The sequence below is a fragment of the Bacteroides sp. 519 genome (assembly GCF_010500955.1).
GTDB lineage: Bacteria > Bacteroidota > Bacteroidia > Bacteroidales > Bacteroidaceae > Bacteroides.
Map to the genome: position 1 here is coordinate 230,686 of NZ_QVMJ01000001.1, position 115,343 is coordinate 346,028.

A 115,343-nucleotide genomic window follows, 5' to 3' on the forward strand; every position below is an offset into this window, starting at 1 on the left:
TGCTTACATTCTTTTCCATTGTTCTACTTTTTTAATTCGTTAATTATTTAATTGTTCGTACCGGTAAAGAGATACGGTTATTTGTCAATCGTTATTTACTTCCTTGTTTTTTTGCTCCATTGCTTTTGCCCTTTCGGGACAATCTATTGATTTGCCGATTCGACCCTTTGCCTTTTTTCTTATCTGTATCGGTATTGACCTATTGCCATTTTTCGATACGACAATACTTATGTGCAACTGTACGAAAGCCTATCATTCCATTTCCATTTTTGAAATTTTCCGCTTTCACAAAAAGCTATTTCAACGAAGCGATATTTACTTTCCGGGAGCAAATAAAAGCCTATTTTTTCATATCATCACCATGTTTTTAAGGAGTGGCCGCCTTTGTCCGACCTTGTCCGACCTATTTGATATACAGCGTGTTAAATTAGCCCGTAACTTTGCAGCATGAAATGTTACGCGAGGTTTTCGGGCAAACATTCAAGTCAGGTTTCCCTCTAACCTGATACCCGAATCGGAAGCCAATTTCCCGATTAATCATTTACGGTAAATCTTTTGCCGCTTCGGCAAAAACCATTTGCATTTTGGCAAATAGCAAGGTATGTCTCGTGCATCGCAAAACCAGTTTTGCAGCACTCAACCCTTGCCCTGCCGGGGGCGGCGCGACCCTCCGAAGTCGGTTGCGCATTTGCTCGGCAAGCCTCGATTGACAGATTTTAATCCGGGTGTGGCACGCCATCACCCACTAAAAAAATCCGTGTTATGAATGAAAAAAAGAATGTACCCCACGGGCGGGGTAAAGGTGGCAGACCACCTAAAGAGAATCCGGCGTTTCGCCGACTGACCGTGAACCTGACCGATACGCAGTACGCCGACTTTCTTACCATGTACGAACAGTCCGGCGTTGCTTCGCTATCCGGTTTTATAGCAGCCCGTATATTTTCCGAAGAGTTCCGGGTAGTGAAAACCGATTCGTCGGCGGTCGATTTTGTGATGAAACTATCGGCGTTTTACGGACAAATCCGAAGTGTCGGTGTGAATTATAATCAAACGGTTAAGCAACTTCACACCACTTTCGGGGAGAAAAAAGCGTTGTCATTGCTCTATAAATTAGAACAGGAGACGATTGAATTATCGAAAATCGGGCGCGAAGTTTTGCATTTGTGCGAAGAGTTTAAGGAAAAACTTTTGCCAGAACACCCTTAAAATTATGGTAGCGGATATTCATAAGGGCAGCAATTTGTACGGCGCGTTGGCTTACAATCAGGATAAGATTGATAATGGGAAAGGGCAAATACTGGAAACAAACCGGGTATTTGTTCCCTTTGACGGTCATTTCCGGGTGTCGGATTGTGTGCGGGATTTTGAACAGGCAATGCCTTCGCAGATAAAAACAGGCAAACCCGTAATCCATATTTCGCTTAATCCGCACCCTGACGACCGTCTGACCGATACCCAACTTGCGGATATTTCGCGGGAATATCTCGAAAAAATGGGATTCGGCGGACAGCCGTATATGATTTTTAAGCATGAAGATATAGACCGCCAGCATGTACACATTATTTCTACCCGTGTACGTGGCGACGGTTCTATTATCAGCGACAGCAAGGATTATGAACGGAGCCGGAAGATTACAGACGCTTTGGAGCAGAAGTACGGTCTTCACCCCAAAGGGGAAAGCCAGAAAGAAGCGTGGCAACTATCTCCTGTGGATGTACAGGCGGGCAACTTGAAACGGCAAGTCGCCAATGTCATTAAGCCGCTTTCGGAAATGTACCGTTTCCAATCGCTGACCGAATACCGCGCCCTGCTCTCCTTATATAATATAGGCATAGAGAAAGTCGAAGGTAACAATGGCGGCAACAAGTACACCGGATTGGTGTACTCCGCGCTTGATGCGGACGGAAACCGTGCGGGCAAGCCGCTGAAATCTTCTCTCTTCGGGAAGTCGCAGGGTGTTGAGCTATTGGAGCAAAAAATGAAACGCTCCGGTGAAGCTATAAAGTCCGAACGTGTGTCTGATAAAACGAAAGCCATCATAGCCGAAGCCCTTAAAACTTCCCGGACGGAAAGCGACCTACGGATGGTGTTGCGGGATAAAGGTATTGATATGGTACTCCGGCGGAACGATACCGGGCGTATCTATGGCGCAACCTTTATCGACCACAATACCCGGACGGTATTGAACGGTTCGCGTATGGGTAAAGAATTTTCGGCGAATGCCCTGAACGAACGCTTTGCAGATAGTTCGCCCCGCGAGGATCTGCATACACCGGTTCCACAAACTACCGATAATCTGCGGAATATTCCCGCACCGGATGACAAGGCTAAGACTCCAACGCCCGATTTATCCGCTGCGACCGAAGCAGCGGGTAACCTGTTCTCTTTCCTTACACCGGAAGAAGGACAGAATGACAATCAGTCTGTACCCAAACGCCGGAAGAAGAAAAAACGGCGATACGGCAGGCAAATGTAAGGCACACAGTGCCTTCTATTATTCTTTTAACTGTAAAAAACAAACAATTTAATTTTTAAGATTATGCAAAATGAAGATGATTTGAGAGGCTTGGCTAAGGTCATGGACTTTATGCGGGCATTGTCAATACTGTTCGTAGTGATAAATATTTATTGGTTCTGTTATGAAGCAATAAAGTATTGGGGAATTGATATTGGGGTGATCGATAAAATCCTGATGAATTTTAATAATACCGCCGGACTGTTTACCAACATTCTCTGGACGAAATTTTTTGCGATGGTTTTCCTTGCCCTTTCCTGTTTGGGTACAAAGGGAGTTAAGGATGAGAAAATCACTTGGCCAAAAATTATCGTATGCCTTGTTTCGGGATTTATCCTGTTCTTTCTCAACTGGTGGTTATTGGCGTTGCCGTTTCCGGCGGAAGGTCGGGCGGGATTGTACATATTCACCATGACGGTAGGATATATCTTTATGTTAATGGGCGGAATATGGATGTCGCGTTTGCTCAAAAGCAATATGTTCGATGATGTGTTCAACACAGAGAACGAATCATTTATGCAGGAAACACGCTTGATTACAAATGAATATTCCATCAACCTGCCGACACGATTTTGGTATAAGAAGAAGCTGCACAACGGTTGGGTGAATATCGTAAATCCCTTCAGGGCAAGTATTGTGCTGGGTACGCCCGGCTCCGGCAAGTCCTACGCTATCGTAAATTCTTACATTAAACAACAGATAGAAAAGGGGTATTCGGCTTATATTTACGACTTTAAATTCCCCGATTTATCGACAATCGCCTACAATCATTTGCTCAATAACCGTGAGGGTTACGCCCAAACACCCACATTTTACGTGATTAATTTTGACGACCCTTCGCGTTCGCATCGTTGCAACCCGCTTAATCCGGCTTTCATGGAAGATATATCGGACGCATACGAAAGTAGCTACACGATTATGCTCAACCTTAATCGAACTTGGGTGAGCAAGCAGGGCGATTTCTTTGTAGAGAGTCCAATTATTTTGTTTGCGGCTATAATCTGGTTCCTCCGCATTTACGAGGGCGGAAAGTATTGTACGTTTCCCCATGCAATAGAATTGCTCAACAAACCCTACGAGAAAATTTTCCCTGTTCTGACCTCTTACCCGGAACTTGAAAACTACCTTTCTCCCTTTATGGATGCTTGGCTCGGTGGGGCTGCCGAGCAGTTACAGGGGCAGATCGCAAGTGCGAAAATCCCGCTTTCGAGGATGATTTCACCTGCCCTTTATTGGGTCATGTCGGGTGATGAATTTTCATTGGATATTAACAACCCGGAAGACCCGAAGATTCTGGTTGTCGGTAATAACCCCGACAGGCAGAGCATATACGGGGCGGCATTGGGATTATATAATTCCCGCATCGTAAAGCTGATTAATAAGAAAGGGATGCTGAAAAGTTCGGTGATAATCGACGAGTTACCGACTATCTATTTTAAGGGATTGGATAATCTGATAGCCACCGCCCGAAGCAACAAAGTCGCGGTGCTTTTGGGCTTTCAGGACTTCTCGCAGTTGAAGCGCGATTACGGCGACAAAGAGTCCGCCGTAGTGATGAATACCGTAGGTAATATTTTCAGTGGTCAGGTAGTTGGCGACACGGCGAAAACCCTGTCCGACCGTTTCGGAAAAGTCCTACAAAAACGCCAGTCTATGACGATAAACCGGAATGATAAATCAACGTCTATTTCTACACAAATGGATTCGTTGATACCGGCCAGTAAAATCTCCAATCTTACACAGGGGATGTTTGTCGGCGCGGTAGCGGACAATTTCGACGAGCGTATCGAGCAGAAGATTTTCCATGCGGAAATCGTGGTTGATAATGAGCGGGTAGCCGCCGAAACAAAGGCTTATAAAAAGATTCCCGTCATTGCCGACTTTACGGATGAAAGTGGCGTTGATAGAATGAAGGAACAGATAAAGGAGAATTACGACCGGATCAAATCCGAAGTGAAGCAAATCGTGGAAATCGAGATTCAGCGTATTAAGGATGATCCCGACCTTTGCCATTTGTTGCCGAAGGAGGAAGAATAGAAATGATTAGAGCCGCTTCAATTCGGGCGGCTCTTTACTAAAATGTCCTTGTATATCGCCTAAATATATTTCTGAAATTCGGTTACGAACTCCTGTTCAATCCTTGAAAATCTGTTTTGGGATGGAACAAAACCACTCAACTGAGTAAGCGCTTCGTCAATATTAGGCGAAATCTGTATCGCTTTGCCTATTTTTTGAGAAATTTGTATAGGTAGTCCGTATTCATCTAATGGAACAACATAAGGGGCTATGAAATAACATTCTACAAAACTGGCAAAATATGAATAATCACAAGCCTTGAGATTTTGCTTTTTGAAAATATCATTTGCAATGCTGCACAAACTCATTAAGTAGCGTGGAAATTGAAAATTTATCCAATGTCGTTGAATATCAAAAGACAACTCTATAGCTTCATTTATTTTGTCTTGTGTATTACAGCCTGCGGTATTAGCTGCAATGAATTTTTTAATACTCCCAGCCTCTCTAAATTGATTAATTCTAAAATGCAGTTGTTTTCCAGAACTTACTCCATAAGTCATTTTCTTAGACGCTATTAAATAATCCCAAATAAGCAAGCATGCCAATTTAAGTTGATTGTTATCAGGATATTGACTCCATTTCAAAAGCGGATATATTTTGTTGATGTTTTTCTGTATGACAGATGCTAACTGTATTTGTTTGTCTAAATCTATATATGAATTTTTCTTTAGCGTTTCCTTTGACAGGATATCTTGATTAAAGTATTTTTGCAATTTCTGTTTTGAGCTTTCTTTCAAATCGTTTTCATCAATATTAATCAATAGCTTCTCAGGAACATCATCATTCTGAGAGAATATCGGAAAATCAACTAATGGTAGTTCTGCTGCTGGTGGCTCATGAAATAGATATATATTTCCAATAAAATGCGAAAACATTCTGCCGGAACGTCCACAAATATTATTAAAGGTAAAGTAGTCGAACTTAGTCCGAGCTATCTTATTGTCGTATATTATAACATTTTTTGCTTTCGTATTGACTCCCTCAATGAGGGTTGAGGTACATATGAGATATTTAATCTTGCCCTCATTAAATAGTTTAACGCATTTTTGTGCAATTGCGCGAGGAACTCTACCATGATGAATCCCTATACCTTGCTCTAAACAATTTGGGAGAATCCATTGAGAATGATAATTGCTTTTTAGCCAGTCCGCCAACTCCTTATTCATACCTGTTTCCTCAAATTTTCCACTATTTAGAAACGCATTAGCGACTTTATTTGCACTTGCTGGAGATTGACAGAATATTAGTGTTGGCTCGTCCATAGATGAACTTATTTCAATCAAACGGCTGATCGAATCCTCTCCATTTTTGACCTTAACTGAATGTCGTTCAGAAACGACCGTTTTATAATCTGTCCGAATGAATTTGTATTTGACATTATCTAATAAGGCTGTAGTCACTTGTTCTATATTGGGGCCTAAAAGATAAAATTGCGCTCCCTTTTTTACCAACGTATAAAAGACCTGATTCAAAACATGGCATCTTTCTTCATCGGATTTTTGAGGACTTAACTTATAGAACTCATCTATTACAAAAAAGTCCACATCAATTTGAGGTATAATTTCTATCGCTCGTTCCTGCGTAAGTATAAAGATATTTTTTTTTAGCAACGATTGACTTGGGTGCGTAATTATTTTATACGAGTCCTTGAATTTAGATAATCTTTTTCGAGTTTCGTCAATTAGAGCTATCGTGGGAACAATGATAATTATATTTGAATGAACTTGCGAAGCAATAACTGAATCTATTATAAGGCTTTTCCCAAAACTTGTAGGCGCACTCAAAACAATGTTTTCCCCTCGTAAAAGGGCGTAATACACCTCCGCCTGAGCGTGATGAAAAACTATATGCTCGTTAAATCCGGTAGGACGGTGTACTTCATAAGCGATAGCATCTTTAAAGGATAAATTGTCTTCGTCCATATAGGGAAAAAGCCCAACTTGTCTTGTTAGTCCGCTAATCATAGACTCCAAACCTTGAAACTCATTTATCCTTGCTAATAAACGCAATATGAACTCCTGTCCTACAGTCTGGTTAATTGCGACAAGAGCCGCAACCTGCTTTATTATTTGAAACTTATCTACATCAGCAGGAAATTTCCGCCTTAAGATATTTCGTAGTTCTTGCGGAGTTATAAATTCTGCCATGTTTTTAACTTAGTTTCTAATGATTTCATCAATTCCTCTTTCGTGTTCAATGGTAACAAAAATAGATGTACCGTTAATGGGAAGTCGCCTAATCTATCACAAAATCTTTTGTGGAATTTTGTAAATTCTTCTGAAATCTCGGCTGTATATTCTGCACTTTTTTGGTCGTGCTTTGCCAGTACCGAGGAATCGTATGTGAGCAAAACGGGTATGCAAGTATTCGAGAAAACATCATCTAAAGATGTGTTTGGGTTAAGTAGTGTCTTAAGTCTTTGTGCATGAGGCCACGAGTTATCTATCTTATTCGTAATAGCAACAAACTCATTTCTTACATACCGAGTTTCAGCATGTTGCTGTAATTCCGTAACAACGTGTGATATGGCATTTGAAATGTCATTGTAAAATTTAACTTCCCCCAACCACAGTTCTAAAGAATCATCCAAATCCACTATGTGAACAGCATCAAATCCTTTGACTGTTTCATTTGGCCCGTCCTTGTAGTATATTTTGCTTATCGCGGGAATTGTATTGTGCGTTTCTCGTATGATAGCATGAAGTAAAAGCTCTCCAAATTCTCCTCGATTCTCAAATTTTTTAGACTGATATATACTGGCGACCACCTGCCTGATTTTGGCAACTGCATTTTCTCCCGTGAGATTATGAAATTCGGTATGAGTTAAAGCAAATTCCGGTAAATATTCAAACAAGTAATTTACTAACTGATCTTTCCTCCAAATACGATTTTCAAATCCAACACACATCCCATGCAAGTCAGGAAGCTGATCTTCTTTGTGAACAATGATATTAAAAAATGGAGTCATAAGCTTGTTAAATTCAATACATTATTGGTTGCAAAGGTAGCGATTTTAATTGATTCTTAAAAAATAGGTGGAATTACAAAATGTGGCGCTCAACAAAAATCCCCAAATGACAAAATATCCATGTCTTTTTTATCAAATTTATATAAAGCACTCGGACAACCCCGGACAAGCATATCCACTGCCTTAATTCCTTGCAATCAGTCCGTTAAATTGGCTTACTTTCGTTCTGCATTAATAATAATGCAGAATAAAAACATATTTATTATGGACGAAAGTAAAGTAAAAAATGACGAGCCTAAAGTCTTATTGACACAAGGCGAAGACGGCAAACTGAAAGCCGTTACGGGTATGGAGCAGAACGGTAAATTGAACACCGTCGATCCGACCAAAGAGAATTCGGATAAATTCTTAGAAATTAATCCGAACGGGAATGTGCTTGAAAATTTTATGAAGAAGTTTTCGGCACAGTATGAGAAGCCTTCCCATACGGGACTGTATGCAGTTACCGCCAGCGCGGTTGTGAACATTGCGGCGTTTCTCGACAAGATTATCAAGGTTTACCCTGACGACAAAGTGCTTGACCCGTACCGGGTGCAGCCCGACGGACAGCAAAAGGAACTATCCGAGGGGCAGCAAAAGTATCAGGCACTCGACCTGAACAAAGTCGATTGGAAAGACGCTGAAAAGCTGGGTATTCCTGCCGATGCACTTGCAGATACCCTCAAAGCCATGTCTTACGGTCATAAATCGCCCGGACTGGTCGATATTAAGACGGAAGTTGACGGCAAAGAGTACAGCGTAAAAGCCCGCCTGTCATTGGAACAGCAACCCGACGGTTCGTTCAAAGTACAAGCCCTCCCCAAGCAGGAACAGCCCGATTTCGAGAAGCCTTTTATGGGCGTAACCTTCACCAAAGAGGATATTGAGCAATTCAAGCAGACCGGCAACGGCGGACGTATATTCGACCTCGAACACGTACCGGGCGGCGAGAAAGTGCCGTCGCTCATTTCGCTCGATAAACTCACGAACCGGTTTGAATCCGTTTCGCTTTCTGAAATCAACATTCCGCAGAAATTGAAAGGCGTTGAACTTTCTGCCGAACAGCAGGAAGGACTAAAAACGGGTAAAGGCGTATTGGTCGAAGGTATGGACAAGCGGATTAAGGCGGGCGAAGAGCCGTCGAAAATCGACCGCATCTTGCAGTACAACGCATCCAACCGCAATTTCGATTTCCGTTTCACGCCCGAACAGCGGGAGCAACACCGACAAGACCGTCAAACCAAACAAGGACATGAACAAGGCGATAGTCCGCAGAAAGGACGCAAGGTGGACGGCATTTGGATAAATCCCGTTCAGGGCGGAGTGAAACTGACCGAGGAACAGTTTGCCAAGCTGCTCAACAAAGAACCTGTATTTGTCGAAGGTATGCAGAAGCAACAACCCAAGCCAAAAGAGGGCGCGGCGCAACAGGTTGAAGCCACCGACAAGAAAGGGCAAAAGTATAATGCGTGGGTGTGGCCTGATGCGGAAGCCGGACGTGTCCGCCATACTTCCAAGCACCCCGACGAATGGAAAGCGATACAGGCGAAAAAAGCAACGCCTGCCGAAAGCCATAAAACACAAGTTGCTGTCAACAATGACGGCAAAACCAATGAAGCGACCAAGCACAGTAACGAGCCTTTGAAGCCGGGTCAATCCCGCCCGACTGAAAAGCAGGCTGAAAAGAAAGCCGAGAAACAGGCTGAAAAACAGTCGCCCAAAGCTCCCAAGAAAGGCGGCGGTCGCAAAATGAGCTAATCAATTCATTACAAACCCACTAAAAAAATCAACAGATGAAAGTATGTATAGCGGAAAAACCCAGTGTGGCAAAAAGTATTGCCGCGATTCTGGGTGCATCGTCCCGAAAAGACGGATATTTTGAAGGCGGCGGTTACGCCGTAACATGGGCGTTCGGACACCTTGTCGGACTCGCCATGCCGGAAGCCTACGGAATAACAGGCTTCAAACGTGAGAACTTACCGATATTGCCGAAAGAGTTTTTACTTGTTCCCCGGCAAATCAAAGAGGGCAAGGAGTATAAACCCGACCCCGGAGTAATGAAACAGTTGAACATCATAAAAGACCTGTTCAGCCGTGCCAGCGAGATAATTGTTTGCTGTGATGCAGGTCGAGAAGGAGAACTTATCCATCGCTACATTTATAATTATTTAGGGTGCAAAGTTCCTTGTCGCCGATTGTGGATAAGCTCGCTTACCGACCGCGCCATACGTGACGGTTTCCAAACCCTGCGCCCCGGAAGCGATTACGACAACTTATTTCTTTCGGCGCAAGCCCGCAGTCGTGCGGATTATGTAGTCGGACTGAATGCAAGCCAAGCGTTATCCATCACCGCCGGAAGCGGTATCTGGTCGCTCGGTCGGGTGCAGACCCCGACGCTGGCGATGATTTGTTCCCGCTATATGGAGAACAAGGATTTTACCCCGCAGACTTATTTCCGCCTGAAAGCGCATACGGCAAAAGATGCAACAGCATTTGGCACACTGTCCGAAAGCAAGTACGACAAACGCCAATCGGCAGATGAAGCGGCAATAGCAATCCGCGAAGCCGGAATGCTTCGGGTTACGGGTGTAGAACGAAAGGAAGTTCGCCAAGAACCGCCTTTGCTTTACGACCTGACTTCTTTACAGAAAGATGCGAACAAGCAGCACGGTTTTTCAGCGGATAAAACGCTCTCGATAGCACAGGAACTATATGAACAGCGCGTATTGTCCTATCCAAGAACCGGAAGCCGCTATATTTCCCAAGACGTATTTGAGGAAATACCACATTTGGTTGCTATGCTCCGTTCGCATCCGTTGTTCGGCAGGTATATCGACAAACGTTTCGACACTACGCTAAATAGCCGTCCGGTGGATGATACGAAAGTTACCGACCACCATGCGCTGATTATTACGGAAGATCCCGCTTCGGGATTATCCGAAGAACAGCAAATCATTTATAATATGGTTGCCGGGCGGATGTTGGAAGCCTTCGGGGAACGTTGCATCAAAGAGAACACCACCGTTTCATTAGAAGCCGGAGGTGTACACTTTGTAGCAAGGGGCAGCATAACATTACATCCTGGTTGGCGTGAAGTTTTTGGAGCCGATCAGGAAGAAATGGACGGCGAAGAATTAACCGTGCTGCCCGATTTGACGGAGGGCGATACGCTTACCCTCCGTGATTTGGAAATACAGGAGAAGCAGACCAAGCCGAAACCGCTACACACAGAGGCGACATTGCTTGCTTCTATGGAATCGGCAGGTAAGGAATGTGAAAACGAAGAAGAACGCGAAGCGATGAAAGAGGGCGGCATCGGTACGCCGGCAACACGCGCTGCGATTATTGAAACGCTTTTTGCCCGCGAGTATATCCGGCGGGAAAAGAAATTGCTTGTCCCGACAAACAAGGGACTGACTGTCTATTTGGCTGTCCGCGATAAGAAAATCGCTGACGTGGCCATGACCGGAAGCTGGGAGTTGGCTCTCTCGAAAATCGGCACAGGCGAAATGGATGCAACGACATTCCACCGTTCGATAGAGGTGTATGCTTCGCAGATTACAGCCGAGTTGTTGGAGATGCCTTTCGAGCGTAAGGACAACCGCCAGAACTGCCCGTGTCCGAAGTGTGGAAATGGCAACGTGGTTTTCTACCCAAAAGTCGCCAAGTGCAATAATGAGAATTGCGGACTGACGGTTTTCCGCTCTATTGCGAAAAAGGAGTTGTCGGATTCACAGCTTACTACGCTTCTGATGAACGGAAAGACCGGAATTATTAAGGGCTTCGTGAGCAGTAAGACGGGCAGCACATTTGATGCGGCTGTCGCTTTCGACGCTGATTATAAGACTATTTTTGAGTTCGCCCCGAAGAAAGGCAAGGGCGGGAAAAGAAGTAAATCAAAGTAAATGATTAACTTTTTTTACAAGAATATACTCCCGCTCGACAATGCCAAAGTAAAACTTTGCATTGTCCTCGCTTAGTCGTATATTTGCCGCTAAGAAAGTCCAAAGAGCATAGTCATTGTAAATAGGGATGTTTACTTTAACTTCTGCGGATTTTTTTAGTGGAGGGCGTCCGGGGCAAGGCTTCGGACGCCTATTTATGTAGGCTTTAGAGCTATAACGTGTTGTCAATGTCTTTGGAAAAACAGCACGTTATTATATGTGATTATGACTCAAAATTCATTTTACTTTTAGCTTCTACCTTGTCGCTGATATTCTTGATGGTTTCTTTATAATATTCGGTATTGTAATAAGTCATTATCATTGATGGAAATAGTTTTTTAAACTCGTCTTGACTTGTAGCTGGAAATTTTGACTTCAATCGGAAAATTGTATAGAAAAAATATTCTACAAATTCATCACTCTTACCTTCAGCTACAAATCGAGTAAATAACAATAGCCAATACTCGCCGTAATGGTCAATAAGGTACCCTAAATCAAACAAATCTCTTAATGCCAGAGCTAATTCATTGTAGAATTGTGTTACAAGACTGACTTTAAGCCACAATTCTCGTGTCATCAATTTATTTGATAGTAATGCCGAAGAGATATCGTACATCCGCTCGTTTTCATTTTCAAATAGGTATAATAGGAATTTAGCGGCAAATGTATTTTCTGCATAACAATCATAGTAATAGTTCGTCAGTATTTTTTTCGTAGTAAATACATCAATACTACAGTTTAGTAGTTTCTGACTGAATGTAGGCAAAACACCATGTATATTGCTTAAATTCAGCGAATTATTTCTTGTAATTAAGTGTAGCAATTCAATAGGACAGTTAGGGCAAAATAAAGCTAATGCAGCAGCATAGTCATCAGCAAGAATACGTTCTTTTATTCTTTCTTTTTCATCATCTCTTAAATAAGTCCAGTTTGCCGTACAAACAGATATCAGATAATTAGTAGTGTATTTATTATCAAGTTTAAGGATGTCAGAAACAATATCTTTTCGTGCGTTGGGTACATTGCGGGTTATGTCAAAAGCTAAAGACAAGGCTACTAACTGGTTTTCTCTTTCAAATGAGCAAGATTCAATCTGTAGTTTATAAAAACATAAAATGCTTTCAAATATTGTAATATATTCTTCCGGAGTTACTTTTTCTGCAAAATCCATTAAAGTTCTAGAATAACGTCCGCTCATCAAATATGACGCAACTCGCGGATCCATATTGGATATAAATATCGGAAAAACTTCTTTCCAGAGATTCCACAATTCTAATTGTTGCTCTTCATTAAAATCTCTCCAATGAATATCTACCGAACCATAATCTATAGTAAAATGTAACATTAATCTACCACATCTGAGACAATTGTTTTTTTGCTGGAAAATGTCGAATATGAGATTCTTAAATATCACCTTTATAGACTCATCAACTTTGTGAAAATTATTAATACAGAGTTCGACAACTTTATACGATGTATCAGGAAGAAGGTACTGTTTATTATCTTTCAACAGTCCCACTATGTATACATTGTCTATTTTATTTAGAAAATGGAAGAGATATTTGATTGCTGTAGTTCTTAAGAACTCTTCTTCTGCATGAATAGCTTTCTCAAATAAATTTTGTTCAAAATCAACTTCATTGTCTCTATGATGCAACAGTAGTTGATTTAGAAGCTTGGATGAGATAAGGGCATTTCTGTTAATGACACTAATACCTTGAATATATTCTTCGGGAGTTAATTTTCTTTGTTGAAATTCATGTGTTAAAAAAGAGTATTCGTCATAATAGGGCGTTTCCTCATTCCAATAAATATATAATGAAGAATCATCAGCAATTAGCTCTGTTAATTCTTTTGTCTCTTCAGGTGACATATCGAACTCTCTTTCGATAAAATATTGTAGAATTGAATCTCTAACTTTCGGAAATAAAGGTTTATGTAAATAATATATAGGAATGTCTATAGCTGCATGATAGAGGCTATCGTCTGACAACTCTAAGTATCTGATGTTTTTAGAGCATATAAATGCTGCGCTAGGATTTAAACAATTAATGGAATTATACAAGTTGCGAATGAGAACCTTTCGTCTCCGATCATTCAGATTACTTATCATATAAATACACACTTCCTGATGGTAAGGATGGGTAAATCTAATCCCCTCATCATTAACCTGTATAACATTCTGTTGCTCAAGCCATAAAATTTGTTTTTTTATATCTACGTCAATTTCTATTAGGTTTTCGTATTGCGGAATTTTAGGTTCATAAAACAGACTGGATGTTCTGAAATTTTTCTCTTCTCGCTCCTCAATTGAAGGATATTTCATTATGGAGTATAAAAGCTATATCATTATTGGTTACACGATCTATGGTATTACAGGTTAATGCCATAACACAACAGATATCCCATATTTCCGGTTTATTATTTAAATATATCCCAGCTTGCTGCTTTGCATCGATTTGTGATAGGTGAACAATATCTAGCAACGCTTTTTGTTCTATATCATCTTTAGACATAGTACTGACGGTTTTCAAATTACCTATGTTGAGGATGCTCTCCGAAGAATTTAAATAATCTATATATTCTGTTATTTTCTCATCGCTGAGCCCCATCAGAGAAGAATAAATTTCCCAAGCTTGTATCAACACATCTTTTTCTGAGTATATTTCCTGCCAATCGACAGAGGCTTCTTTGCAGTTAATGAGATTACTGTGCCCAAAGATTTCAAGTATAATATCTTTTCGAGAGGTTATTATCAAAAGGTTTGTAATAGGTTTATTTGAAATAATATCCGAAACAATTTTATGTCGGTTGGAATCCGAAAATGTTTTCCATGAACCATATGGATCATCTAATAGACAGACACGAGGATGATCCGTAAGAGATAAGAAATTCCTAGCAGTATCCAAATTATTTGTTTGCAAAAAATCATAACCTTTCCGCCATAATTTTTTTGCCAAAGAAAGGGATAAGTATGTTTTACCGACCTTTGTATCACCGCAAAGAAGGAGAGTTCCTTCTTTTAACAATTTATTAATCAAGTGTGTTTCATCACTTCGTTCCATGTAAAATGGATCCACAAATGGAGCTTTACAATGAGGAGGTGCTTTTCTCCATAGAGCAAAAGGTTGCACATCCTTTTGGGCTCCCTGAATACTAATGCGTTGTGCTATACCTTTTAACTGAAATATATGATTTATATATTCATATATTCTACTAATCGACAATTGATTATTCGTGTAGAGTGAATGATCATCTAAAGCTTCGCAAAATGCACTGGTAAATAAGCTACTATTAGGATAAGCGAATGCTGAAGTTGTGGGCGTTGATGCAAAGATGCCGAAAAAACCCAAAGAATCATCATCTGCATAACCTCCATATTCCGTTATAATTTCTTCTCCGCTTTCGCATGCATCAACTATTATACATGAACTTTTAGGAGACAAAGCAATAATCCACTCTGTCACTTCTTTAATTCCCAGATCTTCAAGATCATTGAGACACAAAAAGGATTCATGCGTTGCATTATGATAGCCATGCCCACTGAAATAAAATAGAATATTTTCAATATCTTCTACAATTAGTTGGACAAATATATCTTCTACTTTTTGTTTCGCTCCTCTTTGGGGTTCACCAGCACTTATCAACAAAGACATATATCTATCATAGATACAATATTCCCTCAATTTACTCTCCAAAAGATTAATATCTTTATTTGGCGCAGTTAATTTCTCATTTGGATCTGCATAATTTTCAGATGCTATTAGTATAGCTACATTCATACATTATCAATATTTATAAACACAAAATACAATGCCATAACCGATAAAAGGTAGAAATTATGCGGTAAATACAAGCAATGATTTCAAGTGTATGCGAAAATATTCTTCAATAATTCAACTAAAAAAGCTTAGAAGATACTCATCTCATCAACTAAACAATTTCGTCCCAAAGATACCAATTATCTAACAACCAGCCACTATACACCCGCTAATATCGTCCTTACCTCCATTAGCAGGCTACCAACAAGCCAATTTGTTTTCCTGTTCCGCCCAATTCCCGGCTATCATCCATACGGTTATCCCACCTTTCAACATAACGCCGGGTATTCCTTCGTCCTGAATAAATCAGCATTCGTCGCTTATATGTGGCAAGCAGAATTATTCTTTATCGGATTGAGCAGGGCTTATATCACTTTCCAACATACCGTTTACAGGGCATAAGTACCATATCCGCGCTTCTTATTAAATCCCATGACTTGTTTAATATTTCCCGACCGGGTGCGTGTATTTAGCGGGCAAAGGTGTTTACGGCTTCTTAACGGGCAGTAAAGTTCAGGCTGCGTTTGCTGAAAAATCTTCCTCATTCCCGTTCCGGGCGAGCGTATTTCCCAACAAAAACTTGACCGCCCTAAAACCTACACCGGAAATCGCCCATAAAACAACGACCGTATGGTCATAAAATTTGAAGTCATGGGAAATGTAATTTTATCAGAAGCACGGGTTTATGTAGGCACTTATGCCAAGTACAATAACGGTTCTATCTTCGGAAAGTGGTTAGACCTTTCGGATTATTCCAACAAAGAAGAATTTTACGACGCTTGCCGCGAATTACACAGCGACGAGCCGGATGCTGAATATATGTTTCAGGACTACGAGAATATCCCCGACGGGCTTATCAATGAAAGCTGGATTTCGGATAACCTCTTTGAAGTGATTGAAGCCGTTTCGGAGTTGGGCGACGATGAACAGGAAGCCTTTTACCTTTGGCTTGATAACAACAGCCGCGATATTGATACGGACGATATTAGCGGATTGATTGATTCGTTCCGCGACGATTATCAAGGCACTTATAAAGACGAAGAAGATTACGCTTATGAAGTTGTCGAACAATGTTACGACTTGCCGGAGTTTGCTAAAACGTATTTCGACTATGAAAAATTTGCACGCGACCTTTTTATCGGCGATTACTGGTTCAGTTCCGGTTACGTTTTCCGTTGCAGCTAACGGAAAACTTCTTTCAAAAACCGAAGGCGGGAAATTCCCGCCTTTTTTCATTGGGGCAAGCATGAAAAAACGCACCCCGCATTATCTCTCGACAATACGGGGCACAACTGTAAAGCACTTCAATCAAAAAACATGGTTATTCGTCCGGTTCTGTTTCCGGCTCTTCGCCGTCCGGTTGCTCCGGTTCTTCATTTTCTCCTTTGGAGAATCTTGCGTTGATAAACGCGTCTACATCGCCCTCTTTATAATAAGGCTTTTGATGAATGGTGTAGAATTTCAATTCACCCGTTGCCCGATAGCGTTGCAGGGTACGTTTGGTTACGTGAAGTAATTGGCACAAGTCCTGATTATCCAAAAGGCGTTCGCCGTCCAAAAAGTTATATCTGCCTGACATATTTCCTAAATTTTCGTCCAATCGGTCGAAGCGATTCATGAAACGTTCGAACCATTCTTGCATCCATTTTCGTATATCATCGTTATCCATAACCTCTGTATTTCTGTATGTTACTGATGCAAAGTTCGGGCATTTATGAATGTCTGATAACGAGGCCGGTATGACTTTTCTTGAAAGTTTTTAGCAAAACGGCTGTCTACAAGGGTTTACAAAGGGGATTTTCTTGTGAAAAGAGACGAGGAAAAACGGGAAAAGGCCGGTATTTTTACGATATAGATGAATTATAAATGAAAACACCCGATTTTGAGCTGAATCAGCATCAAAATCGGGTGTTTTTGGATAAATACCGACCCCGGTATTTTTATTTCCTACCCATACGCCGCAATAGAGCGGCTTTTAGTTTATCAATATAGGGAGTGGGAGTGTTTCTTGTCTTCAAATCGTCAGTAACTCGTGAAAGATTACTATCTACTTGAATGTTAAATACATTTTGCATATAACTGTGAAGTTGTGTCTGTGGCACATCACCGAATGTAGCCGCACTATCCCATGATAAAATCTGTTCCTGAAATTCGGCTTTTGTTCCTTTCCATGTTATTTTAGTAGCTGGAAAACCGAATGAACCCATTATCAAATTGTTATTTTCGCTTAATGCTTCAATTTCCCTCGTCAGATAATCAGAAAGCATATCGTTCGCTAAGATTTTCGCCACTTTAAAATCGCAGTTTGTAGAGAACTTCGGATCAAATTCATGAGAGAATGTTTCCATATACTGTTCTGTATCTGCTTGTCCCCGTAAAAAATAAAGGGAGTCAAAACAAGAAGACCCCGAACGATAATAACGGATGAAATCAAGTCGTTTGCCGTTGTATCTATTTATACTGTTTAGTAAATCGTTTAGATACTCGCGTTGTTTCTCTATTCCCGTAGGTCGATCCATTTCAATATTGTATAATTTCCGGTAATAAATTAACCGGAAACACAGTCTTGGCTTAATTTCCTTAAAAAATAGAATTTCTTCCTCCTCGCTCTGAAAGGTGTATGACAAAACAAATGTTTTTAATTGATTGTATGCTTCGACAAATACACGGGAAGCCTCTAATGACTTTGTGATCATACTGATTTCAGAGGATTCTATTATCTCAATCTTTGCATCTATTTCTTTCTTTAGACGAGAAGTAAATTGAATCATAAGTTATTAATATTAGTCTTCTTCATGAAGTGCTTTTAGGAAACCATACAAAACGAACAAATATCCGATCATTATGAACGCCGTTATTATTGATCTGACTAAAAACAAATAGTTCATTGGTTTATCATTGGTCTATTTTCAGTATATTACAGCTTCTATCGTATCTCTTAATCCGCCAGATTCGCTTTACTGAGAAGTAATCATTGGCAACACGAACTACAACCTTATCCGAAGCTGGCAAAGAGGCTATCTTTTTGCAGAAAGCGTTGTATGTTTCTATTTTATTATCATTGAAAACTACAAAGAAGTCGTTGCCGACACCTTTCAACTCTTTGCCGGACGATGGCATAGCGGCGATTATTTCGCCTAAAAGATCGTAGGTCTCAATTTGGGAGTCCTTAATTTGGACATCCGAAAGAATCAGAGCAAAAGAATGAGGCATTAAGCCAAGCAAATAATTCATAAGCTATATTGATTTTAAATGTTTTATCTCTTCCATCGTTTATGTGTCCATAACCAACTGTATGGTTCTTCTTTGATATTTTCGGTTAGTAAATCCACATACTTCTGGCTTATCTCTCTTTCATTTGTAGACTCTGCATCAGAGCATACTGGAATGCACGTTACTTTATAACTTCCTTTTGATAGCTGAGTAATATGAAGATAGATAACTGTTGAACGACTTATACGCGCCAATTTCTCCATGCCTGAAAAGATATATGTTTCCTGATTCAGCAACTTAAATTTGTATTTGTCTTCTTTTATCCGGGGGCATTGATCGGCCAGAAATAAGTAAACAGCAGAGGATGATTTTTGTGTCAGAATATGACGTGTAACCGATTTGTCAGGTATCAGCTTCATGCCAAACCGCGACCGGAGTTTAATCATCAATCTGTTCATTATGCCCGACCGCAGAGGTTTATAAACGGCATACATATCGTGGCGAAGTTTATAAGGCATAAAGTTCAACATTTCCCAATTTCCACAATGCCCCAGACAAGCAATAACATTCCGTCCGGCGTTCATGTGTCTGTCTATAAGTTCCAAATTTTCAAACCTTATCTTCTTATCAAGAACCTTTGCCGGAGCGGATATGCTTTTAAGTATTTCGGCAAAGTAGGCGGTAAAGCAGGTATAGAATTTCTTTACCACACAGCGAATTTCTCCATATCTCATATCGGGGAAAGAGCGCGAAATATTTTGAATCACAACGGATTTCCTATATCCGACAACATGATAAGAGAGGAAAAATGCGAAAGAAGCCACTGCATACAGGAACGTCATCGGCAGCAGGCTTACGATATAGACAATCCCATATAGGATTCTGTATGCAATGGTTTGCAAAATTTGTTTCATTATCATTCTTTTATTTCAATAATTTTTTTCTTACCCAATCCCAATTTTGCCAACATTTTATCCATTAGATAATAAACTACCGGCACAACAATGAGCGTCAGGAACATCGAACTAATCAATCCCCCGATCATCACCCAAGCCAGACCGTTTTTCCATTCGGCTCCCGCTCCGGTTGCCAATGCGATGGGAAGCATGCCTATTACCGTTGCAGCCGATGTCATTAGGATTGGGCGGAAGCGTTGGCGGGTTGCTTCGATGAGTGCGGCTTTCAGTTCCATGCCTTTTTCTTTCGACTGATTAGTGAAATCAACTAAGATGATGGCATTTTTGGCGACAAGCCCTATGAGTGCCAATAAACCCAATAGGGTAAACAGGTTAAGGGTATCCATCGTCAGAGCCAAAGCGAGCAATGCACCTATGATGGCAAGCGGAATGGAAATTAATACTACAAAGGGGTAGATGTAGTTATTGTACAGCAATACCATAATGAGGTAAACCAACAGTATGGAAATGATAAGCGCCAGTCCCATTGTACCGAAACTTTCGTCCTGCATTTCGAGTTCACCGCCGGGAATAATCGTAATGTTTTCCGGTAAATCGAGCGTGTTTATTAGTTGGCTTACGTCTTGCCCAATATCGCTTATTGGTCGTCCTCCGACCTGACTGTTTAGTGTTATTGAAGCACTCCGGTTACGACGTTCGAGGACGCCCGGCGCATCGGTTTCTTCTATACGGGCAAACTGTTTCAGTTTGACTGCTTCGCCGGAGGTATTTATTAATGTGAGATTTTCAACGTCTGTTATGTTCCTGCGGTCAAAGTTATCAAGGCGGATATTAATGTCATATTCGTATTCGCCTTGCCTGAACTTTGCATCATTGTTCCCACTGAAAGCATTATTGAGCGTACTGCCTAACACCTCGAAAGGGATTCCCATAGCCGACATCTTATCACGGTCGGGAATGATACTGATTTCAAGGCTGCTTTCTTCGGCGGATAATTTGGGATCGACAACTCCTTTTACGGACTTGATTCTGCCAAGAATAAGGCTTGCGGCTACCCGCACGGAATCCATATTGTGCCCGGTAATGTGATATTGTACCGGAGCCTCGTCGATATTTCCCATCAGGTCGGTCATTGCCACCCATATTTGCGCTCCGGGGATATGTTGGGAGATAAACTGTTTGGCTTCGCGTGAGAAATCAGAAGATGAAATACTGCGCTCGTTGTGCGGAACCATCTTTACCCTGAGGTCGGCCAGACGGGCTTGCGGTTGTCCGTTCTCCTCTGCCCCTACGGTCGTAAATACGGTTTCAACGAAGGGACTGCTCCGTAATATGTTTTCTGCCCGGTAGGTTGCCTGATTGGTTTGTTCGATGGTAACATCGCGGGGTAACTCTATCTTGATAACGAATTGTCCCTGATCTCCTTGCGGGGCTAAATCACTTCCGATAAAACCAAACGTTATCAGGGTCACAGAACCAATTAAAAGAACAAGAGTTACAGCCAAAGTAATTAGCTTGTACGACAGCGACCAACTTAAAAGATTGGAGAACCAACCCGCGATCCTCTCTATCCCGCTTTCAAAAGCATGAATACCTTTCCCGATAAGGCTCCCGCGATTGAACTCATTTATCTTCCCGAATCGGGAATAAAGCAATGGCACTACGGTAAAAGAAACCAACAGGCTGAACAATACCGCAATGGCGATAGTAACAGCAAATTGACGGAAGACATTGGCGATAGTCCCCTGTGTTAATGAAATAGGGATGAATACGACGACCAGAACCAGTGTGATGGAAATAATTGTCCCACTTATTTCACGCAATCCGTCGTATGCCGCCTGCATCCTGTTTTTCCCCATTTCCATGTGGCGGTGGATATTTTCGATCACCACAATAGCATCATCGACCAATATGCCGACTACAAGCGTTATCGCCAGCAGCGACATCAGGTTCAGACTGAATCCCAACAGATACATCACAATAAATGTGGAAACAAGAGACAGCGGAATCGCAATAGAAACAATGACAGAGTTGCGCACACTACTTAGGAACAATAACATCGTGAGGGCTACAAGAACGATTGCTATCACAAGGTCGATCATTACAGAGTTAGAGGCTTCCAGCGTAAACTCCGCATTGTCTGCTGCTATCATAAAGTTGAGTCCGACCGACTCGTAGGTTACTTGCAGAGCGTCGAGTATTTCGTGCGTGGCTTCGGAAATTTTCACGGTATTGGCATCGCTGGAACGCTGTACTGTGATTCCGATAGACGGTACTCCGTTTACCCGACTAAGGGTTTCCACATCTTTATACCCGTCGTTTACATCGGCTATGTTTTTCACTTTGACGGCTGTTCCGTCGGGCATATACTTTACGATTATATTTTCTATATCGACGAGATTGTTGTATTTACCCTGTAAGCGGATTTGTGTCTGCTTGCCCGTACTTTTTATCTGTCCGGTAGGAAAATCGAGGTTGGAGTTAATCAATATGTTGCTGACGTCAAGAATGGAAAGCCCGTATGCAGCAATTCTTTCTTCATTGATATTGACCTGTATTTCGCGCTCACTTCCTCCAATTAATGCTACCTGTGCTACTCCCGGAATCCTTTCCAGTGCAGGCTTTATTTCATGGTCGATTAAATCATAAAACTCCGTTTCGCCCATATTGGCAGTTGCACCGATAGTCATAATAGGAATATCCGCCAAACTGAAATCATTGATGGACGGCTCTTTTACGCTTTCCGGCAGGTCGGAACGTATAGCATTTACTTTCCGCTGTGCATTTTGAAGTGCTTTGTCAAGGTCGGTTCCGGCTTTTAAGTGAATCGTTACTAAGGAATAATTCTCCATTGAAGTTGAAGTAATTTCATCTATTCCTTCTATGGAAAAGACTGCATCTTCTATCTTTTTAGTAACCGAGTTTTCTACTTCGGCGGCTCCGGCTCCCGGATAAACGGTGCTGATGGAGATAACGTCCAACGTCATACTCGGCATTAACACTCTATTTAGTTGGGTTAAAGAATAAATACCGAAAAAGGCAAGTATAACGAACGCCACAACTACTGTGGTCGGACGGGTGATTGACGTTTTTATGATATTCATTTCTTATAAATTTAGGATGGATATTTCTGTACCGTCAATCAGGTTGATTTGCCCGCTTTTTACAATCATGTCATCAGACGATATGCCATTGGTTATTTCAATGTATTGTCCTTCCGAGATTCCAACTTGCACGGCTACTTTATAGGCTTTGGAGTCTCGCACTACAAATACATGAGGGTCTTTCATTCCGCCGACAATGGCTTCACGGCTTATTACCGGAGTGTTGCGGTTATTCCCGTCTATGTTGAAAATAGCGGTAGCGAACGTACCGGGTTGTAGATCCGGCGTGTTTAACGACAATTCCACCGAATAGTAATACTGTTCGTTGCTTTTTGGAGAAATAGCCTTAATAATACCAGTAAACGCACGACCGGGATATGCGTCTGTTATGATAGTTGCTTCCATGCCGGGTTTTAGTTTCAACACCTCTTGCTCTGTTACGTTGGCATACATTCTCAATGCTTTATTATCCACAATATCGACAACACTACTGCCAATCGAAATCAATGTTCCTTCTTCAAAATAATCCTTGTTAATGACTCCTGAAGTGGGAGATATAATGGTCGTATTGTTTAGCTGATCTTTTAATTCGGTTATCCTACTCTCGATAGTTCGCAGGGTAATTTGTGCATCTTCCAGCTCGCGTAGAGTTACCGCACCGATGGATGCAAGGCTCTGAAAACGTTCAACATCTTTTTTCGCTTTCACAAAATCCAATTCGGAGAGGCGCAGGTTCTCCCGTATTACATTATTTTCAAGTTGTGCGATCAAGGTTCCCCGGTTGACAACATCGCCTGCTTTTCTGTGTTTTCTCACGACAACGCCCTGTGCCTTTGAGTAAACGGTCAACTCGTTTTCGGAATCAATACGACCGTTTACACTGATTTTTTCACTCAAATCCATATATCGGGGCTGTTCGACCGTGACGGGAACGACCGTATTTATGGTCAACGATAACTCTGCATTGCGGTCGATGATTTGTTTGTTCTCGACCAGTTTCCATGCGATAAGACCGACAATGGAAACCGTTATAATGATTGGTGTTACTATTTTTGATTTCATTTTCTTGTGTCGCTTAATAAGGATTCAAGTGTTCCGCTTGCTTTCAGTAAGTCTATTTCCGTCTTTTTATAGCGGATAAGTTCTGTGGTATAGGTTATTTTTACTTCGTGCAGGGAGGTTTCCGTTTCAAGAAGGTCAGTTATGTTCGCCAAACCTTCGGTGTACAAAGCCATTGTCTGGGTATATACTTTCTCTGCCAGTTGCAGGTTTTCGGATTGTGCCTGCACCAACTCATAAATTACCTCTAATTGATTTTTTGCATTCAAGTAATTGACAGATAGGGTTTGCCGTGTCTCCCGAATATCCCAATCCAAACTTTGCATTTGTATCTGTTTCTGCTTTATCCGGCTTCGTTTACCTAAGCCGTCAAAAATTGGGATAGTCAAACGAACGCCGACAATAGCAGAACTATACCACGGGTCTTTTGTGAGGTTCAGCCTGTTAGATTGAAATTGATACCCTGCGGTTGCAATAGCCGACAGGGTTGGCAGATACTCCATTTTATGGCTGCGGATTTCGAGTTCCAACATTTCCCTTTGCTTGTTCAGAACGTCGAGTTCTATTCTGTTGTATGATTGGGAACACTCTCGATATTCAGACATACCTATGCTTTTCATTTCCGAATCATCTACATCGAAAGTATCTTCGATAGGAATACCAATCAGAATTTGCAGGTAACGCTTCTGTTGCGATATGATATTTCCCATATTCTTGCCCCGCGCCTGCAAATTGGTCAGGTTTACTTTAATGCGGTTCAGATCGACTTCTCGTGTTACGTTTTCTTCTACCCGTTTTTCTGTCAGTCGGTAAAGCGAATGCTGTTTGGCAATCATATAATTGATATTATCCAATTCCTGCATACTGCCCAAAATGTCATAGAAAGCATTGCTTACGTCGAAAATGATTTCCTCTCTTGTCATTGCCGCCCGAAGTTTTTGGAGTTCCTGATTGTTACGGGCTATTTTAATTCCCGTGAATAAAGTGGGAGAAAAAATAACCTGTTCAACGGAAACGCCGAAATCCAGTTCGTTCTTTGAACCCATTTGAACCGGAATTTGCGTTCCGCTCTCGCCGATTAGTTCGCCGGGGAGCATAGTCGTGGGTAATACCATACTATGGTCGAAACTACCCGAAGCGATTATCTGTGGCAGCACACCCGAACGGGCTTCGTTTATCTGTTGCCCCGCCTCGTCGATATTAAGATTTGCCCTATGCGCGGCATAACTGTTGTTGATAGCGAAGTCAAGGCATTGGTCAAGCGTGAATTTACCATTTGAATTTTGAGCCATGACAGTATTACCTATGAGCAGTAAGGCAAACAAAATCAGAATCGTTCTCATTTCCCGAAATTATATTTGATTCCGATTGACATATAGGGAGAAGTCGAGAAATAATAATCATTATCCGTTGCAAACACTCCTTTCAAAGTTCGGTCGCTGTAAGAGGCGGGACGGTATATATTCAACCCAACCATAGCAGTCATGGATAATCCGGTTTTTCCGACCTTTACCTCGGGACGAAACCCAGTAACGATATATTGATGGGAAAATATGACATCTTTTCCGTTCTTTTCCAACAACGCCGCCTGTCCGTTCATTTCTAAGGCATACGATAGTTTAAACCAATCATTGAAACTATAACTTGCTGATACGTCTAAGCCTTCTACCAACTCCACGTTTACATCGAACTTCCCGTTAAGTTCCCAATTAAGGTACACAGCAGGGAACACCATCGGATAACCCAACGAACTGTTGATAGCCACACCGCCACCAATAGATAGATTGGGTTTCAGGTGGCGAATGAAGATAATTCCTCCGCTTCCAAGTACATGCTTGAACCTGATTTTAGAAAGATCGGCAGACGGAGCCAGTACCGCCACGCCCGCACTTGCCCGCATCGACCATCGGTCATTTAAGGGTCGCAAGTGATAAAGCCCCACTTGCAGGTTCATAATTTCGGAAACCATGTGATCCGTGAAATTTTTATTGTTTAACGAAGTGTAAGACCCGCCAAGGCCAATGCCCCAAGCAGTGGGACGATTGTTCTCGTTCAGCTTCACGGATAGGGGCATGTTGAATGCTCCCTGATAGACAACGGCGGAGCCTTTGGCATCGCCTATTTTCTCTCTCGGCTTTTCACCGGGAGGCAAAAAATAATAACCGGAACTTCCGAGATATTCGGTTTTGAACGATAATTGTTGCGCTTTCCCTTCGATACATAATAGGGTTCCCAATGCTGCTAAGAATAATGATACTAACTTCATGATTTTAAAATTTATACGTTTGTATTCGCTTATTTTTCAGCAAAAGAACGATGAATGAAGTAATACCAAAAGCCAATAACTATGGAGTTCAGAATCGGTAAAATGAAATGCAGAAAAAAGGGCATGGAATTTTCCACACCCTCGCATAAAAAGAAAAATATTAAATTGAAATTATCTCGGAATCCCGTCCGTCCATTTCAGAAAGTCGGAAACATATGGGTTATAGATGATGATATTCACCAAGAAACCCAATAAAGATAATAATGATTACTGCCACAATCGCTGCTATGGTTTCCTTGCTAATGCTCACATCCTTTGTCTTGATATAGCTTTTCAATGCTCTCCAGTTCATTATGATATGGAGTATTGATATAACCAAAAAGAAAATCCCCGTAAGAACATGAACACCGACAAAGAAATGTATAGCAAAACCTTCTTCGAGGTGTTCATAAATCTGAATCAGAACCCCCGTCATAACTAATATTGCCAGCGATAGAAATAGCCCGACAGATACAAATTTGCGTCGGTTAAATGCTTTCTTATTTGTTGTTTCCATGTTTTTTATTGATGATGCCATTTTGAATAGTTCCACTGCTTATTCCAAAATCCCGTCCATCCATTTCAGAAAGTCAGGAACGCGTACACGACTGACCAACACTTCATGTGGACAGACAGGCGAAAAAGTGAGTTTTAAACGGCTGTTAAAGTATTTTGCCACGTTTTCGATTGACTTTACATTGCCGATGCAGTTACGAGATACACGGAAGAACAAACGGCTGTCAAGTTGTTGTTCCAACTGGTCTAAGGTGTAATTGATGATATACCTTTTATTTCGGAATGTATGCAGGAACACGACTCCGTCCTCACTGTAAAAGTGGGCAATATCCGCCGTTTCTATATAATGATAATTGTCTCCTTTTGATATTAAGAAACGGTTTTTGTTTTTCACTGCCAATATCTGTTCAAAATTCTTAGGGTCGGTTTTGAGAGAATCAGTATGAAAGATATTTTCAAATTTGGTTAATGCCGACTCTAATTCTTTCTCATCGAAAGGTTTTAATAGGTAATCAATGCTGTTCAGCTTGAACGCCTTGATAGCATGCTCGTCATAAGCAGTGGTAAATATAACAGGCGTATTGACCTCTACATGGTTGAATATCTCGAAGCAATTACCATCGGCAAGACGGATGTCCAACAGAATCAGATCAACAGCAGAAGTTTTCAGAAATGCTATGGTGTCTATGACTGTTTTCGTCCGTTTCTCCAACGAATAATCGGGACGTAACTCTGTCATCATACGTTTCAGTTCTTCGTATGCAAATCGCTCATCTTCTACTATCAGGTACTTCATGGTTGTATATAGGGGATTTTTACAATAAACACTTGGGGAGTATGCTCAACAACTACATCTTTGGCATACAATTTATATTGCTTCGTTAGGTATTTCAGCCCAATTCCGCCTTTATCCACATCATTCGAGGGCTGAATATTGTTCTCAACTGTAATGTATTCACTTCCGATAATAACGTTTATATCCAATGGCATTTCTTCGGTAGCTACATTATGTTTGAATACATTTTCTATCAACAGTTGCAGGGTAAGCGGAATAATCATCTTCTTTTCACTGGCGCACGTTTTGTTTACCGTGAAAGCAAAAGAGTTCTCGAACCGCATTTTCATCAGGAATATATAGGATTCCAGCGCATCCAAATCTTCTTCAACAGAAACCATTGGTCGCCTATTCAGAGAAAGCACGTAGCGATAAGTCTTTGACAAGGCTTTGGTAAACTTATTCGCATTGTCCGGATTCATATAGATTAATGACGATAACACATTCAGCGAGTTAAACAGAAAATGCGGGTTTATTTGCGCCCTCAGCGTTTCATGCTCGAACAGCAATGCTTCACGTTTTGCTTTTTCGGAATCGGCAATGGCTTTTTGTTCGGACTGGAAGTAGTGGATCAGTTCGAATGCCAATAGAATAGGAATATTGTTTGTCATTCCAAATGCAAACTTGACAAGGAAAGAAGGCAGCCCATCTTTTGAAATAAGAAGTACATCGTATATCAGGTAATTGAAGATACCTAATACGAGCAGGCAGATTACGATTACCCCCACAAAGTCCGCTATAATGCGGAGTAATACGTTTTTGGAATAGGGTATATACTTATTCAGGAATAGTAATAATATGTAATCTGCGATACACATTATAAGGATTAATATATAATGAGATGACAGTTGGGTAAAAAAGTTATCCCCTACATCTTCTTTCATCAGAATCGCGCTAAAAAGCATTTGACACAAAGCATAAAGCAGTGTGGCAAACAGAAAAATAAACGCATGCTTAATATTTATCTTTTTAATCTGTATCATGAATCAAAAGTAGATTTTTTCGCTGGGGATTCAGGCAAATCTTCCGATTTTTCTGATGAACTTCATTATTTGGGGGATGAATTTAAGTTTTCATCATTTTCTCTTCTGATATTCGACCATTATAATACCGGAAGAATAGTTTTTACTTTCTATTAATTCCCATTTTGATTCTTTAGGTTGTTCGGGAAATAAGGAAATGCCTTGGCCGAGGATAGCCGGAATGTAGGCTATCTGCATTTCGTCCACCAAATCGGCTGCCAACAGCATAGAAACCAACTCGCCACCGCCAAACAGCCAAATATTTCCTCCCTGCTCGCTACGCATAGCAGTAATGCGTTCAATCACATTTTCCGTAATGAATTTAATGTTTTCTTTCTCTCCCCAATCATGTCGAGAAATCACATAGACTGCTTTGTCGGCATACGCGCCCATCGCGTCCATGTTCGACAATTCACGCCAAGAACGGCCTCCCATGATAATCGTATCAATCGAAGCCATAAATTCTTTATAGCCATAATTCATTTCTTCTGTAATGGGAAATTCCGAAAGCCATTCGATACCACCGTCTGGTTCGGCGATTCGCCCGTCAATAGATGCGGCGATGTAAAGGATAATCTTTTTCATGTTGATAATATTTGCGTTATTTACTCTTGTTATGCTCGCCGGAGTAACACGCAAAAAAGAAGCGTGGAACTCACACACTTCAATGTAGAGTCCTTATGTTTGTACTGGATTATAAAAAAAGCATAAATCACAAGATTCTTATATTTGGATTAGCAATTACAAACCATAAAAATTCAAGGACTTATGCTCACACAAAGAAAAGAACTAAATTTTGAAGGACAAAATATCTATGTAGGTATTGATGTTCATTTAAAGAGTTGGACGGTATCAATTTTCACAGAAACCATACAACACAAAAGATTTACACAACCACCCTGTCCTGAGACATTGGTCAATTATTTGGAAAGGAACTTTCCCGGAGCAAATTATTATTCTGCCTATGAAGCCGGATTCTGTGGCTTTTGGGTTCACTACAGTTTAACGGCAATGGGAGTAAATAACATTGTCGTAAATCCTGCTGATGTCCCTACTTCTCAAAAAGAGCAAATTTATAAAGATGACCCTGTTGACAGCCGAAAGATTGCCCGTTCGTTACAGTCCGGAATGTTAGAATGCATACATATACCAACTATGGAAACTTTGCAAGACCGTTCTTTGGTCAGAACAAGACATATGTTAGTTCGGGATATGGTTCGGATAAAGTTACGACTTAAATCATTCCTATACTTCTATGGGATACATTATCCGGAACAATTCTCTCATCCGGCAAAACATTGGTCAAGCGGATTTATGAATTGGCTGAAAAATGATGTTGTATTAGAATATGAATCAGGGAAGATGAGCCTGAACTCACTTATTCTGGAAGCAGAAGAAAAGCGCAGGAAGCTATTGGATATCACAAGAAGTATCCGGAAATTATTCCAGTCAGAAAAATATAAAAATCAAATGGATTTACTTTTAAGTATACCGGGTATCGGATTTATATCAGCCATTACTTTATTAACAGAGCTTGAAAATATTAATCGCTTTAGCAACACAGACCATTTAGCCGGATATGTAGGGCTTATTCCCATGAGTCATTCCTCAGGGGAAAAGGAAAATAAAGGGGAACTTAGTTTTCGTGGGAAGAAGATCTTGAAATCGACACTTATTGAAAGTGCCTGGATTGCGTCAAGGAAAGATCCGGCTCTGAATTTAAGTTATAACACATATGTAAAAAAGATGGAAGCCAACAAAGCTATTGTCCGCATCGCAAGAAAATTATTAAACCGGATTTATTTTGTTTTGAAAAATCAGAAGGCATATGTCCCTTGTACAGTTAAATAATTTCCATAGAAACAATCGATATACTAAATGACCGCAACCAGTGCCATGCAGCTATTGGAGTCTGCTACTACGAGAATGCGGCAATTTGTCTTGTAAGAACTGAAAAAGGAAATGTAGTAGTGAATAAAATCACGATCTACTGATAGGAGGTTGTTTTTATAGGATTCTTTTTTAGGTTTTCTTAGCCATAGGGTGATGCCTGTAACTATACAAAAAGAGGATAGCCGATTCGACCATCCTCCCGTATATTGTTACAGTGTAACACAGGAAGTTTATTGCTGGCAGGTTGCTCCTCAGCAGAGCCCGATTCCTCTTCAACTTCCTGAGATAAAGATAGCTGAATATGTTAAATTGAAAAAATAATCTGTGATTTATTTGGATTACAACATAGGAGGTACTGGTATACCCGAAAAGGAAGACGTGCAAGCCCACGCCATACTTTCGTATAGCATGAACATTGCGCCATAGTCTCCTTTTCTTGAAAATTACCAGTTTTCTACATTGAGACGTTCAGCGAACGTTATGTTATATCTAAACGGAATTAATCCGCTATTATTCTAAATTTCTGATGCAAAGGTAGTGATTCTACTGAAATAGTAGAAGTTTTAAAACCACATATTTATACCGCTATTGCATTCAGTATAATTGAGTGGGTTCTAACGAAAAAGATGTATGTAGGAATATCTTTGTAAATATTGGCAATATGGGGAACATTTCGTACCTTTACGCCATAATTAAGTCGCTCTTTGTTTTGTGCGTAATAGCAGCGGATATATGAAGTTCGCTCGTTTCTAAATCGTTACCTATTTAATGGTTATTTTCTTCAACTAATTCATTTTCAGCTCAAAAAAAAAGGCATAATGCCTTCCGCAATGGTATGTAACTCGCTTCTTAATCCCACAGGTTTCGGCAATTTCTTTCAGGTATTGATTTACTTTCTGATTGCTTAACATCGGGAACAATGTCTCCCTTTTTGAATCACTGTACTTTTCAATCAGTTTGGTAGGAATATCAAAAAGCCGGATATTACTCATTTCTTTGGTCTTCCACCTTTCAAACCTAATCCACTGATGGCCATCAACGGCTGTATGCAGATGTTTTTTTCTTAAATTCTTCACATCCACGAAAGCAATGCCCGTAAAAATCGCAAAAAGAAATAAATCCCTGACAAGTTCCAACCGCTCATAGGGAAGTTCTTGCTTCATGATAGATTTTACTTCATCCATTGTAAGAAATGTGCGATTGGTTTGTTTTAGCTTGATTTGGTATTCCTGAAACGGGTCATTCTTGATAATACCATTCTTTAGTGCCAATATGATAATCCGCTTAAAAAGTTGCATGAACTTAGCTGTACTGTTGTGATTGCAGCCGGAAACTGTTCTTAGATAAATTTCAAATTCACAGATAAACTGGTGGTTTACTTTGTATAAAGGGATATCTTCTATTCCTTTCGTCGATTGCAAGAAGTCAACCAAGTGTTTCCGGATGGCTTCATATTTCTGATAAGTAGCTTGTGAACGGGAGATATTTACCTGTTTACGAAAATTCTCGTTGTGAATGGAGAAATAGGAAATTAGATGCCGCTTACTGTAAGCAATTCCGGTATAAATATCTTTAATCATTTCAGGGGTTACGTCCCCATCGCATAATGACTGTTGAAAGTAAATCTGGTTAAGCCGGGCTTTGATTTGGTTCAATGTTTCATTGATAAAAACAGATTCACCTGTCTGCCCTCCAACTTTATGCTCTTTTACATTCCATAAATCTGGATGGCATTTCAACTGTGTATTGATGGTGCATTTTTCGCCATTAATCGTGATTCTCGCTATTATGGGAAAATTCTTATTTGCTGAACCGGACAACCGCTTCAAATAAAAAATAACAGAAAAAGTATGTCTCATGAGTTTGCTCTTTTATAGTTGTTTCTAAAAAAGGTGCAAACTTAAGCAAATGGTCATTACGATAAAGAAAGTCGAATTACTCTTTATTTGTAACTCTGGTCATTATCACTATTTTTGCATCATTATCACTCTTGGTGATAATGATGCAAGATACAACTGAAAGCATCTGATCATCAGTAAAATAACTTACTTTTCTCTCCGCAATAAGTCAACGTCAGCCTATGCATTGCCTTGTTAGCCACATAAAGCATACTCCGATCTATTTCCGAATTGAAATTCTTGTCGGTCATTTGCGGAATGATTACTTCTTCAAATTCCAATCCTTTTGCCATGTGAGCAGAGCTTATGATGATGCCTTGTACGAAAGCAGAACTTTGGTTTGAAAGGAAGTAAATATCCTCTGTGTATGCTTTTAGCTTATCGGCTATGATTTTTGTGCTTGCAATTCAGTCTTCAAACAACTCCAAGCGATTTGGACTGTTTGAAAGCTGTAATCAAATCAGCTATGCCGGATATCTCTGCATTCTCATTCTTGAATATCAAAACCTGTGTTTTTTCTACATGTCGAACGACTGGTTTCAGTTCTTCGTTTTCCCCAATTTATTTATATATCAGCAAGATTAGTATAAAATGCGATGTGATGATTATGTATCTTTGCATCGAAATAATATAATATGGATTCTAAACAACTCAGCAAACAAGAGTACACCACCCGAATAAACCGGGTAATGGACTACATAAGACTCAATTTAGATAAATCATTTGATCTTGCTACATTAGCAAGTGTCGCTTCTTTTTCTCCATACCATTTTCACAGAATATTCACGGCAATGGTGGGTGAAACCCCGAACAATTTTGTATCTCGCATTAAACTTGAGAAAGCAGCACAATTACTGCATAATAACCCTAAAGCATCGGTAAGTGAGGTTGCATTCACTTGCGGATTCGTTAACGTATCATCTTTCAGCAGGGCATTTAAAGGCTATTTTGGTCTGACTACCACTGAATTTCGCAATCAAGACAAAGCGATATATATTAAAAACGGAGTCAGATATAGCAAGGATTGCAAAGCAGTCAGCAAGATTGGCAAAAATATCCAGCAAGTTAATGAGCAATTTTGCAGTGTCGAATTTAATAAAATAATCATTATGGACACTAAAATTGAAATTAAACGAATGCCTGAGCTGAACCTGATTTATTGTCGTCACACAGGCGATTTCAAGAAGATCGGACAGGCTTACGAAAAACTTTTTAGCTGGGCAATTCCTCGCGAGTTGGTAAATCAAAACACTAAAACAGTTACCGTTTATCAAGATGATCCGGCTATCACAAGTATTGATAAAGTACGTCAGGATGCCTGTATTATTGTGGATGGCAATGTAAAAGTGGATGGCGAAATCGGGAAACTGAATATGCCAAGTTGTAGAGTATTGTAAGGATTAAATCGCGTTTAGCAGGTTGTTTGACAATTGAATTCTTCATGGATAAGTTAGCAAGATAGGAAAAGTCCTAAATCTATTTTCAACATACCTTTGCAGCAACAAATAAAAGAAATGAGTATGAAAAAATCAAAACGGGTTACATGCAACAACGAATATCGACCATAGAGGAATATCAGAAACAGATTAATATCATTGTGGAGTACATCAACAATCACTTGGATCAAACCATTGATTTGGCAAAATTAGCTGAAATAAGTCATTTTTCTCCCTATCATTTTCACCGCATTTCTCGTGCGTTTATGGGAGAACCTATCGGAACTTATATCGTCAGGGTTCGGCTGGAAACTGCTGCCCGTTTGATTCGATATACTGATATGTCTGTTGCTGAAATCGCCTACCGTGTTGGTTACGATGTTCCTGCGTCTTTTTCAAAAGCATTCAAACAACAATATGGTATTTCGCCAACAGAATACCGTACCAATAAAAATTTCATCATTATGAAAGCAGAAAAGAAAGATATACAATTGAAGATAAAAGCTCCCAAAATAGTAGAGATTGAAGCCAAACAGGCCATTTACATTAAACTCATAGGCGAATACGAAAGCCTCGACTTCTCCGGTTCATGGCAACGTTTGTGGCAATTCGTCAAAGAACATAAGCTCTTTACTGCCGGAATGGAACATATCGCCATTTATCACGATGACCCGAAAGTGACAGAAAGTAATAAACTCCGCACAGATATTTGCCTTGTAGTTAAAAAAGACGTAAAACCACAGGGCGAAATTGGAATAAAAGAAATCAAAGCGGGAAAATTTGCAGTGTTTCATTATCAGGGAGCATACAGTAATTTAGATGCCGTTTATGATACGATATATGCTCAATTGCTTCCCGAAAACAATTTGAAACTTCGGGACTATCATTGTTTCGAGAAATATTTGAATCACCCGGACAGAACAGAACCTGAAAAGTTGAAAACAGAAATCTATATTCCTGTAGAATAAGATAGTTAAAACAACAGGGAATAGAATTTATCAACTTTGTTAATATCCCCGGTTTTGCAGAAAAGCAAAATCGGGGATTTTCGTCTGCTATACTATTTGGCGTTAAATGCTCTCCTAAATACCTGAAAAGAGTTAGTGAAGAAAGGTCTAACCTTAATTATTCATATTCAAGAATGGAAGGAGTTAAAAGGAGTTATCAACTTTGCTCCTAAGAACCGTCATTGCAAGCTCTGCTTTTTGTGCAGGCACAAAAATATGATCGTGGTAGTAAGCAGCAACAACATTGGTACTGATATTATTTTCAGCAAGCTTAGCCGAAAAAGCTGCTGTTAATCCAACTGCGTCTAAACTTGAATGTACATTCAACGAGATAAGCTTGTAAACCGATTCGTAAGAGATTTCTTGGTCGTCAGCTTCTTTTTTCGACAAAATCAAAGTCATACCTTCTTTTTCATTAAAAACACCAATGGGGTTAAGTTGACTGATATTGTCCCATGAGATATCTGGGAACGTACAAAAAACAAAATCCCGCTCATCCAATACGGGCTCCATACTGGATAGTAATATATCTAAATCTTTAATTCCTGCCATAATACAAACCTTATTTACAGTGTGTGGATATTTTTGTTCCCAATAATTTCGATTAAAGATTCGGCATGCTCAGCTATATAGACTGAAACAGCTCTGCGTTTCAATACATAGACAACAAGAAAATTACAAATCTACTACTGTAATACCTGCACCTCCAAATTGTACATGCTCGTCGGCAAAGTGTCGTATTCCGGAAACAGATTGCAAGTATTGACGAATTATAGAACGTAATGCGCCTGTGCCTGTTCCGTGCAATATTCTAACACGGTTCATACCTACCAGTATAGCATCATCAATAAAATAGGTAACTGCCTGCAATGCTTCATCACCACGCATTCCACGTACATCAATATCCTGTTTAAAGTTCAGTTTTTTGTCGTACATATTATCATGTGTCTGGGTGCTAACAAATGTACTTTTTGTATCTATTGCTTTGGCCTTAGTATTGGAAGTAGTACGTTCCAAACGATCTAACTTAACAGTCGATTTAATCATTCCAAAAGCTACTACAGCAGTTTTATCACTAATTTCAAGTACCTCGCCAACAGAACCCTGACCTTTCAGTTTTACTTGTGTACCCACAACAATCGGTTCTTCTTTGCGAACAACAGGTTTAGGCACATCGGTGTTTTGCGATTTGTTTTTCTTTTCTTTTCTCCTTTCCTGTTTCTCTTTCAGTTTCTCCATCTTGCGAGCAATCTTGTCGGCCTGCTCATTAGCTGCAAGGTCTTCCATCGATTGACGAAAATCGGCCAACTCCTGTCGTGCCTGACGAGTCTTTTCTTTTTCGGCCTGAGCTTCTTTAATGGAGCGAATGGTGTTTTCAATCTTCGCATTCGACTCCTGCAACAACCTTTCTGCATCTTCTTTTGCCTTACGGATAATCTCTTTACGCGATTTGTCTAACTCCTGCATCTCCGTTTCGTAGCGAGCTATGGTTTCTTCCATCTTCTTCTCGCGCTGACGGATGGTTTGGCGTTTGCTCTCCCAATAACGTTTATCGCGAACAATATCCTGTAGGTATTTATCAGCATTAATGTACTCACTTCCTACAATCTCCGAGGCATCGGCTATTACATCTTCGGGCAATCCAATCTTTCGGGCAATCTCTACGGCAAAGGAGCTTCCGGGATTTCCTATTTGTAACTGGAAGAGTGGCTGCATCAGATGCCGGTCGTACAACATGGCTCCGTTTACAATACCTTCGTGATCTTCGGCGTAATGTTTCAGGTTTTGGTAATGTGTGGTGATTACTCCAAAAGTACGCTTCTCGTTGTAACGCTTCAATACAGCTTCGGCAATGGCACCACCTATCTGAGGTTCAGTACCTCCCCCAAATTCATCAATCAAAATAAGGCTATGTTCGTTACTATTCCTCATCATAGCCTTCATATTGGTGAGGTGTGATGAATATGTACTCAAATCATCCTCGATAGATTGCTCGTCGCCAATATCTATAAAGATGCTTTTAAAAATTCCGGCATGGCTACGTTCGTGCAAAGGTATCAGCATACCACATTGCAACATGTATTGCAGCAGTCCCACAGTTTTAAGACATACGGATTTTCCGCCCGCATTAGGGCCGGAAATAAGAAGTATGCGCTGCCCTGCGTGCAATTCAATATCAAGTGGAACAACCTTTTTACCGTGTTTTCCCAGCGATATCTGTAACAAAGGATGCACAGCCATAGTCCAATCCAGCAATTGGCGGTTCTCCAATATGGGTTGGATACTATTGGTTTGTATAGCAAAATAAGCTTTTGAACGAATAAAATCAATCTCTGCCAGAAACTCGTACGACTGTAAAATATCGGGTATCGAAGGGCGTACCGTATCAGAGAATACAACAAGGATACGGATAATTTCACGACGTTCTTCGGCTTCAAGCTCGCGAATACGGTTATTGGCTTCTACTACTTCGGCCGGTTCAATGAAAACCGTTTTCCCGCTGGCCGACTCATCGTGTACAATTCCTTTTATCTTTCGTTTCAATCCCGGAGCAACAGGAATCACCAATCGTCCGTCTCGCATAGTTGGGGTTACATCTTTATCAACATAACCTTCGGACTGTGCATTGCGTAAGATACTGTTCAGCGAACGCGAAATACTATTCATGGTATTCATCAGCTCACGACGAATACGCAACAGTTCGGCTGATGCGTTATCTTTTATCTTGCCATACTTATCAAGTATCTGATCTATCTTAGTGATTAGTTGTGGAAATACTGCGATGTCTCCTGCCAATTTCCGTAGATTGGGATAAGGGTCTTCCTCTTCTTCGTTTTTCTGCAGGAAGCGTACTATATCCCTGATTGTTTCGAGTGACCGCCGAAGATCAAACAGTTCTTGTTCATCGAGATACATTCCTTCTACACGTACTCGCTTTAGTGAGGGACGTACATCAAAGAAATATTGATCAGGAAATTTATCTTCTTCTTGAATAATGCGTACGAACTCGGTTATCTGATTCAGTTGTTCTTGTATGTCTTCAAACTTATCAGAATAGGTCATTCCATCTACACGCTCTTTGCCGAGGGTACTGAGACACTTGTCTTTCAACAGTTGGCGAATCTGGTCGAAACCTATTTTTTGCTCAAAATTATGAGGGTAAATCATGTTTGTTATTCTTGTTAGAAATGCAAAAATACAATTTTTTTGTGATTTTTTTAGCAAATCATTTGCAGAATTAAAAATAACTCGTACCTTTGCAACGCTTTTAGAGAAAAGCACTTCTAAAAAGAGGTTCTGGAGAGATGGCAGAGTGGTCGAATGCGGCGGTCTTGAAAACCGTTGTACTGCAAGGTACCGGGGGTTCGAATCCCTCTCTCTCCGCAAGCAAGGCTGATAATCAGCTAATTACAAAATTAACACCCAGTTTTACACCCAGAAATGTAAAATTGGGTGTTTTTTATAAATACTCCCCAAAATCATTTGTTCGTTCAGGGTTATCTTTAATAATCCACCTTTTGAAAGCTGTAAAACTTGAAGAAGAGTTCAAATGAGCTATTATCAGGGATTTGCATCTGGCTTTTTCTTCTTCAACTCCATCGAATGTTTCATAATAGTCAAACAGTAAGCCTTGAAAAATCTTTATTTCTTTAAGTAGAGACGTTCGTATATTGAATGATTCAATAGTCTTTAGTTCTGTTGTACCATTATAGACGGCTAAGAGCAAATCCTTAGTATTATTTGCCTTATCAGAAGGACGTAATACTTCTAACTTAACTTTTTCTTTAGGAAACGGATTAATGTAGTAATGAATCGCTTCTTCTACATTATCATCTATATCAGTACAGTTAAGCAGATTATTGTGAATTGCTAATTTAGTATTGTTGCAATGACCACATGACCAAAACAGATTATTCCAATCAAATTTTAAATCTTGATTGCCTTGGTGAGGGACAAAGTGTTCTACATTAATTGTATGGGGAGCTTTTGACTCACATATATAGCACTTATTCTTGAAATCACTTTTTAACCTTCGCAATGTTTCAGGAGTTTTATAGTCTCCATTAGCTTTTCCTTTTTCAATGATTAAACAAGCAGGAGCTGGTTGGCTTTTTTCGAAATATACCATGTTACTTATTGATGTTGTCTAACTCAATTTGTTGCAATTTAACAATTAATTCATCTGAATTGAATTTGGATATGTTATTGGTAAAATAACTACGTAATTCTTGTTTTTCATTATTTTCAATATCGCTAAGTTCTTCTTTTGACATTAATAGTTCGTATTTGTGCAGCTTGTCTTTTAAGTCTATGGAGTACTTGTCTGAATTGAAGTAGCTTTCGATTAGTGCTTCATATGAATAGCCAGTTAAATCCTCTGTTATTATCTTGCTCTCAAGGTCGCAAATAACTGCATCAGAGATGGAAGATAAGATGAAAGGAGAATGAGTTGTTACTATGAATTGAATCTTTGGAAAAAAACTCGTTAAAAATGGAAGTACTTTTTTTTGTAGATCAACATGTAAGTGAGTTTCTATTTCGTCAATCAAAACGACTCCTTCGATCTCGTAATTTTTCGAATTTAAGGCTTCCATCCTTAATATCAACTCCGTTATAATACTAATAATAGCAGAATATCCGTCAGATAGTTGATTTAGGGTATAAGGAATTTTGGAATCTTCGTTTATTGTGAAATTGTAATTCTTCCTATCAAATATCAGTTTCAATGTGGGTGCATCAAATATATATCTAAGTTTTTCCTCAAAAAAATGGAACCAATTATCAATTGTTTTGACTGTTTCATTGTCGCCATCATCGCGAGCAAAAGATCTTTCCGCTTTCAAATTAACAATATATTGAATAAAAAACTGATTGGCATGTTCTTCGCTTTTATAACTCTTTTTTAATTCAATTTTTGAAATTCCTTTAGGAGTTGTTAAAACGGAGTTTCTTTTAGCATCAAAAAGGGCTAATGTGAAATTGTTGCTATCTAATGCATTATGAAGGATTTTTTTATCAGAGAAAGAAATATCAATTTTTTCAAAAGGTGATAAGAATCGTTCTGTTTGAATAATGGCTTCCTTGTATATTTTTATATCTTTATCTCTGTTGACTGTATCTACAGGAGAATTTTCTAACCGATCAAGTTCTTTTTTGCAATTAATTTGTCTTTCTATATTCTCATCATATTTCTGATAACCATTGAATATATACAATTCTAGAACCCTGTTAATATCATTAATAAGGCTGGTTTTTCCGCTTCCGTTTTTACCAGTTATTATTAAGTGTTTCTTTTCATTATCTGATAAAGGGATAGTAAAGTCCTTTAGGTTTCGAGACTCTCCAACCGTGATATTAGTTATGAATACATTTGGCATGACCTCTAAATTTTATGATTTTGTAATAATAAATTTTCCTATTGCTTTATTTCTTCTAAAATATGTGTAACAAATGTAGTAAATTTCTGATAACCAGCCCAACTTACCATCTAAAACCTGTACTTTTATTTACTTCTGGCTTCTGCCTTGGTTTTATTCCTATTGTTGCCTGAAACTCCTTGTACTTCTGCCTGAACCAACTTGTATCACCAACTCCGTCAATTGTCAACCGGAGTTTGTCCGGTTCGTTTGCTGACAGTTTAATTTCAGCAACGGAATGCTCCGTTTCAAAATGCCTTTGATATTCAGATGAGTAGAGTTTTCCTTTGAATCCAACCGGTTTCATCTCCAGTATTGCCTTTGTTAGGCTTTCACTGAATCCCAGATGTCGGCAAAGGTTTTCTATACGAAGCAATTCTTTTATCTTTGGGAACAGGGAATAAATCTTGTCCAGTTCTTGACGGAGCCTGTCTATAACTTTGGTCTGCTCCTTCTCTTTGGTTTGGATTTGTTCTTTCAGAGTGTTGATTTCTGTGTGCAATCCGGCATTTTTAGATTTCAGCACCTCTATTACTTGTTGCTGCCGTTTTACTTTAGATGTGCCAATCATGGAGCCTATACCGTCCATGATATTGGAGCCAACATCGGCAACTTTGCTTTTGAGTTCTTCGGTTTTCAGTTGCCCCTTTACCTGATTTAGATTTTCTTCTGTCTTTTTCAGTTCCGATTCTTTCTGCTGTTTGAGTTCCTCTGCCTGAATGGATTTTTTCTTGGCTTCCAGTTCCTGTCGCTTGAATTCTTCTATGCTTTGTCGCTTGGCTTCTTCTGCAGCAAACAGTAAATCAATGTTGGTCTGTAAGTCTTTAGTTTCCATTGCGAGATTTCTATGGTATTCCGTTGCGGCAATATGCCGGGCTTCCGAACCTTTTACTCCTCGTTCCAAACCGTATTTTTGCATGGCTTCGGCATAAGTGTCCTGATATTCCGTCAATTTATTTCTTGCCATTACATCGTCGGCACACAATCGAGGTTTATTCGGGTCTTTCTTTTTGTATTGGCGTTTGGGTGTTTGTTCCGGTTGTTTCTTATTCGATATCTTTTTCCTGCGCTCACCTCTGACAATCGGTACTATAGAAGCATGAATATGCGGAGTAGTCTCGTCCATGTGCAAAGTAGCAGCGACCAGATTTTCTTCCCCGAATGTTTTCTTTAGATAATCCATACTATCCTTGCACCATTCGTCCAGCTTGCCTTCATTCTGTATCCGGGACATATCTTCCTGTGTCCCGGTCAGCATTATCCGTATTACCTGAACCTGATTCTTTCCTATTTGCCGTCCAAGTCCAGCAGTTTTCAATCGGTGTTGGATTGCTTCCGTCCGATCTTTTACTCCATCAGGAAACTCAATTAAATTTTTATTCAAATGTGTCCGTGTCGGATCGACATTCGGATGTATTATGTTTCGCTCGATGTGGTCTGTCATGGCAGCTTCATTTCCGGGCGATTTATCTAAATGGAGAACTACGTATCCCATAATTTTACATTTTATAGATTTGAAAATTTGTTCAAAATGAATCCAGTCCACCCGCCGGATTTATTTCGGCAGGTGGCAGATTCATCATTAAATAGTCGCTTTCGGCGACTGCGGTCGAAAGACCGCCAAGGGAGATTCCAAAAGGGGAAAACCTTTGGCTTATTGGGAATTTTTTAGCGAAGGGCATCGAAGCGTTAAGAAAATTCCCTAATAAGCTATGGCTTTTTTGAAAAGCCTCTGGGGTAGCTGCGGCAGGTTACATTTTCAGGCCTCTGCCTGGCTTCTTTATCACGGCTTGTTTTGGAGCCGGACGGTTGCACAAATACTCGTTCAAGTCTTTATGTTCGGAATAAAAAAATGATTGATCGTTGATATTATTGCAACTCTTTTTCAGTTCCTGAACTGCTCGTTTCCCCGCTTCGTCATTGTCGAGAAAGGTAGCAACACTCCGATAAGATGAAAGGGTGTTTCTAATTTTAGGAAGATTCGTCAACGAGTTTAAAACTATTACGTCCGCAGGGGAATGTTGCCAATTTTTTATTGTCAAGAAAGAAAGGTAATCCATAAAGCCTTCGAATAATTGGCAGGTGTCATGCCCAGCAGTTACGGATGTGACGTTTTTGGATGTACAGCCCTTGAAATACTTGTTGCGCAACTCATACCCTCCACTGTCGTTTTTGTAACCAATGGCAAAGTAGGGTTTGCCGTTTACTTCGGAATATACTTCGGAACAATTCTGCTTGGCAATCTCAATGTTTATTTTCCTCTCATTCAGGTAGCCGAGTAAAGCCGGATTACCAAGAGAAGCAACATTCAGAATATTTATCGCATGTTCCTGTTTCGCTGGAATATTTATATTCCCGTGAAAAGAGAAAGATTCGGGCAATAATTCTTTTCGTTCCAGTATGCGGATGGCATCTGTGAGCGGGCAATTTTCCAACCTCATAAAAAGGTCTATCATTGTCCCGCCTTCGTTCGTGCCATAGTCAATCCACAGGTTTTTATTGTAATCCACTTTCATACTGGCGTTACGGTCATCCCTGAATGGGGAGTGATACATACCGTAATAGCCGTTTTCTTTTGCAGGATAAATGCCTTTTTCGGCAAGATATTGTCTGATTGACAATTTATTTAATTCACTAATACTCATTTGATTGATTTTTAAAGGTTTGTTTTTTCTTTCACGGGAATAGTTTAGAATGGTTTGTTATATATATGCCCGAACTAAACTAAACTCGTGAACGAATGATTAATAATAGAAATCCCGGTTGTAATGGTAAAGTTTGTCATCGTCCTGAATGACCATCCGTTTGTTAGTAAGGAACTGTTTCAGTTTCTTGGCTTTGTTTGTTCCGCACTCACAACCAACGGTGGCATAACACGAGCGCAAGCGTTCGATCAGGCTTCCATACGAAAGTCTCTCTCCAATGGAAAATACATCTTCCAACGCTTCCCTATGTTTTTCTTCGGACACTTCTTTGTAGTCGAATCCTTTCTTTTTCATGGGTTGTTGTGGTTGGTAATTCTCCACAGGTTCAGGCAAGCTGTCTTCATTGATACGGAAGGCGAACGGTTCAAAATCACGGTCACGGATGAACATAGAAGATACAGAACTAATATCTTTATCAAATTCGTCTTTAGTAACTTGTAAGACTGTTTCCGCTTTATTGTTCAATTCCGTTCCCAAATGGCCACGGGTGTTATCATCCCCTTTGTTCAAGTGTAAAACCGTATGGATATGAATTTGCCGTTCATCCGTCCATTGCATCAGCTTTGTAATCAAATTGGTCGATTCACTGGGACTATTGATGTCGTAAACTAAATCCCGGATTCCGTCAATGATTACCAGACCTAAATCAGGAATATTACAGATAGCATATTCGATAATGGAAAGACGTGTTTTCGGATCGCTCCCACGCAGACAGAGGAATTCCAATGTTTCGGGCTGTTTATCGGTCGGCAATCCCGCCAATGAAAGGATGCGTTTTAATACCCTTTGGCAATGGAACGGACTTTGTTCGGTATCCACATACAGGATTCTACGTTTATTAGTAGGAAAACTGGAGCGATAACTTAAAACCGTGCCATTGGTCAGAGCCGAAGCAACAATCGCACAGACATTGAATGTCTTCTTGCTTTTGGCTTTTCCTGTGGATGCACTGAAATTACCGAGTGTTCCGATTATCGAATCATCGATACGTAGTACAACAGGCGGTTGCAGGAATTGGTCAGTAACCGATAGCCGGGATTTAACCATAATTCCGGCACATTAGGTTCCGCATTTGTTTTTACCGGGGCTTCCATTACTTGCGCCCTCCCGTCTTATGTCCTGCCAGTTCAAGGGCTAGTTCAGCATCGACAATGATTTTCCTGCCTATCTGTGTGATGGCTTTAGCAATCTTTCCGCTTTGCTTGATGCGATTGGCGGTCGGTATACTACACCCGAATAAGCGTGCGATTCCCGCAATACCATACACATACCTTTTGGCCGTGTCAATTACAGGCGATACGGTTTGTTCCTTTACTCCTTCGTTTTGCAACAGGCAAAGCAGTTCTTCTCCTGTCATTTGCCAGATTGGCTTTTCTTTCAATTCAGATACTTTCATAACATCTCAATATTAAAATTTAGCAATGACCAATAGCCGGCCGGTCTATCAATCATTTGATGCTGCGAAGGTAAACTGAACTTTAGGGGTGCGTAGGGAATCGTAGCGCATCAGAAACTGACACACTGATAGTTAAAGAAATACGATAAGCCTTTGTGATACGATTTCGTAGTACGGTCGTAGTAGAGGAATTAAAATGGATAGTCATAAAATACCACCTTGTGTTTGTTGACAAGGGGTTCACGTCGTTTCCGCTCGAAGTTTTGACCGATTTCAGTATGATAGCGGAATTCGAAAAAGGTTTTGATTTCAGTGTCTTTATTGGGTAAGAAATAATTATTCTCGACCAGTCCGATTAAGAATATAACCAATCTTTGTATATCGGGTCTTTTATTTTTGTGAACGGAAATCCAATGCAGATTTTCATTCAGGTAGTTGTCTTTGATTAGCCGTTGTTCCAATGTCTGTAATTTTTCATACATCTTGGTTCGGAAAATCGTATCGGGTTCTATTGTTTGGGTTTCTTCCGATATAGTTTTTTCGAGTTCTTCGGATTCGGGTTCAGAAATAGGGACGTTTTCTTTTTCAATAGGTAAATAATTATCCAATACATTCAAATAGAAATTAATCAATTCAGTAATATCAGAAAATATGTTTTTCCGATATTGCATAACATATTCACGCTTATCATTATAGATTTTATCAAACATTTTTTCTTCTATTGACATTCTCTTTATTTCAGATTCGAGTTCTTTGTCAATTTGCATATAACGCTCGTATTCTTTTTCATTTCTTCCATACCAAGCAGAATCAGCGTAATTACTATTTTTTCTTTGCTTTATTTTTAATGTTTCAACTTCTTCATGATACTTGCTGCATTCCTCTTTTTCTAATAATGTTTCTTGATAACAAATTGAGTAAGTATTGATTTTTTCGAATAGATTCTGGTTGTTATTGTAAATGTTAATAATTTCAGACAACGATTTTTTTAGACCAGAAACCATTTTTGTAGTTTCAATAATTTCTATAATGGATGTATTGTTTTTAGTTTTATCCTTACATTCAGCAAATATTTTGTGTATGTTTTTCTGGTTTTCAAAAGAAAATTTCTGAGATACAACAATCTTATATATCTCCAAAAGCTGTTCTGTATTATCTATGAAAGATAGGTATTCCTTACTCATTGAATTAAGATTATTCTAATTTCTATAACATCTTAGGTGTCAGAGTAGATGACAAAAAATCACGTATATATATGTGTTCTATCCCTTCGTAGCTATTTTCAAAAGAGCGTTCGCCAGAAACAACAATCTTAGGATAATTATCTCTGATTTTTAACAAGTTGCCAAATTCACGCGTAATCGTTTCTGGGTTCGATAGTTCGATTGCTACCTGAACGTATAATGTTTCGCCACCTCTTGTACATACAAAATCTATTTCTTCGGGAGAAAGAGTACCTACCTTAACGTCATATCCGCAAAATAAGAGGTGATTACAAACTACGTTCTCTAATCGTTTAGCTCTGTCTTGTGGCTTGTATCCTGCTACTGCATTTCGGATACCCATATTCTCGAAAAAATATTTTTCGCCACGTTCGAATAATTTTTTACCAACAATGTCATAACGGCCTATCCGATGCACAACAAAAGCTTCTGCTAGTGAATCGGCATATTCCGAAACTTGATTCGGTGAGATATTTACCTTCTGACTTTTCAAAAAATCGCTTATACTATTCGACGAAAAAAGACTACCTATATTATTCGCCAAAAAGCGGATAAGTTGCTCCAAAAAAGCAGTATTCCGTATCTTCTTCCGTTCTACAACATCACGCAATATGATTGTTGAATATACGCTACGAATATATTCCATAATTACTGCCTCGTTCAAAGGAAGATGTATCAGATATGGTAAACCTCCAAAATGAAAATATTTTTCAAGAGAATCATCATCGTTAGGTAGTTTGTGAAAACTTAAAAATTCAAGATATGAAAGGCTGTAAATTCTGAACTCTACGTAACGACCGCCAAGTTCGTTTGCCAAATCACTGGAAAACATCTCGGAATTACTTCCTGTAATATAAATATCGTTGTTATCGTCCAATGCAAGTGAGCGAATGGCGACCTTAAAGTCTGCAATTTCCTGAATTTCATCAACAAAGATGTAATTTTTTCTGTCACCGACTAATCTCTTTGAAATATAGTCGTGTAGTTCCCGATAGGAGACAATATCTTCGAATTCAATATCTTCCTTGTTGATATAGATAATATTGGCATTTTCCTCCTCCTTTTTAATCAGTTCAATAAGTTGGAAAAGGATAAAGCTCTTTCCTACACGCCGATGGCCTATCATCACTTTAACAATAGGAGTTCGCATAAAGGGTTTTATTCGCTCTATGTAGGTATCTCTGTGATGCAGAATGCTTGGAAATTTTGCCATTGTATTTTAGTTACCATTATAATTAGATGTAAATATAGTAATTATTTTAATCATGTTTATAATAATCGAATAAAAATCGCTTTATTGGACTTTCAATTACATTAAAGTTGATTGAATTTACTCATTGCATTAGCCTTTATGTCATCGGCAATGTCGATATACGGCTTCATAGCTTTGTAGTCACTGTGCCCCGTCCATTTCATAACTACTTGTGCAGGAATACCCAACGAAAGAGCATTACAAATAAATGTTCTCCTGCCTGCATGTGTACCTAAAAGCGCATATTTAGGCATTACTTCATCTATCCGTTGATTTCCTTTATAGTAAGTCTCCCGTATAGGTTCGTTTATTTCTGCCAATTCAGCCAGTTCTTTCAGATAATCATTCATTTTTTGATTACTGATTACGGGCAATACCTTGTTATTTTCAAAATGGATATCTTTGTATTTATCCAAAATGGAACGGCTATGATTGTTCAGTTCTATAATCAGACTGTCAGCAGTTTTGACTGTGGTTACTTCAATATGTCCATTTTTTATATCACTCGTTTTGAGATTATATACATCGGAATACCGGAGACCCGTGAAGCAGGTAAACAGAAAAACATCACGCACTCGTTCCAGATACTGTTTATTTGCAGGAATCTTATAGTTACGTAGTATGTTTAATTCATCCCATGTAAGAAAAATCACTTTTTTCTGTGTGTTTTTCAACTTAGGTTTGAAAGTTTGAAAGGCGTTATTGTTATGATAGCCTTTTTTATGGCTCCAACGTAAAAACCATTTAAGAAAACCCATTTGTTTGCCTATGGTACTGTTCCGCATGTTCTTTGTATCTCTCAAATAATTAACATATTCAATTAAACCCGATTCGTCCAACATTTCAAATGACAGGTTTGCATTGAAATTGCTCAGGTGATTTTTGACTGCTGCAAATTTTTCATAGGTTGAATCCGTCCAGTTATTTTGCATTCCGCATTCTTTAACAAACTCATTGAAAACTGTCATTAAATTGATAATAGGCTTTTCTTCTGCTGGCTCTATACTTTCAACAGGGTTGCACTTGTTTGTAAATGCTTTTTTGAGTTGTTCAGGTGTCGGAATAAGTTCCTGTACTTCATATTCTTTGAATATAGACTGTATGTCAGCAGAATATTTCAATAAATCGGCATTGATGTCAGATGCACTTTGCTTCAGCTTATTGGTACATCCATTTTTGACATGTTGTTTATCTGTATCCCATTTAGACGCATCAATTCTGTAGCCTGTACTAAACTCTATCCGATTTCCGTTATAAATAACACGCATACGAATAGGTACGTTATCCACTATCAGCACTCCGTTTTTCTTCCGGCTTTCAAGGGTGAAAATGATATTACGTTTGATGTTCATATCTCAATGGATTTATTTGGGCGTAAAATATGCACCCAAAATTACACCCAATTTTCGATATATGCAATAATATTCAGGAATATTCTATTTGAATTATAAATTGTATATACAATTGATTATATGAGTATTGATATGGTATGATATTCGATGAAGGTTCAGGAGAAAGAGCCTCTCTCTCCGCTAAGATGATGAGACGATAGTGGACATCACACGGACAAAAGCCTACAAGTCAATGATTTGTAGGCTTTTTTGTTTGTATTTTGTCCAGCATAAAAGACACCAAAAAGACCTCAAAAGACACAAATCTGTGCCTAAATCGTTACCGATTCCATACCGGACAAAAACGGTAACGATTTGTCCAAAAATGACCTCTCGCTGTCCAAATTTGTACAGCCTGTATATATCTCACAATTAATACATTAAAAGTAATTTTGTAACATTAAAAAGTGAGATTATGAAGAGTACATTCAAAGTCCTTTTCTACCTAAAAAAAGGGTCAGAAAAACGTAATGGAGAGGTAACAATTATGGCAAGAATTACCGTTGATGGAAAAATTTGCCAGTTTAGTACCAAACAAAGCATCCATCCCGATAATTGGAGTGTGAAAGCTGGTAAAGCGACCGGGAAGTCCTGCGCACAACTCAATAAGTTGCTGGAAGATATAAAAGCATCATTACATCAAATCTACCATGAACAGCAACGGCGTGAAAACTACGTTACTGCCGAACAAATCAAGAATGAATTTTTAGGGCATACGGAGAACCACGAAACGTTACTGAATTTATTTCAGAAGCATAATGATGATGTAAAGCAGCTTATAGGTCTATCTAAATCTGCATCTACCTATCAAAAGTATGAAGTAACCCGCAAGCATCTTGCGAATTTCATCCAAGCTAAGTACAACCTTTCCGATATAGCTTTGAAGTCTATTAACAATATGTTTATCAATGACTTTGAAGTATATCTTATGACAGTTGGCAGATGTAACCATAACACGACTGCCAAGTTTATGCAATTCTTCAAGCGCATTGTTTTGATTGCCCGTAATAATGGGTTAATTGTCGGCGACCCTTTTGCTAACTATAAAATACGCCTACAAAGGGTTGATAGAGGTTATCTTACAGAAGAAGAAATCAAGAAAATCCTTGAACTAAACCTTGTTTCCGAAAGGCTGGAACACGTTCGGGATTTATTTCTCTTTTCCTGTTTTTGTGGTTTGGCTTACATAGATGTAGCAGGGCTTAGAAAAGAGCATATCCGCAAATCGTTTGATGGCAACCTATGGATTATGACTAAGCGTGTAAAGACCGGAATAGATGTAAATGTGCCGTTATTGGACATTCCAAAGATGATTTTGGATAAGTATAAGGATAAGCTTCCTAACGGTAAAATCCTTCCTGTAATCAGTAATCAAAAACTTAATTCCTATTTGAAGGAGATTGCCGACCTTGCCGGAATCAAGAAAAACCTTACGTTTCACCTTGCCCGTCATACCTTTGCCACCACAACGACACTGGGTAAAGGAGTTCCCATTGAAACCGTTTCTAAAATGCTGGGGCATACCAATATTGAAACGACCCAAATCTACGCCCGCATTACTAATAATAAGATTAGTGATGATATGAAAGGACTTTCCGAGCAATTTACGGGTATTGAAAAAATCTATAAAAAAGTGGCTCAATAGTTACCTATTTCCAGTAGGTAACCAATGGGTAACGAATTAGGTAACGATTTTTATTCTAAAACATTAAAATATAAATAGATATGGAATTACAAGTCATTCAAAACAAAATCTTTGAAGTCCGGGGATACAGGGTAATGCTGGACTTCCACTTAGCGGAGTTATATAATGTAAAGACAAAAGTTCTCAAACAGGCTGTAAAACGTAACATTCAGCGATTCCCTTCTGACTTTATGTTTGAACTGGATAAAGAAGAGTTTCACCAACTGGTCACAAATTGTGACCAGTTCCCCGAAACCTTAAAACACAGTTCTGTCAGCCCAATGGTTTTCACGGAACAGGGTGTAGCAATGCTTTCTACGGTATTGAGAAGCCAAACAGCGATAGATGTAAATATATCTATTATGCGGGCATTTGTCCTGATGCGACAAATGGTTATCGGATATGATGAACTTCTTAAACGTATCGAGGAACTGGAAGAAAGCACAGATGCACAGTTCAGTGAAATATACCAAGCTTTAACCCAGTTATTAAGTAAACCTGACCCCAAACCAAGAAAACCCATAGGATACAGGATACCTGATGAAGAAAAATAACTTATCACAGATTGTGATAACCTAATGATGGCGAGCCGACAAAGCCCGCCATTTTTTATTTAGCCAGTTTCAAAATTCGGATTGCACCACGAATAACAACAAGAAAAACTACTATACCTATTATCAAATCAGGGATATTGCTTTCAAGCCACCAAACAAATAAGGCTGCTATAATAACTCCAATATTTATAATAACATCGTTTGCCGAAAATATTACGCTTGCTCTAATATGTGCATCCTTACTTTTAGTACGTTGAAGCAACCATAGACAGATGGAGTTAGCAAGTAATGCAAGTAAGCTAATGACAATCATAGTCTTAAATTCGGGCATAACCTCAAATCCTAAGAAACGCCTTATAACCTCTGACAGCCCTAATGCTGCAAGTAAAATTTGCAGGTAGCCGCTTATAAGTGCCACTCGCTTTTTCTTTGCAATAACAGCCCCCACAGCCATAAGGCTCATACCATAAACAAGAGCATCTGCCAACATATCAAGGCTATCTGCTACTAATCCCATTGAACCTGAAATAAGCCCTGTTGTAATTTCAATCAAGAAGAAAGCAAAATTGATTGCGAGTACAATCCATAGAACTCTTCGCTGTCGGGCTGGATTATCGGTAGAATCATTACCATCTGTTGCCACTGTTTCTTGAAGCTTTGCACCAAGATTAAGTGATTCAAGTTCTGTAATAAAATTACTGCTGTCGCCACTATGTGTTACAACTAATATCCGTTTTGCAAGGTCGAAATCAAGATGCTTGATAGATTTATTATCCTGTAATTTCATGCGAATAAGGCTTTCTTCACAGGGGCAATCCATTTTTGGAATATGAAATATTGATTTATACATAATTAGAACCTTTATTATATGATACAAAAGTAATGCTTTTTTGCCAGCTTCTTTAACCGTAAACCACTCCCATAGGCAGTCATTCCATCGGGGCGGTTATTCCTTTCCATTTCTATATGCAAAAGTATTTACGGCTTCTTAACGTCTTTGAAAGTTCAAGCCCTAAAGGGTTTGATGCAAAAATCTTCCTACTGCGCTTCGCTTGAGAGTATTTTTCCACAAAAACTTGCAAAGACTAAAGCCTACACTTTCCGGCATATATGAAACGAAAACGACCGACCCGACGGAAAGACGCATATAAAAAAAGTCGGATTTACGAGAAGCAGGAAAAAAAGGTTATGAAACTCAACTCCCTCACCTCAAGAATCCGCATATATCTAAAAAATCAGAAGTTATGGAAGCAACAAGTTTAAGCGAAGCAAGGATTTATGTAGGTACATATGCAAAGTACAACGATGGCTCAATCGAGGGCAGGTGGTTTGACCTTTCCGACTTTTCGGACAAAGACGAGTTTTACGAAGCTTGCAAGGAGTTACACGCAGACGAAGAAGACCCGGAATATATGTTTCAGGACTGGGAAAATATACCGGATGAATTAATAGGCGAAAGCTGGTTATCTGACAATTTTTTCGACATCCGGGATGCGATGGACGATTTAAGCGAAGACGAGCAGGAAGCGTTTATGGTGTGGTGTAATCACGGTTCGCACGACCTATCAACCGAAGATGCAAACGACCTTATTTCTTCTTTCAGAGACGATTTTCAGGGCAAATATAACGATGAAGAAGATTATGCCTATGAAGTTGTAGAACAGTGCTACGAACTGCCGGAGTTCGCAAAAACATACTTTGATTACGAAAAGTTTGCCCGTGACCTATTTATGGGTGATTACTGGTTTGAAGATGGTTTTGTCTTCCGGGCTTCCTGATTATTCACCGGGCGGGGAAACCCGCCTATAAATCAATTAACAATGAAAACAGGCGGTTTATTCAGATTATTGTTCCGGGTGGGGTTACTGGCTTCAGTAATTTATTTTCTGTCCACTTCGGCGGGTATATGGGCAGTATTGATAATAGCGTTTTTTGTTATCCGCTTTATCCTGCGCTTACTTGTATCTGTATTGTATAGCCTTTTGATAGCTGCGGTTTTCATTGCCTTGTTATTCACTTTTTTAATGTAAATATATGGAATCACTAAACAAAAACGGAGTGTCCACGACCCAAGAGCCGGGACAGGAAAAATATGTAACGTTCATTGCGGGAGCGTTCAGGGGGACAGAATATTTTCAGTATGATTACCGCCATACAGATGGAGAACTTTTCTCTACGGTAGCGAAAACGCTGGAAGAGTGCCGGAAACGGCGGGATGAATGGTTAAACGAAAAACAATGAATTATGAAAGCTTATATTTTATTTCAAACAGACGTACACAAAACAAAATCGAGCCGTGTTTGCTTTGGCGTTTTTTCTACGGAAGAAAAAGCCATCACAGCAGCAAAAGAAAACGATTTATACAGTTATCAGTCAGAAGTCGAAATCATAGAATGTGATATAGATAAATTTGAAGAATTATAAACCAGCGGGCGGAAACCCCGCCCGCTACTTTCTTTCGTGAAGTGTGCTGAAAAAGAAAGTAGCAAAGAAACCGCTTTCCAAACTTTTGATTTTTATTGATGAAAGGATCCACCGCTAACCCGGTGGATTTTTCATGTAGATAAAAGCTATCTATTATTCTACTATTTCGTAATCGTCAGCCATGAAATCTTTTACATTGAATGCGTAATTTTTTTCGTCTTCCGTAGGTGTGTCTGTAATTCGTATATAACGTTTTTTCAAATTAAATACTAACCTTTTTTGAGAATATTTCTCAGCAAAACTTGCTATAAAAAACTGTGGGATTATCTGAAAAACACATTCAATTTCCGATAGCAGCTTACTGTCGAAATCAATTAAATAATTAGCATCGTGAGTGACTTTATGCCTAATTTCAAAACCTTTTTCTAAAACAAAATCCACCTTTTCTTTAAATGAGCCGTCATGAATCCACTTGAATATTAAAGAATAGTCTTTATGTATTATTCCATTAAAAACATCTGCGGTGAAATAATCTGTGATTGTTTGACTTTCTCTATGAAGAATAAAATCAAAAGCGTCTTTAGTCTGTGCAAGATTTTGAAAATTATATTTTCTTGCTGTAAATTCACCAATGGTCAAGTCAATAGGTATTTCTTCTTCCTGTTTATTATTCAATTCAGCTTTAATGATAGGGTCTGCATCACATAAGAAGATAAATAAATCTCTAAAAAAAGTTTCCCAACAAGTGATTAACGAACATACATATAGTCCTGTTGCTATCTTCAAGTTTGTGTCAAGTTTTTTATTGTTTTCTTTATAATAATCAAGTTCTTTGTGTATGAAATTATTTCTATCTCCTAAATTATTCAATAGATTCGATGTGATAGCCAGCATAAAATCATTCTCATTGTAAGGATTTCTTGTTTCTCTATATTTCTTTATTTCAAGTAACTTCTTCGTAATTTTTGCCATATCTTTTTATGAAATGAAGTTTATCCTGCAAAATTACTCATAAAAAAGACATGATTAGCATTTATCAAACGTTTCTAATGTATTCATCTAGAAGGGTCTAAATACTTTTACGATAAACAAACGCTGGTGAAGTCCCATCTAATTGCTATCTTTACGGGCAGATATAATATTAAGATTCAATGATAAAGGATATACCAAATTCTGATGAATACAAAGATGTTGCTATCGAGTGTTTAATTCAGGCATACAACAATATTTACAACGTTGATAATACACTAAATAATGAAACACCTCGTGAAGAAATATGGGAATACAATCAAATTGTCCTAAGAACTGCAATAGTCCTTATTCATCAAGGATTAGAAGGCTTAATGAAATCTGAAATATGCAAGAAAACACCTTTATTGCTGATTGATAGAAAGCGAAGTGATTGGAAGACTTTACCTGATAGTGCAGATGAATCATTTTCTGAAATGAATACCATTGGTGGGGATGATTTATTAAGAACATTTTTTGCTTGTGTTAATACTAAAAAAATAGATACTAATTTTTTAAGTCATTATGAGGAAATAAGGATTAAACGAAATAAAATAGTTCATGGAATAGGAACGGAGAAACTTACACCGGAATATATCTTAATTTTAATCTTAAATTCTTTTACATATTTATTAGGAAAAGACAGCTTTTGGGATGCTGTATCAAGTAAATTTTATAGCCATCCGGGATTTAAATATGAAGATTCAGATATTGAATGGGAAGATATGATACATTATAATAGAATGGAATATCTGAATCTCTTCATTGGAAAAAAGGAATTGAAAAAACATTTTTCAACAGATATTACAGCCAGAGAATATTTATGTCCTTTTTGTATAGAAAAAGCAGAAATGATTACAGAAGATGGGTTAAAATACCCTGACAGCAAGTGGGCGTTTTTAAATCCCAATAAACCAGATTCAACAAATATGAGTTGCATCGTTTGTGGAACAGATTTTGGAATTATACGAGAAGATTGTGAGAAAACAAATTGTAAAGGGAATGTAAAATATTTGCTTGAAGATGATGATACCACTGAAACTTGGGTATGCTTAACGTGCTGGAATGAAGAAATAAAAAACACCTGACAAAATTACTTGTCAAGTGTTTTTCAAGACGTTGCCTAAAGCTTGTTATTCCTTTTGCTCTTCTTTCTCATTCTCATTATTAAAAGCAAACGTTAGCTGTACCACCTGTCCGAAGCTGTCTTCAATATATACGTCAATTTGTTGCTGGTCGGTGGAAGCCGAAGTATAGTATAGACGGAACGTTTCGCCCGGAAGCGGGTACAAATCATTTGGAAGAAAAACTGTTCCGTCCGCCATCCGAAGCGTACCTTTTCCATCCGGCTGAAAATACCTGATGAAATACTTCGTTTCTTCGTAATAACCTTCCCGGTTAAGCTGAAAACGTATCTCTGCCGTTTCGCCTATCTTAATCCGTTTTTGCACGGGCATCGTTGTTACCGTGAACGGGTAAACCTGCTGAATATCCAGCTTATCATCACAAGAAAACACCAGCAGCATTGCTCCCAGCAAGGACACCCCCATCAATATGTTTTTGATTATCTTTTTCATATCGAACTAATTTATTATGAATTTAAAACCGACCCCGAACTGTGTATGGAACTTTCCGATGGAAGAACCGAACAGCGCACGTTCACGGGCATTGATAAGAAAAACCACCCTATCCGTCAGGTAAGTTTCCAGTTCCAGTGTAGCAGCCCCACCATAAACAAAGGCATCTTTGTTAGTGAGCGTAGAACCATCATATAGTTCTTTGTCTCCCCAGTTACTTGTTTCATATCCGGCAAGAGCCGACAACCCGAAGGACAAAAAGAAAGTTTTCCTACGGTCGGAAAGTATTTTGATATAATACCCGCCTTCTCCTGTAAACAGGCTTAAAGGCACGGTTACATTCTTATATTCATACTCCTTATTGAAGTATTCCGCACCGACCACCCAACGGTTTCCGTTTTTGGTATAAGTGGCAAGCGCAGCACCGAAATAGTAAGCCGATTCCGGTTCACCGGGCTTCTTAAAGCCATCCGCCATTCCGCCCGTAAGTTGGAATCCCTTTTGTCCGGGCAGGTAACGTTGTGCGTGTGCCAGGTTAAAAGTCTGGCACAAACACAACACTGCTATAACACAGATTAATTTCTTCATTTTACTTGATTTTAAGTTCGTTAATCACTCTGGCGTTCACAATATCCGAACTTTCGATACGGATATTTTGGTGACGGCCACCGTTCTTTTCGACCAGCTCTACCACCAGTATCTTATCGTCCGGGATGGTGAACTTTGGTAAGGTATAGACCGTGCGAACAGTGGATTTTCCGCCTATGGTAATCACTTCGTTAAAACTGCGGACGGGATAAAGTACCGATTCCTGAATGGCAGTGCGCTTTGCCACCTTCTTATCGACCACCTTAAATTTAATGAAGTCCGTATCGAACGGAACATTGGAAGAGTTCTTCACCTGTGTATGGAAATAGAACATTCCGTTATGCACATAAATTCCCTTGATTAAAAATTGTATCCCGAAACGCTTGCATCCCAAGTGGCGTATTTCTCTATCGTTATTTTTATAAATAGACTGCATTATCAGCTTTACCAGCAACGGCGATTCATTACCAAGTTCACGGAAGTAAATGTTCATCCGGGTATGGGAATAATCGGTTATACTTTCATTCTCAAGGAAATCTTTCATTTCTATATTCAGCATTTCCGGTTCATGGGCGTATTTGGCATTGAAAGAATAAAAACTGCCGTCCTCACAAATAACTGAAAAGTTGGTTTCTCCCGGAAAACCTTCGGTAGCAGCTTTAATACGGATAACATTTTCTGCCCCATCCGCTTTTCCTGCGATAAGATGGTTAGAACCCAAATCCACATATTTGACAGTGGAAGGGAAGATAATGTGTACTGTTTTGGCAAAAGTTACCTGAACACCATAAGGCGTAATCATCTGCCCGTAAGGAAATTTTTGGGTAATACCCTGAAACAAATCATTGCTTTGCGCTTTGACCGTTACCGCACCGATAACCAGTGCGAACATGATAAATAACTTTTTCATTACAAATTGATTTTAGTTGCCGTTGGCGGATGGATAGCCCACTTCCCGGCGGATTAATAATTGAGAAATTTTTGTGGTTATTATTACTGTTTTGTGTATAGCATTACTTTATAATCGGCTTTCAGGTTTACTTTTACCGTCCTGAACTTTTTTGAGAGGTATTGCGAACCGCCTTGAAGAACACCCCTTGTCAAATCCGACACGATGGCAGTCCCCGCATTTTGATTGACAGTAAAACTTGAGCCAAGCCCAGCCCCGATATTTGCCATACCTTCGTTCAGGGCTTGCATTTCCAGCGAGGACGGAACGGATAAACCTTTTTGCCCGTCCGAATCATAGACCACCAATTCAACCGGAATGATATTACCTTCATATTCCAATGAAGATATATTAATATCCATGCGCTCACCCTGAACCCGTGCCGTTCCTGATAACAGGCTGTTTTTCGGCATACGGATATGACCTGCCTGTAACGGCTCTAACAGGCGAAGCCGGACATTCTGCCCGTCCATTACCGACTGGTCTTCATGGATACAGGCAAGAATAGTATTCTTTCCCATTAACGACCCAGTTCCGACCGCCGTATTAAATCCAAAGTTCCGGGGCTGGCTATATGCTGCGATAAACTCCGCATCACTCATAGGTACTTGTAATCCCGAAACGGTTTGTTCCGTTACCGCTTGCACAGGCAACGCCTGAACCTTTCCCTGTATGGATGCAGTAGGTGTAACCTGTTTCACTGCCTGTTCCTGCCCGCCGTTCATGTATTTGGCTGCCAATTCATAGGATTTTTCAAGTAGTGCCAGTTGTTCGTCTGCCGTACTTTGGGTATTCTCCCGTTCGTACAGCCGGGATTCCAGTTCTTCAATCTTCCGTGCCAGTTCTTCTTTTTCCGGGTCTTCTTTAGGTGTTTCGTAAAAACTTCCCAACTGTCGGTTTATATCCTGATAGGCATAAGCCGAAGATTGGACATAAGAACTATTGCGGGAAGAACCGCCGTAATAACTCCGGCTGTTACTTGCTGATTGTTCTTCCGGCAGGTCGGCGGTCAGGCTCAAATTATCCGTAACCTTATTTTCTTCACCCAATGTAAACCCGAAGTCCTGTAAAGAACGCATCCGGTCTTCCTGTTTGGATTTCATGGATTCCTGTTCGTAAGCCGTCTTTTTATCGCTATATATCCCGTCTTCTTTGGGTAATGGAATATCGGCATTAAAACCGCCGATTTCATCCGGCTTTACTTCGTCTTTTGAGGACGGGGCAAATATCAGCCACATACATCCGGCAAAGGCAAGGAACATCAATGGGAAGATGATTAGTTTCTTCCGTTTCTGTAATTCCTGCGGGGAAAGCTGTTTTTTCTCTTTCCTTTCTTTGTTGTTACTCGTTTCCTGATTCAAATTCTGATTCTGTTCCATATTTTTGTAATTGATAATGGTTTATACTGTCTTTTCGTTCCAGTTCCAAGCGTTCAATGTGCCTTATCTCCATAAATTCTTTCTCTGCACTCTTCTTTCCTATATTATATATGGAAGAAACCGTCCAGTAAATAGATAGGATGCTACCGCCGAGAATAAAAGTTATGATAATGATTATCCGGGCATCTTTCGACAGGCTTCCACAAGCGTATCGCAACTTATCATCTACCCAGTCCCGCAGGTTTGTTAATGATTTCTTTACCATAGCCCTACCGTTTTAATACTTGTAAATCCTTATTCTCCGTAATCTCGAAAGCTTCAATGGTAAATCCATGCGGGTTGTTATCACTCCTTACAGAGTTCAGCAACCGGCATCGGGTAACAAGGCTTCTTTCGGTAACACTGCTTTCCCGGATAATCATTTGCCGGGCATAGGTCGCCACCTGATAGGGATAGTGGTCAAAGTTGCATATTACACTGTCCACCTGTACCGACTGGTTGATGTTCCCGGAAATGATACGGTTATAATATCCCTTTTCGGATAAGTCCTTATAGTAATTGAAAGCACTTTTATCCGCCAAGTATAAGGAACGCTGTATGTTCGATTCAATGGCGTTCTTATCCGGCGACAGGGTAAAAAAGAGTTCGTGGAAACGCCGAACGTGTTCCTTTGCTTCCACGGGACGGTTCTGTGATAAGTCCTGCGAAAGTGCCAACATAAGGGATTTACCCCCATCAAGGACGTAAATTTTTTCACGCTGTTTTTCTGCAAAACTATACGAGTTCCAAAGGGCATAACCCACAATCCCGGCACACAGGCATATAAATACAATCCCGAACAGGCGTATTTGCTTGAAACTTGTTTCTATATTCTTTAAACTTTTAAACTCCATATTTTTACTGTTTATTTTTTAATTAATTTTCCAGCAATGTTTCCACCTACTGCCCCTGCTGCTGCACCTGCAAGGTTTCCGCCACCGCTTGCTGTCTTAGAAAGATTCCGGTTCATACCACCCAATCCGCCAGCTTGTATAATCCAGTTGGATACAGTCGGAATGGTGAAGTATCCCACAATTCCTATAATCATAAAAATGATGTAAACTGTATTGGAACTGTCGGGTATAAAACTGGGGTCGTCCAATAACTGTAAATCACGTTCCAGCATTAAGACCTGAATCCGGGCAAGGATGGAACTGAATAAATCCGATACGGGAAGCCACAGATACACGCTTACATAGCGTGTTATCCATTGTGTTAAGGTTGATTGAAAGCCATCATAGACCGATATTGCAAAAGCAATCGGGCCAAGTATGGCTAACACAATCAAATAAAACGTCCGTATCGTATCTATGACAAGGGCAGCAGCTTGAAAGAGTATTTCCAACAGTTCCCTGAACCAGTCCCGGACGGCTTTCTTTATATTGTAAGAAGCCCGTTCCATATACATCCCCATTGTCGTAATCAAATCCGAAGGCGACCATCCAAGTTCATCCAGTTGCTTGTCGAACTCTTCATCAGAAACGAGATAAGCGGTTTCAGGATTCCGAAGCATGGCTTCATACTCCTTTTTATCTTTCAGTTCCCGGTATTTATTCATATCAAAGGTCTGTCCTTCCAGTATTTGATTCGTTCCTTTTACTACCGGGGATAATACACTGTTTATCGTTCCCAGTACGATAGTTGGAAAGAACATAATGCACAGACCAATGGCGAACGGTCGCAAAAGCGGGTACACGTCTATTGGTTCAGCTCTCGATAAGGCTTGCCATACCTTCGCTGCCACATAGAACAATGCACCCAATCCCGCCACACCTTTGGCTACCCCTGTCATGTTACTGCACAGGGGCATCATATCCACATAGAGATTTTTCAGAATCTCATGCAGGTTTCCCCAATCAACGGCTAACAACGTCATAATTACCAGTATCTATCGTTAGCAGTTCCATACAGGGCTATCACACGGTCAGTATCGCTGATTTTCTTTGCCCGCAGGTAAGACACGGATATGTTTTTGCGGGTGTAGTAGGATACCAAATTCCGGTAATTCAATACGGAATTATAGGCTTTGTCTATCCGTTCCATACGTTCGGCATCGGTCATGGATAGCCCGTTGATATTCACAACATTTTTAAGTTCGGTCAATACATCCGAACTTTCTTCCAGCAGTTTGGAATACCCGAAAGCAATGGCGTTGAGTTCTTCCGGTCGGAAGTTCTTATCCGATAACATTAGCTGGAAGTTGGTAACGTATATATCCGTAATCTCACCCAGCAAAAGCACGGTTTTCTGTACTTTGCGGGCATCTTTTACTAAATTGTTTACCGATTTCAAGGCATCATAATATTGCTTGCCTTGGTCGTACAATTTCTTGGTTTCCTTGAAAGTATCTACCGTATTGCCTACAATTTTTGAAGTCTGTGCAATTTCTTTGGTAGTATTGACAATACCTTGAGCCAGATTTGTCGGGTCAATGACCGCCCATTGTGCGCTGGCGTTACCTGCAAACAGGCAGAGTGCCACGACTAACATCATTATTTTTGTTTTCATCGCTTTAATTTTTTGATTGTTTTTTACTTCTTACATATTCACCGCCGGAGGATAATAGTATTCGGTCGGTTTCACTATCATAGCTTACCAGTATGGAAAATCCTGTTTCGATAAACAGGTATCCGTCCTTTTCTATGATTTGATAGGTTTCCGCACGGGTTTCACCCCTGCGGGTTCTTCGTTGCATGGTTACTTTATAGCCATCCGCACTTTCAAAGACCGTGAATGATGGTCGGTTTGTAACGCTTTCCCAATGACCGCACATGGCTTTCAGTCGGTCGGCGTTTGTTTCTTTGCAGGAAGACAAAGCCAGTAGAATAGCACAGAGAAGCACCGGGAAGATGATTTTTATTTGTTTCATATTGATTTGATTTTAATTGGGATTACGCTTACTTTCGGCAATCTGTTTAATAGCCAGTTCAAGGTCGCCATCCAGCCTTTCGGCAAGTTGGAACAGTTCGAGTTTTTCAGTTTCTTCCGTTGTAAATGCGTAATACTCTTCCAAACTCACTTCTGTGGCATATACAGCCGACTGTACGCCACCCAGTCCTATCCATACTTCTTTGTACTTCCGTCCCGGATGGTTCGCCATGTTGATGGAAAGTATTTGCGCTTTTTCTTTGTCGGTCAAACCCAGCATCGCTTGTATGCTATCGAACTTGTTCATGTATTTGCGCTGGTCGAGCAGGATTTTACAGTCGGAGTTCGTTATGATGGATTCTTTCACAATGGGAGAATGGACAATATCGTCCACTTCCTGCGTTACCACCACCGCTTCGCCGAAGTATTTACGCACCGTTTTGAACAGGTATTTCAGGTAATGTGCCATGCTGTCTTTGGCGATAGCCTTCCAAGCTTCTTCCAAAAGCAGCATCTTACGGATACCCTTTAACCGCCTCATTTTGTTTATGAAAACTTCCATCAAAATGATTGTAACCACAGGGAAAAGAACTGGGTTATCTTTGATGGCATCCACCTCAAAAACGATGAAGCGTTTGTTCAACAAGTCCAGTTCCTTATCCGAGTTCAACAGGTAATCGTATTCGCCACCTTTATAGAAAGGTTGTAGTACGAACAGGAAATTATCAATATCGAAATCCTTTTCCCTGACATTCTGTTCGTTCAGGTTATTCCGGTAATCATTTTTGATAAATTCGTAAAAGGAATTAAAACTGGGTACGATGGACTTATCCTGTGTAATCCGGTTAATAAAATCGCTTACAGCATTGGACAAGGCAACGCTTTCCGCCCCGGTGGGTTTTTCATGCTCCTGTTTCCACAAGGTCAGGATAAGCGTTTTGATGGATTCCCGCTTCTCAATATCGAAGACATTATCTTCGGTATAGAATGGATTAAATGAAATCGGGTTATCTTCGGTATATGTAAAATACACACCATCTTTCCCGCCAGTCTTCCGGTGGATTAATTCGCATAATCCCTGATAGGAATTTCCGGTATCCACTAACAGGACGTGTGTACCCTGTTCGTAATACTGGCGTACCATGTGGTTGGTAAAAAAGGATTTTCCACTTCCGCTCGGCCCAAGAATGAATTTATTACGATTCGTAATAATTCCTTTTTTCATGGGCAAATCGGAAATATCAATATGAAGCGGTTTTCCGGTAAGCCTGTCCACCATCTTAATCCCGAACGGGCTGGGTGATGATTGGTAGTTCGTTTCTTCCGTGAAGAAGCACAAAGCCTGTTCAATAAATGTAAAGAAGGATTCTTCCGCCGGAAAATCGGCTTCATTGCCGGGGATACCCGCCCAGTAAAGGGTCGGGGTATCCGTTGTATTGTGGCGGGGCTTGCACTCCATCAAGGCAAGCTGGCTTCCCACATCATTTTTGATATGCTTTAATTCCTCTTTATCATCCGCCCATGCCATTACGTTACAATGGCAGCGAACGGAGGTCAAACCCTGACTGTGCGCTTCGTTCAGGTATTCCTCTATCCACTCTTTGTTCACCTGATTGGAACGGCTGTATTTGGACAGCGAGTGCATATTACGGGCTTGCTTCTCAAAGCGTTTCAGGTTCTCCGCATGGTCGTCTATAAAGATATACTGGTTATAGATATGGTTACAGGAAAGCAATACGCCCACAGGCGAAGCGAACGACAAACGGCAGTCGCTACGGTCGGTGGACAGCTTTTCGTAACGGGAATCAGTAGTAACTGCACCCGGCAGGTCTTCCACATCCGAAAGCGTATGCAAGCATAAAATATTATCGCCGATACGCATATCTTCGGGGTTCAGTTGCATATCCAGTAGTGTAGTCGTATCACTCTGCGACAAGGAAAAGTATTTTTCAATAATCCCAGCTTTTTCCGGCGTTCCGGTAATATCATCCGAAGTCAGACGGGTAAGGGTGATAAATCCCGAATCGTTCATAATCCGTTCAAACTGCCCTACCGATTCCAAAAACTTCGTTACCGTTTCTTTATCCTGAATTTCCTTTGGGATGATGAAGCCCCGGCAAAGCGTATTAAAATTACTTTGGGTACGGCTTCTTTCCTTTGTGGTTTTAGTCAGGAACAGGTAACAGGTATGATTCAGGAACGGTCTTTCATTGAAATGCCGTTCAAAGCTTCGGGACAGGAAACTTAACCCATCCTTTTGAATTTCAGGGGTATAGTTTTCCTTAATAAACCAGTCCTGCTTATGCACAATACTGTAATCGGGCAATACTTTGATTGCCTTATGCCAAGCGGAATGTATCGCTTCGTATTCGACCCCGGTAACGGTGAACAGTTCGGGTAGTTCAACCCGGAACGCCACCGTAATATCGGCATCCTTACTGATGATACAATCGTGTTCGGCTGCCAGCAGGGGAAATTTACTTTCCAATGTGGCAGCTTTTAATATATTCCTCATGCGTGCTTCTGTCTTTTATAGGTGAATAATCGGGGGATGGCTTTCCGGTTGATAATGTACCGGGGATGGCTTCTGCGGGCGGTCATTTTCATAAGACCGTGAGTACCGTATTTATCATTCAGCATAAAAGTGAAGTACACAAGAGCCGAAGCCGCTACGACCCCGAACCCGATGCAAACCCACTGGTTTATACCTATCATGTAAAGAATGATGAACAATACGAAGACGGCAAGTAGCCCGCCTGCAAAAATGAAAAGGTATTGGCTGCGAAGCCCTTTGAACTCCGCAGGTTTTCCAATCCCCCTGTTAATTGAATAGCTAATCATAACACCTATGATTACAGGAAGAATGAACGAAGGATGGTAGCAGCCACAATCAGGAAGATACAAGCCCCGAACCATGAAGCTGCGGTTTTGCTTGTATCCGGGTCACCCGAACTGAACTTGTTATACACCTTTACACCCCCAATCAAACCAACGACAGCCCCAATGGCATACACCAACTTTGTCGCCGGGTCAAAATAGCTGGTAACCATGTTTGTAGCTTCTGTAATACCACCTACGCCGTTGCCCTGTGCAAATGCGGAAGTTGCAGCCAAGACGATGGCTGCGGAAAGAAATATTTTCTTTTTCATTATAAACTTGATTTTATGATGCCGGAAAGCGGGTGGATAGTCCGCTATTCCGGCGGGATTAATAATTGAGAATTTTTGTGGTTGGTCTTCTGACCTTTTTTGAATGGTTAAGCCCAGCTAACCGTAATCTTTTTCTTTCATACCTGATTCGTTTTAAAGGTTCTACATATAGTCGTTCATATCGAACGCCTGTAAATCTTCGGGGCTGGCTTCGTTTGGCGGGGCGATAAATACAGCATCGTATTTACCCAGCATTTCCGCCACCCGTACCATGCCCCCGTTTATCTGTTCCATCATTGTGTCGTACAGGCTGGTTTGTTGCATAACCGACAAGGTTTGCAGGGCTTTCCGTTCCTCTTCTTCCGGGGCTTCCTGCTCCCTGACGACCTGTACCGCTTGTGCCATTTCTTCAAAGGAGATACCCCGTGCCGACTGACCTTCACCGCCAGTGATAAGTGCGATTTCTTCTGCTTCCAGTTCATCTTCCGGTACTTCATCTTCATACTTCATTTCAAATTCAACATCCATCGGCTGCGGGGTGTCTTCCGTGTCAGCCGGGGCAAATATAGAAGCATTATCAACCCCTTTAGAAAACTGGCTTTCAGTGTCTTCGTATGGCGTTACTTGTCTTAACCGGAAAGTTGTTTTACCTACGACAGCCTTTTCGTTTTTACGGTTGCCGGGGCTTTCGGAAGAGGAACTGTTTGCTTCCTTCCTGAACCGAAAAAACAGGACGAGGTAATAAAGGACAACCCCAGCTATCATTAATTTTAGTATCATATCGGGCTTTCAAAAGTTTTCTTATACAGTTCGTTGATTTCGTCCTGATACTGGTCGAAGTGATTCAGGATAATTGTTTCCACATAGCTGCTTACAGTCGCTTTTCGTTCACCGATAACCATTACTATTTTCATAAGCTTTTCATGGGTGGAACGACTTACATATATCGGCTGGCGGTCGGGAAGTTCCATTTTCTGAAAATAGGTTTCCCGGTAATCGGTAGGGGTACTTTTCTTCCGGCGGGTAGTTTCCCGGATGGTTTTTGCTTCCGGTTGCTGGACAGGTTCTACCACAGTTTCCTGTCTTACTTCCGGCGTATCCGGTTCTTTACTTACTGCTTTAGGTGAAATTTCCTGTTTCATGGGTAAACCCTGTGAAATGATTTCTTTCATAAAATCTTCATCCACCTGTACTTTTTCCTGTTTTGCCATATTAGTATAGTTTTATAATGTATCCTATTTCAGCCACCAACTCTTCAAGGTTGCTGCCTTTTATCATTCGCTTATCCGCAGGGAACAGAGTGGAACGGAAGACAGAAGTTTTATCACCGGACAGTTCCTTTTTGTAGCGTTTGGTATCCGGGATAAAGGTTTTCATAAGGGGTAATTTCAGTTCGCCGATGGTATTTTCATAAATTTTATACAAGTCGGTTTTCTCCCTGCCATCGACCTGATTCCAAAATAGGTGTAAACCTTGTATCCGGTAAGCTTCATTCTGTACCAGCAGGTTGTTTACCGTCATGGCGAATGAAAGACTGCTTTCCAGTACCACCCGGTCGGCGGTAATCGGTGTAAAGATGTAGTCCATAGAAGCCAGCGAACTGATAATACCTTCGCTGTTCACCGTTCCCGGCAGGTCGAAAAAGACCACATCCATTTCCATCGGCTCTGTTTTCAGGAACTCTTCGGCTGTACTGATGGCAGCTTCGGGAGTGCTGCACAAGACCGGATAGGCTTTCTTTCCCAATGCTTTGAACTGATTAAAGGCAAGCACCTTGTAATTGGTATCATTGTTTACCTGTTCACCGTCCCGTTTACGCATGGCACTGATACTGTGCTGCGGGTAGTCGCAATCGACAACCGCTACATTGTAGCCTTTCAGGTAATAGAGATAGCTTGCCACCAATACCGTGAAAGTGGTTTTACCGACCCCGCCCTTTTGGGTGGAGAAGGCTACTAATAATGTTTCTTTCTTCATTTCTTTAATTCTTTATTGTTTTACTTCATTATTGATTGACTGCTTCATTCTGTGCAGTATTGATTTCCATATTGTTATCTGTAATTCAATCTGTCTTTATCGACTTGCAGACATATTGTTTTATTGATTGCTTGAAATATTGATTTCAGTATTTCTTGCTTTCTTGAAATCAGTAAACCAGTCTTTCCATATTGCCCGGTTCATTCCAATATTTCTATCGGTATTTACCGCTTTACTTATCTGTTTCAATCCTGATTTCGAGAACAAATAAATGGAGAAAAACCGTCCGTTTTTGAAAGTGGCTTCGTATGGCTTTAGATGGCTTCGCTTGTCCTATAATGTGCTATGGCACAGCATAATTAATCCCTGTTACTTTGCACCGGAATCTTATTTGAACCGATAAAAAGGCATCCGTTCAATAGCTTCCCGGAGTTCATTTATCTTATGGCTAACTGCTAATCCGTCCCATGACGGATTTTATTTGCGCCGTGCAAATAGCAAGGTGTGTTCTGCGCAGCTTGAAATTCTTTCAGCAGCTTAGAACCCCTTGCCCGGACAAGCCGGGATGGGTTGTACTCCGAAGTCGTAAACCCTTAAAAAAATAATGGTATGGGAAAAGAAAAAACGAATGTGCCACAATCCGGTGGCAAAGGACGAAAGCCAAAGGCAGACCCGGCAGTTTTCCGGTATTCGGTCAGCTTCAATGCAACTGACCATGCCCGTTTTTTGGCTCTTTTTGAACAGTCCGGTATGCGGACGAAAGCGCATTTTATCATAGAAAGAATCTTTGGCGGTTCATTCAAAGTGATAAAAATTGATAAGGCAGCAGTCGATTATTACACACGCCTGACAACTTTTTACGCTCAATTCCGGGCAATAGGCGTGAATTATAATCAGATTGTGAAGGCTCTGAATACCAATTTTACCGAAAAGAAAGCCCTTTCTTTTCTCTATAAATTGGAAAAAGCGACCGAAGAACTGGTGGTATTAAGCCGGAAAATTATCGAACTCACACAGGAATTTGAACAGCGATGGTTGCAAAAATAAATGTGGGAAGTTCGCTTTTCGGTGCGCTGGCATACAATCAGAATAAGGTTGATGAAGAACAAGGCAAGGTGCTTTTCAGCAACCGGATGTTTGAAAGTGAAGACGGTAATTTCAACATCCAGCGTTGCATGGAAAGTTTTGAAATGCACCTGCCCCAAGACATCAAAACCGAAAAGCCCATAATCCATATATCCCTGAATCCGCACCCAGACGATAAACTTTCGGATGAACAGTTATCGGAGATTGCACAGGAGTATATGGAGAAGCTGGGTTATGGCAATCAGCCCTACATGGTTTACAAGCATGAAGACATCGACCGCCACCACCTGCATATCGTATCCTTACGGGTGGACGAGAACGGCAAAAAACTGAATGATAAGTTTGAACACCGCCGGAGCAAGGACATTACACGGGAACTGGAAGGAAAATACGGTCTGCATCCTGCTGAAAAGAAACAGCAGCAGGAATACTACCAGTTCCAAAAGGTCGATTATGCTGCGGGCGATGTAAAGCACCAGCTTTCCAATACGGTTAAAGGCGTTGTTAATACCTATCAGTTCCAGAGTATCGGGGAACTGAATACCCTATTATCATTATACAATGTACGTGCGGAAGAAGTCAAAGGAGAAGTTCGGGGCAAGGCTTATAACGGTATAGTTTATTCCGCAACCGATGATAAAGGCGAAAAGTTAGGTAATCCCATCAAGTCTTTCCGGCTGGGTAAGTCGGTCGGTTATGAAGCATTGGAGCGCAAGATAGGACAATCAGCAACCAAATGGAAAGACGGTAAACTGAAAGCCAATATCAAAGGTTGGATAAGCGAAGCGTTGAAAGCTTCCGGCTCAAAGGAACAATTTGAAAAAAATCTGAAAGAAAAAGGTATTGAAGTTGTATTCCGGCAGAACCCGGAAGGGCGCATCTATGGTGCAACCTTTATCGACCACGAAAACAAAGCCGTCCTGAACGGCTCTCGTTTAGGAAAGGAATTTTCTGCTAATGTATTTAATGACCTGTTTAGAGAATCCCATGTAAACGAGGGATACACAAAACAGGCTGTTCCAAAAGAACCGTTCACACCTTCGGCAGAACCGTTCGTGCCGTCAGAACGACAATCTGAAAACGGGGAATCTACAATCGGAAGTCTTTTCAGCATCCTGCCCGGTGGCAGCGATTCATCGGCTGGGAATGATAAAACCCCGCCAACTCCCAAGAAAAAGAAAAAACGCCGTTACGGACGGCAGATGTAATAACAATCTAAAAAATAATCAATTATGCAAAATGAAGATGATTTAAGAGGACTTGCCAAAGTCATGGACTTTATGCGGGCAATCAGTATTTTATTTGTGGTAATCAATATCTACTGGTTTTGTTACCAGTCGATAGTAAACTGGGGTATCAATATCGGCGTACTCGATAAAATACTATTAAACTTTCAGCGAACCGCAGGGCTGTTCAGCCATATCCTGATAACGAAAGTATTTGCAGTGATATTCCTTGCCTTGAGTTGTTTGGGGACAAAAGGAGTGAAGGAAGAAAAGGTAACATGGACAAAAATTTACGTTTTCCTTGCTATTGGTTTTATCCTGTTTTTCCTGAACTGGTGGATGCTGTCTTTGCCATTACCACTTTCGGCGAACGCTACCTTTTATATCCTGTCAATGGCGGGCGGATATTTATGTTTATTGGTTGCAGGGGTATGGATGTCCCGGCTACTCAAAAACAATATGATGGACGATGTTTTCAATTTGGAGAACGAAAGCTTCATGCAGGAAACCCGCCTGATGGAGAATGAATATTCAGTAAATCTTCCATCACGTTTTTGGTATAAGAAAAAACAGCACAAAGGATGGATAAACGTGGTAAACCCGTTCCGGGCTACTATTGTGCTGGGTACTCCCGGTAGTGGTAAATCCTATGCAGTGGTGAATAATTACATTAAACAACAGATAGAGAAGGGTTTTGCACTTTACTGTTATGATTATAAGTTCCCGGACTTATCGGAAATCGCTTACAATCACCTGATGAACCATTCGGATGCTTATAAAGTAAAGCCCACCTTCTATGTTATCAATTTTGACGACCCACGCCGAAGCCACCGATGTAACCCTATCAATCCGGCTTTTATGACAGATATATCGGATGCTTATGAATCGGCATACACCATTATGCTGAACCTGAACCGAAGCTGGATTCAGAAGCAAGGCGACTTCTTTGTGGAATCCCCGATTATCCTGCTGGCTGCGATTATTTGGTTTCTCAAGATATATAAGGGTGGAAAGTATTGCACGTTCCCGCACGCCATCGAGTTCCTGAACCGGAAGTATGCAGATACATTCGTTATCCTGACTTCCTACCCGGAATTGGAAAACTATCTTTCTCCCTTTATGGATGCGTGGGAATCGCAAGCCCAAGACCAGTTACAGGGGCAAATCGCATCGGCTAAGATACCGCTATCGAGGATGATAAGCCCGGCATTGTACTGGGTAATGACGGGTGATGATTTTACGCTGGATATTAATAACCCAGACGAACCGAAGATACTTTGTGTCGGTAATAATCCCGATAGGCAGAATATTTATTCCGCTGCTTTGGGACTGTACAACAGTCGTATTGTAAAGTTGATAAACAAGAAGGGACAGCTTAAAAGTTCGGTTATAATTGACGAATTGCCCACGATTTACTTTAGGGGATTAGATAATCTGATAGCTACCGCCCGTTCTAATAAAGTGGCAGTCTGTTTGGGTTTTCAGGATTACAGCCAGCTAACAAGGGATTATGGCGATAAGGAAAGTAAAGTAATCCAAAATACAGTTGGAAATATTTTTAGCGGTCAGGTTGTAGGAGAAACAGCAAAAACATTGTCAGACCGATTTGGGAAAGTTTTGCAGAAACGCCAGTCTATGACAATCAACCGTCAGGATAAATCTACCTCAATCAGTACACAGATGGACAGCCTGATACCTGCCAGTAAAATATCCAATCTTACGCAGGGGATGTTTGTGGGTGCGGTCAGTGATAATTTTGATGAACGAATAGACCAAAAGATTTTCCATGCTGAAATTGTAGTGGACAACGAGAAGGTAAAGCGTGAAACAGCCCGCTATGAAAAGATACCGGAGATTATCGACTTCCGAGATGCGAATGGCAATGACCTGATGAAAGAGCAAATCCAACTTAATTATGACCAGATAAAGCAGGATGTAAAGCAGATTGTCATTGATGAAATGGAACGTATCAAGAACGACCCGGAGTTACAGCATTTGGTGAAAAGCGAGGAGTGAGAAAATCTGTCTGTTTAGCAAAATGAATGGGTTGTATTCATTTTGATACAACCCATTGTCTTTATAGTTTTTTTAATAAGTTATTTATTAACTCCTTAAGCATACCTGCATCTTCTTTTGATAAAGTACTAGAATCCTTATTTACTTCAAGTTCAAATTCTTTTAAGAAACTCCTTAATACAATCATTCTTTCTTCATTGTTTTTATCTGTATTCTTTAATGATACATAAAATTTCCTTATTAATAAATCTTCATTTTCAGCTTGAACCATTAAGCTGTAATTGTATTGATATAATTTTGCAATATATCTAAGGATTGCAAGGAAGAAAGAAATTATAACAACGCTTAGTATTAAGCGTTTAATCATTTCGTATAATTTATTTTGGGGCTTTTCTATCTCATTCTGAATTTGTGGTATCAATTTTTGAATTTCATTAGTTGAGTGATAAAGATTTAATTTAATTTTTTCTAATTCTTTTTGATAATCTTCAATTTTTTCACATACATTTCTTATATTCTCTGCTTCGGTAGAGTAATCTTTTTTTTCATATAAGGTATTTTTTATGTTGTTGCATTCTAACAACAATGCCTCAAAATCATAATCATTTTCGTATTTGTTAACAATATCAACAAACCGAGTAACTTCATCTTTTACTAATAATGTACTATCCTTAACTAGGTTGTTTTTTACATCTATAAGTTTTGTTTTATTTTTAAAATCAGTCCTATTTTTATAAGAGTCATATTCTAATTTACTTAAATAATTATTCGTATTTCCTAATTCTGTCTGAATCTTAGACACTTTTCTCCCTAATCCAATGGAATCATCATTTAATAGAATAAAACCAAGAGCACATACAATAATAATGAAAATTAATCCTAACCCTATTATCCATTGAAAAAATCTAGTTGAGTTTTCCTTAAAACGTCTTCGTCTATCATCTATATTTTGTAATATAAATGGTATGTAATCAATCCCAAATTCCTCATCACTTTTCCCCTTTGGTAGTGATGTCGAAAATGCCGTATGAAAATTTTCATTATTATATAGTTTGTTCAAAAATTCTTCAATTATTACTTCATCGTCTTTTTTGTTTTCATCTACTTGTCTTCCCAAATAAACTTTAAATTTTCTCCCTATGGAAACAATTAAAAGACCAGTGATAATATATGCTGGAATATTCGTTAATAAAAATGTTATTCTACCCAACTCAGAAATCGGAGAAGTGTAGTAAAGTAAACTGACAAAGGTTGAGATTAATAACAAAAATAAATTATTCTTGTATTTCTCATTGTCAATTTGACTATTTAACTTTAATTTTCTAAGAAGGTAATATAATACAATATTGATTGTTATTAAAAGCATATTTTTCAGATATAAAGATTTAAAGCTCAAATATACATATATCTAGATGATTAGTAATTATTTTATCAATAAAAAGACAAATAAAGCCAACCTGCGACACCTAACGCCACAACTTAATATATACACTATTTCATCCGTACTTTTAATTCGATAAGTTTTTTATTAACCATTAAAAATTAAAGTTATGGATGTAAATTCAAACAACAAGTCCGGCTCTGATGAACAGATGATGGACATTCTTCTTGTCTTTGACAAGGAAAAGAAAGCGATTAATGCCGTAAAGGGTATTGATGAAAACGGGGAACTGCAAACTGTTCCGCCAAAGCATGAGCATAACAATGATTTCCTGAAAGTGGATAAGCAGGGTAACGCTCTTGAAAATTTCTTGAAGAACTTTTTCAGCCAGCTAAAAGACCCGACCCGTTTCAGTTTCTTCAAAGTAGCCCCCGAAGACACCGAACGGACAGTCAAAATCATTCAGGAGAATATCAAGAACCCGACACCTGCTGCCGATGAAATGCTTGATAAAATCCGTATCGAGCCTAAAGACCTGAAAGTGGAAAGTCCGAAAGAATCCACAACACAGGAACAGAAACCTGATACGAACAAGTATTTCATTGACCCTAACAAAATCAACTGGGACGACCTGAAAAATCTGGGAATCACCAAAGAACAGCTTGAAAAGTCAAAGGCTTTAGAACCTATGCTGCGTGGATATAAGTCCCCTTCTACCTTTCCGATTGAAGCCAACTTCGGGTCAATGGTAATGAAAACGGATGCCCGTCTTTCGTTTCGTCCGGACAGTGAAGGAAATGTGGTTTTGGCAATTCATGGTATCCGTAAAGAACCGGAACTTGACCGTCCGTTCTTTGGACACCAGTTTACCGATGAAGACAAAAAGAATCTCCGGGAAACCGGAAACATGGGTAGAATTGTGGATGTGAAAAATTACCGTACAAGTGAACTTGTACCTTCTTTTATCAGCATCGACAAACAGACCAATGAACTGGTATCCATGAAGGCTTCGTTCCTCAAACTCCCCGATGAAATTAAAGGTGTTAAACTGGATGAAAAACAGAAAGCAGCTCTGATGGAAGGTAAAGCGGTATTCCTTGAAAATATGATTTCTGCCAAGAATAAACCGTTTTCTGCCTTCGTTCAGGTCAATGCGGAAAAACGCAGCCTTGAATTTATCTTTCCCGAAAAAGAGCAAAAGCAAATCCAGCAACAGGGACAACAGCAGAAGAACGACCAGCCCAAAGGGGTGCGTATTCCCAAATCCCTTGCAGGGGTGGAATTATCCGACAAACAGCAGGCTGATTTGCGGGCGGATAAAACCATCTATGTAAAAGGGCTGAAAGATAAAGAAGGTCAGGAATATAATGCCTATGTAAAGGTAAACCATGGAAAAGGAAAGCTGGATTTCTACAAATTCAATCCTGATAAAGCGAAAGAGAAAGCCAAAGAAATAACCCCTGCCAACGAACATAAAACACAGGTAGCAGTCAATTCCGAAGGCAAAACGAACGAAGCGACCAAGCATACGAAAGAACCTTTGAAGCCCGGACAGGCTACACCTACCGAGGAACAGAAGAAAAAGCGTGAAGAAAAGAAAGAAGAGCAAAAAAACGACAAACCTAAAAAGTCGCAAGGTCGCAAAATGAAATAATTATTAACCACAAAAATCCAATTATATAATGATAGCAGTAATAGCAGAAAAGCCCAGTGTGGCAAGGGATATAGCCACCGTACTGGGAGCAACACAAAAGAATGACGGGAACATTTCAGGTAACGGATATATCGTTACCTGGGCGTTCGGTCATTTGGTCGGACTTGCCATGCCTGATGCCTACGGAATCGAAAACTTCAGGCGGGAAAATTTACCCATACTACCGCAGTTGTTCCAGCTTATTCCCCGTCAGGTAAAAACCGACAAAGGATATAAGCCCGATACTGGGACGGTTAAGCAACTCAAGATTATTAAAGAAGTATTCGACCAATGCGATAAGATTATCGTTGCAACTGATGCCGGAAGAGAAGGTGAACTGATATTCAGGTACATTTACCAATATCTTGAGTGTCGGAAACCTTTCGTCCGCTTATGGGTAAGCAGCCTGACGGATAAAGCCATCCGGGACGGATTGCAGAATCTCAAGGACGGGACAATGTACGACAACCTTTTCCGGTCGGCAAAGGCAAGAAGCGAAGCAGATTGGCTTATCGGCATTAATGCTTCCCAAGCGTTAAGTATAGCTGCCGGAAGAGGGACATATTCTTTGGGACGGGTACAGACACCCACGCTGGCGATGATATGTTCCCGTTATCTTGAGAACAAGAACTTCGTTCCACAGAAGTATTGGCAACTGAAATTACAAACCGGGAAAGATAGCATCGAATTTTCAGCCCTTTCAGAAGAAAAATTCGATAGCCAGCAACCTGCCATCGACAAGCTGCAAATAATAAAGGATAGCGGTCAGGTGCAGGTTAAGTCAGTGGAATTTAAGGAAGTGAACCAAGAACCACCGCTTTTGTATGACCTTACTACCTTGCAGAAGGAAGCCAATACAAAACTTAATTTCTCCGCAGATAAAACGCTGTCCATTGCACAAAAACTGTATGAAGGCAAGCTGCTTTCATACCCCCGAACCGGAAGCCGTTATATATCACAGGACATTTTCGATGAAATACCGGAACGAATTTCCCTACTGGAAACTTACGACCGGTTTGCCGGCTACGCAAAATCAATGAAAGGTAGCAACCTGAATCGGCGTTCGGTGGACGATAAGAAAGTTACCGACCACCATGCCCTGATTATTACCGAAAATAAGCCCGGCAGTTTACAGGCGGATGAACAGGCAATATATGAACTGGTTGCCGGAAGGATGCTGGAAGCTTTTTCGGAAAAGTGTGTCAAGGAAGTTACTTCAATTTCTCTCACTAGTGGCGAGAGTATTTTTGCAGTCAAAGGAACAGTAATAAAATCTGCCGGATGGCGGGCTGTTTTCAACGCCCAAGAAGAAGGCGAAGAAAATACCGTTTTACCTGTATTAAATGAAGGTGATAATTTACCCCTTTTCGATATTGAGTTGCTGGAAAAGCAGACTAAGTCCAAACCACTACATACGGAAAGTTCGTTGCTATCGGCTATGGAAAATGCAGGAAAGGAACTGGAAGATACAGAACTGAAAGCCAGTATGAAGGATTCCGGTATCGGTACGCCAGCGACACGGGCAGCGATTATTGAAACTCTCTTTACCCGCCAATATATTGTCAGGGAGAAAAAAGCCCTTGTGCCGACCGAAAAAGGACTGGCGGTTTACGATATAGTCCGGGACAAGAAAATCGCAGATGTGGAAATGACGGGTATGTGGGAAAACGCACTATCCAAGATTGAAAGCGGGGATATGAATCCCGATACCTTCCATAAAAGTACAGAAGTTCATGCTTCACAGATAACCAGCGAACTTTTAGGGGTACAGCTCACCTTATCAACGCAGCAGGATTTAACCTGCCCGAAATGCGGGACAGCTCGGATCCTGCTGTATCCGAAAGTGGCAAAGTGTGATAATGCTGATTGTGGGCTGGTTATCTTCCGAAACAAAAGCGATAAGCAATTAACGGATAAGCAGATTACGGAACTGGTAACAATAAAGAAAACCGGAATGATAAAAGGTTTCAAGAGTAAAGCCGGAAAGCCCTTTGATGCTTCACTGGCTTTTGACAACCAGTTCAATGTGGTATTCGTTTTCCCTGAAAAGAAAGGGAAATCAAGGAAATAATCTGAAATTCCGTATCTTTACCACAGAAAATTCCATTATGAATAGATTTTATGCTATCCGTAATTGAGGATTTTTGTGGTTAGCACCCGGTGGGGACACTGGGTGCTTTTCATTTTTTCACTTGAGATTCCATAAAGCTATTTATAGTTTTTTGGAACTCATAGATACCATCATTTATATATCCATAATCATCCTTGTTTTTGCCATATTTAGCTTCATATTCTGTATAAAGATGTCTGCTAAAAGGGAAATATATATAATTAGTATTAGGCTCTTTACTATCTAATATAATTTCTTTAGTAATATCAAAGTCTTGATTTCCCTTTATATTCCAGCAATGACAAAATACATGAAAGCTTCTATTGAGTATTGCTACCACAACCCCTTCAACACAATCGCATCCGATGTTTTCTGCACAATAACAAGAATTTTGGATACACTTGTTTTCTTTAATAATATCAACAGGGAAATCCACATTAACATCTTCTAAAGAAGATATGTCGTTAATTTCTATACTATAATAAATTATGCCATTATATAGTATCGGTAAAGCATTATCATCCATATTTTTTTGTTTTATATATAAATATATTCAAAACTTGAAAAGTGAACAAATAACTAACTTTTTTTTATTCGATAAGTATTTGAATGTGTCAATTCCCATTCTGAACCAATAGTCCTTCCAATAAAAGGTATTCCTTCTCCCAGCATGATAGGAATAGTGTAAATTGTCAATTCATCCAGCAGTTCGGTATTGATTAAAGATGTGATAAGTTTACCGCCCCCAATAACTACCAAATCGGATTCCATTTCTTTTTTCAATCCTTGAATAACATCGAAAGGATTGTCGGTTATGAAAGCTAAATATTCTTCCTGAATAGTATTTATAGGGGTATTTGCGACAACAAAAGTCTTTTTACTTTTGTATGGCCAACCACCCCACCGTTCAAAAATAAAATTATAGGTATTTGTGCCGGAAATCAGCGTTTCTGCGGAACTATATACTTTGCTGATAGATTCTTTTACCTCTTTTGTAATCCAGTCGATTTCACCATCTTTACGGGCAATAAACCCATCAAGAGATATAGCTACTTGCGCTTTTAAGATTCCCATGTCAATAGGTATTAAACAGTTATAAAACTGTTCGCCAGCCCATCAAAAAGAAGCGTGGAACTCACACTGCTCCGATACGAGGTACTGGCATACCTAAGAATAGAAGACAGGCAAGCCCACGCTATACAACGATAGCATAGACATTGCACAGTAGTCCCTATTCTTTTGAAAATTGCCAGTTTTCGTATCGAGACGTTCTGCGAACGTTATGTTATATATAAATTCTGAAAGATTAACTTTCAGCTTTTTATCTCAAATTTTCTTCTGCAAAGATACTGAAAGTCGGTGATATAAGCTATTATTTTTTACAGTTTCTCCCGAATCAATTTATGTACATCGGTAGCTTTATAATAGCATCGACCATCATCCAGTTTTATATACGGAAGGATACCTTTTTTTCGATAACGTTGGAGTGTGCGAAGGCTAACTTTTAAAAGAAACATCAAATCCTGATTATCCAAAAGCTGTTCACCATCCAAACAATTACGCTGGGTTGCCAATCGGTCGATTTTCTTTTCGGTCATATCGAACCTGTCCATTATACGTTCCATCCAAGCGATGAATGTTTCTCTATCTATATTCATAACAATAACCGATTAAAAATGACCTTTAATAAAATAACTCTGATTTGAAGGGTCTTTAATAATAATTTCCTTCTCCCGCATAAAGCGTATATAACTTTTCGCTGTGCGTTCCTTTACATCCATAATCTGCTGTATCTGTTCGCACAGGTCTATATAAGTGATAAATGTTTGCTGGTCGAACACTTCACGGGCTACGCTTACCAGTTCTTTTTCTTTCCGCTTCTCTTTTTCTTCACGGGGCTTTTCACCACGATATAGGTGCATCCCGGTTTCCTTATCCCAAGAAAAAAGCATTAATGGAACATCCAACGGACTGCCTTCCCGTACCTTCAAGGCTTTCACTACTGATACAGTCGGTTCATTATCCAGCTCGATGGAGAGGATGGCAGCCGATTTTCGTTGCAATTCCGACCCCAAGTGTCCACGAAGCTTTAATCCGTTCGGGACATAGTGTAATACACAAACAATACAGGTCTGATATATTCCAGCCAATCGGTAGAGTTCATCGACAACCCGCAAACTTTCGGCTTCATCATTGGCGGAATGTACCAAATCTGCAATACCATCTATGACAACTAACTGAATACCGCCATATTGATAATGAAACTTATCCATACTTTGAACAATAGCCTGTAAACGTTCTTTACGGGACATCCCGGTCAGACAGAAGGCTTTCAACTCTTCCGGCTTTTCCGGTTGTTTTGCCCGCTTTAATAGGTTGGAAACATTCTTAAACAGTTGTACTTCGGACTGTTCTGTATCATACAACAGGACAGCTTTATTTTGGCTGTTTTCGTGTACATTGATTCCCAATGTATCAATACAAATATTTTCCGGTCTGATTGACCCGGCAACCAACGCAGCAACATAGTTGCTTTTCCCTGTACCTTCACCACCTGTGATGCAAAGGATATTTCCCTGTGTTCCCAGTGGTACATCCCCGGCAGATATGATTTCCTGTGCTTTTGCCGGAGGGTTATTAAAATCTATTTCGCACGATTTCAGCATAGTCATAGTATCGCTGTATAGAGTATCTAAAAAATCAAGGAAGAGTTTCAGGAACGCTTCACGGCTATTTCCAAGTCTGAAATAATCGGATATATCTTTCTCTTCTTTTGTTCCTGAAAGTGGTAATAGAAGACGTTTTACGCCGTATTCTGCCAACTGTTTTTCATGTTTGGAAGAACTCTCAAGCCCGGTTTTATCTACATCATAAAGTAGAATGATATGTTTGAACCGGAATGACAGTTTATGAATGATAGTTGCCGGAATGTTTACAGTTTCGCTGTTAAAACATATTGCATGAAATCCCTTCGCTGCGAGGGAAAGAACATCTTTTTCACCGCCAGTGATAAATACTGTATCACCTTTGGCTGGTAACTGTTCCAATCCGAAGCTATAATTTTCCCCCATATCACCCCCATATAAGAATCGCATTTTGGAAAATGGACGGTATAGTTTGATATATCGTTTGCTCTTATAACCAAATATGGGTTCTCCCAATGATGAAGTTATGGAGTATGGTTTTTCCTCTGAATTTTCACTTTTGAACTCCCGAATGGAACAAACCTTGTATTGTGTCAATATTTCAGAAGTGATACCGAACTTTTCCCAGTATTCCAATTCATTCCGGGAAATTTTTTGTTCCTGAAAGCTATATGGTTTAGCTTTCTTTTCAGGAATGACAAGTATAGATTCCTTCCGGTTATATGGTACAGAGTTATCTGTATTCTCTGATAATCCAAGTGATAAATCCTGATTAATGGTTTTCAATATCTCGACAAAATCATTAGCATTGTTACAATTCAAACCTTTCAGTTTTCCTACGAGGTAAAAACAATCCCCACTATACTCGTCATTCCCAAAGTCTTTCAGCTTATATACTCCGGCTTTTCGGTCAAAATAAATATTACACGAAGCCTTATTGTCTTTATACAATGGGTTGAAGAAATTACGTCCTACACGCCATTGACAAGCAATGTAATATCTAAAAACGTTCAGTCCGTTACTTGTTCTTTCTAAGATTTCTTCTTTCCTTAACATATAGCTTATGGTTTGTTACTAAATCGTTTAAACATTCTGAATTGCTCTTAATCAGTCGTTCTTCCAGCATCCGTTTTATTTCTCCGATTTTGTAGAAATATCGACCCCGAATATTGGAATAGGCGATTGTGCCTGATACCCGAAGCCTTTGTAATGTTTTGTCGCTGATTTTTAAGAATGTGCAGACTTCGTAACTATCCACCCATATTTCATCTTCGTTTATATCTTCCGATTCCTGTTTGTTAAGGATATAATCTGCAATGGCGTTAATCTTTGCTTCCAATTCCTTAAATGCTTTTGATTCTATCGTTATGACATCCATAATTGTAACTAATTGATTTGCTGCAAAGATGAAGGGATAAAATCAAATAAAAACCACAGTTTTACCCACCTGTGGTGAAATTTTTATTCAATAAAGAAGGCGAAACATTGATAGCTTCGCCTTTGGTAACTTGCCAGTACCTCGTATCGGATTGACAGTAATTAATCCTCTTCTTCCATCCGCCGAAGAAGATTCTTTTGTAGAATATCTAAATACCTTGTTCTGTTGATTTTACGTCCCTTTATCTCCATGTATATGTGATAGAAGTCCCCCAAATCTATATTGAACATCTTTTCAAAATTCACAGCTATTGTTTTTATATCAGTATTTCCCTTATCGAATGCACCGCAAGTATCAAAGGCGTAAATCAGTTCAACAAGCCCACGTTTTGAGCCTGTCCAAGTCATTTGACAACAAGAACCCTGATTCCTTTTCCGAAGACCTTCATTTGTTAGTTCTTTTATCCTGTTCGTGAGGTAAATTTTAATTAACTCGTTGGCTAAAATTTTTGCGACCTTGAAATCATAACTGGTGGAGAACTGTGGGTCTGAATCGAAAAAAGAATTATCTATAATCAAATGTATATCTGGCTTTCCACGAAGAAAGTATTTATCGTCAAGATAACAGGCATTTGTTCGGTAGTATTGATAAAAAGTGAGATTTTGATTGAAAAAAGTAGTGAGAGAATCTAATTCTGATACATAATATTGCGTTTGAACATCATCGCTTCCGGTAGGACGTTTTAACTCAATATTGTAAATGCTATTGTAATAGATTAATTTACTACTAATTTGAGGTTTCAAGTGTTTGAAAAACAATATTTCTTCTGAATTATCCTGAAATTTATAATTCAATACGAACGACTTTAAATCAGAAATTATATCCTGTAAGTAATTAATTACTTTTTTACACACATGGAGAAAGTCGGATTCGTTTAATTCTATTGTTTGAATTTCCGAATCCATTTCCTGTAATAGATTGCTGAAATAGTCTTTTATTGTTATTTCTCCCATCGTAGTTATCGTTTTGATTCCTGATGATATATTTATTTTCTCATTTTCATATATTTTTATCTGTGATAAAACAGTAAGAACCTGAATCCGCTAAAAAACAGTTTCAGGTTCTTATCTCAAAAAGGATAACTTACATAGAGAATAAGAAAATTCCTATTCCTTCCTGTTTTGTAGCATTACACCTTTTCTTTCCATTCTATAACTGCAAAGTTTCCCTCTGAAATTTCCTTTACTTTATTAATCCATTGTACTTCGCTTAGTGCTTTGGCTTTAAGGAATGGACTATTCGTTGAAGTAAGCAGCAGACTGGAATTAACTACCCACCATTTGTTTTTAATTCCGGCACGTTGTAAATCCTGTTGCAGCCTTTGTGCTTCAAATACAGGCGTTGTTTCGGGCAGAGTTACAATAACCACCTCTGTTTCCTTCTCATTCCGTAAACGAGGCAGCAGGTTTTGAACCGCAGGAGTAATATTTCCCTGTGTCCGTTCCACTTCTTTATGATAACTTTGAGTTGAATCCAATAATAGCAACGTGTGTCCGGTAGGGGCAGTATCTATCACTACCACTTCATTATCCGCTTTGGCAACAATTTCGGCAAAGGAATTAAAAACAGCGATTTCCTGTGTACAGGGCGAACGCAGGTCTTCTTCGATATAGCTTAAATCGGCATCACCCATTGTTTCCCTTGCTTTATCCAATACGTTTTTCTGATAAGCGGCAAGCACCGCTTTTTCGTCTATATGACTTACTGTAATACCATCTAATTTCGTTTCGATGAAGGACAGGTGATTGGCTGGGTCAGTTGTAGTCAAATGCACTTTTACGCCTTTTTTAGCCAACCCACGAGCAATATTCCCGGCAATAGTAGTTTTGCCGACACCACCTTTACCCATCGTAAAAATTACACGCTTACCCGATTGGTAGAGGTCTTCAATAACGCTGTCAATCGTATTGAAATCATCTTTTTCAATATGCGCTACATCGTTCTTTATGGTTACATCTGCATTCAGCATATTACGGATATTATCAATACCCGTCATATTATAAGAACGAAGCGGAACTATGTATGTATTCAGTTTTAACAAGGCTGACGAACGGTTATTGAGTGCATTTTGTTGGCGTTCGTAAATCTGTTTGGAAATACTGTCGTTTGCATCGTAGTTTTCTAAAACTCCATTTATAATTAGATGCTGTGTTTCAATGCCTAAATCCAGCAGCTCATTAGATGAACGTTCGACCTCTTTCAAAGGACTTTCTTCCGGTCTGCTGACAAGGAAAAGTGTAGTTTGGGTTTTATCTGTCAGGGTAGCAACAGCATTCTTATATACTTCTTTACGGTCTTCCAGTCCCGAAAGCTGTCCTAAACAAGATGCTCCGGTTGTATTTTCGGCAATAAAAGTGTTCCATGCCGATGGCAGTTGAAGCATTCGCAGGGTATGTCCGGTAGGTGCAGTATCAAAGATGATATAGTCGAATCCCCTGCGCTTTTCTTCGTTGGTAATAAAGTCGGAGAACTCATTAAAAGCTGCAATTTCAACGGTACACGAACCTGAAAGCTGTTCTTCCATATTGGTAATAACACTTTCGGGTAATTTCCCACGATAAGGGGCGATAACTGATTCCCGGTATTCGGCTGCTGCCTGTTCCGGGTCAAGATTGACTACTGTAAGGTTTGGAACTTCTTTAATAGCTGTTCCCTTATTGTCTAACGGCATATCAAATACATCCTGTAAATTGGATGCAGGGTCGGTACTTATCAAAAGTACCTTATTACTGTTATCAGCGAGATTCACTGCCGTAGCACAGGCGATGGATGTTTTCCCAACGCCACCTTTACCCGTGAAGAATATATACTGGGTAAGTTTTTCGTTTGCCGGATTATACTTTTTCATATCTATATCTGTTTTATGGTTACAATCTGGGATGTAAACATCCTGTTCTACCTATTTTTACAGATAGAATAAATTGTTGTAAACCTGATTATTGTTACTGTTATTTCTTAACGGTCAAGTCCTCTTCGGGGACATTTAACCATTCTGCAATCTGCTTATTTGAGGGGTATTGCTTTGTCAGAACGACTTCACCGTCCAGTGTTGTGATAGGAAGCACTTCTGCCGATTCTTTCATCAGGTATTCGTTGATTTTCTTGTTATCAACATAAACCTGCGGATGGTCACGCAAATTAAAGCGTTCGATGATAACGCCTTTCTTTTTCAGGCTTTCGATAACAACTGCTATCCGCATTAATTCAGGGTCTATATTTACCCCACATAGTCCGGTAGGACAACACAATGCCGGGTCGTATATCTTTACGGCTTTCCGGGTATCTAACTTTAAATCAACCATATCATTTTTATTTATTCTGTTACTAATTTCTTTATCTCTTCTTCGGATGGTACATATCCTTTTATTTTCACTTCACCGTCCACAACGATAGCGGGTAACGACATAATGTTATACTTCACTATCTCCAGTATATCTTCTTCTTTCTTCAAAGTAGCTTTACTGTTCGTGTCGGCAATTACTTTGGCAACCCTGTTATACGTGGTTTTGCAATTTGCACATCCAGTGCCTAATACTATAATTTCCATTTTCGTTCTCTTTAAATATTTGTAATGATATAATAAACACCTACGATGATAAAGATGGCAGCTACTATCCGCTTAAACCATACCTGAAAGGTTTTCATATTATTGTAGAACTTTCCGACATTCCCGATACTATATGCCAATAACCAAGCGATGATTATTACAGGTAACCCGGTGGCAATAGCAAATACCGGAGGAAGTAATAATCCTGATGGGCTGGCTATCGTCATAGGTATAAGCACCCCGAAGTAAAGAACTCCGCTATATGGACAAAAAGCCAAAGCAAACACAACTCCCATCAAAAAGGCATTCCAGTAATTCCGTTTATTTGGCTTATTTTCCAATCCTGATGTAAGTTTATTCATTCCATTAAACTTGAATTTTATTACATCGAGCATTAAGATTCCTACTATAACTAATGCTATCCCCAGCCAAAATCCACCGATATTTTGAAGAAACCTTGCTATCTGAAACTGACTTGCTCCGAAATAGAAGATAGTTCCAAGAGCCGTATAAGAAAACATCCTGCCAAGAGTATAGAAAACCCCGTTAAGCAATACCCGCCTTTTGTCGGCAATATCCTTGCTTAAATAAGCCGTAGCCGTAATGTTGGTAGCCAACGGACAAGGACTTATTGCAGTCATTAAGCCGAGCAAGAATGCCGTCAGTAGTGGGAAATTAGACCCATCGACAAGATTTTGTAAAAACTCCATCATAGGTATTATAGCCTTGCGTTTACTTCTTTCTTAATCAGTTCTGTAAGCACGTCAGGAGTATTGACAGCATTGGCGAAACCTTCTTTTGTCAGGTCGATATAATTATCGCCTTTTTCAATGATAAGGGCATTCCACGTAATCTCATACTTCTCTACCAGTTTAGCATTTGCTTTATCTTCCGTGTTTATCTCTACAAAACGGACTTTCTTGTTATCAGCAAAAGCCTTTTCGATAGTTTCTTTAGTTACTTTCTCAACTGCCATACAGGTTTTACAGCGTTGCTTTCCGTGAAAATAATACACGTTTACCACAGAAGCATCTGCAACTTGTTCTTTAGCTGCCGTTTCAGATTCAGCAGCTTGTCCGTTTTTCTTTTGTGTATTACCACCACAAGCAACCAGCAATACAGCAAAAAGTCCGATTAAAATACATTTCTTCATACATTGTCTTTTTATTGGTTTGTACTATGTTTATTTATAATATTTCTTCCGAAGCCAAAATGCTAAGTTTACCAACAGGATTAATACCGGGACTTCGACCAAAGGCCCGACTACTCCGGCGAAGGCTTGCCCGCTATGTAATCCGAATACACCGATTGCCACTGCGATAGCCAGTTCAAAATTGTTTCCGGTTGCAGTAAAGGCAATCGAAGCATTTTTATCATAAGAAGCCCCCATAAGCTTACCAGCGAAGAAGCTAAGCAAGAACATCACCACAAAGTAGATAAGCAACGGTATAGCTATGCGAACAACATCCATTGGTATTTGCACAATCAGTTCACCTTTCAGGCTGAACATAAGGATGATAGTAAACAGCAGTGCTATTAAAGTTATAGGGGATATTTTAGGGATGAACTTTTCTTTATACCATTGTTCTCCTTTTAATTTAACCAATATAAATCGGCTTAATATTCCCATCAAGAAAGGAATACCTAAGTAGATGGCAACCGTTTCGGCAATCGTACCGATAGAAATATCAACGATAGCCCCTTCAAACCCGAATAGGGGAGGAAGTTTTGTAACAAATAACCAAGCGTAGAAGCTGTAAAAGAACACTTGAAAGATACTGTTTAAGGCTACTAATCCTGCACCGTATTCCGTATTTCCTTCTGCCAAATCATTCCAAACGAGTACCATTGCTATACAGCGTGCTAATCCAATAAGAATTACACCTACCATATATTCCGGGTAATCGTGTAAGAAGATAATGGCAAGTAAAAACATTAATACTGGCCCGATAATCCAGTTCAGGATTAACGAGACGGATAATATTTTTACGTTTTTGAAAACTTTCGGTAATTGTTTGTAATCGACTTTTGCCAATGGTGGGTACATCATTAAGATTAAACCGATAGCTAAAGGGATGTTTGTAGTTCCACTGGATAATGAATCTATCGTAGTGCTGAATGATGGGAAAAAGTAACCCAGCCCAACCCCGATAGCCATTGCCAAAAATATCCAAAGAGTGAGATTCTTATCTAAAAAACTCATTTTCTTCTTACTCATTGCTTTTTATTTTTTCGATATATAGTTTGTAAAATGCTTTTTTTATTTCGTCCCTTACCCGAATAAATTCAGAGTGGATAAATTCAGGCGAACCTGTTGCTTCTGATGGGTCTTCAAATCCTATGTGCAAACGATTCTTTACATTACCGGAAAAGGTAGGGCAACTTTCATTTGCACCACCACAAACCGTAATAACATAGTCCCATTCTTCATTCAGGTATTTATCTACATTATCGGATGTATGGTGCGAAATATCTATTCCGGCATCTTTCATAACTTCCACTGCTTGAGGATTTAATTTTCCACTTGCTTTTGTCCCTGCTGAATATACTTTCAGTGATGGGTCGAAAGACTGTAAAAAACCATGTGCCATTTGACTTCGACAACTGTTACCTGTACATAGAATCAGTATTTTCATAGCTTCAATTATTTAGGTTTAGCAACCAATGACCGACATCCCGCCATTGATTAAATTTCCATCCTATTTCTTTCATGTGTGAAGCTTGCTTGAATCCAAATTTCTCGTGCAACTTCACACTACCTTCATTTGGAATACAAATTCCAGCAATTAACACATGGATATTTTTTTTATCTAAGTTTTGGAATAGATGGTTGTATAACACTGTTCCAAATCCTTTTCCGGTATGGTCTTTATCTAAATAAATTGTAACCTCTTTTGTAGATGAATAAGCACACCTGCCATTCCATTTGTGGATGTAATAGTATCCTACTATATTACCATTGATTTCTCCGACATAATAGGAAAATCCGGAATCAATAATCTCACTGATACGTCCTTTCATTTCTTCTACTGAAACAGGAGCAGTTTCAAATGTTACAGCCGTATTCTCAATGTAATAGTTATATATTTCACAAATCCTACGGGCGTCTTCTAATTTTACTTTTCTAATTTTCATATCACTTTATTTATCTGAACACACCAAACGAATGTAGTTCGCCAAACAACGAACGTCTGTCGGAAAAAATATATGCTGATTAACAGCATACATCTTTTACATATACATTAAAAAGGTCTGCAAATAACTTTCGGGCTATTTCCCAGTTCTCCTTATTGATACAATACCTCACTTTCGGGGTTTCGATTTCTCCCTGAATTAAGCCCGCATCTTTGAGTTCTTTTAAGTGCTGTGATACGGTCGCTTTAGCTATCGGAAGTTCATCGTGAATATCCCCAAAGAAACAACTTTCCTGCGATGCTAAAAATAGCAGTATCGCAATTCGAGTAGGATGTCCCATTGCTTTTGCAAAGCGGGCAACTAATTCCTGTTCTTCAATGTCATTCTTAATCTTCACAATTCTATCTCCTTTATTTGTTGTTCGCAAAACTACGAACAATATTTCAAACAAACAAATTTTTCTGCATTTTTTAGTGCAAGGTGCAAGTATCTATATAGATAGGCTTGCACCTTGCACTAACGCTAAAGCATTGAGGACTAAATAATTTGCAAATATGAAATTTATATGTATCTTTGAACCCATGATATATGCAGAAGAGCATAGGTCAAAGGTGGACAAATAAGGCTATTTAATTTGTGCCTATTTCGTTACCGATTACAAGTTTGGAAAAATAAAAGCATTGACTTTTAAGCATATAAGGGGGAAGGTTCACCGACCTCTCTCTCCGCTGGAAGGCTAAGCCAAGAGCAGCCAAAAAGCAGACAAGTCCTACAAATCAATGATTTGTGGGACTTTTTTCGTTTAAGAGTGTCTGGGTGTAAAGCCATAAAAAAGCCAATTTTGGACATAGTTGCGTAACCAATTCGTAACCTATTCCCAAAAATCCAAAATAGGTTACGAATTGTCCGAAATTGGCACAGTGTTGTCCATTATTGGCAGTCTGTACTTATCTCATTATTTGATTGTTAAAAGTAATTTTGAAATTAAATTTTGAGTTATGCAAAAGAGTACATTCAACATCCTTTTCTATGTAAAAAGGAATGCAGTAAAAGCAAACGGCAAGATGCCGATTATGGGACGGATTACCGTTAATGGAGAAGCTGTTCAGTTTGGAGCAAAAACAGAAGTCAATCCTAAAATCTGGGATACGAAATCAGGAAAAGCTGTCGGCAAAACGCAGGAAGTAATTGATGTTAATGGTATCCTTGAAAGCATTAAGGCTACCATGACAAAAATTTACCATGATTTACAAGAGCAGGAAACCACCGTAACTCCCGAACGGATTAAAAACATCTTCTTTGGTGTTGAAATTAGGCAACAGATGTTTTTGGAACACTTTCAACGCCACAATGATGATGTTGAACGATTGATAGGTATTAGCAAATCTAAAGCGACTTATCAAAAATATGAAGTAACAAGAAAGCACCTTGCCGACTTTATTAAAGAGAAATATAATTTGAGCGATATTTCCTTTAAAGAAATCAATCACCTCTTTCTTACCGATTTTGAAGTCTATCTTTTAACTTCTTGCGGCTGTAATCCAAATACGACAGCTAAGTTCATGCAGTTCTTCAAACGGATTGTTATCATAGCCAAGAATAACGGTTGGATTAAAGCTGATCCATTCGCCAATTACAAAATCCGCCTAAAAAAAGTGGATAGAGGCTATTTGACACAAGAAGAAGTTGAAGCTATTATGGCTAAGAAGTTTTCAACAAAACGATTGGAACAGGTACGAGATATTTTTGTATTTTCGTGTTTTTGCGGATTAGCATATATAGATGTAAAGAAATTGCGCAAAGAAAATATCCGCACGTCTTTTGACGGTAATCTATGGATTATGGGGAAAAGAGAGAAGACCGATGTTACATTCTCTATTCCATTACTTGATATACCGAAAAAGATATTAGAAAAGTATGAAGGTGCTTTACCTGATAATCGTATATTGCCTGTTCCAAGTAATCAAAAGATGAATGCATACCTGAAGGAAATCGGAGATTTGTGTGAAATCAACAAGGAAATCTCATTTCATATGGGGCGGCACTCGTTTTCCAGCCTGATTACGCTTGAAGGCGGCGTCCCCATAGAAACCGTTTCCAAGATGCTCGGTCATAGTGATATAAAGACCACTCAAATTTATGCCCGTGTTACCCCGAAAAAACTCTTTGAGGATATGGACAAATACATCGAGGCAAGCAAAGATTTAAAATTAGTTCTATAACAAATCAAAAACAATAAAATCATGCGATCTACATTTAAAATATTATTCTACATAAACCGGGGTAAAGTAAAAAAAGACGGTACAACCGCCATATTTTGCCGCATTACTGTTGATGGCGAACAAACCGTAATCACAACAGGTATTTTTTGTAATCCTAACGATTGGAAAAGTAAAAAGGGAGAAGTCAAAGACGAAAAGGCAAACAGTCAGCTAAAATCATTTCGTCTGCGTATTGAACAGACCTATGAGAACACGCTAAAAAAATATGGTGTTGTCAGTGTGGACTTACTTAAAAATGCAATTCTCGAAATACATACTGTCCCCACTATGTTATTATTGGCGGGCGAGGCGGAACGTGAACGGCTAAGGGTACGTTCCTTGGAAATAAACTCTACCTCTACCTACCGCCAGTCTAAGATTTCTCAAAATAACTTACGGGAATATCTTCTTGCCTTGAAAATGAAAGACATTGCCTTTACTGATATTACCGAAGAGTTCGGCGAAGGCTATAAACTGTTTCTAAAAGGCAAAGAATATAAGTCGGGACATATTAACCATTGTTTTACATGGCTGAACCGATTGATTTACATTGCCGTTGACCAAGGGATTCTCCGGTTTAATCCGATTGCTGATGTGAAGTATGAAAAGAAAGAACCGCCCAAATTGCAGCACATAAGCAGGAATGAATTGAAGCTGATTATGGAAAAGCCGATGCCCAATAAGTTTCAGGAGTTGATTCGCCGAGCCTTTATCTTTTCTGCGTTTACGGCACTTGCCTATGTGGACGTAAAAGGACTGTACCCCCGCCATATCGGACGAACGGCAGAAGGCAAACCCTTTATCAGAATCCATCGGAAAAAGACACAGGTTGAAGCCTACGTCCCTTTACATCCGGTTGCCGAACAAATCCTGGCGCTCTATAATACGGAAGACGATACGAAGCCTGTATTCCCATTGCCTAACCGCGACCAGATATGGTATTGCATTACTGAAATCGGCTTTCTTGCAGGTGTCAAGGGTAATATGAGCTATCATCAGAGCCGCCACACATTCGGAACACTCTTACTTTCAGAGGGTATTCCCATAGAAAGTATCAGCAAGATGATGGGACATACCAATATTTCTACAACTCAGGTCTATGCTAAGGTTACAGACCAGAAAATATCCGAGGATATGGATAAGCTGATGGAACGGCGAAAGGTTGAGTAAGGATCTTTAATATTAAGCCCCGAAATTGCTTGACTCCGGGGCTTAATATTAAATAGGCAAAATGGGCTGGCAACAGGTTAATCCCATGCTTTGCGGGAGTTCTTTTTGCGGTAGAATAAAGGTTTCAAGACAGGAATACGACTGGTTCGCAAGTATTTAGTACTTTTATGGGCGCTAAGGATTATTGGCATAATAAATTATTCTTTTACACACTTCGTGCTTCGGGTAATTATTACGGCAATATTTAAGTTCTATATGTTATTTAATAAATAAAAAATTGATCTATTTATGAAACCAATTGAGATTATTGGAATAAAAAATTTCAGAATCTTTGATGATGAAAAGGGAATGTTTGAGGAGATCGCTGCCATAAATATACTTACAGGAGCAAATAATGCCGGAAAAAGTACAATCATTAAATTTCTCCAGATGCTCAAAGACAGCATACAAGGAAATGAGTATCCTTTTGATTTGGATTTAACAGCTCAAGAACATTTATTAGGCGATTTTGATAATGTACTATTTAATAAGGAAAACAGAGAAGTTGTTATTCATTTACCTTTTATCTTCTTAGGAATTAAAAACTTTTATATTTCTCTTAAATTCCTCGTGCCCTCCTCTAACAATGTCTACTATGCAAAATTAAGAGAGATTGAGGTTATAGATAAAAGTGATTATTCAGAAATATTCTCTTTTAAATATAGGGAAGCGACTGATTCAGAAAAAGAAATTTACAAGGAAGAATTCAAAAATGAGCAGGAAGAATATAAAAAAAAGAAAAAAGAAAAAGATAAAACAGATATTTCTTCATTTTATTTCCTTTTTCCACCCACAGAAAATCCTTTAGTTGCTTACATAGAATGGAATATTAGATTGGATAACCTCAAAAAATACTTTGACGACCTATTGAAAGTTTATAATCTATATTTAGAAAATAAAAAAAACTCGAAATGGCTTGAAAATGCGGATGAATCTCTTGAAGATAGCTGGTTGATTCCTTCAGAATTTATTAACTCCTTCAAGGATGAAATTGATATTGATATATGGAATGATTTTATAAATAATGAGGTTGATAAGAAAGGCGCAATAAGTGGGAAAGAACATATCGGAGAAAGCGATTTCCAATCTGAAGATTATTTCTCTCCACCTCCGGAAGTAGAAGAACTGGTGTATTATAACGCCTTGAAAATTTTAAAAGAAAAAGTAAATTGGAATAATCCTAAAATTGGAGATAGTAATTTTTCAGTTCTTGAAACGTGTTTTGATTTCAGTTGGAAGAAATTAATTCAAAGAATAAATTCTATAAGCTATTTATCAACCATAAGAGAAGAGAATTCAAGGATTTATATTTCCAAAAATAACACCCCATTTATTAAATTATTAAAAGATTATGATTCGAGCGGATTTCAAAATTCGAGATTCATCAATAAATATCTAAAAGCGTTTAAAATAGGAAAGAGGATTAATGTTAATTACATACAAAAGCATCAGCTCATTACCGTCTCTGTTACTACTTTAAATGATATAGAACGAGACTTAGTTGATTTTGGATATGGCATAAAACAACTTATATTAATTCTGATTCAAATTAGTGTATTAGCAGAAAAAAACAGAAGAACGGTTGAGGATTATGATGATGAAGGTGAATATATGCATGATATATATATTCCAAGTATGTTACTGGTTGAAGAACCTGAAACAAATCTTCATCCAAAGTGGCAATCTTTATTAGCAGAAATGTTTGTTGAAGCAAACAATCAATTTAATATTCAGTTTGTAATTGAAACTCACAGTGAATATATGATAAGAAAGCTTCAAACCTTAGTGGCAAATAATAAGATAAGCGGAGAGAAAATTAAAATATTCTATGTAAGGCATCCGGAAGATGTAAGTCAAGATAAAAAACAGATTTCCAACATTAATATACAGCCAGACGGTAGTATTGATTATCGAATTTTTGATAAGGGTTTTTTTGACGAAAATGATAATCTTGAATTAAGTTTATTGAATATTCAAAGAGATAAATTTTTGCACGATTTTGAAGAACTAAAAAGAACAAAAGAAGAAAATGAAAATAAACTATCTGAATTAGAGCAAAAAATTGATGACTATACAAAAAAACTTGACATAAGTGTTTATCGACAAATAATAACTCAACGCTTTGACATCTCAAAACTCTCATCAATTAGTGTCAAGTATCTAATATCAGGGCAGTTCCTATTAAAAAACATTGATACAAGCAGTGATTTCTCCCCGGTTATAATACAATACGGGCGTGCCGTTGAAAACGAGTTAAAAGAAATATTCCTAAGCATAGATAATTCAAAAAAATGGATGTTAGGTAAAATGCAAGGTTCGTTAGAGAAATTTAAAAATGGCACAACGACATTACCTCAATGCAATGCCAGAGAGTATGCACAACTCCAAATCGAATTAGCAAACAGATTTAATACGCCATCAGACTTAAAAATAAATTTAATTGATGACATACGTGAAATAAGAAACTTAGCAGGCCATTCAGGGCAAACAAACAGCAAACAGGATGCCTTGGATTACATATTAAAGATTAATGAATTTATAGACAAATGGATAGCTGAAAAAAAGTAACAGCAGTTCAAATATAGAAAGGTTGATGGAACGGCGAAAAACAATGTTGCAAACTACTTAAAAGGGCTACCGGAAATTACTCTGGTAGCCCTTTTAAATTAAATCGAGCGTTTTCGGTCGGGTTATTATTCCCATGCCTCACGATAGTTCTGTTCCAACAACTTTTGAATATCCGATTCTCTGTATAAGGTTTTACCCCCCAATTGAAGGTAAGGGATCTTGCCTTTGGTTCGGTATTCCTGTAATGCCCTCCGGCTGATTTTCAACCTGTCCGATACTTGCGCAACGGTCAAAAACCGTTCTCCGTTCAAAGACGGCTCATACCCTGTCATTACGATTTCGATTCTATCTAACAATCTATCGAGCGAACAGAATAAAGATTTTATCCGCTCATTATCTTTAGTTACAAGCTCTGTACTCATAATTACTCCGATTTCAGATTGTTGATGAACCGCTCCACATCTTCGGGCTTATAGTACATCTTTCGATTAAACTTCGTATAAGCCAGCTTTCTTTTATCTCGCAAATACTGTAATGTATTAGGGTTGACATTCAGAATAAGACAGACATCCTGATTATCCAACCAACCGTCAAGCTCTTTGTTTTTGTTCCGTTCAATCAGTTTTTCGGCTTTCTGAACAAACGATTCAAAACGCCCCAGCATAGCCTCAAAAGTACGGGCTTCTATATTTATTATCTCCATAGTAATTTACCTTTTATCGTTAATACTATGATTACGGGAAAACAAAGGTAAGTCATTAAAATACACCACATACCAGTCCTTTACGGGCTGGTAGCTTTCGTCCGCACTTGTCTATACCTAAAGTGCAAACTGATTCCGGCGGCGATTAAAATATGCCGTTTTTTTGTACTCCCTGTTCGGGCTATCCGGGAGTAAAGGGGGGATTTTTTCTACTGCCCGTATCTTATAACTTCTTCCTCTTTTAGCGGGAATGCCGACTTAGCCGATGAAGTGTTCGATTTCATGCTCGAAAGTATTTCCGTGTTCTTCACGCCGAAGCAAGTTCAAGCCTCAGAGCGGTTTCGTGAAAAATCTTCCTCTTTCCGTTCCGGCGAGCGTATTTATTCCCGAAAAACTTGCATCGGCTAAACACTACCTTTCTCTGCCCCTGAAACTCGATCACTCATAACCGGCTCCGATACGGCATAGCGTTCTAAAAAAAAGTCAGAATTATGATACGAACAGCAGAAAAAAACAGGAAACAACGATTCTCAAACCTTCCAATCAGCATAGGTTGGTTTTTGAAAATATCCTTTGCGATAGCAGGTTTTGCCCTCTGGGGTTGGTCGTTCGTGGCAGTTGTCGCAGGGATTTATTTAGCGTGGGCAATCATTAAAGGCATTTTGTCCTGCCTTATTCTTCTTGCCGTTATCGTTGGCTTTATCCTCCTTTTGATAGTATTAATTTTCTAAAATATAAAGACATGAAACCAAAGTATTTCAATTCGTTAGGCTCGTTAAACGAGTATGCAAACAACTATCCGAACAATAGTTTTTCGTTTGAACACAATCCCCGAAAATGCGGATGCGACAGCGTTAGATGCAGTTTCGATGTAACCGACAAAGAGGATAATGACATTTTGGAAATCCTTGTTATCTGCCCCATTTGTGCCAATAACCCTAAAAACAGACAGTAATATGACACAGCCTAAAATGAACCTGCACGGAGTATCAATATGCCCCGCAGGAGAAGAAAGTTACGAGCGTTACAAGGACTTTCGCGGGAAATGGCTTTACCAGTACGATTATAGAGATACGGACGGCGAACTGTTCAGCGTAGTAATGCCGACCCTTACCGAGTGCCGAATGAGGCGGGATAAATGGTTATCCGAAAAAATAGCAAATAGTAATCCTTTAAATAGTTAAGAGTATGAAAACGAACGAAGTAAACGACAGCATAATAGGGAAACGTTGCAAATCCGTATTCACAGGTTTAATGGTTGCGGGAACGATTGAAGCCATAAATATAACCGAGTATTCCGCAGAGGTAAAAGTCCGTTTTGATGAACTGCATAATTGGGGAAATGACATATACGAATACGATTGGTCGTATGCCCGACTTGCAGACGAGTTCGGCTCGTTACATCATTTGCAAATCATCGACGATAAATACAAAGCTATCAAGGTTACATTTTCGCAGTCCATAAAGGAGATTAGCCGAATGTTTACCAGTGATTATACGAATTGGCAAACGGTCAATCTGAAAGAATGGATTGATAATTACGAAAGTTCCCGATTTACCCCAATAGACGAACGTAGAGCCATTATTACCTCCGAATACAATATGGAGCATATTAAGGAATGGCTATCAAAGAACACCCCTGTAAAGGCAATCGAAACATTAATCTGAAATTCAAAAACAGCAATTTTAATAATCATTCAAATACTTACAATTATGACAGCAATTAAGAACAACGGCACAGCCGTAGCAGTAACAGAGAAAACAAACGAAGTAGTAACCGCAGTAGTGGTTAGCAAACCCGACAACGGCGAACGTAAAGCCGTAAACATCGCATCGGACTTGATAGAGCCGAGCAATTACAACGCCCGAAAAACATTCGATGCCGATGCGCTCAAAGAATTGGCGCAAAGCATCTCCGTTCATGGACTGATACAGCCTATCACAGTACGGCGCAAGGGCGAAAAAGGCGAACATTACGAAATCATTTGCGGGGAACGCCGTTTTAGGGCGTGCCGTATGCTCAAACTTTCCGAAATTCCCTGTATTGTTCGGGAAGTAACCGATGAACAGGCGTATGACCTTTCAATCTCCGAGAACTTACAGCGTGAGGACGTGCCACCAATGGAGGCGGCAGAGGCTTACAAACGCCTTATCGACACAAAGCGGTACGACATCGCAAGCCTCGCCGTAGCATACGGCAAGAGCGAAAAGCATATCTATCAAATGCTGAAACTTTGCGACCTTATCAAAGGAATTGCCAACCTCGTAAAAGAGGGTAAACTGACCGCATCGGCAGGGATAGTTATTAGCAAGTACGACAAGAAGATACAGGAGGAGATTTTGAACGACCGCTTAGGCAAGGATGGCGCAGACGAATGGTGTAATATCTCTGCAAATGCGTTGGAGGGCAAGATACGGAACTGTTATACGAACAACCTTGATAATTACAGTTTCGACAAAACGGGGTGTCTGAAATGTATTCACAATTCGAGCAATTTCGACCTGTTCGCCGAGGTTGGAGGTTGTGGCAAGTGTACCAATAAAAAATGTTTGTCGGACAAACAAACGGCATACCTTGTAGAACAGGCGCAAGCCGTAGCCCTTGCCGACCCGAAACTCGTCTTTGTCGGCGAACAGTACAGCCACGACAACGAGGCAACCCAAATAATCAAAAAGGGCGGTTATGAGTTTAAGAACGTGCAAACGTATAACCTTAATTCATACCCCACAACCCCGACCGAACCGCAAGCCTCCGAGTATAAAAAGCCCGAAGATTACAATAAGGCGCAGGAGAAATACGGCAAAGAACAGGAAAGGTACACCAAGCAAACGGCGCATCTCGAAGAACTGAAAGAGCAGGGCAAAATCCGTGTGTATGCTAAAATCGGCGATAGTAACGTAAGAATGTACTACAAAGAGGTAGCCACTAAAGACACCAAGACCAACGAGCAGTTAATCGCCGACCTTACCGCCAAGAAAAAGCGTAACAACGAACTGGCGGACGAAAAGACCGCCGAGGGCTTAAAAGAACTTTTGCGCACGGAACAGCTACCGCAGTCGGCATTTACCGCCGATGAAGAAACGGCAATGTATTTCTTTATGCTGTCTAAATTACGCCGTCATAACTACAAAGCCGTAGGATTGAAAGAAAACGACTATTACGGCTATCTGACGGATGATAAGAAACTCAAAATTGCATCTTCGCTGACCGAAGAACAGAAAACCGTTGTACGCCGTGATTACCTGTATAGCCACCTTACGGACAGCACAAGAACCGTAGGCGATGAAAAAGGCGGTATGCTGTTGGCATTTTCAAAACAGCATCTACCCGAAAAAACAGAGGAAATTGTAAGCACTCATAAAGAGGATTACGGCAAGAAAAACGCCCGGTTGGACGAGCGTATCGCAGGGCTGAAAGAGGCTGAAAAGAAAGCGAAAGCCGATGCCAAAGCGAAAAAGGCAGAGCAGACCGCCAAGACGGAGAAAGCCCCTAAAACGGACGGAAAAACGGCAGTACAAGCAAAGAAAACCGACAAGCCGACCGCACCCAAAGCGGAAAGTACCAAGCCGAAAGGTAAGGAACAGCCCAAAGCGACCCAATCCGAAAAGAAAGAGGCGAAACCGACCCCGCAAGCGGATAAAGTGCTGATTGTTACCGTACCCAAAGCACAACCTAAAGCAGAGGCGGTAGCAGTATAAACCGAGTATTAACAGGGGCGGGAGAAATCCCGCTCCATAAATAGCCCAATTATGACAGTATTTATATTATTCCAAACAGATATTCACAGGACAAGGGCAAGCCGTGTATTTTTCGGCGTGTTCACCTCCGAGGCGTTGGCGATAGATCACGCCAAAGAAAACGGCTTATATACCCACGATGCAGAAGTAGAAATAATTGAATGTGAAACGGATAAATTCGGGGAAGTATGAAAACGCACCGAATATGCCGAAATTGCGGAAAACCTGTAAGGAAAGAAACGAAGTTAGATTATCCCTTTTATTGTCCGCATTGTGATGAAAACCTTTACAGGTTTGAAACCATCCACAAAAGGAAAATCAAACATAAAAGACGAAACATAGTATGAGGATAGACGTATATATCGGCAATCCTATTATTGCCACACAGCAGGATTATTACGAACTGGAGGAACTTTTGCACGAGGTGGAACCCGACTGCCACAGCGTACAACTCCGACAGGAGCGGTTAATCATTGAGAATTTAAGCTGTAGGACGTTCCATTATCCACGCAATCCCACAATTCAATGGGTGGCTGACCGACTGCGCAATATGGTTGAAAACGGGCTATAAATGCCTTTGAAAATGATTTTAAGAACTTATATCCGGGCAGGGGGAACTTTGCCCGGACTTCTTTTTCCATGAGCCATTAACAAGGCTTTATGCGGGAGAAAAAGAAGCAAAAAGCCGATATATTCCTATACCAAATATTTATTAGGAATAAATAACAAACAGGAGATAAGTGATAATGGGGAAGTATATTCACGGAAGGATCGCTTTGATTATAGTTTGCTCTGTTTTTTCAAAAATCTCCTGTAAAGAATATTCCTTTACGGGTATGGGATCATGAATAGTAAATATAATTTTATTGCCTATACCTAAAGGAAAAGACCCCCACTTTGTCATTTTCCACGAATTATTTATTGTAATTGGAACTACATAAGCAGAAGGAGCAAATTCACAAAGAATTTTCAGTCCTTTTCCTTTAAATGGTTTTGTTTTACTTGTTGTATTGCTTCTCGTTCCTTCCGGAAATATAACCACAGGTAGTTTGTTTGCCTCTATATGTTGAGCAACTTTCTTTAAAGCCGGTAAAGATTGTGCTGGATTTTTTCTATCAATAAGTTCCCCTCCGCCATGAGTTAAAAAATATGAAATGCCAGCCCAACCTTTACGTAGTTCAATTTTGCCGATAAATAGGGGGTGTATTTTACGAAAAAACCAGCCGAAAGTAGTAAAATCATACATACTCTGATGATTTGCCACAATAATTAGAGGTACGTCCGTTGGAAGTTTATGTCGATTTTCAATTTTATATCGTGTACCCAAAATGTATGTATTAAATACTAAAAAGAAAAACATAGCATCTACACTTTTCCTGTGAGCCTTATATCCAAATAAGTTGAAACAGAACCATTGTATCGCTTGAAAAACAATCAATGTCGTTTTATGCAGTAAATAATAAATAACAGATAAAGGATATGATATCAACTTTCCCATTTATATATTTCTTTAAAATAACTTTTTCTCCTCTTTTTTTATTAATCTTTCGATATTCTTCCTGTGTGTAACAATAATCAAAAAGCAAGAAAGAACAGAGAAAACAGTAAGTGTAATTGATTGTGAATAACTTGAGGTATAAATTAGAATTGGATATACAATAGCAGAACAAATGCTTGATAAAGAAATAATCCTTGTTAGAAAGATAAGAATTATAAAAACAGCAAATGCGATAAGCCCCATAAATGGAGTAAGCCCAAAGAATATTCCAAACATTGAGGCGACTCCTTTACCTCCTTTAAAACTACTATAAATCGGGAAAATATGTCCGACCACGGCACAAATGCCAAATAAAATCTTTATTTGAAAATAAGCCTCTGAATCAATTATAATATTGGGGACAAAATATATCAATTGTACTGCAATAAATGATTTCATTGCATCCAATGTGAAAGCAAGTATGCCGATCTTGAATCCTACAATCCTACAGGCATTTGTTGCACCTGCATTTTTACTTCCAAACTGTCGTATATCAATATTCTTGAACCATTTGCCAAACCAAAAAGCGGAGCTAAAGGAGCCTATCAAATATGATATTATTGAAAAAAAAACTATTAAACACATAAGCAACTATGCATCAGTATTAAGAATTTTCGCGACTATTTTACTTGTTGATTGTCGGTCAAAATAAGGAACTACAATTATTTGAAAATTTTCATCACTAAAGAATCTTTTCATTGCAGGAGTCATTACAAAATCGCTTGAAATGGCAACATATTTTGGGGTCAAAAGCGATAGCGGATACATACAATTTTCCCAAATAATAGTTTCTTTATCATTGAAATTATATTTTTTTTTAAGAGTTGTAACATCACCTGCTCTCTGTATAAAAACATAATCTACATATCTTACAGCGTCAAGCATAACAGAACGTTCTTCTTCTGGTATTATAGGTCTGTTTACACCTTTCAATTTTTGCACAGCTTCATCATTGGCTACAGCTACAATTAAAGTTGAAACTATATTTTTCAGATTTTCAAACATTGAAATATGTCCTATATGTATCAAATCAAAACAACCAAAACATATAATCATATTTTGTTTAACACTTGTAGTGAAATCATTTATCTGATGCTGTTCTATAATCATAATTATTAATCTTAAAAATCGTCATTAGTTATTGGATACTTATTTATAGTTTCAATCAGTAGGTCATATTCTGCCTTGACTTTTAGTCCAAAGGTTGAATTATCACTTTCAACATATGGCAGAAGTGATTTGCAAGAATCTGCTACCTTTCGGGGTACCACTTTCCTTTTTTCTAATAGAGTCTTCATTGTTAACGTATTGTGCCTTCGAGCAATATAATAATGATTTATGGTGTCAGATTTTTTAAAGTGCCTTGTATAAGCATGTAAAATACCTTTGTATGTAATTTTCCCATCATCATAATGCGGCAATCGAAGTTCTAATTCATCATTGTAATACAATAGTGTCATTCCTATATGCCTTGCCAAGAATCCCTCATCTGTAACCAATTTTTGAAAAAAGCATTCCTCATCTTCTTCTTTTAATCCTCCTGCCACTTTGGAATGTAAAAGCAAAGCCTCAACATAAGGTTTAAATGTTTCTCCTGAATGCAGAAGTTTTTTTGCAAAATTATAAACACCAATGTATTCTCCTGTTCGCTGCATATGCATAATCAACAAATGTAGTTTACCATAGTAATTTTGCTCCTCTGGGTTGTCCATCACAGATATTTTGTTTAAGCATTTTCGACATAATTGTCTCAATGTTTTATATATCTCTTCTGGCTCGTCATCACGCATCAAATCGGATAGCAATGCATTAATGTCTATAGAGAAATTATAACTCATATATTTGTTAAGACTTCTCTTTTTTTTTATTGCAATGAAAGTTGCTTTTGCAACGAAAAAATCATAAAACTGGGAATGAATAAATCGGTATGTTTTTGTATTGCCATTTTTAGCAACAAAAATATTTATCACTCGTTCTACAATTTCCGAATCAATTTGAGTCATTTTATCCTTTACTCTTTTATTCATTATGCTAAATGAATAAGTTTGCCCTTTTTGCTGTCTTTCATAAGTAAATAGAGCCACTGTTTCAACAATTTCACAACCAACTTCAGCTGAAATATTTAATTTGTTTTTCTTGATTTCTCGCTTTATTGTTGCTGTTATAATGGAGTCAATAACTGTTCCTCTCCTTTTATCGAATTGCAAAATGTAGTCTGGCGATTCTTTGATGTGCATCGCTAACAATGTTAGCATAAGAATATTTGAAAAAATACTCCCATCTTGCTGAGAATCAGACAGAACGTTTGATACTTGTTTGATTTTTTCATCTACTTGAGGATCATCTGCGAAAAAATTGTTGAAATATGCAATACGCAGCTTTGCATCAATTGGTCTAAACTCAAATAGAGAATTGATGCCATCCACTTTTAGTTGACGATACAAATTTATTCTGGACGAAATAATAAATGTTCCATTTGCTCGCTGTGCAAGCGCATTTTCAATATCTATTGATTTTAATTTCGTACTTTTCTCATCTAATCCATCAAGCAGAAATACAAACTTATAATCTTTATGTAACGCCCGGAGTGCTCCGTCTCCTGCTTTGATTTTATATCGAGAAAGAATCATACGCACCAACTTAGTTCTGTCACAGGTAAACTTTGTTGCGTTATTAAGATTTAAGTATATAGGAAGTAGGTTATTATCAGAATTAGACAAAAAAATAGATAAGTCTAAGAAAGTCTTAATTAACAGAGTTGATTTTCCGCAACCTGAATCTCCAATACAAAATATGAGATTTTTATTGTTTTCCTGAGACTTATTGAGGATAAAAGGAGTAAAATCATCATTGAACGGGATGCCGTTTCTTAATAATGGAATATTAGCATAGTAGTTGTCAATATGTTCTACAATTGACTTATTTATAATAGAAGATGTTGACATTTCCTCAAGCTCCCAACGCTGCATATCAACAATAAGACTCACCAACGATTGCACGTTGGCGGCTGTCTTTTTTTTAGAAAACACATCTTCTCTTGTTAATTGAGAATAAATAATATTAGTAATAACAACAGGCATTATGTTTTATCGTTTATTAGTTCAACTAGTACCGAATCAATCTTTTCACATAGATTATATATTTCTCTTAATTTCTCTTCCGTTATCGTATCAATACTTATTTTAGTGTTAACTAACCTCGCAATCATAAGATTGTTCTCAATATTATTAAGAGTTTTAATCTTTGCCGCCAATTCGCATATGTCGTCAAAAAACGTTTCTTTGTTAAATAAATTTACTTCTCCAGAAGAAACCATTGCTTCCCAAATAGGAAGTTCAAAATAAAAAGATTTTCCTTGCAATGATTGAAAAATAATTACTCCAGAAGTATCCTTTTGTGTGATTGTATTGAGACTGTCTTTTATTTTGCTAATATCGCGTGATAAACTTAATATATAATTATTTTTGGTTTCAATAGTCTTCCTATTTTCGTTATATCTATCAAGCCATAGTGCAGTTACAAAACCCAGAAAAGCACCTATAACTGTAATTATCAGATTGATAAATATATTAGCCCATTCATGTAAATCACACTGAGCATAAAACCATCCTGTTGCTGCTAAAGCGGCAACAACCACAATAAATATTGACCATATAAGCCATAGAAACCATGTTTTTTTCATTTTATTACTTTTGAAAAATTAATCAAGTATAGGTTGCTGTCGTCTGCAAAAATACTCATAAAAAAACACCTGACAAAACTGCTTGCCAAGTGTTTTTCAATAACTTATCTAAAGTCGCTTATCATCAACCCCTTCATGCTTTCACTTATCCTATCTGTGTATTTATCTCCCTCCGGAACGCCAGCGGATCGGCAATAAACGGATATGAACTTGTAACGCCTCCGGTAGTAACCGTAATCGTTCCGAAGTTGAACATCCTGCCTAAAATACTTTGCTTAATATGCAAGCCTTCACACTTTGCCAGTACCAAATCTATTGCACGGCGGCTAATAACACCAGTTTTCAATACCACCCTCTTATTGGTTACAGCATAAGCCGAACCTATTTTTACAAGTAGCCTTTGCACAAGCGACACACTCCCGAAAAACAGAATAAGTAACCCTGCATAGTGGGTCATAGCTGATATTTCTTTAGGACTTGATGCAAGTAAAGCACCGATAAGCAGTAATATTATCGGTTGTGCGAACAGGAAGAAGTGCAGCTTTGCAACATATTTTATCTCTTCTCCGGGTTGTAAATTTGATTCGATATAGTTCATAATGACCTGATTTTTATTTAAGAACGTCCGTAAATATACATATTTTCAAAGCAGTACAAAGTATAATCACTTGTTTTTCAATATTTCAAACAGTAGGTAGCACCATCCGGTCGGATTCAGGTAGCGTTTCCCTTTCCTTACTTCATAATGTAGATGGCTGCCCGTTGCTGTCCCTGTACTACCCACGCAAGCAATTTGCCGGGCTATCTCTACCGAATCCCCTACATTTACCATTGTCCGGCTTAAATGCGCGTAAAATGAACGGAAACCGCCTGCGTGTTTGATTTCAATAAAATTTCCATATCCCGAACAATACCCCTTACGAACTATTATTCCGTTACCTGTGGCATATACCGGAGTGCCTTTTACGCCTGAAATATCAATCCCTGTATGGAATTTCCACACTCTGTAAATCGGATGATACCGCACCCCGAAGCCCGATGAAATACGCTGTGGCTTCTTAATCGGAAAAATCACGGGATAGTCGCATAGCTCACTGGTAGATAGGTTCAGCGAATCGGCTATCTGCTGAAATTCTGATACGGAATAAATCTGTTCTGTATATTTTTCTATCTCCGGTTTCCTGTTTAGAGAATCGCCCGTCTGCCCTGATGCGGGCAAATACGACAAGGCGATGAAGAGCATTAGTATATATTTCATAGCCAATTTATGAATAAAGTAAGCACCCGAAATACTCCGGGTGCTTTCCTGTTAGTCTATTTCCTCTCCCCACAGCTCTATGTCTGTCGGGGCATTCATCAACGACCGGGCTATACATAGCCAGCACAGGGCATTGAACACGATATAACTACCTATTATCATCGCCATCTTCCGTTTCGTCCTCTCCTTTGTCATTCTGAAACGAGAAAGTCTTTTGCACCACCTGTCCGTGATTATCTTCGATATACACGTCAATTACTTGCTGGTCTGTACAATGCGAAGTGTAATACATTCGGAACGTTTCTTTTTCCAACGGATAGAGGTCGTTTGGCAACAATGCCCGTCCATCGTCCAGTCGAAGTTCGCCCACTCCGTCAGGCTGGAAATAACGGATGAAAAACTTCGTGTCCTGATAATCTCCTTCCTTTACTAATTGGCAACGGATTTCCGCCACCTCGCCCTGAACGATTTTTTTCTGAACCGGCATACAAACCAGATCAAATGCGTAAACCTTATTAATATCCATATCGTCGTTACAGGCTAAGGCCAGTAGCATTATCGCTACCAGCCACGCTGTTATCCCGAAAAAACTCTTTATTTTTTTCATCTTTTTTACTGATTTAGTACCTTTGTACATCTAAAAAACAAAGGCTATGTTTATAATTATATTGACCTATCAAAAGGAAATTACCGAAGTAGAAAAGCATTTAGAAGCTCATCGGGAATACTTGGATTCAAATTATAAATCGGGTAATTTTATTGCATCCGGCAGACAGGAACCTCGTGTTGGAGGGATTATTTTATGCCGTGCCGATAACAAACAAGATGTACAGTTATTAATACAATCAGACCCATTTTATATAAATGAAGTAGCCAAATACGATATTATTCAATTTGAGCCTACCAAGTATGTTTCCGGCTTCGAGAAATTTCTCTAATTGATTATAAATTTCAGCCCGATGCCGAACTGTGTATGAAAATGTCCCGTAGAGTTGCCCCAAAGGATGCGTTCACGTCCTGTCAGGAGCAACACAACACGGTCGGACAGGTAGGTTTCCAGTTCCAGCGTGATAGCCCCGCCATAGATAAATGCGTCTTTGTGCCGGAGCGTAGAACCATCGTACAGGGTCTTTTCGCCCCAATTCGATGTTTCATACCCCGCAAGGGCAGAGCCACCCAACGAGAGTAAAAAAGTCTTTGACGGGTCGGACAGGATTTTCAGGTAGTAACCGCCTTCAGCGGTAAACTGTGAAACCGGAATGCGGATCGTCCGGTACGGGTAATACCGTTCCATAAACTCCGCACCGAACACCCACTTATTCCCTTTTTTAGCATAGGTTGCCATAGCCGCGCCGAAATAATATCCGGCTTCGTTATCCAATGCGGACGAGTATATACCATCCACCATTCCGCCTGTTACCTGTATGCCTTGCATACCCGGTAGCTGACGTTGTGCGTGTACCTGGTCTTTACAGAGCAGGCACAGCACAATCGCCATGATAAAAGATAACCGCTTCATGGTTATTTCGCTTTCAGTTCGTTAATAACCTTTGCCCGCATCAAATCGGCATTATCGACCGTGAAACGCTGATGTCTGCCGCCCTCTTGCTCATTCAGTTCGATAACAAGCATTTTATCATCGGGTATCGTAAACTTCGGCAGGGTAAAAATCATTCGCTCTGTGCGCTTACCGCCTATCAGCATAAGATTGTTATAGGCGCGTAGCGGCCAGATTACCTGTTCCTGAATAGCGGTGCGCTTGGCTACTTTCTTATCCACGATTTTGAACGTGATAAAATCTATATTGAACGGTACGTTGGACGAGTTTTTCAGTTGCAGATGGAAATACAACAGCCCGTTATGGGTATAAATGCCCTTTAGTGTATGTTGGATGCCGAAACGCTTACTGCCTAAATGTTTGATTTCCCTGTCATTGTTTTTATAGATGGACTGCATAATCAGCTTGACAAGCAGCGGCGATTCCTGCCCCAATTCCTGCATATAGACCGCAAGGGCATTGTTCGGTCGATTTACCGCCTCCCCATCGTGCAGGAAGTCGGTCATTTCAACGGACAGCTTTACAGGTTCGTCCGCATATTTTACATTGAACGTATAGTAATTCCCATCTTCGGTAATGACGGACAGATTACTCTCCCGGCTGAAATCCCGCAAAGCTGCTTTCACTCTCAATACGTTTTCTGTTCCATCCGCTTTCGCCGCGAGAAGATCTGCCGACCCTAAATCGACATACCTGATCGGTGCAGGAAAAATAACGTGAACAGTCTTATTAAATGTAACCTCCAACGCATAAGGCGGTATCATTCTATCGAACGTCAGCGGACGGGTAAAGCCTTGATAGTAGTCACCCGTTGTGGGCTTAGTCTGTATTACGGTAGCCGTTTCTTCGGTTACTGTCTGTACTTCCTGCGCGTTGGCTGCAAATACGCTCACCGCAAGGGTAAGCATCAAAAAGATTCGTTTCATACTTTTAATTCTTAATTCGTTAAACATTGATTTTTTAGTGGTGGGGTCGCAGACCCATTTGTTATTTTATTAGTCTGTTTTGGGAAGTAGCAGTAGCTTGTGATTGGCTTTCAGCGTAACCTTAACCACACTCATTTTCTTGCTCACATACTGCGAAGCCCCTTGAATAAGGCTTTTCCCAATATCGGCGGCAAACTGCGAACCTGCATCATCGGTAATCGTAATGCTCGACCCTGCCGATTGTGCCATCTGTGAGGCTATTTCTTTGGCGGCTCTTATCTCGTCTGAATTTGGTACGGAAATACCCCTTTGCCCGTCCGTATCGTACACATGCAGTTCAACCGGAATAATGTTGCCTGCATACTGAATCGAACCTATTGTAACTTCCATCCGTTCGCCACCGATACGGCACGCCCCGGTAATAATCGAGTTGGCAGGGATAAGTGTATTGCCCGCTTGCATTGGTTCTAACAGGCGTATTTGCAATTCCTTTCCGCTTGTCAGCGTTACGGTCTGGTTCACACAGGCACGGATGCTGTTTTTATCTTTCACTCCCTCGTTTCCGGCGGCAGTGAAAAATCCCATATTGCGGGGCTGGCTGAACGATTCTATAAACTCATCGTCCGACATCGGTGCAGAAAGCAGCGATACGACATTGTGGCGCACCTGCTTTACAGGCTGAACATTTACTTTATCTTTCGTAGAAGGAACAGGATTGCTATTTTCATCTTGCCCTGCCTGTGGCGGCATATACCTCGCCGCCATCGCATAGGATTTTTCCAGTAGTGCAGTCTGTTCATCCTCGGCGGCTTTCCGCGCTTCGGCTTCTTCCAGCTTGCGTTCCAGTTCATTCATGCGCTCTTCAACAGCGAGTTCCTGTGCGCTCTTTCCAGCAGGTTCTTCGTACCATTCTCCCAACTGCTTATTTATATCCTGATAGGCAGTTGCGGAGGCTTGCAGGTTATTTACAGGTTTTGATTGCCGTGCAGACGGATTTTCGTAATACTCCGGCTGATTGGATTCCTCCTGCTTTTGTTCTTCGTTTTGGTCGAACATGGTTGAAAAGTCCTGCAAAGAGCGCATCCGTTCCTGTTCCTTTTGCCTCATGGCTTCCTTCTCATAAGCATCGCGCTTATCCCCAACAATCCCCTCATCTTTGGGTACAGGTAGTTCGGCATTTAAGCCCGACAGCCCATCGACCTTTGTTTCGTCTTTGTCCGAAGGAGCGAAGATCAGCCACATCACACCGCCGAAAATCAGAAAGAACAGCGGCATTATCAGCATCTTTTTACGCTTTTGCCTCTCTGCCATCGAAAGTTCTTTTTTCGGCGGTTTTTGAGGTTTTTTTTCCGCTCCCGGCTTACTATCCGGCGCGGATGGTTGTACTTCAGGACTCGCTGCCGTTTCCGGCGGTGGCGTTCCTTTATTCAAATTCTCCTGTTCCATTATAAAAATTGTTTTGATGGTTAATACTATCCCTCTGCTGTTCCAGTTTCAGGGTTTCTATCTGTTCTATCTGCAATTCCCGTCCTTTGTCTTTACCTAAATTGTAAATCGAAGAAACAGTCATGTAGATAGATAAGCCGCTGAATACTATTAGCATCGTAACGATTACGATTACCCGTGCATCAGGGCTTAGAGGTCTGACAAGACTTCGCAAGCGGTCTTCCAACCACTCGTTTACACGTTGAATTATTTTCCGTATCATACCACACCTACCTTTCCGTTACCCGGATGTCCCGGTTTTCCACAATCTCGAATTTCTCCATAGTAAAACCGTGAGGGTTATTGTCCGAGCGTACCGAATTAATCAGGTTGCAGCGGGTTATCAAACTTCGTTCAGTCATGTTCGACTGGCGAAGGATCATCTGCCGGGCGTATGTTACCGCCGTGTAGGGGTACACATCGAAGTTACAGGCGATACTATCCACCTGTACGATCTGGTTAATATTGCCCGACACAATACGGTTGTAGTACCCTTTTTCCGCCATGTCCTGATAGTATTTGAAAGCACTTTTATCGACAAGGAACAATGCCCTGTTTACATTGCTTTCAATGGCTTTCTTGTCAGGCGAGAGCGTGAAGAACAGTTCATGAAACCGCTTAACGTGTTCCCGCGCTTCGACGGGGCGGTTCTGCGAAAGGTCTTGCGAGAGGGCAAGCATCAATGACTTGCCCCCGTCCAACACATAGATACGCTGGCGTTGCGCTTCGGCGAAACTGTACGCATTCCATACGGAATAACCCGTAATTCCTGCACACAGGCAGACAAAGACAATCCCAAAAAGGCGTATCTGCTTGAATGATGTTTCTATATTCTTTAAACTTTTGAACTCCATAATTTTTGAGTGTTTTTAATCGAATTACTTTTTACCTAATAATCGTCCGGCTACGTTGCCCGCAGCCGCTCCCGCTACACCTCCGGCAAGGGCAGCCCCTTTACTTGCAGTCGCATTTACCCCGCGCGTACCGCTACCGCCTCCGGCTTGGATCACCCAGCCCGCAACAGTCGGTATCGAGAAGTAGCCGATAATGCCAATAATCAAAAAGATGATATATACGCCGTTACTGCCGTCCGGCACGTAGGACGGGTCTTTCAATAGTCCTATATCCATTTGCAGCATGAGCGCCTGAATCTTAGACAATACCGCCGAAAACAAATCGGCAACGGGTAGCCACAGATACACGCTGATATACCGGGAAAGCCAACTGGTAAGCGTGGATTGGAAACCATCATACACGGAGAGGGCGAATGCCAGCGGCCCTAAGATTGACAGCACCACTAAGAAAAAGGTGCGTAACGTGTCAATCGTAAGGGCTGCGGCATTGAACAATAGCTCGAAGAAATCCCGGACTAACTGCCGGAACCACATTTTCATATCGTACCATTTGCGTTCACCCCACATACTGATAATCTCTCCCATTTCCCAGATTCCCAATTCTTCCATTTTCCGGTCGTAAACCTCGTCATCGACCAACCATGCTTTGCCCTCGCGTACCCGCGCATCATACTCCAACGCATCTTTCTCCGCCTGTAATGCCTGTACGTCCATTATCTGCGATTCCAGTATGGTATGCGTTCCTTTTACCACAGGCGACATTACGGCGTTGATTGTGCCGAGTACGATTGTGGGGAAGAACATTATGCACAGTCCGATGGCAAAAGGTCTAAGCAAGGGATATACGTCTATCGGTTCTGCCCGTGAGAGGGCTTGCCACACGCGGGAAGCCATATAAAACAGCGCACCTAAGCCCGCTATCCCTTTGGCGACACCGATCATGTCAGCGCACAAAGGCATCATTTCCTGATACAGATTTCGTAAAATCTGATGCAGGTTCTCAAAATCTATTGCTAACAACATCATGGCTTACCAGTATCTTTCGGATGGATCACCATATAGGGCGCGTACATGCTCCATATCACCTTTTTCCTGACTGCGGATAAAGGATACGGAGATACTTTTCTTGGAAAAGTACCGCGTCAGGTTGCGATGCTCAATCATTTTCGTATGTATCTCGTCTATGATTGCCATTCGCTCGGCATCGGTCATGGAAAGCCCGTTGGAGGCTGAAACGATATTCTTTATATCCGAAAGGAGATTGCCGCTTTCTTTCAGTAATTTGGAATATCCGTTAGATATGGCTTCCAGTTCTGCATGGGTGAAATTCTTATCCGTCAGCATTTTGTTGAAGTTGGTCGAATATATCTGCGATATTTCGCTGACCAATTCTACCGTTTCCTTTACCTTTCGGGCATCCTTGATAAGATTATGCACCGACTGTAATTTGTCGTAATACTCCTTGCCCTGACTATAAATCTTTTGCATTTCTTTGAACGAGTTGATTACATTGGTTGCCGTTGTCGCTGTTTTGGAAACCGTCAGTATATTTTGAGCAAGGTTCGAGGGGTCGATCACCGCCCATTGTGCTTTTGCCTGATAGGTACATAGTCCCATACAGACCAAAAGGCTTAAAAGAATCTTTTTCATTGCTATAAATTTTTAATTATTATTACTTGTTTGTTTTTTACAGTCCGAGAGGCGGATAGCCCAAACGGGCTAATCCTCTGCCCGGACATATTCCCCGAAAGCGGAAAGCAATAGTACCTCCCGCTCCCGGTCGTAGGCAATTCCGATACGCCCGTACAGGTCTATGTAATACAGACCGAACACACAGTACATCGTACAATCGCAGACTACCTGCGGGTTGTTGTAAGTAAGACAGAGCCGGATGCCTCCCCGCTTGCGGGAAGTGTTGCGGTAAATAGTTACCGCAGGCGCACCGTCCGGGCTTACCCAACGTCCCGTAATCTCCCACAGGTGAAAATCCTGATGTGCGGCGCAAGGGTCGGCTGCATTGCATTTGCTGAACATGGCGTACCTCCTTACTTTTTCGCTTCCTTAGCCTCTTTTCTTAATAGGCTTGCAGGGTCAATCACAAGGATGTCAATATGGGTGTTACCGCCGATGACTTCCGTTTCTTCTTCGCTTTCTTCCTGCTGTTTGAGCAGGACTTCGGTAAGGACACTGTTTATTCCTACCGTGTGAAGCAGCAACTTTTCCAGTTGCCCGTTACCAAATCTTTTTAACATGATCTTTTAGTGGTTGTGGGGCTTAACACCCCGGTTGATAATTACCCGCGTTTGCTTTCGGCAAGCTGTTTAATCGCCAGTTCGTAGTTCCCGCCGAGTTCGTCCGCTTTTTTGAATACTTCCACCTTTTCGGATTCCTCCGTCGTATAGGTCAGATATTCTTCACCGCTAACTTCCGTAGCATATACCGCCGACTGAACACCGCCCAGCCCGAACCATACTTCCTTGTATTTCCGGTTCGGATGGTTCGCCATGTTGATAGACAGGATTTGCCCTTTCTCTTTATCGGTCAGACCTAAAAGCGATTGGATCACATCGAAGCGGTTCATGAATTTTCGCTGGTCGAGAAGAATCTTGCAATCGGAGTTATTGATGATGCTTTCCTTAACGATGGGAGAAGAAATAATATCGTCGATTTCCTGTGTAACCGTTACGATTGAGCCAAAATGCTTTCTGACGGTTTTATACATATATCTAAGATATTCAGCCATATTTGCCGAAGAAAGGGCTTTCCATGCTTCCTCGATGATTAAGAGTTTTCTTATTCCCTTTAGTCGCCTCATCTTATTGATAAAGGCTTCCATGATGATAATTGTTACCACCGGAAATAACTCTTTATTGTCCTTTATGGAATCAATTTCAAAGACAATAAAGGACTTATGCAACAGGTCGATATTTTCCGCCGAGTTCAACAGGAAGTCGAAACGACCACCTTTGTAGTATTGCCGCAGGGTAGTAAGCATATTGTCGAGGTTAAAATCCTCACGGCTTACCTTGATTTCCCTCTCTTCCAGTTCCCGGCGGTAGTCGCCCATTATATACTCGTAGAAGGTATTAAAGCACGGTATGATACTACGGTCAGCCCGGATGCGCTCGATATACGCCGATACCGCACTGCCGAGTTCGCCGCTTTCGGTCTTACTCACCTTTTCATCTTCCGATTTCCACAAGGTCAAAAGCAGCGTTTTAATACTGTCTTTTTTCTCCACATCGAACTTGTAATCGTCGGTGTAAAAAGGATTGAAAGAAATAGGGTTTTCTTCGGTATAAGTAAAATAGATACCATCCTGCCCGCCCGTTTTCCGGCGTATCATTTCACAAAGCCCCTGATAGCTGTTACCTGTATCGACCAGAACGACGTGCGTATTCTGCTCCCAATACTGGCGTACCATATGGTTCATGAAAAAACTTTTCCCTGAACCCGATCCGCCTAAGACGAATTTATTGAGGTTGTTCGTTATGCCTCGTTTCTTCGGCTCATCGTCTATATCCAGATGCAGCGGCTTACCGCTCACACGGTCGCACATCTTAATACCGAAAGGAGAAAGCGAACTTTTATAGTTGGTTTCCTCTGTGAAAAAGCACAGGGCGGGTTCGATGAACGTGTAGAAACTTTCCTCCGAAGGGAAGTCCCCCGCATTGCCCGGCATAGCCGCCCAATAGAGGGTAGCCGCATCCGTTGTATTGTGGCGCGGCTTACACTCCATTACTGCTAACTGGCTACCTACATCGTTACGGATGTGTTTCAGTTCCTCCGTATCTTCCGACCATGCCATTACATTGAAATGCGCCCGGACAGAGGTAAGCCCGAACGAATGTGCTTCGTTCAGGTACTTGTCGATCCACTCTTTATTGATTTGGTTTCCACGACTGTACCTTGAAAGCGACTGCATATTCCTTGCACTCTTTTCAAACTTCCGCAGGTTCTCCGCCGAATCGTCCAGAAATATATACTGGTTATACACATGGTCGCAGGAGAGCAATAGCCCTACGGGTGCAGCAAACGATAATCGGCAGTCGCTCCGGTCGGTGGATAGCTTTTCATACCGCATATCCGTTCCGACCGTTCCGGGCAAGTCCTCCACATCGGAAATCGTATGCAGGCATACTTTCTTTGCTCCGATGCGAAGAGAGTCCGCTCCGAGTTCCATATCCTCTAAACAGGTCGTATCATCCAGCGAGAGGGCAAAGTATTTCTCTACCAGTCCGGGTTCTTTTTCCGTTCCCGTGATCTCGTCCGAAGTCAGGCGGGTAAGAGTTATAAATCCCGAATCGTTTACAATGCGTTCAAACTGTCCGACCGCCTCCAAAAACCGTGTAGCTGTGTCTTTGTTTACTTCTTTGGGTATGATGTTTCCCCGGCAAAGACTTGAAAAGCTGCTTTGCATACGCATACGCTCTTTTGTCGTTTTTGTCAGGTACAGGAAACAGCTATGGTTCAGATAGGGACGTTCGTTAAAGTGGCGTTCAAACGAGCGGGACAAAAAGCTCATATCCTCTTTATCCGTTTCGGGTTTGTAGGTTTCCTTTACGAACCAATCCTGTTTGTGGATAACCGAGTAATCGGGCAAAACCTTAATTGCTTTCGCCCAAGCCGAGTGTATCGCTTCATATTCTACGGCGGTAACGGTGAACAGTTCCGGCAGATCGACACGGAAAGCTACCGTTATGTCGGCATCTTTGGATATGATGCAGCCGTGTTCCACTGCCAATAGCGGGAACTTGCTTTCGATGGTAGCCGCTTTCATTGTATTACGCATCGCGCACCTCCTTCTTTTTTGGTCGGCTGAACAAGCGACGGGAATTTTTGCGGTTTATCAGGTAGCGCGGGTGCTGACGTTTTGCCAGCATTTTCATTAATCCATACTCCCCGTATTTCGCATTCAGGTTGAAAGTCAGCCACACCAAAGCGGATGCAGCGATAACGCCGAAGCCGATGCAGACCCACTGGTCTACACCTGCCATATACATAATCACAAAGACTACGAATACAGCCAATAGACCGCCCGCAAAGATGAATAGATACTGACTTTTCAAACCCTTAAATTCCACGCTCTTGCCAATGCCTTTATTAATATTATGCTCCATAGTTTGAGCGATTAAAGGAAGAAGGAACGTAGGATGGTGGCGGCGACAATCAGGAAGATACACGCGCCGAACCAAGAGGCGGCGGTTTTCGATGTATCGGGGTCGCCCGAACTGAACTTGTTATAAACTTTGATTCCGCCGATAAGACCTACTACTGCACCGATGGCGTATATCAATTTTGTGCCGGGATCGAAATATGATGTTACCATATTGGTAGCTTCGGTAATACCTCCGATACCGTTACCTTGTGCAAAGGCGGATGATACGGCAGCGAAAATGAAGGCTGCCGACATAAGAATTTTTTTCTTTGTCATACGATTTTTTGATTAATGGTACAGGGGGTGGAATAGTCCCCTGTACCGGAAATGAATAATTCTGTTTAACTTGATCTTTTAGTGGTGGTCAGCGTAGCTAACCGTAATCCCTTTCTTTCATTTTACTTTGTTTTTTACTGTTATACATCTTACGCAAAGCCGCGTACATTAAAATCTTTCGGTGCTTTCACCGTTGGTTCGTCCGTTTCTCCCGCCTCCCGTTTCTTTCGGTGGAAAGCAGAGAAGTAATCGTCCATAAGTGCGGACACCACTTTCTTTTTCGGCTCATCGCCCGCTACCTGATCGAACATTTCGGTCTTTCGTATCTCGACCAGTACCCGCCCGGCTTCTTCTTTTTCTTCGGTTGTTGCGACATCGGTAGTTTCTACCGTCCGCACCATACCCGCCAGATCGTCAAAGCCAAGTCCAAGTGCCATTGAAACCCCGGCAACCCCTTCGGTATCTTCGTCCTCTGTTTCTTCTTCGTCTATATCTTCCGTGTTATCTTCCGGCTCTAATTCGGGGGGTGTGTTCTCAATTACTAAATTGATTTCGTTTGAATTTTCGTCCATCATATTTTCACCTGATACGACTGTTTCCGATTCAACCAAAGGGGGGGGTACCGGAGCATCTTTTTTGTTTTCGTCAGCAAATATAGGCTCATTTTCAATTCGTTTTTCATTATGAATCAGCGTGGTAGCTTCTGTCCGGGATTGTCTAAGGTCAAATTTGCTTTTGCCGATTATATCTTCTTTCGGGGTGGAGCGAAACGGATTGAAACCGGATTTTTTCGCTGCATTCTTTTTGCGTTTCTGCATCCGTTCCCGGAGCAGGTAAATAGCGACAACCAATGCGTACAATACGATGGCTGAAATAATATATCGTTCCATAACTTAAAATATATCTTCGGGGCGGCGTTTACGGTACAGTTCCGTAATATCGTCCTGATAAGTATTAAAATGATGTTCCAGTACATTATCTATGTAGCTGAACAGCGATACTTCATTATATCCGATGTTCTGAACTATCCGCATAATTCTGTCGTGGAACTCCTTTCGGATATAGACTGCTTTCCCGCTACGGGTGGTAGTGGGAGCGGTACGGATAAAAAGAGCTTCGTAGTCCTCCGGTTGTGCCTTGCGCTTCCGTTTATTTTCCTCGCGGGATACTTCTTTTCCTTTCACTGTTTCGGGTTCAGCCACAGGAGGTATAATTTCCTCCTGTGGTGTTTCCTCTACTGTTTCCGGCTCGGAAGTAGAAGCCGATGCGGACGGGTCGTAAGGTTTCAGGTCTTTTTCCCGATAACTCGGCTTCGCACTATTAATCACTAAATCCGGGTTTATCCCGTTTGTATCTATCCTTTTAGCCATAGCCGTATTACTTTAGGATTTCCAGTAATTCGTCTGACAGTTCTTCGATGTTACTGCCTTTGATAAGGCTTTTATCCACAGGGAAAAGAGTTGAACGGAACAACGGTCGGCGGCTTTCCGATTGTTCCCGGCGGAAACGCAGGCTATTCGGGATAAAGGTTTTCAAGGTGGTAAATTCCAGTTCTTTAATTACTCCCTCGTAAACTTCGTAGAGGTCAGACTTTTCCCTGCCATCGACCATATTCCATAGCAGATACATGGCTTTGATATTTGATTTTCCCGTACCCACTATATTATCCCTTACGGAAATCATATAGTTGAGGGTACTTTCCATT

The 115,343-nt window shown here is 40.0% G+C and carries 120 protein-coding genes, 1 tRNA gene and 2 pseudogenes (2 of these 123 only partly in view); 32 read left to right on the forward strand and 91 right to left on the reverse strand.

The genetic code is table 11. From position 1 onward, the window contains the following. On the reverse strand, positions 1–19 hold the 5' end (the start) of the coding sequence (locus D0T85_RS00960) for a ParA family protein (protein WP_163209318.1). Its footprint begins 752 nt before the window's first position; only the first 19 of its 771 coding nucleotides appear in the window; the start codon lies at positions 17–19; the stop codon falls past the left edge of the window. 743 nt (positions 20–762) lie between these two features. Here D0T85_RS00960 and mobA (D0T85_RS00965) point away from each other — a divergent pair. From mobA (D0T85_RS00965) to mobC (D0T85_RS00975), 3 genes are all read left to right on the forward strand, one after another. Then, complete coding sequence (gene mobA / locus D0T85_RS00965) at positions 763–1,206, forward strand: conjugal transfer protein MobA (RefSeq protein ID WP_163209320.1); 444 nt, start codon at positions 763–765, stop codon at positions 1,204–1,206. A 4-nt stretch (positions 1,207–1,210) separates the two neighbouring features. Beyond that, positions 1,211–2,476 (forward strand): conjugal transfer protein MobB, encoded by a 1,266-nt coding sequence (gene mobB / locus D0T85_RS00970; RefSeq protein WP_163209322.1) that lies wholly within the window; start codon positions 1,211–1,213, stop codon positions 2,474–2,476. 63 nt (positions 2,477–2,539) lie between these two features. Then, a complete protein-coding gene (gene mobC, locus D0T85_RS00975; RefSeq protein ID WP_163209324.1) occupies positions 2,540–4,552 on the forward strand; it encodes a conjugal transfer protein MobC in 2,013 nt (670 codons plus the stop codon). Between the two features lie 59 nt (positions 4,553–4,611). On the opposite strand, the gene D0T85_RS00980 is transcribed toward mobC (D0T85_RS00975), so the two are convergent. Together D0T85_RS00980 and D0T85_RS00985 are read right to left on the reverse strand one after the other, a co-directional pair. Beyond that, positions 4,612–6,738, reverse strand: coding sequence for a DEAD/DEAH box helicase (locus D0T85_RS00980; protein ID WP_163209326.1), 2,127 nt, complete (start codon positions 6,736–6,738; stop codon positions 4,612–4,614). Further along, complete coding sequence (locus D0T85_RS00985) at positions 6,723–7,559, reverse strand: DUF1837 domain-containing protein (protein ID WP_163209329.1); 837 nt, start codon at positions 7,557–7,559, stop codon at positions 6,723–6,725. The genes D0T85_RS00980 and D0T85_RS00985 overlap by 16 nt, the downstream gene beginning before the upstream one ends. A 264-nt stretch (positions 7,560–7,823) precedes the next feature. On the opposite strand from D0T85_RS00985, the gene D0T85_RS00990 reads away from it, so the two are divergent. Together D0T85_RS00990 and D0T85_RS00995 are read left to right on the forward strand one after the other, a co-directional pair. Continuing rightward, positions 7,824–9,356 carry a DUF4099 domain-containing protein gene (locus D0T85_RS00990; protein ID WP_163209330.1) on the forward strand — a complete coding sequence of 511 codons (1,533 nt, stop codon included), beginning with the start codon at positions 7,824–7,826 and terminating at the stop codon, positions 9,354–9,356. Between the two features lie 35 nt (positions 9,357–9,391). Beyond that, the gene (locus D0T85_RS00995) at positions 9,392–11,503 is read left to right on the forward strand and encodes a type IA DNA topoisomerase (RefSeq protein WP_163209332.1); all 2,112 of its coding nucleotides are present in this window, start codon (positions 9,392–9,394) and stop codon (positions 11,501–11,503) included. 262 nt (positions 11,504–11,765) lie between these two features. Here the strand turns inward: D0T85_RS00995 and D0T85_RS01000 are convergent, their stop codons facing one another. From D0T85_RS01000 to D0T85_RS22975, 3 genes are all read right to left on the reverse strand, one after another. Beyond that, the gene (locus tag D0T85_RS01000; protein WP_163209334.1) at positions 11,766–13,868 is read right to left on the reverse strand and encodes a hypothetical protein; all 2,103 of its coding nucleotides are present in this window, start codon (positions 13,866–13,868) and stop codon (positions 11,766–11,768) included. Next, on the reverse strand, positions 13,849–15,324 hold the full coding sequence (locus tag D0T85_RS01005; RefSeq protein ID WP_163209336.1) for a caspase family protein: 1,476 nt from the start codon (positions 15,322–15,324) through the stop codon (positions 13,849–13,851). Before D0T85_RS01005 ends, D0T85_RS01000 begins: the two co-directional genes overlap by 20 nt. 229 nt (positions 15,325–15,553) lie before the next feature. After that, positions 15,554–15,676, reverse strand: coding sequence for a hypothetical protein (locus D0T85_RS22975; protein WP_255495676.1), 123 nt, complete (start codon positions 15,674–15,676; stop codon positions 15,554–15,556). 338 nt (positions 15,677–16,014) lie between these two features. Between D0T85_RS22975 and D0T85_RS01010 the strand changes: the two genes are divergently transcribed. After that, entirely contained in the window at positions 16,015–16,548 is a 534-nt protein-coding gene (locus D0T85_RS01010; protein WP_163209881.1) for an antirestriction protein ArdA, read from the forward strand. Between the two features lie 136 nt (positions 16,549–16,684). On the opposite strand, the gene D0T85_RS01015 is transcribed toward D0T85_RS01010, so the two are convergent. The 12 genes from D0T85_RS01015 to D0T85_RS01070 all read right to left on the reverse strand — a co-directional run bounded on the left by D0T85_RS01015 (position 16,685) and on the right by D0T85_RS01070 (position 28,919). Then, positions 16,685–17,032 carry a helix-turn-helix domain-containing protein gene (locus D0T85_RS01015; RefSeq protein ID WP_163209338.1) on the reverse strand — a complete coding sequence of 116 codons (348 nt, stop codon included), beginning with the start codon at positions 17,030–17,032 and terminating at the stop codon, positions 16,685–16,687. 271 nt (positions 17,033–17,303) lie between these two features. Next, a complete protein-coding gene (locus D0T85_RS01020; protein WP_163209340.1) occupies positions 17,304–18,134 on the reverse strand; it encodes an RteC domain-containing protein in 831 nt (276 codons plus the stop codon). 124 nt (positions 18,135–18,258) lie between these two features. Continuing rightward, complete coding sequence (locus tag D0T85_RS01025) at positions 18,259–18,597, reverse strand: hypothetical protein (RefSeq protein ID WP_163209342.1); 339 nt, start codon at positions 18,595–18,597, stop codon at positions 18,259–18,261. A 23-nt stretch (positions 18,598–18,620) separates the two neighbouring features. Next, complete coding sequence (locus tag D0T85_RS01030) at positions 18,621–19,490, reverse strand: lysophospholipid acyltransferase family protein (RefSeq protein ID WP_203558389.1); 870 nt, start codon at positions 19,488–19,490, stop codon at positions 18,621–18,623. A 2-nt stretch (positions 19,491–19,492) separates the two neighbouring features. Next, positions 19,493–22,597 carry an efflux RND transporter permease subunit gene (locus D0T85_RS01035; RefSeq protein WP_163209346.1) on the reverse strand — a complete coding sequence of 1,035 codons (3,105 nt, stop codon included), beginning with the start codon at positions 22,595–22,597 and terminating at the stop codon, positions 19,493–19,495. A gap of 3 nt (positions 22,598–22,600) precedes the next feature. After that, on the reverse strand, positions 22,601–23,659 hold the full coding sequence (locus D0T85_RS01040) for an efflux RND transporter periplasmic adaptor subunit (protein WP_255495677.1): 1,059 nt from the start codon (positions 23,657–23,659) through the stop codon (positions 22,601–22,603). Further along, a complete protein-coding gene (locus D0T85_RS01045; protein WP_163209350.1) occupies positions 23,656–24,948 on the reverse strand; it encodes a TolC family protein in 1,293 nt (430 codons plus the stop codon). The genes D0T85_RS01040 and D0T85_RS01045 overlap by 4 nt, the downstream gene beginning before the upstream one ends. 47 nt (positions 24,949–24,995) lie before the next feature. Then, complete coding sequence (locus D0T85_RS01050; protein ID WP_163209352.1) at positions 24,996–25,922, reverse strand: DUF6268 family outer membrane beta-barrel protein; 927 nt, start codon at positions 25,920–25,922, stop codon at positions 24,996–24,998. Between the two features lie 220 nt (positions 25,923–26,142). Next, the gene (locus tag D0T85_RS01055) at positions 26,143–26,478 is read right to left on the reverse strand and encodes a DUF4405 domain-containing protein (protein WP_163209354.1); all 336 of its coding nucleotides are present in this window, start codon (positions 26,476–26,478) and stop codon (positions 26,143–26,145) included. 39 nt (positions 26,479–26,517) lie between these two features. Then, on the reverse strand, positions 26,518–27,273 hold the full coding sequence (locus D0T85_RS01060) for a LytTR family DNA-binding domain-containing protein (protein WP_163209356.1): 756 nt from the start codon (positions 27,271–27,273) through the stop codon (positions 26,518–26,520). Next, the gene (locus D0T85_RS01065; protein ID WP_203558390.1) at positions 27,270–28,295 is read right to left on the reverse strand and encodes a sensor histidine kinase; all 1,026 of its coding nucleotides are present in this window, start codon (positions 28,293–28,295) and stop codon (positions 27,270–27,272) included. Before D0T85_RS01065 ends, D0T85_RS01060 begins: the two co-directional genes overlap by 4 nt. 93 nt (positions 28,296–28,388) lie before the next feature. Next, a complete protein-coding gene (locus D0T85_RS01070; protein ID WP_163209358.1) occupies positions 28,389–28,919 on the reverse strand; it encodes a dihydrofolate reductase family protein in 531 nt (176 codons plus the stop codon). Positions 28,920–29,102: 183 nt separating this feature from the next. Between D0T85_RS01070 and D0T85_RS01075 the strand changes: the two genes are divergently transcribed. After that, positions 29,103–30,185, forward strand: coding sequence for an IS110 family transposase (locus D0T85_RS01075; RefSeq protein WP_163209360.1), 1,083 nt, complete (start codon positions 29,103–29,105; stop codon positions 30,183–30,185). Between the two features lie 827 nt (positions 30,186–31,012). Here D0T85_RS01075 and D0T85_RS01080 read toward each other — a convergent pair. After that, the gene (locus D0T85_RS01080) at positions 31,013–32,086 is read right to left on the reverse strand and encodes a site-specific integrase (RefSeq protein ID WP_163209362.1); all 1,074 of its coding nucleotides are present in this window, start codon (positions 32,084–32,086) and stop codon (positions 31,013–31,015) included. 173 nt (positions 32,087–32,259) lie between these two features. Beyond that, positions 32,260–32,686: pseudogene (locus tag D0T85_RS23130) on the reverse strand (3'-5' exonuclease); the annotation flags it as partial. A 74-nt stretch (positions 32,687–32,760) separates the two neighbouring features. Here D0T85_RS23130 and D0T85_RS01090 point away from each other — a divergent pair. Further along, positions 32,761–33,522, forward strand: coding sequence for a GyrI-like domain-containing protein (locus D0T85_RS01090; RefSeq protein ID WP_163209364.1), 762 nt, complete (start codon positions 32,761–32,763; stop codon positions 33,520–33,522). Between the two features lie 146 nt (positions 33,523–33,668). After that, complete coding sequence (locus D0T85_RS01095; RefSeq protein ID WP_163209367.1) at positions 33,669–34,529, forward strand: GyrI-like domain-containing protein; 861 nt, start codon at positions 33,669–33,671, stop codon at positions 34,527–34,529. 183 nt (positions 34,530–34,712) lie between these two features. Here D0T85_RS01095 and D0T85_RS01100 read toward each other — a convergent pair whose 3' ends face one another. Together D0T85_RS01100 and D0T85_RS01105 are read right to left on the reverse strand one after the other, a co-directional pair. Then, positions 34,713–35,120: an ACT domain-containing protein gene (locus tag D0T85_RS01100; RefSeq protein ID WP_163209369.1), complete on the reverse strand. Its 408-nt coding sequence runs from the start codon at positions 35,118–35,120 to the stop codon at positions 34,713–34,715. A gap of 123 nt (positions 35,121–35,243) precedes the next feature. Then, positions 35,244–37,736: an endonuclease MutS2 gene (locus D0T85_RS01105; RefSeq protein ID WP_163209371.1), complete on the reverse strand. Its 2,493-nt coding sequence runs from the start codon at positions 37,734–37,736 to the stop codon at positions 35,244–35,246. A 131-nt stretch (positions 37,737–37,867) separates the two neighbouring features. On the opposite strand from D0T85_RS01105, the gene D0T85_RS01110 reads away from it, so the two are divergent. After that, positions 37,868–37,952 (forward strand) — tRNA-Ser (locus D0T85_RS01110). Positions 37,953–38,028: 76 nt separating this feature from the next. On the opposite strand, the gene D0T85_RS22445 is transcribed toward D0T85_RS01110, so the two are convergent. The 11 genes and pseudogenes from D0T85_RS22445 to D0T85_RS23135 all read right to left on the reverse strand — a co-directional run. Next, positions 38,029–38,697, reverse strand: coding sequence for an HNH endonuclease (locus tag D0T85_RS22445; protein ID WP_203558391.1), 669 nt, complete (start codon positions 38,695–38,697; stop codon positions 38,029–38,031). 1 nt (position 38,698) lies between these two features. Continuing rightward, positions 38,699–39,946: an AAA family ATPase gene (locus tag D0T85_RS01120; RefSeq protein WP_163209373.1), complete on the reverse strand. Its 1,248-nt coding sequence runs from the start codon at positions 39,944–39,946 to the stop codon at positions 38,699–38,701. 103 nt (positions 39,947–40,049) lie between these two features. Beyond that, positions 40,050–41,480 carry a MobV family relaxase gene (gene mobV, locus D0T85_RS01125; RefSeq protein ID WP_163209375.1) on the reverse strand — a complete coding sequence of 477 codons (1,431 nt, stop codon included), beginning with the start codon at positions 41,478–41,480 and terminating at the stop codon, positions 40,050–40,052. Between the two features lie 31 nt (positions 41,481–41,511). Beyond that, positions 41,512–41,667 carry a hypothetical protein gene (locus D0T85_RS01130; protein ID WP_163209377.1) on the reverse strand — a complete coding sequence of 52 codons (156 nt, stop codon included), beginning with the start codon at positions 41,665–41,667 and terminating at the stop codon, positions 41,512–41,514. 69 nt (positions 41,668–41,736) lie between these two features. Beyond that, the gene (locus D0T85_RS01135) at positions 41,737–42,630 is read right to left on the reverse strand and encodes a toprim domain-containing protein (RefSeq protein ID WP_163209379.1); all 894 of its coding nucleotides are present in this window, start codon (positions 42,628–42,630) and stop codon (positions 41,737–41,739) included. Between the two features lie 99 nt (positions 42,631–42,729). Next, entirely contained in the window at positions 42,730–43,737 is a 1,008-nt protein-coding gene (locus D0T85_RS01140) for an AAA family ATPase (RefSeq protein ID WP_163209381.1), read from the reverse strand. Positions 43,738–43,783: 46 nt separating this feature from the next. Then, on the reverse strand, positions 43,784–44,086 hold the full coding sequence (locus tag D0T85_RS01145) for a DUF3853 family protein (protein WP_163209383.1): 303 nt from the start codon (positions 44,084–44,086) through the stop codon (positions 43,784–43,786). 191 nt (positions 44,087–44,277) lie between these two features. Continuing rightward, the gene (locus D0T85_RS01150; RefSeq protein ID WP_163209385.1) at positions 44,278–45,270 is read right to left on the reverse strand and encodes a hypothetical protein; all 993 of its coding nucleotides are present in this window, start codon (positions 45,268–45,270) and stop codon (positions 44,278–44,280) included. Between the two features lie 22 nt (positions 45,271–45,292). Further along, positions 45,293–46,522: an ATP-binding protein gene (locus D0T85_RS01155; protein WP_239060609.1), complete on the reverse strand. Its 1,230-nt coding sequence runs from the start codon at positions 46,520–46,522 to the stop codon at positions 45,293–45,295. 101 nt (positions 46,523–46,623) lie between these two features. Then, entirely contained in the window at positions 46,624–47,529 is a 906-nt protein-coding gene (locus tag D0T85_RS01160) for a tyrosine-type recombinase/integrase (RefSeq protein WP_370459915.1), read from the reverse strand. Between the two features lie 62 nt (positions 47,530–47,591). Beyond that, positions 47,592–47,913: pseudogene (locus D0T85_RS23135) on the reverse strand (Arm DNA-binding domain-containing protein); the annotation flags it as partial. Positions 47,914–48,367: 454 nt separating this feature from the next. Between D0T85_RS23135 and D0T85_RS01165 the strand changes: the two are divergent. Next, positions 48,368–49,597 (forward strand): site-specific integrase, encoded by a 1,230-nt coding sequence (locus tag D0T85_RS01165; RefSeq protein ID WP_163209389.1) that lies wholly within the window; start codon positions 48,368–48,370, stop codon positions 49,595–49,597. A gap of 80 nt (positions 49,598–49,677) precedes the next feature. Next, entirely contained in the window at positions 49,678–50,190 is a 513-nt protein-coding gene (locus tag D0T85_RS01170) for an ORF6N domain-containing protein (protein ID WP_039419991.1), read from the forward strand. A 55-nt stretch (positions 50,191–50,245) separates the two neighbouring features. On the opposite strand, the gene D0T85_RS01175 is transcribed toward D0T85_RS01170, so the two are convergent. Further along, positions 50,246–51,040, reverse strand: coding sequence for a cation transporter (locus D0T85_RS01175; protein ID WP_036868598.1), 795 nt, complete (start codon positions 51,038–51,040; stop codon positions 50,246–50,248). Between the two features lie 394 nt (positions 51,041–51,434). Here D0T85_RS01175 and D0T85_RS01180 point away from each other — a divergent pair, with 394 nt between their 5' ends. The 3 genes from D0T85_RS01180 to D0T85_RS01190 all read left to right on the forward strand — a co-directional run bounded on the left by D0T85_RS01180 (position 51,435) and on the right by D0T85_RS01190 (position 52,614). Beyond that, positions 51,435–51,968 (forward strand): antirestriction protein ArdA, encoded by a 534-nt coding sequence (locus tag D0T85_RS01180; RefSeq protein ID WP_163209391.1) that lies wholly within the window; start codon positions 51,435–51,437, stop codon positions 51,966–51,968. Between the two features lie 256 nt (positions 51,969–52,224). Then, entirely contained in the window at positions 52,225–52,431 is a 207-nt protein-coding gene (locus tag D0T85_RS01185; protein ID WP_163209393.1) for a DUF3873 domain-containing protein, read from the forward strand. Positions 52,432–52,434: 3 nt separating this feature from the next. Next, positions 52,435–52,614 (forward strand): hypothetical protein, encoded by a 180-nt coding sequence (locus tag D0T85_RS01190; protein WP_163209395.1) that lies wholly within the window; start codon positions 52,435–52,437, stop codon positions 52,612–52,614. Between the two features lie 153 nt (positions 52,615–52,767). Here D0T85_RS01190 and D0T85_RS01195 read toward each other — a convergent pair whose 3' ends face one another. Continuing rightward, positions 52,768–53,586 carry a hypothetical protein gene (locus D0T85_RS01195; protein WP_163209398.1) on the reverse strand — a complete coding sequence of 273 codons (819 nt, stop codon included), beginning with the start codon at positions 53,584–53,586 and terminating at the stop codon, positions 52,768–52,770. A 179-nt stretch (positions 53,587–53,765) separates the two neighbouring features. Here D0T85_RS01195 and D0T85_RS01200 point away from each other — a divergent pair, with 179 nt between their 5' ends. Next, a complete protein-coding gene (locus tag D0T85_RS01200) occupies positions 53,766–54,710 on the forward strand; it encodes a hypothetical protein (RefSeq protein WP_163209400.1) in 945 nt (314 codons plus the stop codon). 45 nt (positions 54,711–54,755) lie between these two features. Here D0T85_RS01200 and D0T85_RS01205 read toward each other — a convergent pair whose 3' ends face one another. The 15 genes from D0T85_RS01205 to D0T85_RS01275 all read right to left on the reverse strand — a co-directional run bounded on the left by D0T85_RS01205 (position 54,756) and on the right by D0T85_RS01275 (position 66,148). Then, the gene (locus D0T85_RS01205; protein WP_163209401.1) at positions 54,756–55,199 is read right to left on the reverse strand and encodes a DUF3872 domain-containing protein; all 444 of its coding nucleotides are present in this window, start codon (positions 55,197–55,199) and stop codon (positions 54,756–54,758) included. Positions 55,200–55,205: 6 nt separating this feature from the next. Next, positions 55,206–55,787 carry a conjugal transfer protein TraO gene (locus tag D0T85_RS01210; protein ID WP_163209404.1) on the reverse strand — a complete coding sequence of 194 codons (582 nt, stop codon included), beginning with the start codon at positions 55,785–55,787 and terminating at the stop codon, positions 55,206–55,208. Position 55,788: 1 nt separating this feature from the next. After that, positions 55,789–56,697, reverse strand: coding sequence for a conjugative transposon protein TraN (traN, locus tag D0T85_RS01215; RefSeq protein WP_163209406.1), 909 nt, complete (start codon positions 56,695–56,697; stop codon positions 55,789–55,791). 83 nt (positions 56,698–56,780) lie between these two features. Beyond that, on the reverse strand, positions 56,781–58,115 hold the full coding sequence (traM, locus tag D0T85_RS01220) for a conjugative transposon protein TraM (RefSeq protein ID WP_163209408.1): 1,335 nt from the start codon (positions 58,113–58,115) through the stop codon (positions 56,781–56,783). Next, positions 58,078–58,380, reverse strand: a complete 303-nt coding sequence (locus D0T85_RS01225) for a TraL conjugative transposon family protein (RefSeq protein ID WP_034542538.1) — start codon at positions 58,378–58,380, stop codon at positions 58,078–58,080. Before D0T85_RS01225 ends, traM (D0T85_RS01220) begins: the two co-directional genes overlap by 38 nt. 4 nt (positions 58,381–58,384) lie before the next feature. Next, entirely contained in the window at positions 58,385–59,008 is a 624-nt protein-coding gene (gene traK, locus D0T85_RS01230; RefSeq protein WP_163209410.1) for a conjugative transposon protein TraK, read from the reverse strand. An 11-nt stretch (positions 59,009–59,019) separates the two neighbouring features. Next, positions 59,020–60,030 carry a conjugative transposon protein TraJ gene (traJ, locus tag D0T85_RS01235; RefSeq protein ID WP_036844670.1) on the reverse strand — a complete coding sequence of 337 codons (1,011 nt, stop codon included), beginning with the start codon at positions 60,028–60,030 and terminating at the stop codon, positions 59,020–59,022. A 2-nt stretch (positions 60,031–60,032) separates the two neighbouring features. Continuing rightward, positions 60,033–60,662 carry a DUF4141 domain-containing protein gene (locus D0T85_RS01240; RefSeq protein WP_025003725.1) on the reverse strand — a complete coding sequence of 210 codons (630 nt, stop codon included), beginning with the start codon at positions 60,660–60,662 and terminating at the stop codon, positions 60,033–60,035. A 4-nt stretch (positions 60,663–60,666) separates the two neighbouring features. Then, a complete protein-coding gene (locus D0T85_RS01245; protein ID WP_036844667.1) occupies positions 60,667–61,023 on the reverse strand; it encodes a DUF3876 domain-containing protein in 357 nt (118 codons plus the stop codon). A 12-nt stretch (positions 61,024–61,035) separates the two neighbouring features. Beyond that, on the reverse strand, positions 61,036–63,537 hold the full coding sequence (locus tag D0T85_RS01250; protein ID WP_163209412.1) for a TraG family conjugative transposon ATPase: 2,502 nt from the start codon (positions 63,535–63,537) through the stop codon (positions 61,036–61,038). After that, the gene (locus D0T85_RS01255) at positions 63,534–63,863 is read right to left on the reverse strand and encodes a DUF4133 domain-containing protein (RefSeq protein WP_163209887.1); all 330 of its coding nucleotides are present in this window, start codon (positions 63,861–63,863) and stop codon (positions 63,534–63,536) included. Before D0T85_RS01255 ends, D0T85_RS01250 begins: the two co-directional genes overlap by 4 nt. An 11-nt stretch (positions 63,864–63,874) precedes the next feature. Next, the gene (locus D0T85_RS01260) at positions 63,875–64,171 is read right to left on the reverse strand and encodes a DUF4134 domain-containing protein (protein ID WP_025003727.1); all 297 of its coding nucleotides are present in this window, start codon (positions 64,169–64,171) and stop codon (positions 63,875–63,877) included. 162 nt (positions 64,172–64,333) lie between these two features. Further along, positions 64,334–64,951 carry a hypothetical protein gene (locus tag D0T85_RS01265; protein ID WP_203558392.1) on the reverse strand — a complete coding sequence of 206 codons (618 nt, stop codon included), beginning with the start codon at positions 64,949–64,951 and terminating at the stop codon, positions 64,334–64,336. Beyond that, on the reverse strand, positions 64,948–65,382 hold the full coding sequence (locus D0T85_RS01270; protein ID WP_163209414.1) for a DUF3408 domain-containing protein: 435 nt from the start codon (positions 65,380–65,382) through the stop codon (positions 64,948–64,950). Before D0T85_RS01270 ends, D0T85_RS01265 begins: the two co-directional genes overlap by 4 nt. 1 nt (position 65,383) lies before the next feature. Beyond that, entirely contained in the window at positions 65,384–66,148 is a 765-nt protein-coding gene (locus D0T85_RS01275; RefSeq protein ID WP_163209416.1) for a ParA family protein, read from the reverse strand. Positions 66,149–66,757: 609 nt separating this feature from the next. Here D0T85_RS01275 and mobA (D0T85_RS01280) point away from each other — a divergent pair. Genes mobA (D0T85_RS01280) through mobC (D0T85_RS01290) form a run of 3 tightly spaced genes read left to right on the forward strand, consistent with a single transcriptional unit; the run spans position 66,758 to position 70,476 of the window. Further along, positions 66,758–67,195: a conjugal transfer protein MobA gene (mobA, locus tag D0T85_RS01280; RefSeq protein ID WP_039420007.1), complete on the forward strand. Its 438-nt coding sequence runs from the start codon at positions 66,758–66,760 to the stop codon at positions 67,193–67,195. Then, positions 67,180–68,442: a conjugal transfer protein MobB gene (gene mobB, locus D0T85_RS01285; protein WP_163209418.1), complete on the forward strand. Its 1,263-nt coding sequence runs from the start codon at positions 67,180–67,182 to the stop codon at positions 68,440–68,442. The genes mobA (D0T85_RS01280) and mobB (D0T85_RS01285) overlap by 16 nt, the downstream gene beginning before the upstream one ends. A gap of 24 nt (positions 68,443–68,466) precedes the next feature. Beyond that, positions 68,467–70,476 carry a conjugal transfer protein MobC gene (gene mobC / locus D0T85_RS01290; protein WP_163209420.1) on the forward strand — a complete coding sequence of 670 codons (2,010 nt, stop codon included), beginning with the start codon at positions 68,467–68,469 and terminating at the stop codon, positions 70,474–70,476. 61 nt (positions 70,477–70,537) lie between these two features. On the opposite strand, the gene D0T85_RS01295 is transcribed toward mobC (D0T85_RS01290), so the two are convergent. Next, positions 70,538–71,842: a hypothetical protein gene (locus D0T85_RS01295; protein WP_163209422.1), complete on the reverse strand. Its 1,305-nt coding sequence runs from the start codon at positions 71,840–71,842 to the stop codon at positions 70,538–70,540. Between the two features lie 184 nt (positions 71,843–72,026). Between D0T85_RS01295 and D0T85_RS01300 the strand changes: the two genes are divergently transcribed. Together D0T85_RS01300 and D0T85_RS01305 are read left to right on the forward strand one after the other, a co-directional pair. Then, on the forward strand, positions 72,027–73,511 hold the full coding sequence (locus D0T85_RS01300; protein ID WP_163209424.1) for a DUF3945 domain-containing protein: 1,485 nt from the start codon (positions 72,027–72,029) through the stop codon (positions 73,509–73,511). Between the two features lie 28 nt (positions 73,512–73,539). Beyond that, positions 73,540–75,621 carry a type IA DNA topoisomerase gene (locus D0T85_RS01305; RefSeq protein ID WP_163209426.1) on the forward strand — a complete coding sequence of 694 codons (2,082 nt, stop codon included), beginning with the start codon at positions 73,540–73,542 and terminating at the stop codon, positions 75,619–75,621. A 109-nt stretch (positions 75,622–75,730) separates the two neighbouring features. On the opposite strand, the gene D0T85_RS01310 is transcribed toward D0T85_RS01305, so the two are convergent. The 15 genes from D0T85_RS01310 to D0T85_RS01380 form a co-directional block, all read right to left on the reverse strand. Then, complete coding sequence (locus D0T85_RS01310) at positions 75,731–76,186, reverse strand: hypothetical protein (protein ID WP_163209428.1); 456 nt, start codon at positions 76,184–76,186, stop codon at positions 75,731–75,733. 53 nt (positions 76,187–76,239) lie between these two features. Further along, positions 76,240–76,734, reverse strand: a complete 495-nt coding sequence (locus D0T85_RS01315; protein WP_163209430.1) for a dihydrofolate reductase family protein — start codon at positions 76,732–76,734, stop codon at positions 76,240–76,242. 305 nt (positions 76,735–77,039) lie between these two features. After that, positions 77,040–77,318, reverse strand: a complete 279-nt coding sequence (locus D0T85_RS01320) for a helix-turn-helix domain-containing protein (RefSeq protein WP_025003738.1) — start codon at positions 77,316–77,318, stop codon at positions 77,040–77,042. 12 nt (positions 77,319–77,330) lie between these two features. After that, positions 77,331–79,361, reverse strand: a complete 2,031-nt coding sequence (locus D0T85_RS01325; protein WP_163209432.1) for a bifunctional DNA primase/helicase — start codon at positions 79,359–79,361, stop codon at positions 77,331–77,333. Next, positions 79,324–79,683, reverse strand: coding sequence for a helix-turn-helix domain-containing protein (locus tag D0T85_RS01330; protein ID WP_025003740.1), 360 nt, complete (start codon positions 79,681–79,683; stop codon positions 79,324–79,326). Before D0T85_RS01330 ends, D0T85_RS01325 begins: the two co-directional genes overlap by 38 nt. A 161-nt stretch (positions 79,684–79,844) precedes the next feature. Next, on the reverse strand, positions 79,845–80,696 hold the full coding sequence (locus D0T85_RS01335) for an RteC domain-containing protein (RefSeq protein WP_163209434.1): 852 nt from the start codon (positions 80,694–80,696) through the stop codon (positions 79,845–79,847). Positions 80,697–80,872: 176 nt separating this feature from the next. Next, positions 80,873–82,591: an arsenical pump-driving ATPase gene (gene arsA / locus D0T85_RS01340; RefSeq protein ID WP_036868521.1), complete on the reverse strand. Its 1,719-nt coding sequence runs from the start codon at positions 82,589–82,591 to the stop codon at positions 80,873–80,875. Positions 82,592–82,691: 100 nt separating this feature from the next. After that, positions 82,692–83,045, reverse strand: coding sequence for an arsenite efflux transporter metallochaperone ArsD (gene arsD, locus D0T85_RS01345; protein WP_025003743.1), 354 nt, complete (start codon positions 83,043–83,045; stop codon positions 82,692–82,694). A gap of 11 nt (positions 83,046–83,056) precedes the next feature. Further along, on the reverse strand, positions 83,057–83,290 hold the full coding sequence (locus D0T85_RS01350; RefSeq protein WP_025003744.1) for a thioredoxin family protein: 234 nt from the start codon (positions 83,288–83,290) through the stop codon (positions 83,057–83,059). Positions 83,291–83,301: 11 nt separating this feature from the next. Further along, a complete protein-coding gene (locus D0T85_RS01355) occupies positions 83,302–84,000 on the reverse strand; it encodes an aromatic aminobenezylarsenical efflux permease ArsG family transporter (RefSeq protein ID WP_025836653.1) in 699 nt (232 codons plus the stop codon). An 8-nt stretch (positions 84,001–84,008) separates the two neighbouring features. Next, positions 84,009–84,443, reverse strand: a complete 435-nt coding sequence (locus D0T85_RS01360; RefSeq protein ID WP_163209436.1) for a nitrophenyl compound nitroreductase subunit ArsF family protein — start codon at positions 84,441–84,443, stop codon at positions 84,009–84,011. A gap of 30 nt (positions 84,444–84,473) precedes the next feature. Then, entirely contained in the window at positions 84,474–85,508 is a 1,035-nt protein-coding gene (arsB, locus tag D0T85_RS01365; RefSeq protein ID WP_163209438.1) for an ACR3 family arsenite efflux transporter, read from the reverse strand. Next, complete coding sequence (locus D0T85_RS01370; RefSeq protein ID WP_163209440.1) at positions 85,501–85,926, reverse strand: arsenate reductase ArsC; 426 nt, start codon at positions 85,924–85,926, stop codon at positions 85,501–85,503. Before D0T85_RS01370 ends, arsB begins: the two co-directional genes overlap by 8 nt. A 4-nt stretch (positions 85,927–85,930) precedes the next feature. After that, complete coding sequence (locus tag D0T85_RS01375) at positions 85,931–86,425, reverse strand: GNAT family N-acetyltransferase (protein WP_163209442.1); 495 nt, start codon at positions 86,423–86,425, stop codon at positions 85,931–85,933. 79 nt (positions 86,426–86,504) lie between these two features. Then, positions 86,505–86,822, reverse strand: coding sequence for an ArsR/SmtB family transcription factor (locus D0T85_RS01380; RefSeq protein ID WP_370459904.1), 318 nt, complete (start codon positions 86,820–86,822; stop codon positions 86,505–86,507). A gap of 601 nt (positions 86,823–87,423) precedes the next feature. Between D0T85_RS01380 and D0T85_RS01385 the strand changes: the two genes are divergently transcribed. The 3 genes from D0T85_RS01385 (at position 87,424) to D0T85_RS01395 (ending at position 92,463) form a co-directional block, all read left to right on the forward strand. Beyond that, positions 87,424–88,647, forward strand: coding sequence for a site-specific integrase (locus D0T85_RS01385; RefSeq protein ID WP_163209446.1), 1,224 nt, complete (start codon positions 87,424–87,426; stop codon positions 88,645–88,647). A gap of 21 nt (positions 88,648–88,668) precedes the next feature. Continuing rightward, positions 88,669–89,856, forward strand: a complete 1,188-nt coding sequence (locus tag D0T85_RS01390; RefSeq protein ID WP_163209447.1) for a site-specific integrase — start codon at positions 88,669–88,671, stop codon at positions 89,854–89,856. Positions 89,857–90,144: 288 nt separating this feature from the next. After that, entirely contained in the window at positions 90,145–92,463 is a 2,319-nt protein-coding gene (locus tag D0T85_RS01395; protein WP_163209449.1) for an AAA family ATPase, read from the forward strand. A 125-nt stretch (positions 92,464–92,588) separates the two neighbouring features. Here D0T85_RS01395 and D0T85_RS01400 read toward each other — a convergent pair whose 3' ends face one another. Both D0T85_RS01400 and D0T85_RS01405 read right to left on the reverse strand, forming a co-directional pair. Then, the gene (locus D0T85_RS01400) at positions 92,589–92,885 is read right to left on the reverse strand and encodes a helix-turn-helix domain-containing protein (RefSeq protein WP_163209451.1); all 297 of its coding nucleotides are present in this window, start codon (positions 92,883–92,885) and stop codon (positions 92,589–92,591) included. A gap of 2 nt (positions 92,886–92,887) precedes the next feature. Next, positions 92,888–93,166, reverse strand: coding sequence for a helix-turn-helix domain-containing protein (locus D0T85_RS01405; RefSeq protein WP_163209454.1), 279 nt, complete (start codon positions 93,164–93,166; stop codon positions 92,888–92,890). A gap of 491 nt (positions 93,167–93,657) precedes the next feature. On the opposite strand from D0T85_RS01405, the gene D0T85_RS01410 reads away from it, so the two are divergent. The 7 genes from D0T85_RS01410 (at position 93,658) to D0T85_RS01440 (ending at position 97,475) form a co-directional block, all read left to right on the forward strand. Continuing rightward, positions 93,658–93,897 carry a hypothetical protein gene (locus D0T85_RS01410; RefSeq protein WP_163209456.1) on the forward strand — a complete coding sequence of 80 codons (240 nt, stop codon included), beginning with the start codon at positions 93,658–93,660 and terminating at the stop codon, positions 93,895–93,897. An 11-nt stretch (positions 93,898–93,908) separates the two neighbouring features. Beyond that, positions 93,909–94,121 carry a hypothetical protein gene (locus D0T85_RS01415; protein ID WP_163209459.1) on the forward strand — a complete coding sequence of 71 codons (213 nt, stop codon included), beginning with the start codon at positions 93,909–93,911 and terminating at the stop codon, positions 94,119–94,121. Position 94,122: 1 nt separating this feature from the next. Further along, positions 94,123–94,350: a DUF3873 family protein gene (locus tag D0T85_RS01420; protein ID WP_163209461.1), complete on the forward strand. Its 228-nt coding sequence runs from the start codon at positions 94,123–94,125 to the stop codon at positions 94,348–94,350. A 4-nt stretch (positions 94,351–94,354) separates the two neighbouring features. Then, the gene (locus D0T85_RS01425; RefSeq protein ID WP_163209463.1) at positions 94,355–94,834 is read left to right on the forward strand and encodes a hypothetical protein; all 480 of its coding nucleotides are present in this window, start codon (positions 94,355–94,357) and stop codon (positions 94,832–94,834) included. Between the two features lie 45 nt (positions 94,835–94,879). Further along, positions 94,880–96,865 (forward strand): ParB/RepB/Spo0J family partition protein, encoded by a 1,986-nt coding sequence (locus tag D0T85_RS01430; protein WP_163209465.1) that lies wholly within the window; start codon positions 94,880–94,882, stop codon positions 96,863–96,865. A gap of 51 nt (positions 96,866–96,916) precedes the next feature. After that, on the forward strand, positions 96,917–97,096 hold the full coding sequence (locus D0T85_RS01435) for a hypothetical protein (protein ID WP_203558393.1): 180 nt from the start codon (positions 96,917–96,919) through the stop codon (positions 97,094–97,096). Between the two features lie 151 nt (positions 97,097–97,247). Then, positions 97,248–97,475 (forward strand): hypothetical protein, encoded by a 228-nt coding sequence (locus D0T85_RS01440; protein ID WP_163209467.1) that lies wholly within the window; start codon positions 97,248–97,250, stop codon positions 97,473–97,475. A gap of 189 nt (positions 97,476–97,664) precedes the next feature. Here the strand turns inward: D0T85_RS01440 and D0T85_RS01445 are convergent, their stop codons facing one another. The 8 genes from D0T85_RS01445 to D0T85_RS01480 form a co-directional block, all read right to left on the reverse strand. Next, the gene (locus D0T85_RS01445) at positions 97,665–98,402 is read right to left on the reverse strand and encodes a 1-acyl-sn-glycerol-3-phosphate acyltransferase (protein ID WP_163209469.1); all 738 of its coding nucleotides are present in this window, start codon (positions 98,400–98,402) and stop codon (positions 97,665–97,667) included. Positions 98,403–98,414: 12 nt separating this feature from the next. Then, a complete protein-coding gene (plsY, locus tag D0T85_RS01450; protein WP_255495678.1) occupies positions 98,415–99,026 on the reverse strand; it encodes a glycerol-3-phosphate 1-O-acyltransferase PlsY in 612 nt (203 codons plus the stop codon). 6 nt (positions 99,027–99,032) lie between these two features. Continuing rightward, complete coding sequence (locus D0T85_RS01455) at positions 99,033–99,551, reverse strand: adenylyltransferase/cytidyltransferase family protein (RefSeq protein ID WP_163209473.1); 519 nt, start codon at positions 99,549–99,551, stop codon at positions 99,033–99,035. Between the two features lie 11 nt (positions 99,552–99,562). Further along, complete coding sequence (locus D0T85_RS01460; RefSeq protein ID WP_163209475.1) at positions 99,563–101,521, reverse strand: NACHT domain-containing NTPase; 1,959 nt, start codon at positions 101,519–101,521, stop codon at positions 99,563–99,565. Then, the gene (locus D0T85_RS01465; protein WP_163209477.1) at positions 101,521–102,123 is read right to left on the reverse strand and encodes a bestrophin family ion channel; all 603 of its coding nucleotides are present in this window, start codon (positions 102,121–102,123) and stop codon (positions 101,521–101,523) included. Before D0T85_RS01465 ends, D0T85_RS01460 begins: the two co-directional genes overlap by 1 nt. 145 nt (positions 102,124–102,268) lie before the next feature. Continuing rightward, entirely contained in the window at positions 102,269–102,721 is a 453-nt protein-coding gene (locus D0T85_RS01470) for a PH domain-containing protein (RefSeq protein WP_163209479.1), read from the reverse strand. A 66-nt stretch (positions 102,722–102,787) separates the two neighbouring features. Next, a complete protein-coding gene (locus tag D0T85_RS01475; protein ID WP_203558394.1) occupies positions 102,788–103,381 on the reverse strand; it encodes a M23 family metallopeptidase in 594 nt (197 codons plus the stop codon). A 148-nt stretch (positions 103,382–103,529) separates the two neighbouring features. After that, positions 103,530–103,988 (reverse strand): DUF3872 domain-containing protein, encoded by a 459-nt coding sequence (locus tag D0T85_RS01480; protein ID WP_163209481.1) that lies wholly within the window; start codon positions 103,986–103,988, stop codon positions 103,530–103,532. Positions 103,989–104,034: 46 nt separating this feature from the next. Here D0T85_RS01480 and D0T85_RS01485 point away from each other — a divergent pair, with 46 nt between their 5' ends. Continuing rightward, the gene (locus D0T85_RS01485) at positions 104,035–104,319 is read left to right on the forward strand and encodes a YciI family protein (RefSeq protein WP_163209483.1); all 285 of its coding nucleotides are present in this window, start codon (positions 104,035–104,037) and stop codon (positions 104,317–104,319) included. Here D0T85_RS01485 and D0T85_RS01490 read toward each other — a convergent pair. From D0T85_RS01490 to D0T85_RS01560, 15 genes are all read right to left on the reverse strand, one after another. Then, a complete protein-coding gene (locus D0T85_RS01490; RefSeq protein WP_163209485.1) occupies positions 104,316–104,900 on the reverse strand; it encodes a conjugal transfer protein TraO in 585 nt (194 codons plus the stop codon). The two genes, D0T85_RS01485 and D0T85_RS01490, sit on opposite strands and share 4 nt — an antisense overlap. 2 nt (positions 104,901–104,902) lie before the next feature. Next, positions 104,903–105,865: a conjugative transposon protein TraN gene (gene traN / locus D0T85_RS01495; protein ID WP_163209488.1), complete on the reverse strand. Its 963-nt coding sequence runs from the start codon at positions 105,863–105,865 to the stop codon at positions 104,903–104,905. A gap of 69 nt (positions 105,866–105,934) precedes the next feature. Next, the gene (gene traM / locus D0T85_RS01500; RefSeq protein WP_239060610.1) at positions 105,935–107,176 is read right to left on the reverse strand and encodes a conjugative transposon protein TraM; all 1,242 of its coding nucleotides are present in this window, start codon (positions 107,174–107,176) and stop codon (positions 105,935–105,937) included. A 112-nt stretch (positions 107,177–107,288) separates the two neighbouring features. Then, positions 107,289–107,573 carry a TraL conjugative transposon family protein gene (locus D0T85_RS01505; RefSeq protein ID WP_163209492.1) on the reverse strand — a complete coding sequence of 95 codons (285 nt, stop codon included), beginning with the start codon at positions 107,571–107,573 and terminating at the stop codon, positions 107,289–107,291. 7 nt (positions 107,574–107,580) lie between these two features. Then, positions 107,581–108,204: a conjugative transposon protein TraK gene (gene traK / locus D0T85_RS01510; protein WP_163209494.1), complete on the reverse strand. Its 624-nt coding sequence runs from the start codon at positions 108,202–108,204 to the stop codon at positions 107,581–107,583. A 24-nt stretch (positions 108,205–108,228) separates the two neighbouring features. Beyond that, complete coding sequence (gene traJ, locus D0T85_RS01515; RefSeq protein WP_163209496.1) at positions 108,229–109,230, reverse strand: conjugative transposon protein TraJ; 1,002 nt, start codon at positions 109,228–109,230, stop codon at positions 108,229–108,231. Positions 109,231–109,233: 3 nt separating this feature from the next. Further along, on the reverse strand, positions 109,234–109,854 hold the full coding sequence (locus tag D0T85_RS01520) for a DUF4141 domain-containing protein (protein WP_163209498.1): 621 nt from the start codon (positions 109,852–109,854) through the stop codon (positions 109,234–109,236). 69 nt (positions 109,855–109,923) lie between these two features. Continuing rightward, positions 109,924–110,238 (reverse strand): DUF3876 domain-containing protein, encoded by a 315-nt coding sequence (locus D0T85_RS01525; protein ID WP_163209500.1) that lies wholly within the window; start codon positions 110,236–110,238, stop codon positions 109,924–109,926. An 11-nt stretch (positions 110,239–110,249) separates the two neighbouring features. Continuing rightward, the gene (locus D0T85_RS01530) at positions 110,250–110,456 is read right to left on the reverse strand and encodes a hypothetical protein (RefSeq protein ID WP_163209502.1); all 207 of its coding nucleotides are present in this window, start codon (positions 110,454–110,456) and stop codon (positions 110,250–110,252) included. Between the two features lie 41 nt (positions 110,457–110,497). Next, a complete protein-coding gene (locus tag D0T85_RS01535; RefSeq protein WP_163209504.1) occupies positions 110,498–112,996 on the reverse strand; it encodes a TraG family conjugative transposon ATPase in 2,499 nt (832 codons plus the stop codon). Next, positions 112,989–113,324, reverse strand: coding sequence for a DUF4133 domain-containing protein (locus tag D0T85_RS01540; protein WP_163209506.1), 336 nt, complete (start codon positions 113,322–113,324; stop codon positions 112,989–112,991). The genes D0T85_RS01535 and D0T85_RS01540 overlap by 8 nt, the downstream gene beginning before the upstream one ends. An 11-nt stretch (positions 113,325–113,335) precedes the next feature. After that, positions 113,336–113,638 carry a DUF4134 domain-containing protein gene (locus D0T85_RS01545; protein WP_032853573.1) on the reverse strand — a complete coding sequence of 101 codons (303 nt, stop codon included), beginning with the start codon at positions 113,636–113,638 and terminating at the stop codon, positions 113,336–113,338. Between the two features lie 149 nt (positions 113,639–113,787). Beyond that, complete coding sequence (locus D0T85_RS01550; protein WP_163209508.1) at positions 113,788–114,528, reverse strand: hypothetical protein; 741 nt, start codon at positions 114,526–114,528, stop codon at positions 113,788–113,790. Positions 114,529–114,531: 3 nt separating this feature from the next. Continuing rightward, on the reverse strand, positions 114,532–115,008 hold the full coding sequence (locus D0T85_RS01555) for a DUF3408 domain-containing protein (RefSeq protein ID WP_239060611.1): 477 nt from the start codon (positions 115,006–115,008) through the stop codon (positions 114,532–114,534). Between the two features lie 7 nt (positions 115,009–115,015). Next, positions 115,016–115,343, reverse strand: partial view of a ParA family protein gene (locus D0T85_RS01560; RefSeq protein ID WP_163209510.1) — the 3' portion only. It continues 428 nt past the right edge of the window; only the last 328 of its 756 coding nucleotides appear in the window; its start codon lies off the right edge, out of view; the stop codon is at positions 115,016–115,018.

Excerpts from the sequence above, each read along its gene's own strand:
- mobA (WP_163209320.1), top strand. The coding sequence starts at position 763 with ATGAATGAAAAAAAGAATGTACCCCACGGGCGGGGTAAAGGTGGCAGA.
- mobB (WP_163209322.1), top strand. The coding sequence starts at position 1,211 with ATGGTAGCGGATATTCATAAGGGCAGCAATTTGTACGGCGCGTTGGCT.
- mobC (WP_163209324.1), top strand. The coding sequence starts at position 2,540 with ATGCAAAATGAAGATGATTTGAGAGGCTTGGCTAAGGTCATGGACTTT.
- D0T85_RS00980 (WP_163209326.1), bottom strand. The coding sequence starts at position 6,738 with ATGGCAGAATTTATAACTCCGCAAGAACTACGAAATATCTTAAGGCGG.
- D0T85_RS00985 (WP_163209329.1), bottom strand. The coding sequence starts at position 7,559 with ATGACTCCATTTTTTAATATCATTGTTCACAAAGAAGATCAGCTTCCT.
- D0T85_RS00990 (WP_163209330.1), top strand. The coding sequence starts at position 7,824 with ATGGACGAAAGTAAAGTAAAAAATGACGAGCCTAAAGTCTTATTGACA.
- D0T85_RS00995 (WP_163209332.1), top strand. The coding sequence starts at position 9,392 with ATGAAAGTATGTATAGCGGAAAAACCCAGTGTGGCAAAAAGTATTGCC.
- D0T85_RS01000 (WP_163209334.1), bottom strand. The coding sequence starts at position 13,868 with ATGAAATATCCTTCAATTGAGGAGCGAGAAGAGAAAAATTTCAGAACA.
- D0T85_RS01005 (WP_163209336.1), bottom strand. The coding sequence starts at position 15,324 with ATGAATGTAGCTATACTAATAGCATCTGAAAATTATGCAGATCCAAAT.
- D0T85_RS22975 (WP_255495676.1), bottom strand. The coding sequence starts at position 15,676 with ATGCTGATTTATTCAGGACGAAGGAATACCCGGCGTTATGTTGAAAGG.
- D0T85_RS01010 (WP_163209881.1), top strand. The coding sequence starts at position 16,015 with ATGGGAAATGTAATTTTATCAGAAGCACGGGTTTATGTAGGCACTTAT.
- D0T85_RS01015 (WP_163209338.1), bottom strand. The coding sequence starts at position 17,032 with ATGGATAACGATGATATACGAAAATGGATGCAAGAATGGTTCGAACGT.
- D0T85_RS01020 (WP_163209340.1), bottom strand. The coding sequence starts at position 18,134 with ATGATTCAATTTACTTCTCGTCTAAAGAAAGAAATAGATGCAAAGATT.
- D0T85_RS01025 (WP_163209342.1), bottom strand. The coding sequence starts at position 18,597 with ATGAATTATTTGCTTGGCTTAATGCCTCATTCTTTTGCTCTGATTCTT.
- D0T85_RS01030 (WP_203558389.1), bottom strand. The coding sequence starts at position 19,490 with ATGAAACAAATTTTGCAAACCATTGCATACAGAATCCTATATGGGATT.
- D0T85_RS01035 (WP_163209346.1), bottom strand. The coding sequence starts at position 22,597 with ATGAATATCATAAAAACGTCAATCACCCGTCCGACCACAGTAGTTGTG.
- D0T85_RS01040 (WP_255495677.1), bottom strand. The coding sequence starts at position 23,659 with ATGAAATCAAAAATAGTAACACCAATCATTATAACGGTTTCCATTGTC.
- D0T85_RS01045 (WP_163209350.1), bottom strand. The coding sequence starts at position 24,948 with ATGGCTCAAAATTCAAATGGTAAATTCACGCTTGACCAATGCCTTGAC.
- D0T85_RS01050 (WP_163209352.1), bottom strand. The coding sequence starts at position 25,922 with ATGAAGTTAGTATCATTATTCTTAGCAGCATTGGGAACCCTATTATGT.
- D0T85_RS01055 (WP_163209354.1), bottom strand. The coding sequence starts at position 26,478 with ATGGAAACAACAAATAAGAAAGCATTTAACCGACGCAAATTTGTATCT.
- D0T85_RS01060 (WP_163209356.1), bottom strand. The coding sequence starts at position 27,273 with ATGAAGTACCTGATAGTAGAAGATGAGCGATTTGCATACGAAGAACTG.
- D0T85_RS01065 (WP_203558390.1), bottom strand. The coding sequence starts at position 28,295 with ATGATACAGATTAAAAAGATAAATATTAAGCATGCGTTTATTTTTCTG.
- D0T85_RS01070 (WP_163209358.1), bottom strand. The coding sequence starts at position 28,919 with ATGAAAAAGATTATCCTTTACATCGCCGCATCTATTGACGGGCGAATC.
- D0T85_RS01075 (WP_163209360.1), top strand. The coding sequence starts at position 29,103 with ATGCTCACACAAAGAAAAGAACTAAATTTTGAAGGACAAAATATCTAT.
- D0T85_RS01080 (WP_163209362.1), bottom strand. The coding sequence starts at position 32,086 with ATGAGACATACTTTTTCTGTTATTTTTTATTTGAAGCGGTTGTCCGGT.
- D0T85_RS01090 (WP_163209364.1), top strand. The coding sequence starts at position 32,761 with ATGGATTCTAAACAACTCAGCAAACAAGAGTACACCACCCGAATAAAC.
- D0T85_RS01095 (WP_163209367.1), top strand. The coding sequence starts at position 33,669 with ATGCAACAACGAATATCGACCATAGAGGAATATCAGAAACAGATTAAT.
- D0T85_RS01100 (WP_163209369.1), bottom strand. The coding sequence starts at position 35,120 with ATGGCAGGAATTAAAGATTTAGATATATTACTATCCAGTATGGAGCCC.
- D0T85_RS01105 (WP_163209371.1), bottom strand. The coding sequence starts at position 37,736 with ATGATTTACCCTCATAATTTTGAGCAAAAAATAGGTTTCGACCAGATT.
- D0T85_RS22445 (WP_203558391.1), bottom strand. The coding sequence starts at position 38,697 with ATGGTATATTTCGAAAAAAGCCAACCAGCTCCTGCTTGTTTAATCATT.
- D0T85_RS01120 (WP_163209373.1), bottom strand. The coding sequence starts at position 39,946 with ATGCCAAATGTATTCATAACTAATATCACGGTTGGAGAGTCTCGAAAC.
- mobV (WP_163209375.1), bottom strand. The coding sequence starts at position 41,480 with ATGGGATACGTAGTTCTCCATTTAGATAAATCGCCCGGAAATGAAGCT.
- D0T85_RS01130 (WP_163209377.1), bottom strand. The coding sequence starts at position 41,667 with ATGCCCTTCGCTAAAAAATTCCCAATAAGCCAAAGGTTTTCCCCTTTT.
- D0T85_RS01135 (WP_163209379.1), bottom strand. The coding sequence starts at position 42,630 with ATGAGTATTAGTGAATTAAATAAATTGTCAATCAGACAATATCTTGCC.
- D0T85_RS01140 (WP_163209381.1), bottom strand. The coding sequence starts at position 43,737 with ATGGTTAAATCCCGGCTATCGGTTACTGACCAATTCCTGCAACCGCCT.
- D0T85_RS01145 (WP_163209383.1), bottom strand. The coding sequence starts at position 44,086 with ATGAAAGTATCTGAATTGAAAGAAAAGCCAATCTGGCAAATGACAGGA.
- D0T85_RS01150 (WP_163209385.1), bottom strand. The coding sequence starts at position 45,270 with ATGAGTAAGGAATACCTATCTTTCATAGATAATACAGAACAGCTTTTG.
- D0T85_RS01155 (WP_239060609.1), bottom strand. The coding sequence starts at position 46,522 with ATGGCAAAATTTCCAAGCATTCTGCATCACAGAGATACCTACATAGAG.
- D0T85_RS01160 (WP_370459915.1), bottom strand. The coding sequence starts at position 47,529 with ATGACAGTTTTCAATGAGTTTGTTAAAGAATGCGGAATGCAAAATAAC.
- D0T85_RS01165 (WP_163209389.1), top strand. The coding sequence starts at position 48,368 with ATGAAGAGTACATTCAAAGTCCTTTTCTACCTAAAAAAAGGGTCAGAA.
- D0T85_RS01170 (WP_039419991.1), top strand. The coding sequence starts at position 49,678 with ATGGAATTACAAGTCATTCAAAACAAAATCTTTGAAGTCCGGGGATAC.
- D0T85_RS01175 (WP_036868598.1), bottom strand. The coding sequence starts at position 51,040 with ATGTATAAATCAATATTTCATATTCCAAAAATGGATTGCCCCTGTGAA.
- D0T85_RS01180 (WP_163209391.1), top strand. The coding sequence starts at position 51,435 with ATGGAAGCAACAAGTTTAAGCGAAGCAAGGATTTATGTAGGTACATAT.
- D0T85_RS01185 (WP_163209393.1), top strand. The coding sequence starts at position 52,225 with ATGGAATCACTAAACAAAAACGGAGTGTCCACGACCCAAGAGCCGGGA.
- D0T85_RS01190 (WP_163209395.1), top strand. The coding sequence starts at position 52,435 with ATGAAAGCTTATATTTTATTTCAAACAGACGTACACAAAACAAAATCG.
- D0T85_RS01195 (WP_163209398.1), bottom strand. The coding sequence starts at position 53,586 with ATGGCAAAAATTACGAAGAAGTTACTTGAAATAAAGAAATATAGAGAA.
- D0T85_RS01200 (WP_163209400.1), top strand. The coding sequence starts at position 53,766 with ATGATAAAGGATATACCAAATTCTGATGAATACAAAGATGTTGCTATC.
- D0T85_RS01205 (WP_163209401.1), bottom strand. The coding sequence starts at position 55,199 with ATGAAAAAGATAATCAAAAACATATTGATGGGGGTGTCCTTGCTGGGA.
- D0T85_RS01210 (WP_163209404.1), bottom strand. The coding sequence starts at position 55,787 with ATGAAGAAATTAATCTGTGTTATAGCAGTGTTGTGTTTGTGCCAGACT.
- traN (WP_163209406.1), bottom strand. The coding sequence starts at position 56,697 with ATGAAAAAGTTATTTATCATGTTCGCACTGGTTATCGGTGCGGTAACG.
- traM (WP_163209408.1), bottom strand. The coding sequence starts at position 58,115 with ATGGAACAGAATCAGAATTTGAATCAGGAAACGAGTAACAACAAAGAA.
- D0T85_RS01225 (WP_034542538.1), bottom strand. The coding sequence starts at position 58,380 with ATGGTAAAGAAATCATTAACAAACCTGCGGGACTGGGTAGATGATAAG.
- traK (WP_163209410.1), bottom strand. The coding sequence starts at position 59,008 with ATGGAGTTTAAAAGTTTAAAGAATATAGAAACAAGTTTCAAGCAAATA.
- traJ (WP_036844670.1), bottom strand. The coding sequence starts at position 60,030 with ATGACGTTGTTAGCCGTTGATTGGGGAAACCTGCATGAGATTCTGAAA.
- D0T85_RS01240 (WP_025003725.1), bottom strand. The coding sequence starts at position 60,662 with ATGAAAACAAAAATAATGATGTTAGTCGTGGCACTCTGCCTGTTTGCA.
- D0T85_RS01245 (WP_036844667.1), bottom strand. The coding sequence starts at position 61,023 with ATGAAACAAATAAAAATCATCTTCCCGGTGCTTCTCTGTGCTATTCTA.
- D0T85_RS01250 (WP_163209412.1), bottom strand. The coding sequence starts at position 63,537 with ATGAGGAATATATTAAAAGCTGCCACATTGGAAAGTAAATTTCCCCTG.
- D0T85_RS01255 (WP_163209887.1), bottom strand. The coding sequence starts at position 63,863 with ATGATTAGCTATTCAATTAACAGGGGGATTGGAAAACCTGCGGAGTTC.
- D0T85_RS01260 (WP_025003727.1), bottom strand. The coding sequence starts at position 64,171 with ATGAAAAAGAAAATATTTCTTTCCGCAGCCATCGTCTTGGCTGCAACT.
- D0T85_RS01265 (WP_203558392.1), bottom strand. The coding sequence starts at position 64,951 with ATGATACTAAAATTAATGATAGCTGGGGTTGTCCTTTATTACCTCGTC.
- D0T85_RS01270 (WP_163209414.1), bottom strand. The coding sequence starts at position 65,382 with ATGGCAAAACAGGAAAAAGTACAGGTGGATGAAGATTTTATGAAAGAA.
- D0T85_RS01275 (WP_163209416.1), bottom strand. The coding sequence starts at position 66,148 with ATGAAGAAAGAAACATTATTAGTAGCCTTCTCCACCCAAAAGGGCGGG.
- mobA (WP_039420007.1), top strand. The coding sequence starts at position 66,758 with ATGGGAAAAGAAAAAACGAATGTGCCACAATCCGGTGGCAAAGGACGA.
- mobB (WP_163209418.1), top strand. The coding sequence starts at position 67,180 with ATGGTTGCAAAAATAAATGTGGGAAGTTCGCTTTTCGGTGCGCTGGCA.
- mobC (WP_163209420.1), top strand. The coding sequence starts at position 68,467 with ATGCAAAATGAAGATGATTTAAGAGGACTTGCCAAAGTCATGGACTTT.
- D0T85_RS01295 (WP_163209422.1), bottom strand. The coding sequence starts at position 71,842 with ATGCTTTTAATAACAATCAATATTGTATTATATTACCTTCTTAGAAAA.
- D0T85_RS01300 (WP_163209424.1), top strand. The coding sequence starts at position 72,027 with ATGGATGTAAATTCAAACAACAAGTCCGGCTCTGATGAACAGATGATG.
- D0T85_RS01305 (WP_163209426.1), top strand. The coding sequence starts at position 73,540 with ATGATAGCAGTAATAGCAGAAAAGCCCAGTGTGGCAAGGGATATAGCC.
- D0T85_RS01310 (WP_163209428.1), bottom strand. The coding sequence starts at position 76,186 with ATGGATGATAATGCTTTACCGATACTATATAATGGCATAATTTATTAT.
- D0T85_RS01315 (WP_163209430.1), bottom strand. The coding sequence starts at position 76,734 with ATGGGAATCTTAAAAGCGCAAGTAGCTATATCTCTTGATGGGTTTATT.
- D0T85_RS01320 (WP_025003738.1), bottom strand. The coding sequence starts at position 77,318 with ATGAATATAGATAGAGAAACATTCATCGCTTGGATGGAACGTATAATG.
- D0T85_RS01325 (WP_163209432.1), bottom strand. The coding sequence starts at position 79,361 with ATGTTAAGGAAAGAAGAAATCTTAGAAAGAACAAGTAACGGACTGAAC.
- D0T85_RS01330 (WP_025003740.1), bottom strand. The coding sequence starts at position 79,683 with ATGGATGTCATAACGATAGAATCAAAAGCATTTAAGGAATTGGAAGCA.
- D0T85_RS01335 (WP_163209434.1), bottom strand. The coding sequence starts at position 80,696 with ATGGGAGAAATAACAATAAAAGACTATTTCAGCAATCTATTACAGGAA.
- arsA (WP_036868521.1), bottom strand. The coding sequence starts at position 82,591 with ATGAAAAAGTATAATCCGGCAAACGAAAAACTTACCCAGTATATATTC.
- arsD (WP_025003743.1), bottom strand. The coding sequence starts at position 83,045 with ATGGTTGATTTAAAGTTAGATACCCGGAAAGCCGTAAAGATATACGAC.
- D0T85_RS01350 (WP_025003744.1), bottom strand. The coding sequence starts at position 83,290 with ATGGAAATTATAGTATTAGGCACTGGATGTGCAAATTGCAAAACCACG.
- D0T85_RS01355 (WP_025836653.1), bottom strand. The coding sequence starts at position 84,000 with ATGGAGTTTTTACAAAATCTTGTCGATGGGTCTAATTTCCCACTACTG.
- D0T85_RS01360 (WP_163209436.1), bottom strand. The coding sequence starts at position 84,443 with ATGAAGAAATGTATTTTAATCGGACTTTTTGCTGTATTGCTGGTTGCT.
- arsB (WP_163209438.1), bottom strand. The coding sequence starts at position 85,508 with ATGAGTAAGAAGAAAATGAGTTTTTTAGATAAGAATCTCACTCTTTGG.
- D0T85_RS01370 (WP_163209440.1), bottom strand. The coding sequence starts at position 85,926 with ATGAAAATACTGATTCTATGTACAGGTAACAGTTGTCGAAGTCAAATG.
- D0T85_RS01375 (WP_163209442.1), bottom strand. The coding sequence starts at position 86,425 with ATGAAAATTAGAAAAGTAAAATTAGAAGACGCCCGTAGGATTTGTGAA.
- D0T85_RS01385 (WP_163209446.1), top strand. The coding sequence starts at position 87,424 with ATGCAAAAGAGTACATTCAACATCCTTTTCTATGTAAAAAGGAATGCA.
- D0T85_RS01390 (WP_163209447.1), top strand. The coding sequence starts at position 88,669 with ATGCGATCTACATTTAAAATATTATTCTACATAAACCGGGGTAAAGTA.
- D0T85_RS01395 (WP_163209449.1), top strand. The coding sequence starts at position 90,145 with ATGAAACCAATTGAGATTATTGGAATAAAAAATTTCAGAATCTTTGAT.
- D0T85_RS01400 (WP_163209451.1), bottom strand. The coding sequence starts at position 92,885 with ATGAGTACAGAGCTTGTAACTAAAGATAATGAGCGGATAAAATCTTTA.
- D0T85_RS01405 (WP_163209454.1), bottom strand. The coding sequence starts at position 93,166 with ATGGAGATAATAAATATAGAAGCCCGTACTTTTGAGGCTATGCTGGGG.
- D0T85_RS01410 (WP_163209456.1), top strand. The coding sequence starts at position 93,658 with ATGATACGAACAGCAGAAAAAAACAGGAAACAACGATTCTCAAACCTT.
- D0T85_RS01415 (WP_163209459.1), top strand. The coding sequence starts at position 93,909 with ATGAAACCAAAGTATTTCAATTCGTTAGGCTCGTTAAACGAGTATGCA.
- D0T85_RS01420 (WP_163209461.1), top strand. The coding sequence starts at position 94,123 with ATGACACAGCCTAAAATGAACCTGCACGGAGTATCAATATGCCCCGCA.
- D0T85_RS01425 (WP_163209463.1), top strand. The coding sequence starts at position 94,355 with ATGAAAACGAACGAAGTAAACGACAGCATAATAGGGAAACGTTGCAAA.
- D0T85_RS01430 (WP_163209465.1), top strand. The coding sequence starts at position 94,880 with ATGACAGCAATTAAGAACAACGGCACAGCCGTAGCAGTAACAGAGAAA.
- D0T85_RS01435 (WP_203558393.1), top strand. The coding sequence starts at position 96,917 with ATGACAGTATTTATATTATTCCAAACAGATATTCACAGGACAAGGGCA.
- D0T85_RS01440 (WP_163209467.1), top strand. The coding sequence starts at position 97,248 with ATGAGGATAGACGTATATATCGGCAATCCTATTATTGCCACACAGCAG.
- D0T85_RS01445 (WP_163209469.1), bottom strand. The coding sequence starts at position 98,402 with ATGGGAAAGTTGATATCATATCCTTTATCTGTTATTTATTATTTACTG.
- plsY (WP_255495678.1), bottom strand. The coding sequence starts at position 99,026 with ATGTGTTTAATAGTTTTTTTTTCAATAATATCATATTTGATAGGCTCC.
- D0T85_RS01455 (WP_163209473.1), bottom strand. The coding sequence starts at position 99,551 with ATGATTATAGAACAGCATCAGATAAATGATTTCACTACAAGTGTTAAA.
- D0T85_RS01460 (WP_163209475.1), bottom strand. The coding sequence starts at position 101,521 with ATGCCTGTTGTTATTACTAATATTATTTATTCTCAATTAACAAGAGAA.
- D0T85_RS01465 (WP_163209477.1), bottom strand. The coding sequence starts at position 102,123 with ATGAAAAAAACATGGTTTCTATGGCTTATATGGTCAATATTTATTGTG.
- D0T85_RS01470 (WP_163209479.1), bottom strand. The coding sequence starts at position 102,721 with ATGAACTATATCGAATCAAATTTACAACCCGGAGAAGAGATAAAATAT.
- D0T85_RS01475 (WP_203558394.1), bottom strand. The coding sequence starts at position 103,381 with ATGAAATATATACTAATGCTCTTCATCGCCTTGTCGTATTTGCCCGCA.
- D0T85_RS01480 (WP_163209481.1), bottom strand. The coding sequence starts at position 103,988 with ATGAAAAAAATAAAGAGTTTTTTCGGGATAACAGCGTGGCTGGTAGCG.
- D0T85_RS01485 (WP_163209483.1), top strand. The coding sequence starts at position 104,035 with ATGTTTATAATTATATTGACCTATCAAAAGGAAATTACCGAAGTAGAA.
- D0T85_RS01490 (WP_163209485.1), bottom strand. The coding sequence starts at position 104,900 with ATGAAGCGGTTATCTTTTATCATGGCGATTGTGCTGTGCCTGCTCTGT.
- traN (WP_163209488.1), bottom strand. The coding sequence starts at position 105,865 with ATGAAACGAATCTTTTTGATGCTTACCCTTGCGGTGAGCGTATTTGCA.
- traM (WP_239060610.1), bottom strand. The coding sequence starts at position 107,176 with ATGGCAGAGAGGCAAAAGCGTAAAAAGATGCTGATAATGCCGCTGTTC.
- D0T85_RS01505 (WP_163209492.1), bottom strand. The coding sequence starts at position 107,573 with ATGATACGGAAAATAATTCAACGTGTAAACGAGTGGTTGGAAGACCGC.
- traK (WP_163209494.1), bottom strand. The coding sequence starts at position 108,204 with ATGGAGTTCAAAAGTTTAAAGAATATAGAAACATCATTCAAGCAGATA.
- traJ (WP_163209496.1), bottom strand. The coding sequence starts at position 109,230 with ATGATGTTGTTAGCAATAGATTTTGAGAACCTGCATCAGATTTTACGA.
- D0T85_RS01520 (WP_163209498.1), bottom strand. The coding sequence starts at position 109,854 with ATGAAAAAGATTCTTTTAAGCCTTTTGGTCTGTATGGGACTATGTACC.
- D0T85_RS01525 (WP_163209500.1), bottom strand. The coding sequence starts at position 110,238 with ATGTTCAGCAAATGCAATGCAGCCGACCCTTGCGCCGCACATCAGGAT.
- D0T85_RS01530 (WP_163209502.1), bottom strand. The coding sequence starts at position 110,456 with ATGTTAAAAAGATTTGGTAACGGGCAACTGGAAAAGTTGCTGCTTCAC.
- D0T85_RS01535 (WP_163209504.1), bottom strand. The coding sequence starts at position 112,996 with ATGCGTAATACAATGAAAGCGGCTACCATCGAAAGCAAGTTCCCGCTA.
- D0T85_RS01540 (WP_163209506.1), bottom strand. The coding sequence starts at position 113,324 with ATGGAGCATAATATTAATAAAGGCATTGGCAAGAGCGTGGAATTTAAG.
- D0T85_RS01545 (WP_032853573.1), bottom strand. The coding sequence starts at position 113,638 with ATGACAAAGAAAAAAATTCTTATGTCGGCAGCCTTCATTTTCGCTGCC.
- D0T85_RS01550 (WP_163209508.1), bottom strand. The coding sequence starts at position 114,528 with ATGGAACGATATATTATTTCAGCCATCGTATTGTACGCATTGGTTGTC.
- D0T85_RS01555 (WP_239060611.1), bottom strand. The coding sequence starts at position 115,008 with ATGGCTAAAAGGATAGATACAAACGGGATAAACCCGGATTTAGTGATT.